General features: G+C 53.1%; 101 protein-coding genes, 1 tRNA gene and 13 pseudogenes (2 of these 115 running past the window's edge). 49 read left to right on the top strand and 66 right to left on the bottom strand.

The window, feature by feature from the left end:
* Nucleotides 1-367, top strand: the end of a protein-coding gene (locus E3O56_RS22550) for a 3-oxoacyl-ACP reductase family protein (RefSeq protein WP_248129001.1). The gene continues 380 nt to the left of window position 1, outside the view; the window shows 367 of its 747 coding nt (coding positions 381-747); the start codon falls outside the window, past its left edge; its stop codon occupies nucleotides 365-367.
* Nucleotides 368-494: 127 nt separating this feature from the next.
* On the opposite strand, the gene E3O56_RS22555 is transcribed toward E3O56_RS22550, so the two are convergent.
* On the bottom strand, nucleotides 495-1181 hold the full coding sequence (locus E3O56_RS22555; RefSeq protein WP_103733612.1) for an HAD-IA family hydrolase: 687 nt from the start codon (nucleotides 1179-1181) through the stop codon (nucleotides 495-497).
* 108 nt (nucleotides 1182-1289) lie between these two features.
* Between E3O56_RS22555 and E3O56_RS22560 the strand changes: the two genes are divergently transcribed.
* From E3O56_RS22560 to E3O56_RS22570, 3 genes are all read left to right on the top strand, one after another.
* Nucleotides 1290-1664, top strand: coding sequence for a DUF2784 domain-containing protein (locus E3O56_RS22560; protein ID WP_248129002.1), 375 nt, complete (start codon nucleotides 1290-1292; stop codon nucleotides 1662-1664).
* Between the two features lie 145 nt (nucleotides 1665-1809).
* Complete coding sequence (locus E3O56_RS22565) at nucleotides 1810-2145, top strand: hypothetical protein (protein WP_032881258.1); 336 nt, start codon at nucleotides 1810-1812, stop codon at nucleotides 2143-2145.
* Between the two features lie 69 nt (nucleotides 2146-2214).
* The gene (locus E3O56_RS22570; protein ID WP_248129003.1) at nucleotides 2215-3255 is read left to right on the top strand and encodes a DMT family transporter; all 1041 of its coding nucleotides are present in this window, start codon (nucleotides 2215-2217) and stop codon (nucleotides 3253-3255) included.
* Nucleotides 3256-3314: 59 nt separating this feature from the next.
* Here the strand turns inward: E3O56_RS22570 and E3O56_RS22575 are convergent, their stop codons facing one another.
* Nucleotides 3315-3773 (bottom strand): DUF2442 domain-containing protein, encoded by a 459-nt coding sequence (locus E3O56_RS22575; protein ID WP_223018085.1) that lies wholly within the window; start codon nucleotides 3771-3773, stop codon nucleotides 3315-3317.
* Nucleotides 3774-4090: 317 nt separating this feature from the next.
* On the opposite strand from E3O56_RS22575, the gene E3O56_RS22580 reads away from it, so the two are divergent.
* The 4 genes from E3O56_RS22580 to E3O56_RS26825 all read left to right on the top strand — a co-directional run bounded on the left by E3O56_RS22580 (nucleotide 4091) and on the right by E3O56_RS26825 (nucleotide 8560).
* Nucleotides 4091-4360, top strand: coding sequence for a short-chain dehydrogenase (locus E3O56_RS22580; protein WP_148852832.1), 270 nt, complete (start codon nucleotides 4091-4093; stop codon nucleotides 4358-4360).
* 262 nt (nucleotides 4361-4622) lie between these two features.
* Nucleotides 4623-5882: an integrase arm-type DNA-binding domain-containing protein gene (locus E3O56_RS22585; protein ID WP_248129004.1), complete on the top strand. Its 1260-nt coding sequence runs from the start codon at nucleotides 4623-4625 to the stop codon at nucleotides 5880-5882.
* Between the two features lie 771 nt (nucleotides 5883-6653).
* The gene (lafA, locus tag E3O56_RS22590) at nucleotides 6654-7529 is read left to right on the top strand and encodes a lateral flagellin LafA (RefSeq protein ID WP_248129005.1); all 876 of its coding nucleotides are present in this window, start codon (nucleotides 6654-6656) and stop codon (nucleotides 7527-7529) included.
* A gap of 239 nt (nucleotides 7530-7768) precedes the next feature.
* Nucleotides 7769-8560 (top strand): winged helix-turn-helix domain-containing protein, encoded by a 792-nt coding sequence (locus E3O56_RS26825; protein ID WP_348984345.1) that lies wholly within the window; start codon nucleotides 7769-7771, stop codon nucleotides 8558-8560.
* Nucleotides 8561-8586: 26 nt separating this feature from the next.
* Here E3O56_RS26825 and E3O56_RS22605 read toward each other — a convergent pair.
* Nucleotides 8587-9201: pseudogene (locus E3O56_RS22605) on the bottom strand (FliG C-terminal domain-containing protein); the annotation flags it as partial.
* A 64-nt stretch (nucleotides 9202-9265) separates the two neighbouring features.
* Between E3O56_RS22605 and folE the strand changes: the two are divergent.
* The 3 genes and pseudogenes from folE to E3O56_RS22620 form a co-directional block, all read left to right on the top strand.
* Nucleotides 9266-9745, top strand: a pseudogene (gene folE, locus E3O56_RS22610) (GTP cyclohydrolase I FolE); the annotation flags it as partial.
* A 36-nt stretch (nucleotides 9746-9781) separates the two neighbouring features.
* A pseudogene (locus E3O56_RS22615) lies at nucleotides 9782-10492 on the top strand (SDR family NAD(P)-dependent oxidoreductase).
* Between the two features lie 237 nt (nucleotides 10493-10729).
* Nucleotides 10730-11167, top strand: a complete 438-nt coding sequence (locus E3O56_RS22620) for a PAS domain-containing protein (protein WP_181643171.1) — start codon at nucleotides 10730-10732, stop codon at nucleotides 11165-11167.
* Between the two features lie 162 nt (nucleotides 11168-11329).
* On the opposite strand, the gene E3O56_RS22625 is transcribed toward E3O56_RS22620, so the two are convergent.
* Nucleotides 11330-12268 (bottom strand): LysR family transcriptional regulator, encoded by a 939-nt coding sequence (locus tag E3O56_RS22625; RefSeq protein WP_248129006.1) that lies wholly within the window; start codon nucleotides 12266-12268, stop codon nucleotides 11330-11332.
* A gap of 121 nt (nucleotides 12269-12389) precedes the next feature.
* On the opposite strand from E3O56_RS22625, the gene E3O56_RS22630 reads away from it, so the two are divergent.
* The 3 genes from E3O56_RS22630 (at nucleotide 12390) to E3O56_RS22640 (ending at nucleotide 14174) form a co-directional block, all read left to right on the top strand.
* Nucleotides 12390-13316, top strand: a complete 927-nt coding sequence (locus tag E3O56_RS22630) for an alpha/beta hydrolase (protein WP_248129007.1) — start codon at nucleotides 12390-12392, stop codon at nucleotides 13314-13316.
* Between the two features lie 175 nt (nucleotides 13317-13491).
* The gene (locus tag E3O56_RS22635) at nucleotides 13492-13701 is read left to right on the top strand and encodes a hypothetical protein (RefSeq protein ID WP_248129008.1); all 210 of its coding nucleotides are present in this window, start codon (nucleotides 13492-13494) and stop codon (nucleotides 13699-13701) included.
* Nucleotides 13698-14174: a hypothetical protein gene (locus E3O56_RS22640; RefSeq protein WP_248129009.1), complete on the top strand. Its 477-nt coding sequence runs from the start codon at nucleotides 13698-13700 to the stop codon at nucleotides 14172-14174. The genes E3O56_RS22635 and E3O56_RS22640 overlap by 4 nt, the downstream gene beginning before the upstream one ends.
* Before the next feature lie 49 nt (nucleotides 14175-14223).
* Here E3O56_RS22640 and E3O56_RS22645 read toward each other — a convergent pair whose 3' ends face one another.
* The 3 genes from E3O56_RS22645 to E3O56_RS22655 all read right to left on the bottom strand — a co-directional run bounded on the left by E3O56_RS22645 (nucleotide 14224) and on the right by E3O56_RS22655 (nucleotide 17080).
* Nucleotides 14224-14472, bottom strand: a complete 249-nt coding sequence (locus tag E3O56_RS22645) for a CsbD family protein (protein WP_248129010.1) — start codon at nucleotides 14470-14472, stop codon at nucleotides 14224-14226.
* An 875-nt stretch (nucleotides 14473-15347) separates the two neighbouring features.
* On the bottom strand, nucleotides 15348-16316 hold the full coding sequence (locus E3O56_RS22650; RefSeq protein WP_248129011.1) for a hypothetical protein: 969 nt from the start codon (nucleotides 16314-16316) through the stop codon (nucleotides 15348-15350).
* Nucleotides 16317-16900: 584 nt separating this feature from the next.
* Nucleotides 16901-17080, bottom strand: coding sequence for a CsbD family protein (locus E3O56_RS22655; protein ID WP_058419427.1), 180 nt, complete (start codon nucleotides 17078-17080; stop codon nucleotides 16901-16903).
* 221 nt (nucleotides 17081-17301) lie between these two features.
* Between E3O56_RS22655 and E3O56_RS22660 the strand changes: the two genes are divergently transcribed.
* From E3O56_RS22660 to E3O56_RS22685, 6 genes and pseudogenes are all read left to right on the top strand, one after another.
* On the top strand, nucleotides 17302-18615 hold the full coding sequence (locus E3O56_RS22660) for an ATP-binding protein (RefSeq protein WP_248129012.1): 1314 nt from the start codon (nucleotides 17302-17304) through the stop codon (nucleotides 18613-18615).
* A 389-nt stretch (nucleotides 18616-19004) separates the two neighbouring features.
* The gene (locus E3O56_RS22665) at nucleotides 19005-19409 is read left to right on the top strand and encodes a helix-turn-helix transcriptional regulator (protein WP_282446916.1); all 405 of its coding nucleotides are present in this window, start codon (nucleotides 19005-19007) and stop codon (nucleotides 19407-19409) included.
* 162 nt (nucleotides 19410-19571) lie between these two features.
* On the top strand, nucleotides 19572-19961 hold the full coding sequence (locus E3O56_RS22670; protein ID WP_248129013.1) for a DUF2946 domain-containing protein: 390 nt from the start codon (nucleotides 19572-19574) through the stop codon (nucleotides 19959-19961).
* Nucleotides 19962-20152: 191 nt separating this feature from the next.
* Complete coding sequence (locus tag E3O56_RS22675; RefSeq protein ID WP_248129075.1) at nucleotides 20153-22147, top strand: TonB-dependent receptor; 1995 nt, start codon at nucleotides 20153-20155, stop codon at nucleotides 22145-22147.
* 92 nt (nucleotides 22148-22239) lie between these two features.
* Nucleotides 22240-22476 (top strand): annotated as a pseudogene (locus E3O56_RS22680) (copper resistance protein CopC); the annotation flags it as partial.
* Nucleotides 22472-22648, top strand: a pseudogene (locus E3O56_RS22685) (c-type cytochrome); the annotation flags it as partial. The pseudogenes E3O56_RS22680 and E3O56_RS22685, both read left to right, overlap by 5 nt.
* 41 nt (nucleotides 22649-22689) lie before the next feature.
* On the opposite strand, the pseudogene E3O56_RS22690 reads toward E3O56_RS22685, so the two are convergent.
* The 3 genes and pseudogenes from E3O56_RS22690 to E3O56_RS22700 form a co-directional block, all read right to left on the bottom strand.
* Nucleotides 22690-22845, bottom strand: a pseudogene (locus E3O56_RS22690) (putative natural product biosynthesis protein); the annotation flags it as partial.
* A gap of 155 nt (nucleotides 22846-23000) precedes the next feature.
* Complete coding sequence (locus E3O56_RS22695) at nucleotides 23001-23363, bottom strand: histone-like nucleoid-structuring protein, MvaT/MvaU family (protein WP_248129014.1); 363 nt, start codon at nucleotides 23361-23363, stop codon at nucleotides 23001-23003.
* Nucleotides 23364-23444: 81 nt separating this feature from the next.
* Nucleotides 23445-23642: a hypothetical protein gene (locus tag E3O56_RS22700; RefSeq protein ID WP_248129015.1), complete on the bottom strand. Its 198-nt coding sequence runs from the start codon at nucleotides 23640-23642 to the stop codon at nucleotides 23445-23447.
* A 211-nt stretch (nucleotides 23643-23853) separates the two neighbouring features.
* Here E3O56_RS22700 and E3O56_RS22705 point away from each other — a divergent pair, with 211 nt between their 5' ends.
* Both E3O56_RS22705 and E3O56_RS22710 read left to right on the top strand, forming a co-directional pair.
* Nucleotides 23854-24090 carry a hypothetical protein gene (locus tag E3O56_RS22705; protein ID WP_056789372.1) on the top strand — a complete coding sequence of 79 codons (237 nt, stop codon included), beginning with the start codon at nucleotides 23854-23856 and terminating at the stop codon, nucleotides 24088-24090.
* Nucleotides 24091-24231: 141 nt separating this feature from the next.
* Complete coding sequence (locus E3O56_RS22710; protein WP_248129016.1) at nucleotides 24232-24636, top strand: hypothetical protein; 405 nt, start codon at nucleotides 24232-24234, stop codon at nucleotides 24634-24636.
* A gap of 101 nt (nucleotides 24637-24737) precedes the next feature.
* Here E3O56_RS22710 and E3O56_RS22715 read toward each other — a convergent pair.
* From E3O56_RS22715 to mobI, 6 genes and pseudogenes are all read right to left on the bottom strand, one after another.
* A pseudogene (locus E3O56_RS22715) lies at nucleotides 24738-25037 on the bottom strand (hypothetical protein).
* 421 nt (nucleotides 25038-25458) lie between these two features.
* A complete protein-coding gene (locus E3O56_RS22720; RefSeq protein WP_248129017.1) occupies nucleotides 25459-26151 on the bottom strand; it encodes a PA1136 family autoinducer-binding transcriptional regulator in 693 nt (230 codons plus the stop codon).
* Nucleotides 26152-26177: 26 nt separating this feature from the next.
* Complete coding sequence (gene hchA / locus E3O56_RS22725) at nucleotides 26178-27053, bottom strand: glyoxalase III HchA (protein ID WP_032880215.1); 876 nt, start codon at nucleotides 27051-27053, stop codon at nucleotides 26178-26180.
* A gap of 500 nt (nucleotides 27054-27553) precedes the next feature.
* Nucleotides 27554-29899: a penicillin-binding protein 1A gene (locus E3O56_RS22730; protein WP_248129018.1), complete on the bottom strand. Its 2346-nt coding sequence runs from the start codon at nucleotides 29897-29899 to the stop codon at nucleotides 27554-27556.
* A gap of 10 nt (nucleotides 29900-29909) precedes the next feature.
* A pseudogene (locus tag E3O56_RS22735) lies at nucleotides 29910-30662 on the bottom strand (penicillin-binding transpeptidase domain-containing protein); the annotation flags it as partial.
* Between the two features lie 345 nt (nucleotides 30663-31007).
* Complete coding sequence (gene mobI / locus E3O56_RS22740; RefSeq protein ID WP_094993177.1) at nucleotides 31008-31469, bottom strand: conjugative transfer protein MobI(A/C); 462 nt, start codon at nucleotides 31467-31469, stop codon at nucleotides 31008-31010.
* A 357-nt stretch (nucleotides 31470-31826) separates the two neighbouring features.
* Between mobI and E3O56_RS22745 the strand changes: the two genes are divergently transcribed.
* The 4 genes from E3O56_RS22745 (at nucleotide 31827) to E3O56_RS22760 (ending at nucleotide 35362) form a co-directional block, all read left to right on the top strand.
* Entirely contained in the window at nucleotides 31827-31964 is a 138-nt protein-coding gene (locus E3O56_RS22745; RefSeq protein ID WP_198833202.1) for a hypothetical protein, read from the top strand.
* A 272-nt stretch (nucleotides 31965-32236) separates the two neighbouring features.
* The gene (locus E3O56_RS22750; RefSeq protein WP_248129019.1) at nucleotides 32237-33484 is read left to right on the top strand and encodes a hypothetical protein; all 1248 of its coding nucleotides are present in this window, start codon (nucleotides 32237-32239) and stop codon (nucleotides 33482-33484) included.
* Between the two features lie 475 nt (nucleotides 33485-33959).
* Nucleotides 33960-34427, top strand: a complete 468-nt coding sequence (locus tag E3O56_RS22755; RefSeq protein WP_094993179.1) for a hypothetical protein — start codon at nucleotides 33960-33962, stop codon at nucleotides 34425-34427.
* A 176-nt stretch (nucleotides 34428-34603) separates the two neighbouring features.
* Nucleotides 34604-35362, top strand: a complete 759-nt coding sequence (locus E3O56_RS22760) for a hypothetical protein (protein WP_248129020.1) — start codon at nucleotides 34604-34606, stop codon at nucleotides 35360-35362.
* 409 nt (nucleotides 35363-35771) lie between these two features.
* On the opposite strand, the gene E3O56_RS22765 is transcribed toward E3O56_RS22760, so the two are convergent.
* The 4 genes from E3O56_RS22765 to E3O56_RS22780 all read right to left on the bottom strand — a co-directional run bounded on the left by E3O56_RS22765 (nucleotide 35772) and on the right by E3O56_RS22780 (nucleotide 40618).
* Nucleotides 35772-36815 (bottom strand): toll/interleukin-1 receptor domain-containing protein, encoded by a 1044-nt coding sequence (locus E3O56_RS22765; RefSeq protein ID WP_122783741.1) that lies wholly within the window; start codon nucleotides 36813-36815, stop codon nucleotides 35772-35774.
* A 430-nt stretch (nucleotides 36816-37245) separates the two neighbouring features.
* The gene (locus E3O56_RS22770; RefSeq protein WP_248129021.1) at nucleotides 37246-38094 is read right to left on the bottom strand and encodes a hypothetical protein; all 849 of its coding nucleotides are present in this window, start codon (nucleotides 38092-38094) and stop codon (nucleotides 37246-37248) included.
* Nucleotides 38091-39284, bottom strand: coding sequence for a DUF3696 domain-containing protein (locus E3O56_RS22775; RefSeq protein WP_198833195.1), 1194 nt, complete (start codon nucleotides 39282-39284; stop codon nucleotides 38091-38093). The genes E3O56_RS22770 and E3O56_RS22775 overlap by 4 nt, the downstream gene beginning before the upstream one ends.
* Complete coding sequence (locus tag E3O56_RS22780; RefSeq protein ID WP_248129022.1) at nucleotides 39281-40618, bottom strand: DUF262 domain-containing protein; 1338 nt, start codon at nucleotides 40616-40618, stop codon at nucleotides 39281-39283. The genes E3O56_RS22775 and E3O56_RS22780 overlap by 4 nt, the downstream gene beginning before the upstream one ends.
* A 1082-nt stretch (nucleotides 40619-41700) precedes the next feature.
* Between E3O56_RS22780 and E3O56_RS22785 the strand changes: the two genes are divergently transcribed.
* Nucleotides 41701-42957 (top strand): integrase domain-containing protein, encoded by a 1257-nt coding sequence (locus tag E3O56_RS22785; RefSeq protein WP_177030896.1) that lies wholly within the window; start codon nucleotides 41701-41703, stop codon nucleotides 42955-42957.
* A 161-nt stretch (nucleotides 42958-43118) separates the two neighbouring features.
* Here E3O56_RS22785 and E3O56_RS22790 read toward each other — a convergent pair whose 3' ends face one another.
* The 4 genes from E3O56_RS22790 to E3O56_RS22805 all read right to left on the bottom strand — a co-directional run bounded on the left by E3O56_RS22790 (nucleotide 43119) and on the right by E3O56_RS22805 (nucleotide 47095).
* Nucleotides 43119-44000: a plasmid partitioning protein RepB C-terminal domain-containing protein gene (locus tag E3O56_RS22790; RefSeq protein WP_177030895.1), complete on the bottom strand. Its 882-nt coding sequence runs from the start codon at nucleotides 43998-44000 to the stop codon at nucleotides 43119-43121.
* Nucleotides 43997-44896 carry a plasmid partitioning protein RepB C-terminal domain-containing protein gene (locus E3O56_RS22795; protein ID WP_177030894.1) on the bottom strand — a complete coding sequence of 300 codons (900 nt, stop codon included), beginning with the start codon at nucleotides 44894-44896 and terminating at the stop codon, nucleotides 43997-43999. The genes E3O56_RS22790 and E3O56_RS22795 overlap by 4 nt, the downstream gene beginning before the upstream one ends.
* Nucleotides 44893-46431, bottom strand: a complete 1539-nt coding sequence (locus E3O56_RS22800; protein WP_282446922.1) for a recombinase family protein — start codon at nucleotides 46429-46431, stop codon at nucleotides 44893-44895. The genes E3O56_RS22795 and E3O56_RS22800 overlap by 4 nt, the downstream gene beginning before the upstream one ends.
* A gap of 205 nt (nucleotides 46432-46636) precedes the next feature.
* The gene (locus E3O56_RS22805; protein WP_177030893.1) at nucleotides 46637-47095 is read right to left on the bottom strand and encodes a hypothetical protein; all 459 of its coding nucleotides are present in this window, start codon (nucleotides 47093-47095) and stop codon (nucleotides 46637-46639) included.
* 212 nt (nucleotides 47096-47307) lie between these two features.
* Between E3O56_RS22805 and E3O56_RS22810 the strand changes: the two genes are divergently transcribed.
* A complete protein-coding gene (locus E3O56_RS22810) occupies nucleotides 47308-47637 on the top strand; it encodes a hypothetical protein (RefSeq protein ID WP_177030892.1) in 330 nt (109 codons plus the stop codon).
* Between the two features lie 199 nt (nucleotides 47638-47836).
* Here the strand turns inward: E3O56_RS22810 and E3O56_RS22815 are convergent.
* The 5 genes and pseudogenes from E3O56_RS22815 to E3O56_RS22835 form a co-directional block, all read right to left on the bottom strand.
* Nucleotides 47837-48000: pseudogene (locus tag E3O56_RS22815) on the bottom strand (substrate-binding domain-containing protein); the annotation flags it as partial.
* A gap of 546 nt (nucleotides 48001-48546) precedes the next feature.
* Complete coding sequence (locus tag E3O56_RS22820; protein ID WP_248129023.1) at nucleotides 48547-49179, bottom strand: LysE family translocator; 633 nt, start codon at nucleotides 49177-49179, stop codon at nucleotides 48547-48549.
* Nucleotides 49180-49247: 68 nt separating this feature from the next.
* Complete coding sequence (locus E3O56_RS22825) at nucleotides 49248-50042, bottom strand: AraC family transcriptional regulator (protein ID WP_248129024.1); 795 nt, start codon at nucleotides 50040-50042, stop codon at nucleotides 49248-49250.
* Nucleotides 50043-50230: 188 nt separating this feature from the next.
* The gene (locus E3O56_RS22830; protein ID WP_248129025.1) at nucleotides 50231-51181 is read right to left on the bottom strand and encodes an MBL fold metallo-hydrolase; all 951 of its coding nucleotides are present in this window, start codon (nucleotides 51179-51181) and stop codon (nucleotides 50231-50233) included.
* Nucleotides 51182-51255: 74 nt separating this feature from the next.
* A complete protein-coding gene (locus E3O56_RS22835) occupies nucleotides 51256-51999 on the bottom strand; it encodes an SDR family oxidoreductase (protein WP_248129026.1) in 744 nt (247 codons plus the stop codon).
* 110 nt (nucleotides 52000-52109) lie between these two features.
* On the opposite strand from E3O56_RS22835, the gene E3O56_RS22840 reads away from it, so the two are divergent.
* Nucleotides 52110-53000 carry a LysR family transcriptional regulator gene (locus tag E3O56_RS22840; RefSeq protein WP_248129027.1) on the top strand — a complete coding sequence of 297 codons (891 nt, stop codon included), beginning with the start codon at nucleotides 52110-52112 and terminating at the stop codon, nucleotides 52998-53000.
* A 294-nt stretch (nucleotides 53001-53294) separates the two neighbouring features.
* On the opposite strand, the gene E3O56_RS22845 is transcribed toward E3O56_RS22840, so the two are convergent.
* The 4 genes from E3O56_RS22845 to E3O56_RS22860 form a co-directional block, all read right to left on the bottom strand.
* A complete protein-coding gene (locus tag E3O56_RS22845) occupies nucleotides 53295-54092 on the bottom strand; it encodes an aldolase/citrate lyase family protein (RefSeq protein ID WP_248129028.1) in 798 nt (265 codons plus the stop codon).
* 11 nt (nucleotides 54093-54103) lie between these two features.
* Nucleotides 54104-54886: a 2-oxo-hept-4-ene-1,7-dioate hydratase gene (gene hpaH, locus E3O56_RS22850; protein ID WP_248129029.1), complete on the bottom strand. Its 783-nt coding sequence runs from the start codon at nucleotides 54884-54886 to the stop codon at nucleotides 54104-54106.
* Nucleotides 54887-54981: 95 nt separating this feature from the next.
* Nucleotides 54982-56289, bottom strand: a complete 1308-nt coding sequence (locus tag E3O56_RS22855; protein ID WP_248129030.1) for an MFS transporter — start codon at nucleotides 56287-56289, stop codon at nucleotides 54982-54984.
* A 69-nt stretch (nucleotides 56290-56358) separates the two neighbouring features.
* Nucleotides 56359-57216 carry a polysaccharide deacetylase family protein gene (locus E3O56_RS22860; RefSeq protein WP_248129031.1) on the bottom strand — a complete coding sequence of 286 codons (858 nt, stop codon included), beginning with the start codon at nucleotides 57214-57216 and terminating at the stop codon, nucleotides 56359-56361.
* Nucleotides 57217-57325: 109 nt separating this feature from the next.
* Between E3O56_RS22860 and E3O56_RS22865 the strand changes: the two genes are divergently transcribed.
* Both E3O56_RS22865 and E3O56_RS22870 read left to right on the top strand, forming a co-directional pair.
* Nucleotides 57326-58264 carry a LysR family transcriptional regulator gene (locus tag E3O56_RS22865; protein ID WP_248129032.1) on the top strand — a complete coding sequence of 313 codons (939 nt, stop codon included), beginning with the start codon at nucleotides 57326-57328 and terminating at the stop codon, nucleotides 58262-58264.
* Between the two features lie 348 nt (nucleotides 58265-58612).
* A complete protein-coding gene (locus tag E3O56_RS22870) occupies nucleotides 58613-59785 on the top strand; it encodes a major royal jelly family protein (RefSeq protein WP_248129033.1) in 1173 nt (390 codons plus the stop codon).
* 100 nt (nucleotides 59786-59885) lie between these two features.
* On the opposite strand, the pseudogene E3O56_RS22875 reads toward E3O56_RS22870, so the two are convergent.
* A pseudogene (locus E3O56_RS22875) lies at nucleotides 59886-60170 on the bottom strand (IS3 family transposase); the annotation flags it as partial.
* A gap of 154 nt (nucleotides 60171-60324) precedes the next feature.
* On the opposite strand from E3O56_RS22875, the gene E3O56_RS22880 reads away from it, so the two are divergent.
* The gene (locus E3O56_RS22880) at nucleotides 60325-60834 is read left to right on the top strand and encodes a helix-turn-helix transcriptional regulator (protein ID WP_248129034.1); all 510 of its coding nucleotides are present in this window, start codon (nucleotides 60325-60327) and stop codon (nucleotides 60832-60834) included.
* Nucleotides 60835-61041: 207 nt separating this feature from the next.
* Here the strand turns inward: E3O56_RS22880 and E3O56_RS22885 are convergent, their stop codons facing one another.
* Together E3O56_RS22885 and E3O56_RS22890 are read right to left on the bottom strand one after the other, a co-directional pair.
* Nucleotides 61042-61287 (bottom strand): CPCC family cysteine-rich protein, encoded by a 246-nt coding sequence (locus tag E3O56_RS22885; protein WP_248129035.1) that lies wholly within the window; start codon nucleotides 61285-61287, stop codon nucleotides 61042-61044.
* Nucleotides 61233-61376, bottom strand: a complete 144-nt coding sequence (locus E3O56_RS22890) for a CPCC family cysteine-rich protein (RefSeq protein ID WP_248129036.1) — start codon at nucleotides 61374-61376, stop codon at nucleotides 61233-61235. The genes E3O56_RS22885 and E3O56_RS22890 overlap by 55 nt, the downstream gene beginning before the upstream one ends.
* Nucleotides 61377-61517: 141 nt before the next feature.
* Here E3O56_RS22890 and E3O56_RS22895 point away from each other — a divergent pair, with 141 nt between their 5' ends.
* Nucleotides 61518-62396, top strand: coding sequence for a hypothetical protein (locus E3O56_RS22895; protein ID WP_248129037.1), 879 nt, complete (start codon nucleotides 61518-61520; stop codon nucleotides 62394-62396).
* A 233-nt stretch (nucleotides 62397-62629) separates the two neighbouring features.
* Here the strand turns inward: E3O56_RS22895 and E3O56_RS22900 are convergent, their stop codons facing one another.
* Nucleotides 62630-64495: a DUF4209 domain-containing protein gene (locus E3O56_RS22900; RefSeq protein WP_248129038.1), complete on the bottom strand. Its 1866-nt coding sequence runs from the start codon at nucleotides 64493-64495 to the stop codon at nucleotides 62630-62632.
* An 821-nt stretch (nucleotides 64496-65316) separates the two neighbouring features.
* On the opposite strand from E3O56_RS22900, the gene E3O56_RS22905 reads away from it, so the two are divergent.
* Nucleotides 65317-69417, top strand: coding sequence for a HigA family addiction module antitoxin (locus tag E3O56_RS22905; RefSeq protein WP_248129039.1), 4101 nt, complete (start codon nucleotides 65317-65319; stop codon nucleotides 69415-69417).
* A 355-nt stretch (nucleotides 69418-69772) separates the two neighbouring features.
* Entirely contained in the window at nucleotides 69773-70699 is a 927-nt protein-coding gene (locus E3O56_RS26865) for an HNH endonuclease (RefSeq protein WP_248129040.1), read from the top strand.
* 796 nt (nucleotides 70700-71495) lie between these two features.
* Here E3O56_RS26865 and E3O56_RS22915 read toward each other — a convergent pair.
* From E3O56_RS22915 to E3O56_RS22935, 5 genes and pseudogenes are all read right to left on the bottom strand, one after another.
* On the bottom strand, nucleotides 71496-74429 hold the full coding sequence (locus E3O56_RS22915; protein ID WP_248129041.1) for a toll/interleukin-1 receptor domain-containing protein: 2934 nt from the start codon (nucleotides 74427-74429) through the stop codon (nucleotides 71496-71498).
* A 503-nt stretch (nucleotides 74430-74932) separates the two neighbouring features.
* Nucleotides 74933-75443: pseudogene (locus E3O56_RS22920) on the bottom strand (tyrosine-type recombinase/integrase).
* 360 nt (nucleotides 75444-75803) lie between these two features.
* On the bottom strand, nucleotides 75804-76841 hold the full coding sequence (locus E3O56_RS22925; RefSeq protein ID WP_248129042.1) for a GGDEF domain-containing protein: 1038 nt from the start codon (nucleotides 76839-76841) through the stop codon (nucleotides 75804-75806).
* A 180-nt stretch (nucleotides 76842-77021) separates the two neighbouring features.
* On the bottom strand, nucleotides 77022-78290 hold the full coding sequence (locus E3O56_RS22930) for a PAS domain-containing methyl-accepting chemotaxis protein (protein WP_177073838.1): 1269 nt from the start codon (nucleotides 78288-78290) through the stop codon (nucleotides 77022-77024).
* A gap of 83 nt (nucleotides 78291-78373) precedes the next feature.
* The gene (locus E3O56_RS22935) at nucleotides 78374-79267 is read right to left on the bottom strand and encodes a hypothetical protein (protein WP_248129043.1); all 894 of its coding nucleotides are present in this window, start codon (nucleotides 79265-79267) and stop codon (nucleotides 78374-78376) included.
* A gap of 303 nt (nucleotides 79268-79570) precedes the next feature.
* Here E3O56_RS22935 and E3O56_RS22940 point away from each other — a divergent pair.
* Together E3O56_RS22940 and E3O56_RS22945 are read left to right on the top strand one after the other, a co-directional pair.
* Nucleotides 79571-79657: pseudogene (locus tag E3O56_RS22940) on the top strand (VOC family protein); the annotation flags it as partial.
* Between the two features lie 471 nt (nucleotides 79658-80128).
* Nucleotides 80129-81154, top strand: coding sequence for a restriction endonuclease (locus tag E3O56_RS22945; RefSeq protein ID WP_248129044.1), 1026 nt, complete (start codon nucleotides 80129-80131; stop codon nucleotides 81152-81154).
* A gap of 343 nt (nucleotides 81155-81497) precedes the next feature.
* Here the strand turns inward: E3O56_RS22945 and E3O56_RS22950 are convergent, their stop codons facing one another.
* Both E3O56_RS22950 and E3O56_RS22955 read right to left on the bottom strand, forming a co-directional pair.
* Nucleotides 81498-82256 carry a hypothetical protein gene (locus E3O56_RS22950; RefSeq protein ID WP_248129045.1) on the bottom strand — a complete coding sequence of 253 codons (759 nt, stop codon included), beginning with the start codon at nucleotides 82254-82256 and terminating at the stop codon, nucleotides 81498-81500.
* 167 nt (nucleotides 82257-82423) lie between these two features.
* Nucleotides 82424-82708: a DUF3892 domain-containing protein gene (locus E3O56_RS22955; RefSeq protein ID WP_078822335.1), complete on the bottom strand. Its 285-nt coding sequence runs from the start codon at nucleotides 82706-82708 to the stop codon at nucleotides 82424-82426.
* Nucleotides 82709-83327: 619 nt separating this feature from the next.
* Here E3O56_RS22955 and E3O56_RS22960 point away from each other — a divergent pair.
* The 4 genes from E3O56_RS22960 to E3O56_RS22975 all read left to right on the top strand — a co-directional run bounded on the left by E3O56_RS22960 (nucleotide 83328) and on the right by E3O56_RS22975 (nucleotide 86789).
* A complete protein-coding gene (locus tag E3O56_RS22960) occupies nucleotides 83328-83657 on the top strand; it encodes a hypothetical protein (RefSeq protein WP_078822336.1) in 330 nt (109 codons plus the stop codon).
* A 92-nt stretch (nucleotides 83658-83749) separates the two neighbouring features.
* Nucleotides 83750-84718: a DUF932 domain-containing protein gene (locus E3O56_RS22965; RefSeq protein WP_248129046.1), complete on the top strand. Its 969-nt coding sequence runs from the start codon at nucleotides 83750-83752 to the stop codon at nucleotides 84716-84718.
* Nucleotides 84719-84797: 79 nt separating this feature from the next.
* Entirely contained in the window at nucleotides 84798-85802 is a 1005-nt protein-coding gene (locus tag E3O56_RS22970; protein ID WP_248129047.1) for a lambda-exonuclease family protein, read from the top strand.
* A gap of 75 nt (nucleotides 85803-85877) precedes the next feature.
* Nucleotides 85878-86789: a hydrolase or metal-binding protein gene (locus E3O56_RS22975; RefSeq protein ID WP_248129048.1), complete on the top strand. Its 912-nt coding sequence runs from the start codon at nucleotides 85878-85880 to the stop codon at nucleotides 86787-86789.
* Between the two features lie 50 nt (nucleotides 86790-86839).
* Here the strand turns inward: E3O56_RS22975 and E3O56_RS22980 are convergent, their stop codons facing one another.
* Complete coding sequence (locus E3O56_RS22980) at nucleotides 86840-87184, bottom strand: helix-turn-helix transcriptional regulator (RefSeq protein ID WP_248129049.1); 345 nt, start codon at nucleotides 87182-87184, stop codon at nucleotides 86840-86842.
* Between the two features lie 249 nt (nucleotides 87185-87433).
* On the opposite strand from E3O56_RS22980, the gene E3O56_RS22985 reads away from it, so the two are divergent.
* Nucleotides 87434-87793 (top strand): hypothetical protein, encoded by a 360-nt coding sequence (locus E3O56_RS22985; protein WP_248129050.1) that lies wholly within the window; start codon nucleotides 87434-87436, stop codon nucleotides 87791-87793.
* Nucleotides 87794-88714: 921 nt separating this feature from the next.
* Nucleotides 88715-89410: a hypothetical protein gene (locus tag E3O56_RS22990; RefSeq protein WP_248129051.1), complete on the top strand. Its 696-nt coding sequence runs from the start codon at nucleotides 88715-88717 to the stop codon at nucleotides 89408-89410.
* A 389-nt stretch (nucleotides 89411-89799) separates the two neighbouring features.
* Here E3O56_RS22990 and E3O56_RS22995 read toward each other — a convergent pair.
* The 3 genes and pseudogenes from E3O56_RS22995 to E3O56_RS23005 all read right to left on the bottom strand — a co-directional run.
* Nucleotides 89800-90111 (bottom strand): annotated as a pseudogene (locus tag E3O56_RS22995) (integrase core domain-containing protein); the annotation flags it as partial.
* Nucleotides 90112-90273: 162 nt separating this feature from the next.
* Entirely contained in the window at nucleotides 90274-91263 is a 990-nt protein-coding gene (locus E3O56_RS23000) for an inovirus-type Gp2 protein (RefSeq protein ID WP_248129052.1), read from the bottom strand.
* Nucleotides 91264-91622: 359 nt separating this feature from the next.
* On the bottom strand, nucleotides 91623-91811 hold the full coding sequence (locus E3O56_RS23005) for an AlpA family transcriptional regulator (RefSeq protein ID WP_248129053.1): 189 nt from the start codon (nucleotides 91809-91811) through the stop codon (nucleotides 91623-91625).
* A gap of 262 nt (nucleotides 91812-92073) precedes the next feature.
* Here E3O56_RS23005 and E3O56_RS23010 point away from each other — a divergent pair, with 262 nt between their 5' ends.
* Nucleotides 92074-93732, top strand: coding sequence for a YfjI family protein (locus E3O56_RS23010; RefSeq protein WP_248129054.1), 1659 nt, complete (start codon nucleotides 92074-92076; stop codon nucleotides 93730-93732).
* A gap of 621 nt (nucleotides 93733-94353) precedes the next feature.
* Here E3O56_RS23010 and E3O56_RS23015 read toward each other — a convergent pair.
* Nucleotides 94354-94443, bottom strand: a tRNA-Ser gene (locus E3O56_RS23015).
* Between the two features lie 321 nt (nucleotides 94444-94764).
* Between E3O56_RS23015 and E3O56_RS23020 the strand changes: the two genes are divergently transcribed.
* The 3 genes from E3O56_RS23020 to E3O56_RS23030 all read left to right on the top strand — a co-directional run bounded on the left by E3O56_RS23020 (nucleotide 94765) and on the right by E3O56_RS23030 (nucleotide 97518).
* The gene (locus tag E3O56_RS23020; RefSeq protein ID WP_032879897.1) at nucleotides 94765-95457 is read left to right on the top strand and encodes a crotonase/enoyl-CoA hydratase family protein; all 693 of its coding nucleotides are present in this window, start codon (nucleotides 94765-94767) and stop codon (nucleotides 95455-95457) included.
* Nucleotides 95458-95669: 212 nt separating this feature from the next.
* Nucleotides 95670-96413, top strand: coding sequence for a 1-acylglycerol-3-phosphate O-acyltransferase (locus E3O56_RS23025; RefSeq protein WP_103733607.1), 744 nt, complete (start codon nucleotides 95670-95672; stop codon nucleotides 96411-96413).
* 133 nt (nucleotides 96414-96546) lie between these two features.
* Complete coding sequence (locus E3O56_RS23030; protein ID WP_032879893.1) at nucleotides 96547-97518, top strand: magnesium and cobalt transport protein CorA; 972 nt, start codon at nucleotides 96547-96549, stop codon at nucleotides 97516-97518.
* Here the strand turns inward: E3O56_RS23030 and E3O56_RS23035 are convergent.
* From E3O56_RS23035 to E3O56_RS23045, 3 genes are all read right to left on the bottom strand, one after another.
* Nucleotides 97515-98240: an amidotransferase gene (locus tag E3O56_RS23035; RefSeq protein WP_032879891.1), complete on the bottom strand. Its 726-nt coding sequence runs from the start codon at nucleotides 98238-98240 to the stop codon at nucleotides 97515-97517. The two genes, E3O56_RS23030 and E3O56_RS23035, sit on opposite strands and share 4 nt — an antisense overlap.
* Before the next feature lie 92 nt (nucleotides 98241-98332).
* Nucleotides 98333-100480 carry a 3-hydroxyacyl-CoA dehydrogenase NAD-binding domain-containing protein gene (locus E3O56_RS23040; protein WP_248129055.1) on the bottom strand — a complete coding sequence of 716 codons (2148 nt, stop codon included), beginning with the start codon at nucleotides 100478-100480 and terminating at the stop codon, nucleotides 98333-98335.
* A gap of 16 nt (nucleotides 100481-100496) precedes the next feature.
* Entirely contained in the window at nucleotides 100497-101702 is a 1206-nt protein-coding gene (locus E3O56_RS23045; protein ID WP_032879889.1) for an acetyl-CoA C-acetyltransferase, read from the bottom strand.
* A gap of 651 nt (nucleotides 101703-102353) precedes the next feature.
* On the opposite strand from E3O56_RS23045, the gene E3O56_RS23050 reads away from it, so the two are divergent.
* Entirely contained in the window at nucleotides 102354-103160 is an 807-nt protein-coding gene (locus tag E3O56_RS23050) for a cytochrome c (RefSeq protein WP_248129056.1), read from the top strand.
* A 34-nt stretch (nucleotides 103161-103194) separates the two neighbouring features.
* Here the strand turns inward: E3O56_RS23050 and E3O56_RS23055 are convergent, their stop codons facing one another.
* From E3O56_RS23055 to E3O56_RS23120, 14 genes are all read right to left on the bottom strand, one after another.
* Nucleotides 103195-103995: a transglutaminase family protein gene (locus E3O56_RS23055; RefSeq protein WP_005790450.1), complete on the bottom strand. Its 801-nt coding sequence runs from the start codon at nucleotides 103993-103995 to the stop codon at nucleotides 103195-103197.
* On the bottom strand, nucleotides 103992-104939 hold the full coding sequence (locus E3O56_RS23060; RefSeq protein WP_005790452.1) for an alpha-E domain-containing protein: 948 nt from the start codon (nucleotides 104937-104939) through the stop codon (nucleotides 103992-103994). Before E3O56_RS23060 ends, E3O56_RS23055 begins: the two co-directional genes overlap by 4 nt.
* Nucleotides 104940-104943: 4 nt before the next feature.
* A complete protein-coding gene (locus tag E3O56_RS23065; protein ID WP_248129057.1) occupies nucleotides 104944-106353 on the bottom strand; it encodes a circularly permuted type 2 ATP-grasp protein in 1410 nt (469 codons plus the stop codon).
* Between the two features lie 436 nt (nucleotides 106354-106789).
* Nucleotides 106790-107131 carry a ribonuclease E inhibitor RraB gene (locus E3O56_RS23070; RefSeq protein WP_005790456.1) on the bottom strand — a complete coding sequence of 114 codons (342 nt, stop codon included), beginning with the start codon at nucleotides 107129-107131 and terminating at the stop codon, nucleotides 106790-106792.
* A gap of 212 nt (nucleotides 107132-107343) precedes the next feature.
* Nucleotides 107344-107580, bottom strand: a complete 237-nt coding sequence (locus E3O56_RS23075; protein WP_103733851.1) for a hypothetical protein — start codon at nucleotides 107578-107580, stop codon at nucleotides 107344-107346.
* A gap of 103 nt (nucleotides 107581-107683) precedes the next feature.
* A complete protein-coding gene (locus tag E3O56_RS23080) occupies nucleotides 107684-108289 on the bottom strand; it encodes an START domain-containing protein (RefSeq protein WP_032879886.1) in 606 nt (201 codons plus the stop codon).
* Between the two features lie 41 nt (nucleotides 108290-108330).
* Entirely contained in the window at nucleotides 108331-108585 is a 255-nt protein-coding gene (locus E3O56_RS23085; protein ID WP_005790462.1) for a YkgJ family cysteine cluster protein, read from the bottom strand.
* A gap of 161 nt (nucleotides 108586-108746) precedes the next feature.
* A complete protein-coding gene (locus tag E3O56_RS23090; protein ID WP_248129058.1) occupies nucleotides 108747-109238 on the bottom strand; it encodes a translation initiation factor 2 in 492 nt (163 codons plus the stop codon).
* A 93-nt stretch (nucleotides 109239-109331) separates the two neighbouring features.
* Entirely contained in the window at nucleotides 109332-110771 is a 1440-nt protein-coding gene (locus E3O56_RS23095; protein WP_005790467.1) for a PLP-dependent aminotransferase family protein, read from the bottom strand.
* Nucleotides 110772-111021: 250 nt separating this feature from the next.
* Nucleotides 111022-111834 carry an OmpA family protein gene (locus tag E3O56_RS23100; protein ID WP_005790469.1) on the bottom strand — a complete coding sequence of 271 codons (813 nt, stop codon included), beginning with the start codon at nucleotides 111832-111834 and terminating at the stop codon, nucleotides 111022-111024.
* Nucleotides 111831-112193 (bottom strand): DUF4398 domain-containing protein, encoded by a 363-nt coding sequence (locus tag E3O56_RS23105; RefSeq protein WP_248129059.1) that lies wholly within the window; start codon nucleotides 112191-112193, stop codon nucleotides 111831-111833. Before E3O56_RS23105 ends, E3O56_RS23100 begins: the two co-directional genes overlap by 4 nt.
* 9 nt (nucleotides 112194-112202) lie before the next feature.
* Nucleotides 112203-113018, bottom strand: a complete 816-nt coding sequence (locus E3O56_RS23110) for a transporter substrate-binding domain-containing protein (protein ID WP_248129077.1) — start codon at nucleotides 113016-113018, stop codon at nucleotides 112203-112205.
* Between the two features lie 72 nt (nucleotides 113019-113090).
* Nucleotides 113091-114020 carry an FAD-binding protein gene (locus tag E3O56_RS23115; protein WP_248129060.1) on the bottom strand — a complete coding sequence of 310 codons (930 nt, stop codon included), beginning with the start codon at nucleotides 114018-114020 and terminating at the stop codon, nucleotides 113091-113093.
* Between the two features lie 2 nt (nucleotides 114021-114022).
* Nucleotides 114023-114772: an electron transfer flavoprotein subunit beta/FixA family protein gene (locus E3O56_RS23120; protein ID WP_005790477.1), complete on the bottom strand. Its 750-nt coding sequence runs from the start codon at nucleotides 114770-114772 to the stop codon at nucleotides 114023-114025.
* A 484-nt stretch (nucleotides 114773-115256) separates the two neighbouring features.
* Here E3O56_RS23120 and E3O56_RS23125 point away from each other — a divergent pair, with 484 nt between their 5' ends.
* On the top strand, nucleotides 115257-115343 hold the start of the coding sequence (locus E3O56_RS23125; protein ID WP_032879883.1) for an electron transfer flavoprotein-ubiquinone oxidoreductase. The gene runs 1578 nt beyond the window's last position; only the first 87 of its 1665 coding nucleotides appear in the window; the start codon lies at nucleotides 115257-115259; its stop codon lies off the right edge, out of view.

Raw genomic sequence — 115343 nt, forward strand, 5'->3', positions numbered from 1 at the left:
AGCCGCCAGGCACATGGGCGAAGGTGGCCGCGTAATCAATATCGGGAGCACCAACGCCGAGCGTATGCCCTTCGGTGGTGGCGGGCCTTATGCCATGAGCAAGGCGGCGCTGGTGGGGTTGACCAAGGGTTTGGCGCGGGATCTGGGGCCACGGGGTATCACCATCAACAACGTGCAGCCCGGGCCGGTGGATACCGATATTAACCCGGCGAACAGTGAGTTTGCCGAAAGCTTGATCGGGTTGATGGCGGTGGGCAGGTATGGGCACGTGGAGGAGATTGCCAGCTTTGTGGCGTATCTGGCCGGGCCGGAAGCCGGGTATATCACGGGCGCCAGCCTGACCATCGATGGTGGTTTCAGCGCCTGATTTTGCAAAACCGCAAACCAAATGTGGGAGCGGGCTTGCCCGCGAAGGCGGTGTGTCAGTGCCACATCTGTCACTGCACTACCGCTTTCGCAGGCAAGCCAGCTCCCACATTTTTGACCGCGCGGGGTCAGGCCATGGGGGGCAAGCCGTAGGCGGCCAAATCAAAGTCGGCGAGCTTGCGAATAATCTGGTCAGCATGTTGGTACTTGCTGTCCGCCATGGCCTCATCGGGCACGGCGATGGCGGTCATGTTGGCAGCCTTCGCCGCAGTCACGCCGAACGGCGAATCTTCGAACACCAGGCAATCCTCAGGCGCCACACCCAGACGGCGCGCAGCCGTGAGGAAGATATCCGGCGCCGGCTTGGCCGCACCGACTTCCGGGTCGTCGGCAGTGACGATGGTGTCGAACAGGCCAAACCATTCGCGGTGCAAGGTGGTCTTGTGGCCAAACGAGTTACGCGATGAACTGGTGCCCACCGCAATCGGGATATTGTGCGCCTTCAGATGCCGCACCAACGCTTCAGCGCCCGGCATACCCAGGGCCTTGGGAAAGCGCTCGCTCATCAACGGCTCGCGAATTTCCAGAAACTGCGCGGGCGTGATCGGCAAATCCAGCGCCTTGACCACGTAATCGGCCAGATCCTGAGCGCCTCGCCCGATGATGTGCTGCTTGATACCCCAGTCATAGGTACGGCCATAGCGCTCGGCGATGATCTGCGTGACTTCGGTGTAGATGCCTTCGGTATCCAGCAACAACCCGTCCATATCGAAAATCACGGCTTTGATCGGGACAGCGGTACGCGGTGCATTCATCACGATACAACCTTGGGGCAAGGACTAAATGGATTCAGCACAATAACGGCCACCCTTGCCGGCGAGCAACCCTTTAGACTGTTTGCCCCTCCTTTCGAAGTGCCCACAATGCTCTACCGACTCGTCGCCGACGGCCTCGTGCTGTTTCACCTGACCTTTATCCTGTTCGTACTGTTCGGTGGCCTGCTCGCCCTGAAATGGCCCAGGGTAATGTGGCTGCACTTGCCCGCCGTGGCCTGGGGGATCGCGGTAGAGGTGCTGCACCTGCCCTGCCCCCTCACCCGCTGGGAAAACCTGTTTCGTCACCTGGCCGGGCAAGACGGTTATGGCGGTGGGTTTATCGAGCACTACATCCTGACGCTGATCTACCCCGCCGGGCTGACGGCGAATATTCAACTGCTGCTGGGGGCGGTGGTGATATTGATCAACGCCGTGGTGTATGGGCGGTTGATCCGGAGTTTGCTAACACGCAGAAGCGCATAACCTTCAGACCCGAGCTTGATCGCCTGGGCGCACGCACAAGCCTGAGCATGAAACCTGGGCAGATTGTTTTCAATCTGCCAACCGAGCGCTTAAAGTGTCGCCCCCTCGGGAATTGAATCTCGAGGTTGAGTCCATGGAGTTTCAAGTGAAATACGTCAGTAAAGCAGTTGCAGCAGCGGTTCTTGGTTTCACCCTGGCAGGTTGCACCGGCACCGCCATGAAAACCCAGCAATACGACGCCAGCCAATACACCGTCCTCGGCCACAGCGAAGCCAGCGCCACCGGCATCATGCTGTTGGGCGTCATCCCAATCGGCCAGAACAACCGCTTCGTACGCGCTCAGGATGCAGCCATCAAAGCCAAAGGCGGCGACGCGCTGATCAACACCCAAGTGCAAGAAAAGTGGTTCTGGGCCTGGGTATTGAACGGCTACACCACCAAGATTTCCGGTGATGTGATCAAGCTGAAAACCGCGCAATAAAGTATGAAACTGCCAGGGCGCTGACCCCGGCAAGCGACGTATCATGGGCCTGACCTTCGAGGATGGCCCATGAACATCAGCATCATTTACGCCCTCGTGGCCGCCGCCCTGTTCGGCGCCAGCACTCCGCTCGCCAAAAGCCTCGGCCTGGGCCTCTCGCCTATATTGCTGGCCGGCCTGCTTTACCTGGGCAGCGGCATTGGCCTTGCCGGCGTACGTCTGATCCGTGATCGCGGCTGGGAACCTACCGGGCTGACCCCATCGCAATGGCCCTGGCTGCTCGGCGCCATAGCCTTCGGCGGCATCCTCGGCCCCGTCGCCCTCATGTTCGGCCTGATTCGCACCGCCGGCGCCACCGCCTCCTTGATGCTCAACCTCGAATCAGTGCTCACCGCCGTGATCGCCTGGGTCGTATTCAGAGAAAACGCAGATCGGCGCATCGTGCTCGGCATGGTCGCCATTGTGCTGGGCGGCGTGGTGTTGTCATGGACGGGCGCCGGCGGCGGCAGCCAGGACTGGACCGGGCCGCTCGCCATTGCGCTGGCGTGTTTGTGCTGGGGGATAGATAACAACCTGACGCGCAAGGTGTCGGCGTCTGACGCGCTCTTTATCGCAGGTGCCAAAGGTTTGATTGCGGGGCTGGTGAATTGCAGTTTGGCGCTTTACCTCGGGGCGCAGATTCCGGGGGTGGCGCAATTGGCGCCGATCCTGGTGGTGGGGTTCCTCGGCTATGGCATCAGCCTGGTGATGTTCGTGCTGGCGCTACGTGGGCTGGGCAGTGCGCGCACCGGGGCTTATTTCTCCACGGCACCCTTCCTCGGTGCCGCAGTGGCGCTGCTGGTATTTGGCGAGTCGGTGACCGTGGCGTTCTGGATTGCTTCGGCGCTGATGGCCGCGGGCGTGTGGCTTCACCTGACGGAGCGCCATGCCCATGAGCATGTGCATGAGGCAACGGAACATGGGCATTGGCATGTGCATGATGAGCATCATCAGCATGAGCATGGGTTTGAGTGGGATCCGGCGCAGCCTCATAGCCATGTGCATGTGCATGCGGTGATGAAGCACAGCCATGCGCATTTTCCGGATGTGCATCATCGGCATAGGCATTGAGCGCGGTGCGGATGTATCAGGGCGGCTCTATTGGCCGCCCTGGTGGAGAACAGGCCCGTTTAAGCGTGGTGGCCCGTGTAACCTTTATGCTCATACTCCCACCCCCTACATGCCAACCCGACATGCTTGGGAATAAGCGCAGCACCACTGCTGTACGCGGTGATAGTCCTACGAGAAAAGCCCAGTTCAACAGCAGCTGCGGAAAGGGATAAATTGTTACTGAGCATCCACTTTCTGAAATCCTGGGTCAGCATGACCTCACCAGATTGCTCCAACGCCAGACGGTGCAACGTGACAGCGGACAGTTCTAGGTTATTACCCCATGTCACATCAAAGCCCCACTCACCAACTTCCACTTGGCTGAATAGCGCCAAATCCAAGAGTGGTGTGAGGACAGGAAAAGTATTTATAAGATCGGTGAGGTCAACAGTGTGTCGCTTACCGTTGCTCCATTCGATCTCTAAGGCATGCTTGCCGGCAACTGGTTGCACAGCAGAAATACGAAGCTTGCTGGTCATATGTCAGTCCCTCCGGTTTTGTTCATCCCATACCCGCTTAAGATCAGCGATATGAGCTTTTGCCCAAAGCAGGGCAGCTTTCAAGGCTTTCTTCTCGGCGCCTGTGCCGAGCACAACAAGCCCTTCTAGCAGAAATGTGGGGCTCCCGTTTCAAAATCGCAATGTCTATAGTCACCCGGTCGCCCATACGGCGGCCGGGTTTGGCGACTCGAAAACAAGACGGAACGTAGACGACGTTATTTTCATACGGCTGCCATTTTTGGCGGTTTAGCGTGAAAAGAGCTCATTGTTTTTATATTTGTCTTGTGGAGTTACACATGAACCAATACATAGCCCTCACCAGCAACGACAGCGCCACACCTGCCCTTTTTGTCGATACCACCGTGCCATTGGAAATACTCCTCGACGCTGCGACCTATCGAGTTCGTGCCGTTACACAAGTCCTTGAGAACCTCGCACTACGCAGTGAGATCAGTAGTGATGCGGTTGTACTCAGTGATTTTGCGTTGCTTTGTTCCATCTCTTTGCGCGACGGCTGCGATTTGCTGGACGTCATAGGAAGGCGAATGGATATGCCAAGCGCGTGATCTGATAAAGCTGGACTTTTCAAACCCTAGAAATCACAAAACCCCTGGTTTCTCTCGAAACCAGGGGTTTTGTTTACATCGAATTTGGCGGTGAAGGAGTCCGCCAAATTAAAGTCCACCAGAAACTCAATAAGCCTTACAACCCTTTATATTTAGGCACTTTTAAGCCTATCATCGTCTCAAGACATCCACCAAAATTCGCCACCTTCCTAGCCTTTGTGGGGGAACAAATGGGGGAACAATATAGTTAAAGGATATTCCCATGGGAAAGCTGACCGCTAAGCAAATTGAAAATCTGACGACCCCGGGTACCTACGAGGACGGAGATGGCCTACGTCTCCTGATCAAGCCCAATGGGAAAAAATACTGGGTACTGCGCTTCCAGCTCTCCGGAAAGCGCAGGGAGATGGGGTTAGGCACCTATCCTGCAATCGGCCTAAAGGAGGCTCGACAAAACAGCAGCGACAAGCGCCGTTTACTGCGCGATGGTATTGACCCCTTACAGGCCCGTGACGATGAACGAGCGGCACAGGTGGCCGCTGAGCAGCAACGTAAAAGCAGGTCCATCACGTTCCAGGACGTGTCAGTTGATTACATAGAGGCTCATCGTGCTGGCTGGAAAAACGTCAAACACGCCCAGCAGTGGACTAACACACTAGCTACTTACGCCGCTCCCGTCATCGGTGACCTCGCCACCAACCAGATCACCACCGAGAACATCCTTGAAATTCTAAAACCCATCTGGGGCAGCAAAGCCGAAACAGCTAGTAGGGTTCGCAACAGAATCGAACTAGTGCTCGATGCCGCCAAAGCGCGTGGACTACGAGACGGTGAAAATCCAGCACGCTGGCGTGGACACCTCGACAAGCTGCTGCCACCGAGTTCCAAGGCTAAACGTACCCAAAACCACCCAGCATTACCCTACTCGGAATTGTCTCGTTTCATACCGGCACTTGAAAGTGTCGAAGGACAATCCGCCTGCGCACTCAAAATGACAATTCTCACCGCCTGCCGAACCAGCGAGGTTCTTGAAGCCGACTGGAGTGAGGTTGATTTGAAATCCAAGCTATGGACGATCCCAGCGGTGCGAATGAAAGCGGGAAAAATTCATACCGTGCCGCTATCTGATGCGCTCATCGCACTGCTCGAAGCTCTCCCACGAATCAAAGGTAGCTCGTTGCTGTTTCCAGGGGCTCGTAAAGGTCGGCCCATTAGCAATATGTCCATGCTAATGACTTTGCGCCGCATGGATCAAAAGGACCTGGATGATGGCGGCAAGGGCTGGCGCGATAGCAATGACAAAGTCATTACTGCTCACGGGTTTCGCAGCACATTCAGGGACTGGGCTGCTGAATGTACTCCCCATGCACGCGAAGTCTGCGAGATGGCTTTGGCTCACGTTGTCGCCAACGGCGCCGAGGCGGCCTACTGGCGCAGTGACTTGCTAGAAAAGCGCCGTATACTGATGTCAGATTGGGCAGACTTTGTAAATATAAACGCCAATAAAGTAATCATTCAGTGAGAATATCGCTCCGATGGGCAGTCAAACACTAATAATCTCACCACGTCTTATTGCAACTCATTCCCTGTGAAGCGTCGACATTCTCAGTTAGCATTCTGAAGCTATTCTGAGCCCCGCACTTGACATCATTAGCAGCAGACGACGATAAGCTAGGACCTTCCGGCAGCCCACAAATAACTGTACGTAGGCCAACATTCGACCACGCCAAATATCAAAAGATGCGCTATAGAACCTATCTACTCATATCAGATGCAGTGATATGATTTTTTCTGCTGAACACCAAGCCACAAGCGACGTCGCTAATATTTTAGGGGGCGTAGGGCGTTCAAACAGGAGGCATTGAGTACTGGATAGATGTTACGGCCGAAGAGAAGCAGCGGCCCTACACCTTGATGAGCCCGCCGGGGGCAGGCTACTTAGAAGTCTAAAGTTTCCAAAATATTGCTTAACTTCAATAGCAAGGGGCATAGCGGCTTATATACTAGGTATTTTGCATAGTCATGGATAACACTCTTGAAAATGCAAATAAACTAAATGGCAACAGGTGTGTAAGCGGCTCGCGCACAAGTTGAAAAAATCCAAGTCTGGGCGTCTGTCGCGAGTGGTGACGCGCGCGGCGTGATCCCTCTGGGGCCATTTTAGGTTTGCGGGAGTGCACGCCGTGGGGAAAATCAAAAAAAGATTTAATAAGTCAGCGCAACGTGTCGCCTTGTTGATTTCAGCAGGCACTCATCGCCAGCACTTTTTTATAACCTTTAAGGAACACGCCCCATGGCCCTGACTATCCACACCAACTACTCCTCGCTGTTGACCCAAACCAATCTCAACAAAACCAACAACGCCCTGGCCGTGAACCAACAGCGCCTGGGCACAGGTCTGCGTATCAACTCCTCATCCGACGATGCCGCCGGCCTGCAAATCGCCACCCGGTTGAGCGCTCAGACCAAAGGCATGGCCGTGGCCATGCGTAACGTCAGCGATGCCTCTTCGCTGCTGCAGACCGCCGATGGCGCCTTTGGAGAAATGACCGATATCCTGCAGCGCATGAAAGACTTGGCCACCCAATCGGCGAACGGCACGAACAGCGACGACGACCGCAAATCGATGCAGGCCGAGTACGACGAGCTAGGTAAAGAACTGTTCAATATCATGGAGAACACCGCTTACGCCGGGGAGAAGCTGTTTGGCAATGACGGTACCACTGGCAAACTCGGCAGTGCCGTGCAATTCCAGATCGGTGCTACCGCCGCCGAAACCCTGGAGCTGGATGTATCGACCTCAACTGCCGCCCTGGCTACTGCTTTGACTGGCCTGTCCGCGAGTTATTCAGCCACCCCGGCCGCAGGTACAGAAATCGCTACTGGCGCTGATGCCAATACTGCAATTGACGGCCTGAGCGCCGCCTTGGACAACGTCGGAGAACTGCGCGGACAGTTCGGCGCCAATATCAATCGCCTGAACCACACCGCCAACAACCTGGCCAACATGAAAGACAACACCGAAATGGCCCGCGGCCGAATCATGGATGCTGACTTCGCCAGCGAAAGCTCGATGATGAGCAAGAACTCGATGCTGTTGCAGTCGGGCATCTCGATGCTCAAGCAAACAGCACAAATGCCAGGCATGGTTATGTCGCTGCTGGGCTAAGTTACAGCGTTTCACCCGGCAGGACGCCACCCCAGGACAGCCCCCGAATGGATTCGGGGTTTTTTTTTGGCCTGATGAAAACACCCGCGGCGAGGAACTTAAGAAATTTCTTGCATAAAACGCAGAGTCAAAATGGAAAAATCCCACTCCCAAATCCGATAACTCCCTGAACCTTGATGAACATACCCTCTGCGAACATTAAGACTGGTCACTCAGAGCAACCGGCGTATTTCTGCCCAGTGCTGTACAAACTGACCCTGTTCAAGAGTGAAACCACCCAAAGCATCGATCTGGGTTTCTCAGGTGGTCGCCTGCTGGAGCGGCTGATTCAGGAACCTGGCCAAGTGATAGACCGGCAAACCCTAGTCGCCCATGCCTGGAATGACCGCGTGGTCGGGCCCGGCAGCCTCAATCAGCAGGTTTATACTCTGCGCAAAATTCTCGGCGACGAAAAAGACCGGCAGATCATTCAGACCGTGGCCCGCCGTGGCTACCGGTTTAACCCGGCGTTCCTGATCGACGCTCCGGCGGCGAGCGCCGCGCCGACGACCGGCGTCCAAACGGCGGACAGCAGCGTCCCGACGGTGCGTTTGGGAAAGCGCCGCAAGTGGACTCTGGGCATGATTTCAGCGACGGTGCTGGTGGCAAATTTCTTCATCACTCTGCCGACCCAGCTCTATGCGAGCCGCCAGCAGGTTGGTGAACACAGCGTGGTGTATGTGGAAAGCCAGCAGCCTCAATTGCAGAAGCTGATCCAGCATACCCATTCGTTGAGCCAGCGAATCCTCAGTTTGAGTGATCAACCGGTGGAGCTGGCCATCGTCGGCGGGGAGAACGGTTACTACCATATCTACTGCTCGCCGCAAGGTCGCGATAGCCAAGGCCCTCCAGATAGCCTTTTTCATTACCTTCCTGGAACCCATCGGCGACGGCACGCTGCAAAGCAATCGGATCATCGCTCCACTGAGGGGCCTCACGGTCCGGCAGCGGCGGGAACCGATAGGGCCGCCAATCACGGCCGTTGCCCCTGATCACTTTGATTGACACGCGCTACTCCTCACTCGACGGTTTGCTCACGGAACAGTTGCACGGCCAGGCCGCCTTCGGTGGCCATCTCTCTCACCACGCCCATGATTTCCTTGCGCACTTGCTCGACCCGGCTCAATGGCACCGGGCCCTGTCGGCGGTTCTGCGCTTCCATTTGCTGCATCTGGCGGCGCGGCATGGCGCCCTGGATGGCCTTGACCAACGCCGGTTCGGCGCCCTTGAGCGCCACCACCCACTCACTCAAGGGAATGGCTTCCAGCAACGCCTGGAGCACTTCGTCGCTCTGGCACGAGAGGATGAAGAAGTCGTACATCTCGTCCTCAATGCGCTCGACCAAGCTGTTGTCGTGGGCACGCAACAACTCGAACATCTGGTCACGATCGCCCTTGTAGCGGTTGAGGATATCCGCCGCTTGCTTGACCCCACGCACTTGCGAGCCCTGGTTGGAGAGCACCGACAAACTGCGCTCGATCAGCAGCTCCAGCTCCTGGATCACATCGCTGTTGATTTCATTGAGATTGGCAATGCGATACAGCAGTTCGTCCTGGCGCCAGCTGGGCATGCTTTCCAGCACTTGGCTGGCCATGCCCGGTGGCAGGAAAGCCAAGAACACCGCTTGCATCTTCCAGGTGGTTCTGCACAACACGGTACAGCGTCACCAAGTCGCCGTTGATATCGTTGAGAACCTCACCCCCAAGCGCGCAGCCAAAGCGATGCAGTACCTGTGCAATGGCTACACGATGAGTCTGGAAGAAGTGATCAATGGCGCATTGTTCGAATCGCAAAACGATGAAATGGTCATCGTACGCGACATTGAACTGTATTCATTGTGTGAGCATCACATGCTGCCCTTCATCGGCAAGGCTCATGTAGCCTACATCCCTACCGGAAGGGTGCTGGGCCTATCGAAGGTGGCCAGAGTGGTGGATATGTTCGCTCGTCGCCTACAGATCCAGGAAAACCTGACCAAACAAATTGCCGATGCCATTCAGTACATCACCGATGCCGCCGGCGTGGCGGTGGTAATTGAAGCGAAGCACATGTGCATGATGATGCGGGGCGTGGAGAAACAAAATTCGGTGATGACCTCATCCGTGATGCTGGGCGCCTTTCGCGAATCCTCCTCTACGCGTCACGAGTTCCTGCAACTGATAGGGCGACGGGGTTAACACCAAAAAATCGCATCAGACCGCAGGAGAGCCTAGATGAACAGTCCCTTGACGATGAACTCCCTTAGTGAAGGCTATCGTGCACTCGTAACAGGCGCCAGTGGGGCGCTCGGCTCGGCGTTTTGTGAGTTGCTCAATCAGGATCCACGGTGTGCGTATGTTCGTGAGTTAGGGCGCAACAGTGTTCCCTGCCTCGACTTGGAGGATGCCGACAGTATCGCCAAAGCGGCAGCCGAATTGACTGAAGAAGCACCGTATCAGTTGATCCTGCATGCCGCAGGTCTGCTTCATCGCGACGAAATATAGCCTGAAAAAAGTTACTCCGCTATTGAAGCAGACGCTTTGCAGTCGGTATTTCAAGTCAACACGTTTGGGCCAGCTCTGGTTTTGCGTCACTTCCTGCCGTTGCTGGACGCTCATGGCGCAATGGCGATGCTCTCTGCCAAGGTAGGTAGCATCGGCGATAACCGCCTGGGCGGTTGGTACGCCTATCGTGCCTCCAAGGCAGCACTGAACATGCTGATTAAAACGGCGGCCATAGAACTGGTAAGAATGCGACCTCAGAGCCGACTGCTGAGCCTTCACCCTGGTACAGTTGTATCAGCACTGTCTCAACCTTTTCGAGGTGCATCTGCCGCCAGGCCGGCAAAGGTGGCCGCCTGTGAATTACTATCGCTGATCGACCGATTAGAGCCTGCTGACAGTGGTAATTTCTTCTCTTATAACGGAGAACGTCTTCCTTGGTAGGCCGGGAATGAAGATTGAATCTGCAGCCGCTGACTGGTTTATTACAGTCCCCCTCCACCATTTCACTGCGCTCTTGTGCAGCAGTGCGTCCATGATGAGACTTGTGATACATGTGAAGAGCGCATCGGGTCGCTGGTAATACCTTGGTAAGTCATAGAGATACTTTCAAATGATCTCGAAAACGCTCATAACCCCCACGTTGTCCTAGAATGATGTGAAATTCACCGAGCTCTGAAAATGATCGACGCAGAACTGCTGAAATTGATGGTTGAAACCTCCAATGATGGCATTGTAATTGCGGAGCAGGAAGGCGATGAAAACATCCTGATCTACGCTAACCCTGCCTTCCAGCGCCTGACGGGATACAGCGTTGACGAAATTCTTTATCAGGACTGCCGCTTCCTGCAGGGTGATGACCGAGACCAAACGGGCTTGGCTGTTATCCGAGAGGCGATAAAGATGCATGAGCCCTGCCGGCAAATCATTCGAAACTATCGTAAGGACGGTAGTGCCTTCTGGAATGAGCTGTCGATTACTCCGGTTTTTAACGAGGCGGATCAGCTCACCTATTACATCGGCATCCAGAAGGACGTCAGCGTCGAATTTGAGGCCAGCGAACGCGTGCGTGAACTTGAAGCGGAAGTCGCCAGCTTGAAAGCTCGCCTGGCTCTATAGCCATGTGAATCGCGCGAACGCTCATAACGCCTTAAATGGAGGAAGTCAGTCGCGTGTCAATGGTGCCGATCAGCACAGTGTTAAGGGCATGGGCGTTATGATTAGTTCAAAGTTGATGAGGCTCGTGAATTCTCAGCTAGCTGCCTGGGCCTCGCTCAGGGGTCAAGGTAAGCGAATACCTTCAACAGAATTCTGTTCCCATGGTGGGCATGGTGACCAAGCCTCCACGAGCTTATCGATGAAGAGTCGAATTTTTGGAGATAGGTGCCGCTTACTAGGGTAGATCACCCGAATAGGCTCTGCGGCCTCTGCATAGCCAGCGAGCAATTGAACAAGTTTGCCGCTCCTCAAATCGTCGTTCACCACGTAGGAAGGAAGAGTCGCGATACCCAGTCCAGCTACAGCTGACTGGTGTAATGACTCAGCACTGTCCATCTGTAGCCTTCCACCGTGAGTAACGGACACAGAGCTACCATTCACGCGAAAATTCCAAGGAAGCAATCTCCCACCGCTCACGAAATGCAGGCACTGGTGCTCGGATAAATCCTCCGGCGTTTTAGGCTCGGCATGCTCAGCCAAATATTTGGGGGAAGCGCAGGTAATCATTTGTTGGTAGGCCACAGTGCGCGTTAACAACCGAGAATCTTCCTTCGGTGGCCCGATGCGCATGGCCAAATCAAATCCCTCATCAATCAGGTCGACCAGCCTGTCAGAAAAGGTGACATCCACGCTCAAGGAGGGCCAGTCCTTAAGACAGCATTCAATGTGCTGAAGGACATGAAGTCTCCCTAACGCAACCGGCAGACTCATCCGAAGTCGCCCACTAGGTGTCGAACGACGAAACGCAAGGGCATCCTCCACGTCATCCAGATCCTGAAGAACGCCCACGCAGCGCTCATACAGAACCTGGCCGTCATCCGTCATGCTCAAGCTACGCGTAGTGCGATTCAGTAAACGTACCTGTAAACGAGCCTCGAGCCTGACTATCGACTTCCCCACTGCAGAGCGCGTAAGGCCAAGCTGTTTTGCCGCCGCAGTGAAGCTTCCAGCGTTTACCGAACTCACAAACGCGGCAATATCATTCAGGTTATGGAGTTCCATAAGGCCTCGATGGTCTCAACGTTCGGGCGGCTTAGCACCTGTTATGGGGAACCCTATTCCCCAATACTAAGCATAGTATCTCAATTAGCTAATCCACTCCCAACGATCAATTGAGGTCATTATGAACACTAAAGTCCAAGCAGCCGTCCAAACCTGGGCCAATAGCCTTAGCGATCTGGTACCCGTTCTTAAGGGAATCGATACCACCACTAAAATGAGCGACATCCGTGACTCTTACGCAAAAATGCTCGCGCAAAATCCAGCGCCAGATGGCGTTAAATTCGAAGCAGTCGACATGGGTGGCGTACCAGGCACACTGGTTACTCCGGACGAGATCAAAACCGACGCGGTCGTGATGTACATCCACGGCGGCGCCTACATTGTAGGACGTCCAGACGGCTACCACGGTATCGGCGGCAACTACGCGAAAATGCTCGGTGCTCGTGTGTACATGCCGGACTACCGCCTCGCTCCTGAGCACAAGTTCCCAGCATCAATTGACGACACATTGCGCGCTTACGAATGGTTGCTTGAGCAGAAAATCCCGGCTAACAAAATTGCGTTCTCTGGCGAGTCGGCTGGCGGCGCGATGGTTGTCAGCGTCATGGTCGCGGCTAAATCGAAAGGGCTTCCATTGCCTGCGGTTGGCTCCTCCATCTCACCATGGGCGAACCTTGAACACACCGGTGCTTCCATGAGCAACCGTGAAGGTCTGGATCCTCTGAACTCCAAGCCTGTCTTGGACATCCTCGCCAGAGCATTCCTAGGCGACACATTGGCCAATCATCCTCTGGCCTCACCTGTGTTCGCGGACGTCACCGGTCTTCCACCAATCTTGGTGCAGATCGGCGAGAACGAGCTGATGTTGAGTGATGCAATACGCCTTGCAAATCACCTGGCTGATAACCGAGTTCGCGTGAACCTGGAAGTATGGCCTGCGATGTTCCACGCCTGGCACTTCTACGCCACCATGCTGCCAGAAGGTCAGCAGGCTATGGAGAGTTCCGTTCGCTTCATCGAGGCTGGCTTGGCCGACGCTAACCGCTAAAACGCAGAACAACCGCGATAGCTTTCTAGGCTATCGTGGCTCTACCCGTATTTTCTAAGGCCCTCTAAGGCCCTCTGCCCACCCACTGCTAGTAGTCTGACAGCTCGCCTTTTCTAGATACGTATTCATTTCTTGTGCTGCGCTATGCTGAGTTTCCCTGAAGGAGGCCACATCAATGCCAAAGGAATACTCGTTGTCGGATGTGCTGGAAAGGATGTACCAAAATCAGCTCGCTCTCGAAGCTGCGCTCATGGAGCTGACCCTCCACGTAGAAGCCCACGGACATGCGGATGTAGGAAATAACGTACGTGGTGCTCTGGAGACAATAGGCGAGAACGCGGGCCACATAAGACAGGGCTTGGCGCGTCTCAGCAAGCTCCCATGACCCAGCCGTTTTTCGATTTTGATCTCAAACGCGTTTCCCGCACGCACTACATCACTGGCAAGGCTGCGATCAACTTTCCGCACGCTGGGAGTACAACTGGCGGTTGGCATTTTCTGTCGTACTTCAACAGAGATACGAGCGTGGCAAAAGTGTCGCTTGCAGGTATTCATTATCCTGATACCACAGACTTCTTTGGTGACGCTGGAATATGCGACGTTACCGACCAGTTGGCGAAGCTAGGCTGGGCATCAGAAGGCAAACGCTTCTTCATGGCCGATCATTACCGAGCGGCTTCCGACATGATCGTTAAGTGGACTCTAAGCGATTCTAAGCACAGCAATGTCGAGATGGCTGAGTGGTTTCCCTCGCTAGAGGACAGACAAATGCTCTTCACGCTTCTGGGAACCGGAAAACAGAAACTTCTCGATATGGGCAGACTGCAAAAACTTGAAGGTTGGATCAGCTCACAGTAAGCCCAACTTAGCAGGAAGTGTCACCAGGTTGGAGACACCTCCAACTCGTTCAGCGACGAAAAATGCGGTTGATCAGGATCAGCGCTGCAGCACCTATCGCGAGTGCAGTGACTGGTTTTTCTTTAACGAACGTGAATACGCTATCCAGTGTATCGCCGTAGGTTTTAGTCAGTTGTCCAGCTGCTTGATGCCCAGCACCTTCAGCTTCCATCTTCGAATCACCAATCAGCTTCCCGACCGCGCTCTGCGCCTTGCCGGCCAGCTTTTCTGCTACACCTTCTACCTGTTCGCTCTTCATGATTTACCAGACCTTCGTGTGTAAGTGGGAACTGAGAACCTACTTAACCCCGCAGCGAGGGATTACCTGCACATCGTTAGGGGCACGGGCCGGATGGTTAGTTCAATTTCCGTGAGTTTCAGGAGTCTTCCTCAAAGCTCGCACGCTGAAAATGCAGGCACGCGTTCGACGACTCAGCTGAAAGCTTGTGCTACGAGCTGATACCACTATGATTTTCGCCTGTTGCTGTCGTGTTGTGTCATCAGCAGCTTCTTCATGAGCAGCCCAACCGCGTGAGAACATCCTTCAAATGGACGTAAGGGCCATTATCATTCAGTCGCGCTGGATCAAACTCATGATCGCCGCTTCCCGTTTCCCGAAGCGAGATGAACGAAGCTAATGCGTTGGCATCTACTCGGATATGATTGAGGGCTGGCAACCGGATAACGTCATGACTGCAAACGAAGATTTGATTACTTGGAACACTCGCTGGCGTCTTGCTGGCGGCATTGTGTCCTGCAAGACATGCCATTCCCAGCAGCCTGAGACTCAACGAGGGAACGCTTTTGAGCACCTTCCGGGTTCTGGTTATGCTGGGCAGCACTGCACGCCGTGGGATGACCTAGACGTGATCTGCCAGAGCTTCAAACAAGACAAATAACCTGGAGGCTGGCTATTGACGACCGCTCGTCAGTAGCGCCAAAAAAAGAGGCGCTCCTGGGAGCGCCTCTCTATTCACTTTACTGCTCGCCAACCGGATTTGAATCGGCTAACTCCGTCCAGCAGATCATGATGTGTTTAACCACAAGTGATTAGCCATGAGCGGAGCTTTACCTAAACCCCAAAAAAACGAAGCGAAAGCGACATCCTTGTCGCCCAAGTGACTCTTTTCTATATCAAACCGAAGGGATACGACGGTTGGTCAGAGCCATGCGACCAACAAAGAAGCTCAGAGCCGCCCCCAAAAGAAGCATCGCCAATGTGCTCCACGCCGCGCGCGAAATTTGCTTGGCAGCAATCTCCCCAGCCTCACGAGCCTTTTGCTCAGCTTGCTGTTTCAACTCTTCAAATTTCTGCATTGCTTGCTGATAAGCCTGAGCGTAGTTATCAACGATCTGAGTTGCCTCCTCCTTACTCTTGCCGGTGCGGGCAGCAACAATGTTGACCAAAGCCTCTTTATCAGCAGCGTTGAGCGCCGGCTCACCGGAGGCTTTTACGCGCTCGAACCACTGCTTCAACTGTTCACCTGCCTGAGCAGGATTAGTAGCTGCATTGGACACTGATTGCTTGCCGTCAGCGGCAGCTTGATCAGCTTTTTGCTCCACGTTCGCTGGAGCCAACTCAGGTTTGCCACTCTGCTGAAGCAAAGTATCCAGCTCACCCTGAAGGCTGTTCCAGTCGAGTTGTACGCCTTGTTCATTCAATTGCTTCTTTACGCTGTCACCAATACCAGGCGCTGCAGCTGCGATGCCGCTACCCGCAGTAGAGAGCCCTTTACCAACAACGGAGCCTGCAGTTCCAACTACGCTTGCGGCCAAGCCAGCCAACAGCCAAGTCGTGAGCAAGGTTGTGACTGTCCAGGTTAGTAAGCCATGCAAGCCGCCACGATCCGGTGCCGTCCTGCCAGAAACGAAAGCTCCGACTCCGATTGCCACCAGAGTAGAAACGAACAACCAGATTCCAGCACCAGTACCGAAACCACTGAGCGGATTACCAGATTCCATCGGGGACACTGCGCTAGCACCGATGGCGGTTCCCAGAACGCTCAGCACTACGTACGTCACCAGTGCAATCGCACTACCGGCCAATACCGAACTCCAGGACACGCGGAATAACGAACGATTCGCTTCATAGACAGTGGTCATACAGACGCCCTTCATGAGTTTTAGGAGCAAGGCTTTGCGCCTTAACCAGTCTGAGTATGGCGAATGGACATACGTTCAAAGAGAGTTCAAATGCACCACAAGAACCGATTCAATTGCACCATAAAATTTTTACTTAAATCCCATTCCTCATAGGCTGGCTATACGCTTGACGTCGCCTATTCCCTTGGATTTTTGACGTAAGAAATCTACAAGGCTGCGCCATGAAAATCGGCCTGTTGCGTCAGTATGGAGTAAGCGATGTCTTCCTAATCGGCCCATGGCGACGATTGAAGATCCCAGGGATCTGAAGCCTCAATAGCGACTGCAGCGGCGGCGACCAATGCGCAACAGGGTGCAAGTCGGCAAAGCGAATGCGGGGGAGTGCAGTGCCGACCCAAATATTAAAAAAAACGATAAGACTGTTTGCTCATCGTGACAGGCTGTTAATAGAGGGATAGATAGCGGTCAGTAATATTTAGCCTGACCGGAACTAAAATGGGTGGAGTCAACTTCCGAGACTAATAAGCCGACTACAATGGCTACCAGCTGATAGCCATCGCAGCGAAGGTATTACCCGCCTAAGGTTACTTCTTGTCTACGGCGTCTTTGACCTTGCCAACCACTTGCTGGGCTTCACCTTTCTTTTCCTGGACAGCCCCTTCTACCTGCAGCTTCTCATTGCCAGTGACCTTGCCGACACCTTGCTTCACATTACCGATAGCTTCGTTGGCCAGGCCTTTGATCTTGTCAGATGTGCCACTCATGAGTTTTCTCCCGGTTAGGAATACGTGTCCTGTCTGGACAGAAAAATTGACTGGCGGCTGTGAACAGGAGTTCCACTTTTTATGACGACCACTCGTCGAACACCTGTCGAGCGCTACCTTGATGCAGGTTTCGCAATGCCTGGATGAAGAAACAATTCCTTGCTGTACGAGCAGTCGAGACAGCATCATCGCCCTTACTTCCACCAGCGATGCGTAGTCAGATGCCCCACATTCCTGCCCCATTTCCTCCAAGCGAGGATGAAAGAGCGTTGTCGCTGGAGCATCTCGGGGTGCTGGACTCGGCTCCGGAGAAAGAATTTGACGACATCGTGATGCTCGCGAGCACATTGTGCGACGTTCCTGTAGCGCTGGTTTCCCTCGTGGACAGAGAGCGTCAGTGGTTCAAGGCTTGTGTTGGACTGGACGTGAGGGAGACTCATCGGGATTTGGCTTTCTGCGCCCATGCGATCCTGGCTCCCGCTGACGTGTTGATTGTGGAAGACGCCAAACTGGACTCGCGATTTCAAAATAGTGCACTGGTGCTTGGCCCTCCACATATCCGCTTTTACGCGGGAGCTCCTATTATTGACGATACGGGACACGCGCTTGGCACGGTTTGCGTGATCGATACAAAGCCGAGAACGTTAACAGAGCAGCAGCGGACAGCGTTGTTGGCTTTGGCTCGACAGACATCTTCACTACTGCAATTACGACTGCTTAGACATCAACGTGAGTATCGAGCAGAGATCCTGGAGAAAGAACTCGCCCAGGCGAAGGTTCTGAATCAACTGACAGAAGAGTCACTGCATCACGCAAGGCGTATCTCCTCCTTGGGGATGGTGACCGCAAGTATCGCGCATGACTTCAACAACATCCTTCAGGCGCTAAGCGCAAGCCTGCAGATGATAAGATTACGAGCAAGACGCCCGGGGGATGTTGAGCAATTCAGCGATACCGGGTTGCAGGCGGTAGACCAAGGGCGGCAGCTAGTCAGTCACCTGCTCTCTAGCGTTCGCTTGGACAGCCCGAATCTAGTCTGCTTAGACGTTAACGCTCGGCTTGAAGAAATGCGTGATGTATTGCTTCGCACAGCTACTGAAAGTATTGAGTTGGCTTTCGACTTGTCGGCTCCAAACACAGTCGTAATGTGCGAAGAAGCCCAATTGAATGCGGCGGTTTTGAACCTTCTCACGAATGCGAGAGATGCGCTTGGGGCGGCAGGCCGTATCTGCATTTCAACGCGACTGGTATGGGTTGAGGGTGACGTTGCGCTGGCTGGAGGCAATTACGTCGTGCTCAGCGTCACTGATACTGGGCCGGGTATACCGGGTGACCTTGCGGCTAAAATTTTTGAGCCTTTTTTCACAACAAAGGAAAGAGGAAAGGGTACGGGCTTGGGTTTATCGCAAGTCCGTGAGTTCGCAGAGAACGCTGGGGGCACCGTCATGGTAGATACTGCACCCGATAAGGGAACAGTCGTATCTTTGTATTTGAAATCATTGGGTCGAATCGACTCAGAGGCCAACCCCACATAAGCTTCTTTGCTTCGGCAATTTGGTAGGCACCTTTCATGCGACATTGGGTAAGCAACACTCAACATAAATTCAAAGCTGCTTAAACATCCAAAAGCGCTGTAGTCGCTCAAGTAAAAACTTTTGTTCATGCAGACGTTAATCCAAGTCAATCATGCGCTGCGGTTTGCTTAAAGATGACCCTGCACCTGATCGCAGCAGGTGATTTCCGTGGGAAACTCAAGCCGTTCAAAGGGCTCGACGCTTTTTGCAATCACTTGTAGGTCGAGGCTGCGCGTCAATTCAACGATTGACTTAGACAATCGCGGCGTCTTTGGGTTTCCATCTGTATAGAATGGCTACTTTAAGTAGATTCATGCTCAAAGGGACTGGCTCAAATCAGGAACGTGTTTATGTCGCTCAAAAATGCTTTCGCTGCCGTCCTTAAAGCTATGCGCGCTGGTAGAGGGCTGACCCAGAGAAACCTGGCAGAAGTCAGCAGTCGGACATACGTCTCGAAACTAGAACGCGGTCAATCGAGTCCAACGCTAGAGATGATCACCGCGTTAAGCGGCCCACTCAATGTACATCCTCTGACCCTAGTAGCCATTACCCTCTGCGCCGAATCGGGGGAGTCCACCAACGCCTTGCTGCGCCGGGTTCAAGATGAATTAGCGGATCTAGCCCATGACGGAATTATTAAGAATTTATCGATTTCGTCGGACGATGGCTCGCCGGTAACACGCCTCTCTACTAAGACCTCAAGTAATCGCTCAGTGACGAGCTCTCCGCAAGTAGAATTCTGCTTCGTGGAGTAGGCGATCCCCGACGCAGTGACACCGTATGGCCTGATCGTACTCGTCAGCCAGCTATCTCGGGAAAGGAATGGCGTTACCTGTGGCGAAATAGCGCACGCATGAAACTTTTACATTGCTCCTTAATTCCGGCTAAATAACCGCCCCTCTACGCTGACCTTGAACATGTCCTCGTTGAAACGCATAAGCCCTTGGATCGCCTGCCTGGCCGTGTTGCTGAACATGTTTGCCATGCCGTTGAGCCGCGCTATGCAGACGCCGGATGTTCAGCTCATGCTTTGGGGTGGATTCTGCTCGGGAGGCAGTTCTCAAGCTTTACCTCCGGGGTTCAAGAAAACAATCGACACTGTCCAGCAAACGCCGTCAAAAACGGTTATGCAGCACGGTGATTGCTGCTGTGGCCATGCTGGAATGGCAGCGCTTCCCTCCAACTACTACCGACACTTTTTACCGCTATACACATCCGACACTTCCCTCGAAAATCCTGAACTGCCGAAGCTCCATCCTAGGATTCGGTGGCCACGTCTAAGTCCACGAGCCTCTCCCTTCGCATGATCATAACGCCGCGACATTGTCCGGCGCTGCCTCTTTAAACTTGTTAGCGGCCTCGATGGACGCTAAACGCCTTGAAGTTTCTTGATCATCAGGAAGTGCGTGCTATGCCTGCTTCACTTACTTTGCCTCATGTAAAGCGTCTGTCTGTGTCCCGTTCCATATGGCCGTTGATGTCGGTTGGCCTATTCGCCATGACCCCTTTGTGCTCGGCTCTGGCCGACGCCAGTAAAGTCGAAGACTCGACCCTGACTCTGGGCACCGTGAACGTCCAGGGCACAGCCAGCGGCCCCTTGAGTACCAGCAGTGTACTCAGCTCAGTGGATATCCTCGGGGGAGATATCTTGGAAAAGATGCCAGTCAATTACAGCTGGGAGTTGTTCAGCCGAGCACCTGGGGTGATGCTCACGGAGTTCAACCAAGGCACGACCTCAGGGAAAATCTCCTTCCGTGGCTTTAACGGCGAAGGCGAAGTGAACGCCGTAAAACTGTTGATTGACGGGATTCCGAGCAACAGCAACGACGGCAACATGCCGTTCATGGACATGATTTTCCCCATGGAGCTGGACAGTATCGAGGTTGTCCGAGGCACCAGTGATGCGCGCTATGGTTTGAACAACATCGCTGGTAACGTCAACATGCTGACCCGCACCGGTGGTGACTACGCCAAGGCGCGGATTCGTTACGGCAGTTTCAACACTCAGGAAACCCAGCTCGCCAAGGGCATAGAAAGCAGCAACTGGACTCAGAACTACTTCTTTGCCTATCAAAAATCCGATGGCTACAGGGATCATTCCCAGGCAGACAGATTTTCGATGTCTGGTAAGTGGTTTTACACACCGGATGACGACAGCTACAGAATCGGTCTGATCGCCCGTCACTACGAAGCGGAGGCCCAGGAGCCTGGCTATTTGACCGAAGATGATGCCCGCCATCATCCGACCATGACCAACAGTTTCAACGCCACCGACAAGGGCACTCGGCGTATGAATCAGGTCAGCCTGCATTTCGATACAGACTTGGCTGAGAACCTCGCATGGTCGGCGAAGACCTACGTCAACACCTTCGATGATCGACGCTGGACGCAATATTGGCGCACTAGCTCCCAACAGGAACGTGATGCCTATGAAACTCAATATGGCGCCCTCACATCTCTGACATGGCGACCGGAGGTCAGCTGGCTGTATGACTTCGCCTTGGAAGGTGGTGCAGACGTACAGCAGCAGCAAAACAAGAGTGAGCGTTATCGCACCAAAGACCGTGCTCGTCTGGCAACTACCCGAGATCAGCAGTTCGACTTCGACACCTACGGCGCCTACGTCCAGGCTGAGATCAAACCTTTCGAGTCGCTGAAGATCGTACCGGCGTATCGGGTCGATAAAATCCAGGGGGATTTCACCAACGAAATGACCGGCCTGGATTACGATATCAACGATTATGGCCTGATCAAACAACCTAAGCTTAGCGTGGTCTATTCGCCCTGGGACGTGGCCAGTTTTTATGCCAACTGGGGCCGTACCTTCCAAGTTGGCACCGGCGCGGCAGCCTACAAAATCCCGCCAAGAGATACCGATCTGGCACCTTCAATCAATGAAGGCTGGGAAACAGGCATCAAGTTCACCCCGGCGGATTGGATTGATGGTCGCGTCGCATACTGGCAGCAAGAAGCCTCGGGTGAAGTCAGTCGCCGCCTCAACGACCCGAGCGGCGAGTCGGACAACGTCGGTGAAACGCGACGGTGGGGTTATGACTTGCAGATGAACCTACACCCAAACGAACGCACTGAAATATGGATGGCCTACTCTTGGCAGTATTCGAAAATACTCCAGCCAAGCGCCACTTTGCCCAACAGTAAAGGCCAGGAAATCGACCATATCCCCCATCACCTTTACAACGCCGGGATCAGCTATGAAGCGACACCTGCGCTACAGCTGACGGCCTGGATGAACGGCCAGACCAACTACTACCTGGAACGAGAAAACACCAAAGGGACGTATGGCGGATACGTGCTAATGAACCTCGGCGCGACCTACAAAGTGACCGAATCAGTGAGCGTCGATCTACAGCTGAAAAACCTCACCAACCGCTATTATGAATACGTTTGGTACGACCCGGATGGTGCCCAAGCATCCCTGCATTCACCAGGTGATGGGCGTGCTTTGTACGCCGGGCTTACCCTGGACTTCTGATGTGGATAGCTGCTGGGGCCCATCTGGCCTCAGCGATACAGAGTACGAATTCGCAGCAAACCATTACTCGTCGTTAACCAGAGGTAATAAAGATGCCAGCTCATTTTGCGAAAAAAATCCTGACCTCCGTGGCATTGCTTGCATCCCTTGCAACGGCCACTTCAGTGTTTGCCCATGCTCACCTTAAGAGTGAAACACCGGCTGCTGATAGCACGGTAAGTGCACCGCAGGAGTTGCGTCTGGTGTTCTCTGAGGGTGTCGAAGCCAAGTTCACCAAAGTCACCATCACTGGCGATGGCGCCGCAGTTGCTATCAAAGGCATCGATACCCATGGCACCCAAAAAAGGTGATCAAGCGGCATGGAAACCCCGCTTGGAGCAAGGCACCGATGTATTAGTCAAACACGTGACCGAAGGCTTTAATGCAATGCCGGCGCGGGGCCTGTGCATGGACTGTAGCGCCGAAGACTACAAGGCCGTGATTGCGTGGATGTCGAAGTAAGGGTAGCGGTAGGGAGGCAGCTTGCTGCCCCCACCAGCTCATAACCAGCGACAAACACTCAGGTAGCAAGTCCAGTTCAGAGGTGGATGATTGCGGTATGCCCAGGTCATGAAACTTCGAAATATGTTCAAGCCGTCCGGTGGATCTAACTTGAGCAACCCAGGACACACATCGAACAACGTATGCCAGTAAGGCAGCCCCGCACTATGTCCTGCCTCATCGGCGAGAGGAGCGTATTTATCCTCGCGCCATCCGGCTCAAATCACCGAAGTATCCGATCAGAAATAAAAATGCCAGTCAGCTTAACTGACTGGCATTACCCTTGAGGGCACTTTTGTTGTAATCACAAAAATCACTTGTTCAGCCAAGACTCTACAGTCGCTGCGCCATGCTCAGTTTTCCATTCCTTCAGGCCGCGATGGTTCCCGCCTTTCGTTTCAATGATTTCACCGGTGTGTGGGTTCTTATAAACCTTCACCTGACGAGCTTTGCGCGTGACTTTAGGTTCAGATACTGGAGCGCGACGGGCTGCTTGTGGATCTAGCAGGTTGATCACGTCCTTCAGGCTATAGCCGTATTTTGCGAGCAAATCGCGCAGCTTCGTTTCGAACTCAATTTCTTGCTTCAGGCCCGCGTCACCCTTGAGGTTTTCGAGCGCCTGGAGTTGTTCGGCAAGGTGTTTTTCGAGTTGGCGGAATTCTGCGAGTTTGGACATGGAAGTTTCCTGAGTAATTAGTATTTTCACGTTACAACAGAATAGACACTCGAATGAAGGAGAAGACTCAACTCTAAGAATCTATAAGATGCTTGGGTAGCGGGCCTGGTGCAGGTCATCGAGCGAGAACAGAGGTTTAAAGCCTGGGTGCGCCTCAACAATCTTACGACGAGCTTCGGTCAAATCGTCAAAGCTGGTAATCCCGCTCACGCCGTACTCGTCGCATGTACCTACAGACGGATTTTCACGCATGCCATTACCGCGAAATTCGATATCCATAAACCGTGGCCCTCTCCATGATGGAACTGAACTGAGTGAGTAATCCTAAGCGTTCCAGGATCATCGTTGAAGGTCTGCCGCCGAGCGAAATAGGTTTTCCTGCCATCACATAGCAGCACGCTACGCTAACTTTGACGTTCGCACTTCGAGGTAATGTTGATGTCCGAAACTGGCCTACCATGCAATTTCTAATCGACTCAGGGAAGAACTGATGACTACAGATCCGTTATGTCTAGTCTTTGTGCCGGCTCTGGCGGCAGTGCTGCAAGCCGCCGAGGATAAAAAGGGCCAGCCGCTTACCGAGATTGAGGTGTGTGAAATCCGAGACAGATCCACCTGCATCGCTTTGCCTTTCAGCGCAGCGTTGGCAATGGAAGAAGATCGTGGTTATCCAGACCTCATCGCTGAGGACTGCTGGAATGAATGGCAACGTCTACGCTCCCAGTGATTTGCGCCTGTACCAAAACAGTGCAGCCCTTCTGTGATCAGACAATCATCCGACTGTAAGCAACCGTTGCTCTCTGTCGGCCACGAGACGCTGGTAGCACACTGAGTACCTCCCTGTCTGCCAAAAGTGAGTCATCCCCTTATGAACGAAGGTTGGCAAAACGACGACTATTTCATCCTCGTCACGGAGGATGAGAGCTTAGCTGCCATGAAGGCCTACGGATTTGATCGTTATCTTCCGGGGTACACGCTATTAGGTCTAAGAGGATGGGACGACTTTATCGTCATCAACTCTTCCGGAGTAATGTTTACCATTCCGACGCTGCCACTCGATGCGTCCTATGCCGCGCCGTTTGCCCTCCCCCAGCAGATTTCCCTTGAACCGGACGAGCGTTTCGCTGGCAAGATCAAGTGGTATACGAAGCCCTTAGCCTTCGGGGGCGACCCGGCGGACAACAAAAATTTCGCATGGATCACTCACGAGCAGCATGCTGAGCTTGTCACCTGGTGGAACGAACAATACAGGAGCGCCAAAATACAGAATTAGTGCAATTGCCCATAAAGCCGAAATCGCGACACATCCTGACGCGGCGTACTGAGGTACTCACGACTAGCCGATACCCTGTTTTTTACCAGAGCTGCTGGGTGCTATCGATGAGTGCCCGTCTCCTCAGCCGGATAAAACTCGCCTTCCTTCCCCATCTTTTCCAGCCGTTAGCGCACCATCAACTCAACGTTGGCCACAGCAGCGTGATCGCCAGGGTTGACCACCTTCACGCAAAGACGTCTGACATTCTGATCGTGGGTGCCCTCGCTCATCATCTCGTGGGTGAAGACCTGTTCGCCACGCCATAGGCATAGCTGGGTATGAGTCCCGCCGAGCCATATCTCGTTGATTGATCTCAGGTCAGTGGTCGCCAGTTGATCGACGGTGATTGTCTTATCCATTGCATTGTACCTTACCCGTGAGTAGACACAGGTAGACTTACAGGCATAGCGGGTCGTTCCAAGCGTCTGCAGCTAAACCGCGCCAATGGTGGAAAGTACGCCCCGGATCAACGTCGGACAATTGAAGGCGCAAGTACGAACAGACAAGGGGAATCCCATGACTGACCCGCCTGGTTTTACATGCAGATGGCCGCGCTTGGATAAACCTTAACCCACCCTCCCCTGTCCAATACTGCCAGCTCAATAATCAGCACAGCACGGAAGAAAAGCACTTGCTTCAGACGCATTCCGGCACAGTTCACGACGGCGTGCTGCCTATGGAACGACTGACAGCTATCGGCCAATAGCCGACATTCAGATCAGCCCATTGAGGAAATTACTCGGAGGTCCAAACGTTCCACCACTCGATCTCGCCGCGTCCTTAACCATCGATATCGCCGTTACGGATGGCCATCCTGATGGCTTGTGCTGTCGTTGTCACGCCCAGACGTCGGCGCGCTGAGCGCAGGTGATTTTCAACCGTACGCTCCGACAAACCGAGAGTTGCTGCAATATCCGCTTGCCGTCTTCCGGCAGCCGTCCATTCCATGACTTCGCGCTCTCGCGGGGAAAGGCTTTGTAACGCTTCGTCCAGTGGAGCCTCAAGCAACCCCCTAGCTGCGAAAAAAGCGGCCGTCGCAACCAGGCTTAGTCCCAAGCGAACCCGCGCGCTTCCATCCACCGGCTCACCCCCCAAGCTCATCGCGCCCTCAAGCCCCTGCGGGCCGAAAACTGGTACCTGCAACCCCTGAATCCCTGGATCACCTGGAGAACGAATCACCCGGTAGCGCTCTTCTCCCTTGACCTGTTCTTTCTGCCAGAAGAAGGATTGCCGAGCATTCAGAAGGTGGCGAGTCACCGGACAATGTCGAACATAAGTCTCGGCATCCACCGATCGACCGTTATCGAACCAATCGCCTTCGACCCAGTAGATATGCTCAACCACTTCTTCACTTGCCGGCGATGCAGAAAACAACACGAATCGATCATAGCCGTAGGGTGTGGCAAACCCCCTGACGGCTTTCTTGATTGATTCAAGTGTGCGCGCCGTCTCTATCTCCAGAGCAGCTCGCATCGCTGTTTCGGCCGGCCCGTCGCTCACTACGATGCGACCTCTTTCAACAATGCTTCAGCTGCCAACTTGCCCAGATTATTGCCTGCCAGTGGGCTGTCGCCGGTCAGCAACTTGCGGTCTTGGAGCGTTGCACCTGAAATATCCTGGTTGACGATCTCAACTCCCAAGGCTTTCAATTGCTCACCAAATTTCCAGGTCAAATGCCCAGGCATATAACCGATGTCGGGCGTTTTTGCGTCGAGACTGTCTGGAAATGCGCAGATCTTGTAGCCGTTGAAAATGTAGGAATCCCTCGACTCTCCAATACCCGCCGCGAGCATTGCTGCTGGGCCGTGACATAGGGAAATCACAAATTTGTCGTTGGTGATTGCCCAATGCAAAGCCGCTTTCACGTCGGCACTCTCCGGCAATCCAATCAGCGCGCCGTGTCCGCCGGGTATGAAAACCCCGATGTAATCCGAATCCTCGCCCAGTGCCTTTTCGACCACATCGGAAAGCTTCAAGGGTTTTTTGAACTGTTCGCGGTATTTGGCGTAGAAATTCTTTACCTCGGTATCTTCGGAAGGCATGGCCCAGAATTCAAACTTCACCGGATTGCCTGACAGGGTCGCAACGTCGAACGCGAAGCCGGCTTTGTCGAGGTGGTACATGGGTAGCAACGTCTCGACCGGGTGATTACCGGTGGAAAACATGGTGCCGTTGTCGGTCAGTAAATAGCGCTCGTCGGCGCCGATCAGCAATATCTTCCAGCGGCCACCTTGGTAAGGATTAGGGTAATCCGCGTCACTCAAATCAGATTTTGGCGAGGTAAATTGGCTTAGCGAGTATGGAGAGGGGAAAAAGGCATTGTCCTCTGCCTGATCCGGTGTGGGGCGCTTGTCGTCACTCTGCAAGGTAGTCATGGTTTTCTCCTACGAATGGGCCGATTGTCGAAATCAATGCTAATAGCGTGACGCAGGCCCAGCAATGAGGGTTTTCCCTCAAAGAAATTTTCCGCACCCATACAGTACGCCGATCGGCCGCTTTTGGCCGGTAGCGGTCAGTCGCGACCGACTGCTATCGGCCAAAAGCGGACTTAACGTGAACCATTCTGTGTCAGCAATTTTGGGACTGAGGAACTCTTTACCTCTTCAGATAAGCGCGACCACTCAGCTGCTGTAGGTTCACAAAATCGGTAATTGCTCAGGCCCCGTGAAATGGGAAGCCTAGTCATTTATTTTGTGAAGTGAAGAGGTGCTTTTCTCAGAAAAGCTGAGAAAATCCTACTTGCCTCTCCCAAAAGTTGATTGGCCTAGTGAGGGCCACTGTTCTACCTTCATGACCGACGCTCAGCCGTTGACGGTACACTGTAGCGCCAGGCACAAGAGGTCCATAGCATTCGTGTGGACATCTTCGACTTTTATCAGAATAGGTCCTGTAGAGTTTGCTGCGTAGGGCTAAGCGATGGGTCACTATCCTGCGTGGTGCTCGTCGCCGGCGCACTCTCGACCTTGAATACTTCCATAGCCGTCTGAGGCCCGTCCGCCGATGCTGCCGTCCCGTCTGCTGTGTTGATCCGCCGAGTTACAACCCCATCAGGCGCAGGCTGCGAGTAAGGTGCTGTCCCGGCAAGTGCCACCTTCATGTAGTCCATCCAGATAGGCAATGCGATGGTCACCCCCCATTCCCTCCGCCCCAAGCTTTGCGGCTTATCGAAACCTGCCCAGACACTCGTCACATAGTTGCCGTTGTACCCCGTGAACCAAGAGTCCTTGGCTTCGTTGGTAGTGCCCGTCTTGCCCGCAATATCGGGGCGATGCAGCGCGGAAGCGGCGCGACCGGTACCCCGCTTGATGACATCCTGGAGCATGCTGGTGAGTAGGTAGGTCGTACGGCTGTCAACAATCTGTTCTGCCACCGCTTCGGGTGCAGGGTTGCGGGCGCTGGGCGCGAAACGCGGGGTGGCCTCGAAGACAACCCGGCCTGAGCGGTCTTCGACTCGGTCGATGAAAAAGGGCGTGACCTTGTAGCCGCCGTTGGCGAGCACGCTCCAGCCGCCAACCACCGCCATGGGGGTAACGGACGCTGTGCCCAGGGCGAAGGAAAGGTTGCGCGGCATGTCGTTAGCGTCGAAACCGAAACGCGTGATGTAGTCGATGGTCGGGTCGACGCCCATGGCTTGCAGCAGGCGGATTGAAATCATGTTTCTGGAACGATACAGCGCTTCGCGCAGGCGAATGGGGCCGAGAAAGGTGCGGTTTTCGTTCTGTGGGCGCCATGCAGGCCCCGAGTAGTCGCTGCCCAGAACAATGGGCGCGTCGTTGACGATGCTCGCCGGCGTATAGCCGTTGTCGAGCGCCGCACAGTAGATGAAGGGCTTGAAGCTTGAGCCCGGTTGCCGTTTGGCCTGTACCACGCGGTTGAAACCGCTCTGGTTGAAATCGAAGCCGCCGATAAGGGCCTTGATCGCGCCATTGTCCGGCGCTACCGACACCAGCGCGCCCTGAACTTCGGGCACCTGGCTGAAAGCTAAAGACTGGTAGCCTGCCCGCTCAACGCGGATCACATCTCCTGGGCTGACGATGTCTGCAGGCCGTGCCGGTTGGCGGCCCAGTGCGCTGTGGTTGATGAAGGGGCGGGCCCACGCCATCGTCTGCCAGGCGAGGTTATGTTGCTTGCCGGTCTGGTCGACAACGGTGATATGGTCGGCGAAGACCTTCGTCACCGCCACAGCTTCCAAGCCGCCCAATGCCGGATATCGTTTCAACCTCTCCAGCCATACTGGGCTCAGGCTGCCGGTGAGATGGCGTTCGGGACCGCGATAGCCGTGGCGCTTATCATAGGTTTTCAAACCGTTCTGTAACGCAGCGTTGGCAGCTTCCTGCAGTGTGCCGGAGACGGTCGTCACCACGCGAAAGCCCTGCGTGTAGGCGTCATCGCCGAAGCGGCTGACCATTTGGGCCCTTACCATTTCGGCGATGTAGGGGGCATTTACCTCGGGTTCAGGTGCGTGATATTGCGCGGTCACGGGCGCCTCCAGCGCGGCACGATAGCGGGCCTCATCGATGCTTCCCAGCGCGTACATTCGCCGCAGAATCCAGTCGCGACGTTGTTTGGCCCTCGCCGGGTTATTTATAGGGTTGAACCGTGAGGGCGCCTTTGGCAAGCCCGCGATCATTGCGGTCTGCGCTAGGGTGAGTTGGGATACCGGCTTTCCATAATAGATCTGCGCGGCGGCTGCGATGCCATAGGCTCGCTTGCCCAAGTAGATCTTGTTTACATAGAGGTTAAATATTTCGTCTTTGGTCAATGTGCGTTCAATGCGCAAGGCCAGCAGTATTTCGGTCAGTTTGCGTGAGACCGTCTTCTCTTTGCTCAAGAAGAAATTCTTGGCCACCTGCATGGTGATCGTGCTGCCGCCGGAGCGCACGTGCCCGCTGCTAATCAATTCCATGGCCGCCCGCACCAAGCCTGTGGGGTCGACGCCACGGTGATGGTAAAAGTTGGCATCCTCCGCAGCCATGAAGGCGGCCAGGAAGTCGCCTGGGATTTGAGTGAACGGCAGAGGGATACGGCGTATTTCACCAAATTCGGCGATTAGCTTTCCTTCTGCGCTGAATACCTGCAAAGGCTCTTGCAGTTGCACGGCCTTGAGGCTTTCTACATCGGGCAATTGTGGGTTGAAGTACAGATAGGTGCCGCTTGCACCAAGCACCAGCACGCTGACAATAGCCAGGGCACACCAGCCCAGGGCCTGTAAAAGCCGCATTCGTTGCTCCTTAAGTAGGTTTTTCGATACCGGTGAGGGAGCGTCGGAGCATTCCAACGCGTGGATCGGTCTTTGCCGGCTTGGGTATCGAGGCGTTTTGCAGGGCATTCGGGACGTCGAATTCCGGCTTCAACTGCCCGTGTGCGTCCAGTAGCCAGGCGTCCATTACCCTCCTGACCACCGGCCCTGCGACCCGGGCTCCGGCTTCACCGTTCTCGATCATCACCGCGACCACGATGGCCGGACGTTGCGCGGGGGCAAAACCGACAAAAAGTGCGTTGTCGCGATGGCGTTCATGGGTCTTGTTGCGGTTGTAGCGCTCGCCCTGCCTGATCGCGATGACCTGTGCCGTGCCACTCTTGCCGGCTATTCGGTATGGCGCGCCCTGGGCTGCCCGGCGCCCGGCACCGCGCGGGTTGTGCATGACCATCTCCATGCCCTTTACCACTTCACGCCAGGTGTCCGGATTTTTCAGGGTGATGTTGGGCAGCGGGTGTGGGTCGGCCGGTTTTTGCCCGCCAATCGACAGCGCCAGGTGCGGCCGATGCCAGATGCCTCTGCTGGCAATCAAGCTTGTAGCCTGGGCCATCTGTAGGGGCGTCATCTGCACATAGCCCTGGCCGATGCCCGCGATAAGCGTTTCGCCGGGGTACCACTGCTGGTGGCGGGTTGCGAGTTTCCAGGCCGGGGAGGGCATCAGCCCCGGCGCTTCCTCGAACAGATCGATCGAGACCCGCTGCCCCAGGCCAAACGCGGTGAGATACCAGCTAGACCGGCACCTACCAAAGATTATTTTATGAAAGTGAAGCCTTTCACTACTAATACCGATCACAGTTGGCCGACTGACTTGGTCGTAAGCGTCACTGCTAATAGCAAATACGGCCTGCGCCCCCCGCGTGCACGGGCCTGCTGGCTGACAGCGAGTAGATTTAGCTCATTACACTGCTTATAGCCCGCACCCGACGTCTGTCCCGACCAAGCGCAGCAACATGTCTCGCCGGAGTTCACTGCTGATACGAGAAAGCCCCGTCAGACCAAGCTGCACGTGGCTTTCGGGTATTGAAGTCGGTTCAGATCCGTTTTGCACTGCTTATAGTATGCTCAGCCTCTACGCCTCCGAGCAGAGGTCGCCATGATCAAGCGCTTGATATCTAGACAGCTTTTTCTCATAGGCGACCAACGTCCGACGCAGCTGACGATTCTCACTGGCGATGCTGCGAATCTCAGCCAGACGCTCCTCAACCTGTAAAACGAGGACACGGTAAGGGGATTTAACAAACTCAAATGAGGAGGCTGGGTATTTGTGTTTACCGTTGCCTTTGGGAATAGTCAGGGGCGCGAACTTGTTTTTTTGCCCTTGCAGTGGCACCAGTTTGCACCAGTAGATCGAGTACGCATTCGGGCTCGTTTGCTTGATTGAAACGGCAGCCACGACAGATTTAACCCAGGTCTTTTTGTATATCTTCATGGACGCATCTATATAGCTCGCGGCCAGGCATCTCGCGTCCGCAAGCAACTGCTCGTACTGCTGATCCAGCAGGGTGACTATCGTCTGTGCTTCTTTACTCATGGCCAAGGCTCTCTTCGCTGTAAGAGCCAAAATGGTGACCGATCGCTGAGCCCCCGGAATTCGATTTCAGACCGTTCTACCGTCGGAAATCTAACGAAGTGGGTGGACTGGCTCACGCTGTCATCCTACCTCGCGTCAGATGATCGACGGATGACGACATGTCAGTCGCAGAAAAACATAACGTGCAAAGGATGCACAATAGATGACGACGGCAGCCTTTACTCTGAGCGGAACAAGATCAACATGTTAAAAGCAGATGATAGCGAGCGGGCGTGTATCCCTGCCTAGCTGCAACTGGCCGACTTCTGCCAGTTACGACAGGCAGAAATCGGCCAGAAGTAGCCAGTCGATGTGTCTATGAAAACTCAGGGCAATTCAGGTCGTTTGGCAGCGGCGGTAGCGGGTGACGATGAGAAAGCTAAAGAAACAGTGATGATTTTTGTAGATCAGGTAGGTTTCGATCCGGTTGACGCAGGCTCGCTTGAGGAGTCCTAGAGGCAACAGCCATCTAAAAGAATATCCCGGAGGTGTTTTCCTCCGGGATTTAGCCTGCCGCTTCTGTCTGTTGTGGAGCTTCCGGGGGCGCGGGGACGCAAGTTGATGGATGCTGCGTCCCGAGAAGCGTATGTGTCGGCGCGGCCTAGACATCGAAATCCCCTCCAGCACCGACCTTGGCGTATCAAGGTTCCCTGAGGTAGAGTGCGATTCGGGATGCGCGACCCTTCAGGCTGCGCCCGGATCCAATGCTGATGTAAGGAAACAACGCCTTGATCACCCTTGCCATATTAGGTTTTCCGGATATCTATAACCGGCTGACTAATCTATATCCAGCCAAACCTTGGCTTAAAGTCGTAGAAAATATTAGTAAACTATCAAAGCAGTTCGCTGGTCGCGGCGGCCAAGAGGAATTAGATAGCTCTGTCGCTTTTGGCCTGACGTTCTGGGAGAGGCATAAGTACGCACTAAGTGCAGGTTACGAATGGAACACAATGTATCAGACTATGCTATTCGTTCAGCGGGTAGTAGAACTCTGCGAAGCTGTCGATCGTGGGGAGCCGGGGCCAAAGGAACTGAAAAAGCGATTTGAGGGAGCATTCAAGCTCTCTAGCGATATGCGTGCTTTGCAGTATGAGCTCTACATGGCATATGTGCTCAAGTCTAGGGGATGCACTATCGATTGGCCAGAAGAAAGCAAGGGTAAGGAGACCTTCGACTTATTGGTCTATCCGCCTGGAGGCCTAGAGCCCTTTGAACTTGAGTGCAAGTCCTTCGCAGGCGATAAAGGATTTGCGGTACGCCTTGCTGACGGGCACCGTTTGATAGGTGCTTTGCTGGAAAAAATTTCGCTGGGAAGGCTTCTCCCAGCCAAGAAAGATTTCGCAAGCATTTTGACCATTACCTTGACTGAATCCGTGCCCACGGACGAAAAGAGCTTTCAGACATTCGTTGTTAATTTAGCCAGCGAGATCGAAGCCAAGGGAAGCAATTTAGAATGCGCCGGATTCTCTGTCTCTGAAGACTTCTGTCCTTTGGTTGGCGACCCTATGGATGAGGACGCGTGTGTTAACGCTGCGCAGTCGCTACCTGGCTCAGTAGCTGCTTTCGTAGCGTGTCATAGCCCAGAAGACAGGTTGAAAGGTATTAGGGTTGTGTACGCTGGAGATGTCCGGATCTGGACGGAAGTTGAGAAATTATCCAAACGAGCATTAAATAAACAGTTAACAGGTAAGCGTCCTGGCGCACTTGCCCTGCAGTTTATCAACGATACGATCGAACCCATTAATACCGCATTTGAACCCCAAAATAAATATCGTCTTCTTTCAGAAAAACTGCTTACTAAAGATCATGCGCTGATGCTTATAGTTACGAATAGTATCGAACTATCTATTGAAAGTGTATTCATCCCGTACAGAATAGACGCCTCTCAACAAGAATATTGCACGCTTGCAGCATTTTACAGTGATCGGCTCGACTATCCAATAGCGCAGATCAAAACTCTATTTGACCCCCGATGATACTCGGGTCGTGCCCATTGCAGCCCATTGCTAGCAAGTGGGCATATCCACTATGTAAGACGGGAAACTCCGATCAAGTCAGCACTTGTAACCGACCTGTGCTGAAGTGGCCTCCGCCCAGCCGCCTCAGTAAGCTTTGAGGATAAGTAGATGGTCTTCTCCGATATCAAATATGCCGGTAAGGGGAAGTAGAGCAGCCGTGCGTGCTTCCTGACAGCGATGGAGCAAGCCCTGCCGAATGGATGCAGAAAACGCGTTGCCTGCTGAGACTACTTTGCAATCGGAGCTGGCATGGCTCACAATTAGGGATATCCTTTGTTTCTCTTAACATGATTGATAACGGCGTTCACGCAGCATAAATATAGGCTGAACTCGACGACAATGGAACCCATTGAAGTTAAGCTGACTGCAACGCTTTAAGTATCGGCGCTTTAAATGCATGCTCATAAGTGCACTATTATAGCAAGAGGGAAACATGTCAAATGTAACTGATATCGTTAGCGCTGTAGGTAACGCAGTTTCGGCTCTTGCAGCCTGCGTAGCTGCGATCGGCGTATGGTACGCACGACACCAGTTAAAGACGAGTCGTGAGATTGCGCAGTTGCAGTTTGAAGATTCATTGGGAAAGGAATACCGCGAATTGGCCGGAGAGCTGCCGAAGAAGGCTTTAATGGGTGAGATCCTAACTGACTCTGAATATGAAGAAGCCTTCGATGAGCTGTATCGCTATGTCGATTTGACCAATGAACAAACTTCGCTCCGGGCGCATGGGCGAATTACTCCGGATGTATGGAAAAGTTGGTCGGAGGGAATTGAGGCGAACCTAAAACTACCGGCATTCGCGCGGGCGTGGATTGAGATCAAGACTAGATCTTCTGGCTTTGAGGAGCTTCGTCGGCTTGAACTAGAATTATTCCAGAACGACCCCAAGGATTGGCATTGAGCCCTGCTCCCGGTCAATGCTTCGGTCGTTATCGTTAACTATCGAGCGGCAGCTATGGGTCGTTAGCGGTCTGTCACGACCGGCCTCTTTCGACCCTTTGCAACCGTTCGAGGTGTCTACCAGACCAAGGACGATTCATTTACCAACTCAAACCTCTCGTGCATAGGGAAGTCAAGATGAAGTCGTGCAGCTATTGCGCCAGTGCTGAGAAGCTCACCAAAGAGCATATTTGGCCAAAATCCTTAATAGAAAGAAATTCTGATTTCCTGACATACAACAAAGCTACTAATTCATTTTACAAAGGTGAGGCTGTAATAAAGGATGTGTGTGCGAGGTGCAATAATGGCGCCCTGAGCAAGCTGGACGAATACCTGGCAAAATTGTATGACTCTCAACTTGAGAATATAATTCCTGCAGGAAGTGGGGCCGGGCTAGCTTACGACTTTAATATGTTGCTGCGGGTGCTATTAAAAATATCTTTCAATTCTGCTCGATCATCCGGGAGTGACAAGGTAGTCAAGACTCATCAGAAATTTATTAATTACATACTTAAAGGCACTCATCGAGGCGATATTATGTTGCGACTCCAAATTGTGACTGATTCTACAGAGTATAGCCTGGATGTCGAATCGCGCAGGATCGTTAAGCCCGAAGTTTTAAGGTGCGCGGATATTGGATACGATGGAGTATTAGCTAATCGCTTTATGATTCGCTTGATTGCCATAAATAGCTACTGGTTCTATTTGATTATCCCATACAAAAAAGAAAAGCCTCACAAGTTAAAAGAATTTATTGAAGGTTTTTCAAATTGGAGGCTACAACCTGGCGTGCTGGTTTCTCCAGGCTCCAGCCGATTGAATATTTCGGTGGATAAGACGACTTGGTTTGACCCACGATTGCTTGGCAGCCTCTTGGATGCGAGTCCAAAAAATTGAAATAATGGCGCGATTAACAGCCTCCGAGCTTTGGTTCTGCAACGGCTGCTTTTGGCCGAGGCTGTGTGAAAACGTTTTTCAGTGCGACAGGTACTCAAAACCGGACTGGAAATCGCGCTTCTACGCGAAATCCACATCTGCTGACGTGCCGATAAATTTCAGATTTAACGTAGACGCGCACACTTCAATGTAGGCGAAGCGTTTTTACACACTCTGGGCCAAAAGCAGCCCTTCGATGTGTCTAGACACTTCGGGGCGATTCAGGGTACCTCACGACTATTAGCTGTCGGCGATACAGAACGCATTCGACTGACCTGCGATGCGAATATCCCAGTGGAACAATGCCCCTACCACTTGTAGCTCAAGGTTCTACAAGTGAACTAAGCCCGGCTACCCGCAGCTCTAGGTTCTACTTATAGGCCTGGTGATCTACTGCATCATGCGTGGATTGCCGAGCGATAGTGTTGGAATCAGTAGGATTATCAGAGGTGGCCTCTGCAGCATTGAGTAGCTGCTTCATAACGTCGAGGCCTTCATGGTCACGAATCAGGTGATTCACCAAATCATCCGCATCGAAAGTGAATGGCTCGCGAATATCAACCATCCTAAAGAACCTAGAGGCCAGTAGCGTGCCGCCTGTGTTCAGCAGTCCCTGCTCCCTTTTTCCAGTTAGTTGGGGGAAGAATGCCGACACCACAGCGGTACCCAGAGGGCGCATCTCTGTCGAGATTTGGACGTACTCCCAATGCCAGCGTCCCTTGGTAGGGCAGAATGTTGGTTCATCATCTTCAAGCAAGTAATTCCAGCTACTGCTTTCCCACATCCATTGAGGCGGTTTTAGCAGGTAAGGCGCGGCATCATCCGGCTTAACCGTCACCTCATGATTCCGGCCACTTCCCCAGATCGTCATTGGACGTTGCCTCAGATAGCCTAGGGCTCTCTGCCTCAAATGGAAGACTGCTAACCGATCGTTAATGTCGCTTTGCAACTGCGCCTGGCTCAATTCATCAGCCACTCCCAAGATTGTCATCCCGATGTCAAGGTTCAGGCTGTGCAGAGGCTGCAGGTTCAGATAGAGACGACCAATTAGAGGGGCTGGGAGACGTTCTGCACAGCCGGACTCCAGGATCAATGGAACAATCCTGACTCCAGGCTCGTCTGCGATCTTCGCCAACAGGCGTAGCTCTTCGTGCAAGCCAGATCCAATTCTCTGAGCCGCCTCCAAGTAGTCTTGATCGCAGAGGCAGAGGACGAGGAGCGGTCGTTTTGCTAAAGCTTTACCAATGGTGCGTTCGACTAGTTCGCCCAATGCAATGGTGTCACGATCCCAGAAGACGTCGTGCTTCCAATTTAGGCTCGCAACAATGCCTTGCCGAACCCATTCCTTTTTTTTGAATCCTGCGCCCCACGCGTACGAGATGAAGATAGAGCCGCCATTCTCTGCTGTTGTCATATGTCCTATCCTTTGGGCTGTCTGTTCGTGCGGGCAAGTCAACATCCTACTGGACCTAGCCTGACTATCACGACGTAAGAATTAATGAAGCGGACCCTAGGGAATGATAGAGGCAAGCGAGCCACTGATATAGCGGGCTTTTTGAATGCCATGAGCGGCTATCACGAAGCTGAAGCCGTGGGCAACTCAAGCTAAATCGTGCGCACATTTGTGATCCGCCTGGACGACAGCTTTTGGCCGGCTCTCGTCGTTCTGACAGGCGGAAAGCGGCTAATAGTGAGCATCAACCGACTGCCAAACATATCGGCTGATAAGATGTAATCACCAGAGCAAAACGCCGAAAAAAGACTTAACTACATACAATAAAAGACGCCTTTTACAACTAATCATCTAAATGAGGGCGAACGCTCCAGCACCATTATGGCTCGATTCAAAGGTGTCTACCTGCGTGACCGACCAGAACTTTGTCAGCAAAACTGTTATGGCCTCGCGGGCAAAAGTAAATCCTATGGTAATAATATTCGGTATCACCCGGCGCGTCGGAGCTTTCGAGCTTCATATGAGGCTCGCACAATACAGACTCAAAACGCTCTGAACCCAACGGGAAGGAAAAAGTAAGAATAGCTTTACGGTCGCCATCACCTTCCAAGGTGGTAGGGCATCGACTTTGAGTTGAGAATGTTCTCAGTAATGCAGGCAAATCACCACCTATCGCATCACCCCAGTTATCATTTAAAGAGGCAAGGCAGCGTGTGATAATTCCAGAGTAAGCGCTATGCCCACCGTCAAAAGTATTCATGCATCCAGGAAACTTGTTGCTGAATTTTAGCCTTGGAAAAGCTATTGAAAAATCCGCATAAAAATCTTCAACTACTTTTTCGTTTCGTGTCAAATCCAGACGAACAAAATTAACCCAATCCTCTTTTTTTTCTAGTTCACATTCCGCTCGACTGGGAATTAGCCCAATTGTTCCAATTATTGACGCGTCAGCAAGGTTTTGATGATTAAGAATCGGAGATTGGTCAATCATCGATCTGAATGCGAAGAGGCAGTCACGAGAGAGATGGCTTTCAGCGGCACCGTAAATCAAATCACAAAGGGCAACACCTGGAAATATTTCCACTTCGTAAAGCGACTCTTCCTTTCGTACAACCTCTCCAGACTCCACTATATCTGTGTGTAGCTTTATCAGTCGCTCGGAAAGTTCTTCAAATTTTTCTTGTTGGAGTGTTTCCAGTCTGAGATATCTATCTGTTTGGTGGTGTACAAGCCGAGTCATTTATTTGCTTCCATAGACGCTCTTTTAGCTCTCCGTGCAGCCATTAGCGCTGCAAGGTCAGTTCCTTGCTGATCAAAGAAACCGCGGGGCCAAGCGCTTAATTCCGCTAACGCATCCACCAGAATCGACTCAATCTTCGGCTGCGTATCACCATCCAAGGCAGAAAAAAATATCAATCCAACATCATTGGAGTTCACCAAATCGTTTATGGCAGCAAGGCGAACACCATTGATAACATTTTCGGAGTGCGTCTCGATGACAACCTGCACTCCTGTACTTGCCACTACCGCCAAAAACTGGCCTACCGCAGACTGTGCGGCTGGATGCAGGTGCGCCTCCGGGTTTTCTACGATGAGCATTGCGCCTGGTGGACACAACAGACCACTAACTATTATCGGTAATACATAACTTATCCCAAATCCAGTGCTGGTTGGAGAAAGAGAGTTCACAGGTGTCCCTGTCTTCTCAATGCTCAACCGGACACGATTAATCTCTGGATAGGGGTGAGTGACAAGTTGAATATTTGGAACCAGCAACCTCATCCAACCTTCCAGTTGCACCTTAAATAGATTTGAACCGCTAACAATACACAACTTTTCATCTACTACGTGATTTTGCGCTTCTGCGCGAGCAATAGCATCAGCAGTATGTTCCCCAGTTAGACCGGTAGTAATGTAACTTTCATCCGAAACATCACTTAAATCACGAGGACCGTTGCGCTCCGCAATGAGATAATGAAACTGATCAGAAAAAATAGGCAAAAGCCCCGTCTTGTTGAAAATTTCGGTAGAGCGACCACCTTGGTAATGTGCTTGAATTGTGACCTTTGCGTTAACTATATCCGAGACAAATCTTAGCGCTACTGCTGGTGCCTCATTTACTTCCGGGCTGATCTTAATTTCAAGCTCGGCAGACTCTAATTCGTCGTTAGTAAGTCGTAGGCTATTCCCAAGCGCCAAATGATACGGACCATTTAGTTTTATCGGAAACTCTACGTCTGGCTCTTCTGCTAAGACGCCAGCGTCGTCTAGCTTGCGCAGTTGATCGGCGGCTTGCCTCATCAAGAGAAGAGTCTGAATCATGCTGGATTTACCAACGCCATTGCCGCCACAAACTACCGTGATAGGCTTGAAAGGTATTTCGGCAGATTTAAAGCATTTAAAGTTTTTTACTCCCAAGCTACCGATCATATGTGCTCCTTACACATGGTTTCAAAAACGCTGAGCGCGTAAAAAATTCTCCTGCGATCATTCGTACCCGATGTCACAGAATCAAAAAGATCTGAGTCACTTTCAAGCTCCTCGGCAAGATAATACGCAAACATTCCGTCCGGAACATTCAGTACCTCATCCGTACTATAATTTGCAAGAGTTAGTGACCATGTCGTAAACAGAGAGCTATTAATTAATCGCCGCCTGGCATCAGGTTCTAAATGCTCTGGCAGGCACTTCCTGAATGCATAACTACCAAACAAATGAGTTGCGTTAATCATTGCGCTTATAAAGCTCTCCCTAAGAGCTTCAAGAGTATCCTCGGAAGCTTCATTCAAGGTGTCAATTGCTTTATCGAGAAATCGATCCATACTTCCAGAATATTCTTCAAGATAGTTATATTCTGTTAAGCGAAATGCAAGAAAGCGCAGAACCAATTCTTGGTCTTGCATTCTCACGCTTCCTATACTATGGCAAGTCGCCTCTAAAAACTCATCAGAACCACAAAGTTCCTGGATTAAATTTCGCGTTCCAGGAGAAGACATGCAATTTCTGATTTCCTGCGCATTTAAAGGCCTCCCCCCCTGATTGATACGCTTGAATATATCAAATTTAACATCCACAGGTGTCTGCGGATCGATGATATTAACTAAAATCTGAGTCTGCATTACTCGCTTACGATAACGCTGATCAATACACATATTGGGATCTTCGTGCCTAAAATACTTACCCTCTTCGTTTTTTAGATACTCAAGATCTTTAAGTCGCAGCTCATTATTTAAAAACTGCTGAATAACAGTCAATCTTTGCAGCCCATCAACCACCTGCAAAACCCCATTACGATCTTGGGCCATATAAAAAACCGGCAACGGAATTCGTAACATTATCGACTCGATCAATCGAGATCGTGCTCCGATATCTGTCCAGACAAACTTCCGTTGAAAGTCTGGCGACAAGTTTATGTCGCCTTCTTCTATCATCTCATGAACCAAACTTATATTGAACGGTTTGGTATCAATACGAATACTTTCGGGGTCATAGGGGTAAACAAATTCATCAGACTGAACGGCTTCATCATTTGTATACTCGATGCCGCCACTCTGTTGAATTTCCTCATCGGCCAGATGTGCCAGAAACTGCTCAACTATTTCTTCAGTTGTGGAGTCGATATCATCAGCGATATTGATATCCACACGCCCATCAGAAAATCGGCAAACACGGATCTTGGGATGCACGGACAACCACTCACGCCGCCCCCGTAGCCTGACTTTGCTCTCTATGAGCTGAACGGAAGTCGGGTCACCATCGGCCATTCGTACGAATATCAACAAAGCCATTTCTCCAAAGCATCATCACACGGGCATTCTAGCTTGCTGAGTAACGACACAGCGAGCGCGCTTACCTTCGATCGAATCTCCGGGTAGGTTATCGTATGACGCCTGTTGGCTGTGGACTCAACCTGTCAATGTAAATGCTACCAAGACGCGGGGTGGCTGGTTGTAGCCGTCCGCTGCCTACCATGCAAGATAAAATCCTGCTTTCAGCAATCCACGAACCAGTTGTAAAAACGATATCCCCCACCAACCGACACAGCGCAGGTTCCGAGGGTCAATAGAGGCCACCGCCCCTCAACGCCAAGCCACCACTGAACTTTGAACAGTAAAGCGCCCATCAGGATACATGCCAGAACACCCAACGCCAGGCCAGCCAACGCAAATAGACGAGCACCTAACCTTAGGTCTCCGCCATGCCAGTTTTCACTCAGACAAAACGGACAATGATTTGACGAAGGCGAATAGCCCCAGAAACTACGGCTGTATATCGTTCTCGGAACCATCGCTTTGCCACAGTTGTGACAGGTAACCATTGAGTGTCTCATACCGCACCTCAGCTCAGATCGCCCTAAATGAGCCCATGGTGCGTTACCGCTTAAATAACCCAACAGGATCACCTAACAGCTACCTAGCGACCAGATCGCCAGATACCCGATATCATGCAGCCCACGACTAAGACCATTCCCTCGGTGGTTGACGGGCGCTCGTCTTGCCGAAAACCGATAAATTCAGGACGCCAGTTCAACTCCTTAAATAGCCGCTCATCGGAAATACGTTAGCGGGGGCACTTATGGGGGCACCTTCGCAGACGCCAATTAATAAAGTGAGTTAAAACAGATAGTTATATACGACTATTTAATCCCCCCGGCTCCACCAATATTACATTTAAAGACGTCCGAGGACGTCTTTTTTTGTGCCTGAAAACCAGCAAAATCAAGGCCTTAGGGTCTATTGGCGTCCATAGACGTCCGAGGCAATCCACGCCACCTGGTATTCCAGATGGTATTCCAAGCCCTTCAGTGGTAATTTTTGGAATACCAGCTGATGTCATGGAATACCTCATGTGCGCCCAAGCCACCCGCCTCTCAGACCGCCAGCTCAAAGCGGTAAAGCCTAGAGACAAGGACTACGTCCTCAGCGATGGAGACGGCTTACAGCTGCGCGTTAGGGTCAATGGCTCTACGCTCTGGAACTTCAACTACCGGCAGCCGATTACCAAAAACCGCATCAATATGGGCCTCGGCACCTACCCAGAACTTTCGCTCGCGCAAGCCCGAAAGAAAACGGTTGAAGCCAGAGAGCTTCTCGCTCAGGGCATCGACCCGAAAGAACAACGTACCGATCTGGAACAGACAAAGAGACAAGCAACCGAGCACACATTCGAGAACGTGGCGGCTGCCTGGTTTGAACTGAAAAAAGATTCGGTCACTCAGGCTTATGCCGAGGACATCTGGCGCTCACTCACGCTGCATGTCTTTCCATCGCTTGGCTCAACACCAATCTCTCAGCTCAATGCCCCGAGAGTCATCGAGCTGCTGCGCCCCCTGGAAACCAAAGGCAGCCTGGAGACAGTGAAACGACTGACTCAACGACTCAACGAGATCATGACCTACGGCGTGAACTCGGGAATAATCTTCGCCAACCCTCTCAGTGGTATCCGGGCCGTTTTCAAAAAGCCGAAAAAACAGAACATGGCTGCTCTCCGTCCCGAGGAGCTGCCAGAGTTGATGATTGCTATTGCCAATGCCAGCATAAAAAGAACAACACGCTGCCTGATCGAATGGCAGCTTCACACAATGACCCGCCCTGCCGAAGCCGCTACGACGTCTTGGGCTGACATCGACCTCGAAAAGAAAATCTGGACAATCCCTGCCGAGCGAATGAAGAAGCGACGCGCTCACGTCATACCGCTTACCGAGCAAGCGCTTGCTTTGCTAGAGACGATCAAGCCCTACAGCGGACATAGAGAGTTCGTCTTCCCAGCCGATAGAGACCCACGAGATCATTGCAACAGCCAGACCGCAAATATGGCATTAAAACGAATGGGCTTTGAAGGCCGGTTGGTGAGCCACGGCATGCGCTCCATGGCCAGTACCATCCTCAACGAAAAAGGTTGGGACCCAGAGCTGATTGAGGTGGCACTTGCGCACGTCGATAAAGATGAAGTGCGGAGCGCCTACAATCGTGCGGATTACATTGAAAGGCGGCGCCCGATGATGGTTTGGTGGAGCGAGCATATTCAGCATGCGGCTACCGGAAACTTGTCGGTTTCAGCCATTCAGGGAACAAGGGGCCTGAAACTGGTATCGATACGCTGAACGACATCTCTGGTGTTCCGGATTACCGCGCGAACTTGATGATGATGCAGTCATGCCTCATACCAGATTTTTGCTGGTCGCAAATGCGAAAGCTGGCATCTTCCTGCTGACTTTGTCCGGCATTGATGACAGAGCTGGACGGCCTGTCCATCCCTGCCTATTCACTTGTCCAGCGATACCGTCTGCACGATTTTTTCGAACTCAACTAGCATCTCAGGTTGATTTTGGGTGAGGAAACGGATGATCGCCTCATTATCCACTAGCTTCACTAGATAACCTTTGGCTAGCACAAGATTGAGCACATCTTGACCGTACGATTGCTCAACCAGCTTAAACTGTCCTTGCAGGTTTCCCATTTCACGCTCCATTTTGGCCATCTGCTCGGGCGTGGCACCACCGAGCTTGCGGGGTTTGGCATCGCCCACCAGCAAATTGCTTGGCGTAGCGGCCATGAGAGCCTGAGCGTAAGGCACGGTGATATTGTTGGTAGCCACCAGCAGCTCCACGCACTCCACCTGCCTGATCGGTTTGAGTTTGCGCAGCACCGCGCCGATTTCGGCGGAAAAGTGCTGATCCCTAAGCAGCTCGGCCGCTTCATCGCATACGCCATCTAGCAGATTCATTTTTTTGACAATGTGACTGATGTCGACGTTTAACGCCTTGGCCAGCCTGGCCGGTGTCACGCCGCGCTCGACCGCACGCCGAATCATGAAGTGTTCTTGAATGGTGGAAAGACGATTGATCCGGTTGTTATAGGTGTAGGTCTCATCGTCCGTGGCAACCAGGCACGGCGCATCGATGAAGCCCAATTGCTTTAGCACCAACAAGCGAATGTGCCCATCTAGCAACGTATGCTGCTTAGATTGATTGTCGGCCTTGCTGACTGTCAGTGGCTCGATTAAACCGACAGCATCAATCGACGACTGAATCTGCTTATATTTTTTAGAGCCAATCAACCCTTCAGGTGTTTTGCGCGAGGGCAGGATCAGAGCCAACGAAACTGATAATGGCTGCGGAACAAAACCAAGAGGCAATTGGCTCATGCCGTGTGGGCTCCTACCCAAACTCGCTCGGCGAGGTATTTCGGCAGCGTATCCAATCCTTCAGCACGCAGCAGGTTGGTGAAATTGTCATCGGACAGCAACTGGCGTAGAGCCTCGATCACAAAGAGCAACCGCTGTTGAGCGAACTCGGCCTTTTTGACCATGAGTTTTTGCCGCTCTACCTCTTTCTGATAGCTACGGATCAAACTGGATGAGGTGACCGCAGCCGCCTTGCGCGGCGTGCCACGCGCGATGGATCGCCCCAGTGAACGGCGGCGCTCAATGACCCGACGAGCCTGGATCAGTTGTTTGCCACGCAACTTCCCCGATTCATAAGCATCTTGCAGGGCAGCCTGTACTTCCGTGTCACTGCCTGCTCCCGCGATAGCGAGCGCGGCGTTCAGCGGAATACGCCCGCTTTCAACCGCCACCAACAGGCGCTCCTCACCACTTTTGAGCAACTGAAGAATGCCATAGACATAGTCGGCGCTAAGGCCGGTTTTCTGGGCGATAGTCTTTTTGTCATAGCCTTGGTCACGTAACTGCTCGATACCCGCCAGCAACTCCAGAGGACGGCATTGGCGGCGTGCAATATTCTCCGCCAGACTCATAAGGAAGGCGTCCTCGTCGCTGACACTCACCACCATAGCCGGAATACTACTTTCACCCAACGTACTGTAGGCCTTGAGCCGTCCTTCACCGCAAATTAGCAGGTAACGCTCTGATCCATCTGCGTCGGGTCGAGGGGTCACCGTGATCGGTTTCTTGAGACCGATGTTTTTGATGTTACCGACAATTTCGTCGAACACCCGTCCGTTTCGCTCTCGAGTATTCAGCACCTCAATGAACTCAAGCGGAATCATTTTCAGTTCTCTGGTCAGATGCTCCTTGCTCATCCCGCCCTCCTGATACGTGCGCGCGCGGCCATGCCGTAGAGATAATCCAGACTCTCGAAGCGATAACTCTCGAATTCAATGCCGTTGTGATCGGCAAGATTGAAACCCTGCTGGCCGAAGTCCAACCGTGGCAGAAGGTAATAGTCGAGCGGCGCCTGATTGGTTTCGTCCAGTCGGACGGCGACCGTGATGTCAGGGGCCAGGCTAGTGTCGAAGCGAACCTTCCACCGCCTGCGCCCGCTTTCCAGCAACTGGCATCGTGACAGGACCAGCGAGATGCTGAACTCCCGATTGACCGTCAGTAGGTCGGTAGCGGGATCGCGCTCGATCAACCCTCCGATATCGGCAATCACGTGCTCGGTCTGACTGACAATTTCCGGATGTAGCCGTCGCAAAAAACGATTGATCTCGAGGAAGCGATAGTCTCGATCCGGCGTGAATCCTACGACCTGGTAGGCACTGATCAAACTACCGAAACGGTGGATATAGGCCGAGGCCGACGGCATCCCCTCCGTCTCATCGATGATGAGACCCGAAAGGAAGCCGCGACACTTGTATAGATTGCGCAGTTTCTCGATCAGTTCTTCATTGCTGAACCGATGCGCCCGAGCGCGAAGAATACCTTGGGCGGTATAGAACGCCTCCGGTGACACGATGGCCTTGAACGCACCTTCCTTCTTGATCCACATATCCGGCTGGTTGGTGATCCGGTGTTTTTTTAACTTGAAGGAAATCCTGTTGTAGACATTGTTACCGACGTATTTTTCATTGCTCAGAACTTCGCGCACAGTGGCCCGTGTCCAGTCCCGATCCTGATCGGTGTGAATGCCATGGTTGTTAAGGCGGGAGGCGATTTGGGATTCGGGTAAACCTTCATCGATAAACCAGCGATAGATCTGGTTCACCGTCTGCACTTCGGTGTCAGGGCCAGGCATCAAGATCACGCGGTCGGTTTGCAGGCTCTTGTGCTCGCCCCGCGCCAGCTCACTTTTGATTGAGCCAGCCTGATCGATCAGGACTCGCCGCAGGCCGTAACCCGCAGGCCCCCCTTGGCGATAGCCCAGCTCGATCAGTCGGCACTGGCCCGAGAAGACCTTGGCTGACAGTTCCCTGCTGTACTCGCCCGCCATCGCGCGCTTGACGCCCTTGACGATGGTCGAAACTGGAGAGCCGTCGTTTTCAAACTGCTCTGCACAGTAGGCAAACTGAATACCCGCCCGGCGGCAGATGTACTCGTAATAGGCACTTTCGTCAGCATCTTGGAATCGCCCCCAGCGACTGACGTCATAGACCAGAATGATATGGAAGTCTGCCGCCCCAGACTCGACGTCTTTGATCAGCTGCTGCAAGGCCTGTCGGCCATCGATGCGCAGCCCACTTTTGCCTTGGTCGGCATAGGTACGGACGATCTGCATACCGCGCTGATCGGCGTACTCCCGAATCTTGTCAGATTGATTTTCGGTCGAGTACTGCTGATGCTCAGTGGACATTCTGACGTATTCGGCGGCACGTAATGCCACCGGTAGATCCGACATCGCGGGTGAAGAATTATCTGACTGCATAGGACCCGATCGCTCGCCGTTATTCTTGTGCTTGCTCTCGGGCCTGCCTTTCACATCTTCACGCGGGCCTCGGACAGAGAGAAAATGACCGAAGCGCACTTCGTTGAGATAGCTGCCACGCAGGATGATCGAGAACTCATTTGGATTCGTAATTAACGCCTGACCAGCAAAATGACCATCACGTCCTATCTTTGCACGAGTCCTTTTTGCACGGGCACGGATGTTCAACGGGGGTGATCTCGACGATCCACGCCTCACTACTAGCTGCGTCATCACTGGGGATTAGCTCAATTCTGTAGAGCCCGGAGCGCAGCGCCATGCCCGGTGACACGTCCATCTTTGCAAGATCTACTTCCTGTGGCAGATAGTGTTTGGAGCGCTGGCGGGATTTGTTTCGTTTGACGGAATCGGGATTGGCTTCCCGATAATTGCGCCAATATTCCGGATGGCGATCTAGCCATGCGCGCTGATTCCGGCTCTGGTTATCCCGATAATCAGGATCGGTTTGCATCTTGTCGCGTTGCCAGCGCTGGCGTCGGGCTCGCTGACAGGCTGGTAGAGAACAGTAGGTTTGATTGGGTACTTGGGGACGTTTTTTGAACGACAGGCCACAACAAGCGCAGATTTTGTTGGACATCAAAGCTCTCCATATAACAACGCATATGGGTACTGTTGACCGACGGCGTGCAACTCGCATTGTTCGAAGAGTTTTCTTTTTGCTTAGTGGCGATAATCAGGCAGAGAGAGACCTATTTTGAATGGACGAATCAACCCGCCTTGCAGTTGATCCATTGAAACGAATTTCGCACCTATATCACGACACTGAATATCCCTCATGGAACTCGCCCCATGTCACTTCAGTGCCCTTGCTGTAACTCCAAAAAAATCGCGTCCCTCAGAACTGCCGTGACCGTTGCCGCCGTCCTTGGCTCCATCGGCGGCGCTGCACGAGGCGCGAGCGCCGCACTCGCCAGCAGTCAAATCGGGGCCACTCTCGGCGCCCTTATCCGCCCACCCGGTTTCAGTATCGGTTCCGTCTCTAGCGCCATCCTCGGTGGACTGGCTGGCGGTGCCGATGGCTGCGCGCTTGGCGCTCAACTCGGCGAAAAACTAGATCGCCATGTGCTGGCGAACAACCTGTGTCTGGCCTGCGGGCATCGCTTCAACCTGCCCACTTAATCGGCGCACCTTCCAACTTCCCCACATCAATCCGGTCGGTACTGCGTAGTGCGCAGCGCTTATGCCGATCTGCATCCAAAGGAATCTCTCCCATGGCTCATCTCATCGAACAAATGGCTTACGTTGGCGCTACTCCTTGGCATGGCCTGGGCAGTCGCCTCACCGAAAAACAACCGCTGGAAGTCTGGCAGCGTGAGGCGGGGTAGTCGCCAAATCCCAATACGGCGCAGTCCTGGGGAATGCTCAGCCCGGCGCGTTGACCGGCCAGCAAACCGCCGGCGGCGAGGTTGTCATTGGCGAAGAAATTGCGTCGGGCGTAATCGCCTGCCCCATCAGCGCGTCCATGGCCTGCTTGCCCGCTTCACAAGACGCCGAACTTACAAATCTCCACGATGAACGACGTGTACCTTGTTGCCATCTGGATCACGCAAGTATGCGTCGTAGTAACCTTCACCATACTGCGTACGTAAGCTGGGCGTTCCTTCATCCGACCCGCCCGCATGAGGCCCGGCGGTATAGGCAACGTCTACCGCATCTGGAGAGGGAGCCGAGAAAGCGACCATGCTGTCATTCCCTGCCCTGGCTTCGTTGCGATCATAAGGGCTGTACACCCGCTACCCTCCTTTGTTTTTGATGCGAGGAATTCTATCGTGCCTCTCCAGGCAGAGGGTACACAGTCACCACTGGCGGCTGAAAGACAGATACTCGATCTGGCGACACTCCCACCTCCATAGGCGGAGTTCATTATTATTGCTGAATCCTAGAGGAACTCATCTAAAGGGTTCGGCCGAACCATGGCTTCGATTCTCCGACTGTAGTGGTCAAGTTCAACCTCACGCTATCCTGGACAGTGGAACAAAATAAAACCATATCTATCAAAAACTGCCTACCCTGTGTTTATTTAAGCCCCTAGAATAACCGCGCAGCCAGAATGGCAATGGCCAATAGCAGAATAACAGCGCCAAAAAACTTATTAATATAGACTCCTATGGCCGGACGCTTTTTTATTTTCATTGCAATTTCACCAGCCAGAAACACCAGAGGAATTTCAATCAAGAACATAATAAGGATTAGCTCAATGCCCAAAATCAGCATCTGCATACCCGGCACACCCGCTTCAACCCGAATAAACTGCGGGATAAATACCAATGTAAAGATGATGGCCTTAGGGTTCAGCACGTTGGTCAGTAATCCTTGCGAATAAAGTTCACTAAGGCTTTTCTGCTCGCTGTTGTTTTGAAGGCTAATCGTGTTTTTGTTGTTAAAAATGCCAAGGCCTACCCACATGATATAGAGCGCGCCACCGATGACAAAAAACTCATATAACACAGGCGAAGAGGCGATCAGTGCCGTAACGCCGGCAATCGCAAGACCGATGTGACACATCACCCCAGTGACAGCGCCCAATACCGTAATCAGCCCCGCTTTCGTTCCTTGGGTTATGGCATTAGACAATGCGCAAAGCATGTCGGCACCAGGGATCAACGTTAACGCAGCAGCCGAAATAGCAAATAAACCCAGCGTAGAAATATCGATGAACACGTTTTCATCTCCTCCTCAAAAAGGCACATAGTCGGCCCCTCTTCGTCGGCGAGATAGAACGATATTGCTCAAATGCGTCGGTTGCGATAGCTACATGGCGTGACGCCGTAAGTTGACTTAAATACCCTGCCCATGTGCGACTGATCGGCAAACCCGCAAGCGATAGCGATTTCCGCGATATCTCCGCCCCTGGAAAGCAATACCTTAGCCTGTTGCAATTTAAGCTGCCGCTGATAGCGACTCGGTGATAAACCGAATTTCGCCGAGAATTGACGGCAAAGGTGGAACTTCGATATGCCGACTTCGCGTGCCAGCATATCCAGACGCACTTCCTGGGTATTATGATCGTGCAGATATTCTCTTGCTCTTCGCAAGCTTGGCGTGATGTCGCTGGCCTCAGTTAATGATTGCCACGGAGAAAACACCTGGAGCAGCTCCGCCACACAGTCGCTCCATACCACTTCACGGTCAAAATGACTGGATTGCGTTTCAATCAGTACCGAAGCGGTTTCACACAACTTTCTGGCGAAAGCCGCATGTTCGATGTGCTTCCCCTTAATAGCCGGTAAATGCATTGCCATGCTTTCCGCTGCGCCGAGCAGCATCTCGTTGCTGGGATAAAACATAAAATAGTGGCAGCCCTCCTCACCCAGAGGTGTCCCGGCATGCATCTGCCCTGGCGAGATGATGCTGATTTGCCCACGGCGGACGATACCGTCGGAGTCTCCTTTGGCGCTGTTGTTATTGGCGCCACGCAGGACAACGCCAATCGACCAGGTATCATGCCAGTGCACGTCAAATCGTTGGTCCGAAAAGTCCGCTATCAGCAACTCAAGACCGCCCAACGCGTCAAAACGATGCATGAATGCCGAATTTCCCATTACATTTTTACCCGAGCAATCGTTGCCACCGTTGGCCAAAATAATACATAACACGCAGCGTGAAAGCCCGCACCCCAGCATTGAAAATGCTTCCGCAGCATCTTAAAAAAGGGGCCGCTGGGCTCCATAACATTATGTTCGCATTCGTTCCTTGTTAACTAGCATGCAGATTAATGTTTATTAATCACACCGTAGTTCAAAGGGTGCCAGTCATAGCCATCTCCTTTTTTACTGATGTAGCCCAGGCCAGGGAAGGACAAATGGGCGCCCGCAACAAGCGATCTTTGCTGCGCAAGGTCATCAAACAGCCTTTTGCGCTGCGCAACGGCGGCAGAGGCGTCAATATCATAGGCGATGGCGACATTCGGGTCAGGGAATTGCACGGAGGCGACGTGGATCATATCCCCCAGTACCACCATCTTTTTCCCTTTGCTTTCGACGGCAAACACGCGGTGTCCTGGCGTGTGCCCGCGCGTTTCGATAGCCGAAATACCCGGTGTTAGTTCCTTTTCGCCCTCGAACGTCTTCAGTTTCCCCGCCGTTTCATAAGGTTTCAATGAAACGATCGCGGCATCGAAGAAGCGCTTATCTTTCTCTTCCGCCTGCCGTTTTGTTTCTTCATTAAGCCAAAAAGCGACTTCTTCTTTTTCCACTCTGACAATGGCGTTCGGGAAAGCGATTTTATTCCGCGCCACCAGCCCCCCCACATGATCGGGGTGCAAATGGGTTAAATAAATCTCATCCACCTGCTCCGCCTTATAGCCCGAAGCATTCAAATTTTTCATCATCTTGCCCAGCGTTTCACCATGCAGCGCGCCGGTGCCGACATCGACTAAAACTAACTTTTCTCCGGTGTTAATAAGATAGGCATTCACCGATGTCGGCAACGGTAACGATAGGCTATTGACCTCCATCGCCTTTTCAAGCTGCTTCAGCTGAGTATTGATCAATATTTTATCTGCGGGCATGGGGCTTATTCCGTCAGACAACGCCGTCACTTCGAAATCGCCAAGCATTATCCTGTAGAAACCTGGATTTTCTATTTTAGAAAAAGGCGCCGCGGCGGTTGAAGCGGCAGAAAAAACGGCGAGAAACGTGCCAATGAGTATATTGCGACGCATAGAGAACCTCGTAGATTGAAGAAGGAAACACCTAAAAACTCTATGTAACGAACTAAGAATATCCCTCCAATCACTTAGAACTCCTGCACTGTCGGCCTGATAACGATTTCACTCACGTCAACGTTCAAAGGCTGCTCGATCGCATACGCTATGGCACGCGCGATCGCATCGGCAGAAATTGCCTGGCTCTGGTAAAGCTCGCTAACGGCCTTCGAACTCTCCGCGTGCGAGCTGCCCATCTTCAGTTCGGTATCTATCAGGCCCGGAGATATGATCGTGGTTCTGATCTTCCCGCCGACCTCATGGCGTAAACCTTCGGTTATAGCGCTTACTGCGAATTTTGTGCCGCTATAGACCGTCCCTCCGGGACTAAACACTTTCTTGCCGGCGATAGAGGAAATAGTGATGTAATGACCGAATTGCTGTTTTTCGAACAGCGGCAACGTCGCGGCGATGCCGTAAAGCACCCCTTTAACATTGATATCGATCATCCGCTCCCACTCATCAACCTTCACGGCATTGAGCGGAGCAATCGACATCAGCCCCGCGTTGTTGATCAATACATCGATCTTACCAAATTGCCTAACAGCCATAGCGATGATCGCTTCGACATCCTGGCGGTTCGTCACATCCGCCTGCAGCGCCAATGCAATCCCCCCGGCATCAACGATTTCCCGGACTAAATCGTCAAGACGAGCTTTTCTACGCGCTGCGACGACCACCTTGGCCCCCTTCGCAGCCAGATGCTTTGCGGTGGCTTCTCCAAGACCGCTGCTTGCGCCGGTGATCACAACGACTTTGCCTGAGATATTGTTCATCTTACTTCCCTCATGTGTTTGTCTGTGGGAGTACTTTATCTACTGTTTAACATCAGTAAATGGGCGTATTATGCTTTCATAATTCCATTTTCTGGAATAAAGAGGCGAAAGTGAAAAACAGACAAGAAGCATTGCGTATTTTCTGCTGTGCCGCGGAGGAGACGAGCTTTAAACGCACTGCGACCAGGCTCGGCATTTCCCCGCAAAAAGTCACACGCGCAATCAAAGAGTTAGAATTATTGCTCGGGGAGCAGTTATTTCACCGCAGCACAAGAAGCGTAAAGATCTCGGATTTCGGCCTATTTTTTTTTGAACAATCCAAAATGGCCGTGGAACAGCTGAACAGGCTGTTTCAGGAAAAGTGGAATAACACGGAAGATTTAAATGGCGTTGTACGCATCACGGCGCCACACACTTATGGTTGCGAAATAATTATGCCAATATTGGCGGAGTTTGCGCGCCTGTATCCCGAGATCACCCTCGAATTCCACCTGTCAAATACACACAGCGACCTGGTCGATGAAAAAATCGATATCGGCATACGTATAGGCTATTTGCATGACCAAACCTGCATCGTTCGCCAGCCCACAACCATGCCTTTCCATCTTGTAGCCTCACCAAAGCTCCTTGAGCAAATGCCGCCGCCTGACAACATCGACGAACTTGCCCGCCTGCCGATTGTAGCGCTGCTTAACCGTAAAACTGGACGCTACTGGCCCTGGATGTTTAGTCAAAAACGCTATTTTTATCCGAAATCCGCTGCATTTGTCACTGACACACCCGATATAGAACGTAAAGCAGTACTTGCCGGCTTAGGCTTCGGTCAACTGGCGGGGTATTTGGTTGAAGAGCACATCGCGTCAGGTGAGCTGATATCCGTTCTGCATGATGACGCCCCGCCTCCATGGCCGGTCAATATCTATCATACACATCACACCCCCTACCCAATGCGCATGCGCTTCGTTTTTGATTATCTTTTCAATAAATTAAGCCAACGCTAGACACGACAAGTTTACCGAACATCGCTTTCCTGGCGCCGAATTATCTATCCGACAATGATCGCCTGCGCTACCAGTTCGAAGCGATTTCAAGCATGCCCATGGAAGTGCAAGAAATGGTACGTGGCCTGCTCGAATACTATAGCAGAGTCAGTATGCGAGCTCCCTTTACGAATATTACAGATGGGGGGAAAATACCCCTATAAAAGCTCAACAAGGAAAAAACAAATAATAAAGCCACCCGCAAACCGGCATTTTTAATGCCTGGAATACACCCGATCAGCACAAACGACTAAGTCAGCTTAGCTTACGCCCATCACTTCCCTCTGATACCGGCGAAAACTCTCTCGCCAACGTCTCTGCATTACGTGCCAAAATGCCAACATCGACTCCAACCGCCACGAATGTAGCCCCCAGCATAAGGCATCTTCGGGCAAAGTTAACATCGAGTGTCAAAATGCCTGATGGCTTTCCAACTCGCTCCAGGCGCTTGATTGCATCTTCAATCGCACTAACAACCACAGCACAATTGGGCTCTCCGGGGAAACCAAGGCTGGCAGCAAGATCCGCTGGCCCGATAAATACGCCATCCACGCCTTCAATCAAGGCGATTTTTTCCAATCTTTCGAGAGACTCTGCCGTTTCTACTTGCACCAACAGACAAAGCTCCTCATGCGCACGCTTTGCATAATTGTCAATCCGACCAAACCGGGTCGCGCGCGTCAGGCCAGAAACACCTCGGATACCTGCAGGCGGATAATGCATGGCCGCGACAGCACGTTCAGCCTCTACCTCATTTTGGACGTAAGGAATCAACAAGGTCTGAGCACCAATATCCAGAAAACGCTTGATTAAAACCGGGTCATTGCTCGCAGGCCTGACAATCGGATTTACTTGGTAAGGTGCCAGCGTCTGCAGTTGAGGAAGAACACTCAATACGTCAGAAGGTGAATGCTCTGTATCTAAAAGAAGCCAGTCAAACCCTGTTGCGGCAACAATCTCCGCCGCATAACTTCCGGGCAGGCTGCACCATAAACCAATCTGTTTGCGTCTTTGCGCAATGGCATACTTGAAGTGATTGACCGGAATTTGCATGTGGCGCCTCTCTATTTAAATGATACGCCAATAGCCCCAAGTGGACCAAAATCCGCATGAATCACATCTCCTTTAGAAATATCAACTGGCCGCGTAAACGAACCGCAGAGCACAATCTGGCCCTTCTTCAGTTTCCCGCCAACGGTATGAATTTTATTCACCAGCCATGCGATGCCAGCCGCCGGGTGCCCCATGATTGCGGCGGATACACCAGACTCTTCGATGATGCCATTCTTCGAAAGCGTGGCGCCTATCCACCGGATATCAACATCCATTGGACGAATTGTGCGCCCGCCAATGACTATCGCTCCGAAGGCGGCGTTGTCGGCAATAGTGTCGGTGATCGCCCGCGGCACCTCGGTCCGATAATCAATTATTTCCATCGCAGGTGTAACGAATTCGGTAGCACGCAAGACATTGTGAATTCGCGCGCCTGGCCCTTCGAGATCCTCGCCCATAATGAATGCCAGCTCAACTTCAAGACGTGGTTTCAAGAATTTGGCAGCGTCGATGCATGCACCATCGTTATAAAGAGCATCGTCAAGAATGCGGCCGTAGTCCGGCTCGGTCATGTTTGATGCCCGCTGCATAGCCCTGGATGTTAAACCGATCTTGTGCCCGATTACGCGGGCACCTTTAGCTATCCTGAAGTCCGCCCAAAGAGCCTGTATTTGATAGGCATCCTCGATTTCTATATGCGGGAAGGTCTTGCTCAATTGTGCAATTGGCTTTCGTTCAATCTCGGCTTGCATAAGTTGAACGGCAGCGCTTTGGCGTTCTATTTCGCTCAGCATGTTAATCTCCAATTTAAATTGAAAACACACTATCAAATGACAGTATTAATTGATTTTTTACTATTGGCTGTCCGTCGAATCGAATAAGGCGTGCCTCAATCTTCGCTCGCAATTTTTTGCAGAATTAGCGCCAAAAGTCCTGCAATAAATAGACACGCCGCCATCACTGCTAGACCCGCTGTGAAGTTTCCCGTTTCCTCTTTCAACCATCCCATAATCCACGGGCCTAAAAACCCGCCAAGAGTGCCAATCGAGTTGATTAGCGCGAGCCCGCCTGCCGCCGCAACGCCTACGAGATAGCGCGACGGGATCGCCCAAAAAACGGCGCGGGCGGCGTTCACGCCTACCAATGCAATCGTCAACCCCACTAATGAAAATACAAACGACTGAGTGAGGAAAGAAACAAAGAACCCTAAGCCCGCGATCACGCAGGTGAGCATTACATTTTTGATCCGACGGCCATTCTTGTCGACGTAAGCAGCCCAGGCGATCATTACAACGACAGCACATAGATAGGGAATGGCAGTCAGGAAGCCGACAGCGACGTTCGAAAAATTCTCCTGCTTGATAATCTGTGGCAACCAGACTTGCACACCGTATGATCCGATAGAGAACCCCAGATATATACCGCTGAGTATCCAGACACGAATATCGGAAAGTACAGATCGCATATTGGTTGCGGGTTTTACACGCTGCTCGTTAGCTACCAGCCTGACTACGAGCTCCCGCTCGTGGGGCTTGAGCCATGACGCTTTGCCGGGAGAGTCTGCCAGTAGTTTTGCGACGAAGAATCCAAATACAACGCAAGGGAGTGACTCTATCAAAAACATCCACTTCCACCCCGCGAGACCCAATACACCATCCAGATTGAGCAAAAAAGCGGAGACGGGGGCGCCTATAAAAGAAGACGCAGGGATAGCGATTAAAAACCAGCCAATGATTTGAGCACGGTATTTCGATGGAAACCAACATGACAAATAATATGCAACACCGGGAAAGAATCCAGCTTCGGCGACCCCCAGCATAAAGCGCAATATATAAAAACTCATTGGCCCTGATGCAAATACCATGGCGGCAGATACCAGCCCCCAGGATATCATTATCCTGGAGATCCACAGCCTGGCACCTACGCGATAGAGAATTAGGTTACTGGGCACCTCAAAGAGACAATACCCCAAAAATAGAATGCCCGCGCCATAACCGAATTGAGATGACGTTAACCCGATATCTTCATTCATGGTTAATGCTGCGACTGAGATACTGGTGCGATCTAGATAGTTGAAAACATAAGAAATCATGAGAATCGGAAGAAACCGCCACGCGATTTTTGCGAATAGTTTCTTTTCTATTTCATCAGTAACATTTTGCTGTGCAGGGGTGCTCACTTCTTGTATTAATGACATATTCCCTCCCGCTAAATGCTTGAATGCTGGCTTCTAGTATGTCTCCAGCACTACACCACACGACTCACCTTATTCAGAAAAGAAGCGCTCAGCATAAGTAACCTCGATGAAGCCGCGACTCTTGAACCAGGAGGCCAACTCATCATGTCGGGGATACCAGACATCCGGAAACTGCTTAAAATGGTGAAGTATTTTATTGAAGACCGACGCAATTAACGGACGCGCACCAAATTGGCAATGAAGCGTCAGATTTATAAGTGAGCCGGGCTCGTGCCGATATAAATAATCAAATGTTTCTTGGTAGGCATTGAGATAATCCGATGGGCTCTGCCGTAATACACGATTATCAGCGAAATCTGTATGGGGCAGCCCGACAATGGAGCCTTTGGGCGTTACAACCATACGAGGAAGATCGGTATCATTGTAATCCCCATGCCAAAGAAACCCCTCCTGAGCCAAGAATTCTGCGGTTCGATCGGTTGCCGCGACCACAGGAGATAACCACCCTAATGGAGAATGCCCCAACTGCTCTTCAAATATTCGCTTACAGTCGCGAATGTTTTGCTCCTCTTCCGCAGGCTCCATATAAGCGTGAACTTTATCCTGCGTATATGAATGAGCTGCAATTTCATGGCCGTACTCCAGAACTGTCTTCATCGCCTCTGGGTACATTTCAATCGACTTGATGTTGGCGCAGACTGTCGCGTTGATCCCGTGTTCATGGAGGATTCGAACTAACCGCCAAATACCCTCTCTACCGCCGTATTGGGACCAGGTAACACCTGCACGGTCATAAGTCCCCGGTTTGAGTGAGGTCGTCATTGGACCGTAAGGCGGCGCCTTTCCTTCAGACCAATTCTCAAGTAATACAGTAACGATGACTGCAATGCGATTTCCATCCGGCCACGCAAATGCTGTAGCTGACATATTTTCTCCGGTTACCTTGCCGCCCCGACAAAAGTACCGGGGGGGTTGTGTAACCTAAAAGAACGGCGCTATATTCGTCCAATGGATTAATTGAATAGAATAATAAGCCATGCCAATAACTCCCACACTGCGACAACTGGAAATTTTTCGGACCCTTGGGCGCACTCAGAATTTTTCACGTGCCGCCGAAGCATTGCACATGTCACAACCTGCACTTAGCCAAGCGGTTAGTCAGATGGAAATCGTAATTGGCACGGCGTTATTTGTAAGAACCAAACGGTCTGTAAGTATTACGCCTGCTGGCCAAAGATTTTTAATCCGAGTAGATGCAATACTTAATGAGCTTGGCGAGGCGCTTACTGAATTATCCAAGGACAGTGACCCCCGCAACGGGCGTGTTGACGTCGCATGCCTTTCTTCCGTTGCCACTCGGCTGTTGCCACGAGCAGTGTCATTATTTCGAAAATCATTTCCAGGGGCAGTGGTCAGGGTTCGTGATGAGGATCCAGATGGCATTATTAGTCGTGTGAAATCTGGAGCGGTTGATTTCGCATTTTCAGCGATGTTTGAAGAGGATGGCGGCGTCGTGTTTGAGCCTGTAATACAGGACGTTTTACATTTTGTATGCAGAGCTGATCATCCACTTGCTCAAAAAGAGAAAGTTGAATGGTCTGATATTGCCTCATTTGACGTGGTTGCGTTGGCCCAAGGATCAGGCATTCGGAGGCTGATAGATAGGCAATTCCCCACTGGAGGAGTATTTTCGCACTCAACCTACGAAGTATCCCGAATACCTTCAATTCTGGAAATATTGGAGCAAAGTGACTGCGTTTCAGTTTTGCCAGCGCTGGCGTTTGCTTATCCTGGCGCGTCGGAAAAATTCCATCATCGCCCGATGTGCGACCCGGTCATAATAAGAGATATTGGCTTCATATTGCCAAACACGCCTCTGTCAGCGACCGCTCAGGCGTTCAAAGTCACGTTAACACAGTCTCTGGAAGCGCAATCGCAACTACCATTTCGGGGCGTCACTTTTTGGAAAAGGTAACTCCTTAAAAGTAATTCACTCACTCAAAACTCTTGGACGATGGCGAATAAAGTCCGGCGTTCCAAGCATATCGGTTCTCGCTTTCAGCTCCCATTATGCATCTGCTGCCTGATCCGGCAAGCTCATCAGGCGTCGTTGCGTGGCCACTCAAAGCCTGCCCATAGAGCATCAAGTCAATCAGCAGCAAGACCTCTCTACTTTCAGCAATAGTGCTAACGCATTTACCGGGTTTGAGGCCAAGATCCGCGGTAGATACCTTTTGCCACCGCCGTGACCAGGGCCTTTACAAGACGCTCACCATCCGCCTTCACCTCAGGTCCGCCTGATGGGAGGGCAAGGAGATCTTTCATGCACGTCAAAACCTCAATCTCATGGGCCTTTTTGACCTTAATAGCGGCGCTCAGCGCTCAAGCTGTTCAAGCGGCCACGCCTGCAAATCTCCCAAAAGATAAGTCTCTGGGAGAAATTGAGCAGGTTTTTGCCTTCCACGACGCCATGCCGACGGGCGTAAGCGTCAGTGAAAAAGGCCGAGTTTTTGTCAACTTCCCCCGCTGGGGCGACAACGTTCCATTCACTGTCGGGGAAATACGCGAGAATAAGGTATTCCCCTACCCCAACCTTGAGGTGAACCAAGCAGATCCCAAGCATCCAGACAAAGGTTTTATCAGTGTTCAGAGCATCGTGGCCGATGGTTTAGGGAAGTTATGGATCCTGGATACAGCTTCGCCTAACTTCTCCACACCGATTGCTGGCGGCGCCAAGTTGGTGGCGGTTGACCTGAAGACGAACAAAGTAGTCGAGACACTGGTTTTTCCAGACAATGTCATTTTGCCTAGCACCTACGTCAACGACATGCGTTTTGACTTCGGCGCGGGCGAGAAGGGCGTGATCTATATCACCGACTCTTCTCTCAGCGGGCCGGGCGCAATCATTGTCATGGATATCGCTACTGGAAAAGCTGTACGTCGACTAAATGGCGCCACCTCGACTTCAGCAGATCGGGACTTCATACCGAAGGTTGAAGGTCAGATGCTCATGTTCCGCAATGCCGACGGTAGCAGTAAACCATTTGCCGTCGCTTCTGACGGTATCGCTCTATCGGCGGATCGCCAAACCCTATACTTCTGCCCACTGTCCAGTCGACACTTGTACTCAGTGCCTACAAAGCTGTTGCGTGATCCGACCGTTTCCGAAGATCAGCTTGCTGCAGCGGTTCAGGACCTTGGTGAAAAAGGGGCGTCCGATGGGTTAGAGGCTGATGCTGAAGGCGCGATCTATGCTGGCGATTACGAAGACAACAGTATTCGTAAGCGACTCCCAGACGGGACCTGGCAGACCGTAGTTCACGACCCACGGATACTTTGGCCGGATACTCTGTCCGTAGGGCCAGACGGCTATCTCTACTTCATCGCTAACCAGGTGCATCGCCAAGCGGGGTTTCATGGAGGCAGAGACCTGCGGGAAAAACCCTACAGTCTGCTACGAGTGAAAATCAACGCAAAGCCGGCTCAGACTCGCTGAACAGTCAATGGCCAGCCCTGCTGGTCATTGAAAATCAAACTGAATCGCCCCGGATTCTCTAGACACCTTGCAAGCTCATTGCGTAACGCTTTTCAAACTCTACCCAAACCTTGTTGGGTTCCACAACATCGAACTGGCGCTTCAGCAAATTGGGTGAGACGACCGCTGGCTTACCGCCGTACTTTCCAGGGCGGCGTCGATAACCTGTCTGAGAACGCAGACCTTCAAGATGCATCAGCCTCGCCACACGATGACGACCACAATCCTCACCGACCTCGCGCAGATCGTCGTGGATTTTGCGACAGCCATAAACGCCGCCGCTCTCCAGCCAGGAATGCTTGATCAAACCCAGCAGTCGCTGGTCGTCTTTGGCGCGTACAGATTGCCTGGTCGTCTTTGCTTCGGCCGAGGACAACGCTTTCGCGTGTTTTTTGACAATCCAAGATTCTCGTTGCTCAGGGCTTTAACTTCCCCTACAGTAGATGGTGCCTACTGTAGAGAAACAACATCCACCCAAGAGAACAACCTGGAGATTTATCGTGACTGAAAAAAGCACATCGTTTCATACCATCTGCCGCCTGCTTTTGAGGGAGCTTCGCGTCGAAAAAGGCGTCACTCAGGCACACATCAGCCAGCTTCTAGGCAAAGCTTCGACCAGTTCCTGGAGCAAAGTCGAAAGTGGCGAAACGCCGCTCACGCTGGAACATCTGCTGACTGTATGCACAGCATGCCAAATCTGGCCCGCAAACTTTTTTGTGACAGCACAGAACTACATGACTTTGCTCGGCCAAAACGGCTGGTTTGTTGCGGCCTATGGCAGCCCCTTGAGCAAAGAAGACGATCAGCTTGGCGCGGCAGCTGACGATTACTACTCGTCCAGCGCATCGTCTAGAGCACAAGTCCCTAACGTGGGCATGTACCAAGTTTTGCAAACACCTTGGCCGTACTCTGGGCTCTACACACCTTTGAACGTATTCCGCTGGGCTCTCGATCCGCAGTGGCGTGAGACTCAAAAGCAATACTTCCTGAGCCTTACAAAAACGCAGTAGCACTCTTCGCCTTCGTGGCTGCTTGCAGCCACGTAGATGGGCTAGGGATTCGAACCCGACCTGTACACCCCGCTCCAGGCCGCAGTTGTATTGTGTTTTGGGTGGACTGCAAGGGCAGAAACGGCCAAAAGCGGCCGTTTGGAACAGACTGCTTCCGACCAATTTGGACTTAGTACGCCAATTTGCGCTGCTAGGTCCGCAGCAATATTAGAGGTCGTACTTCGACTTCATGTGTTGAGGATGCTGGTTGTCGGAGTCGGGATCTGGAATGGCGACTCGGCGAGTCCAGAGTGGGAACCACTCACCATCCCGCATATCGCTATCGCTAACCATTCGCACATTCTTCAACATGGTTCGCTCGCAGGCACCGAATTGGACGAAATTGACCTGCGCCTCGATCAAGCTACATCTATTCGGTCCATCCACCTGGTGAGGGTAATAGAGTTGGAACACGTCATCCTCCAGAAGCAAATTGGGCAAATGTCGTATGACCCTGGGTGTTCCTCGAAGACTGCATATCCGCAGCATGGGCAGGTAAACATCAGTTTTCACTTATGGGTGGCAGTCTATTCTTGGTCGATTTTAGCCAAATGCTGAACGGTGGCAATGGGTCGATTGGAGCCTTTCGCGACAGGCAGCAATCGGCCGGCGAAAAATCGAGTTGCAATGTCCGGTGGTCTGGCATGCAAGGTAAAATGGCGATTTTTGCCATTTCAAGGAACGAAAGAGTGTCGACCATTAAAATGAAATCACGGGCCGATTGTCGGCTAACCTCCGCGCTGCTGTTATTAACAGGCTTAGTGGCTCTCTCTGGTTGCCACCGGTTAACATCCGAGCAGCGAATAGATTCCTGGATCGATAGCGACGGTAGATCCGCTCCAAGTTACCTCACCTCAGAAGAAATCAAACGTCTCGAAGCAAGACGTTATCTCAGGATTTTGCGCTCTACCTTGGCTCGACGTGTGTTATGGGCAAATAGCGAGGGGATGCAAGGCAGCGTGAAGTTGCGGATGAAGCTTAATCAGCAAGGCGACGTATTGCTCTGCGAGGCGCAGCCAAGTGACGCTGGAGCTCCACCAGGCTTTACGAATCTCGTCACGGATGTGTGCTGGAGCAGTAGCTGGAATAGCATCCCGGAAGGTCTCCAGAATCCAGCTGATGGCACGCTCGAGGTCATCGCACCTTTGATAGCTTCTGGTAATACCTCACCTATTTCTGATTACGAGCGGGGGCACCAGAGAACTGATGCTGAAAGCCGTTTTTTCTGGGACAACGTGGTGGCCAAGCAATCAATAAATGCGTTCGGCAGAGCTCGCTTCGAATTCACTGCCAACGCAAAGGGCCAAGTCGCAAGTTGCGATGTAACGCTTAAAAAACACTATTTCCGTCCTGAATATTTCCATCCGGATCCTGCGTTACAAAAGGTACTTGCAACTCAGTGCTTGCAGCTGGATTTGCAACAAATGCCTGGGTTTCGTGTAGGGGAAAACGGGATAGCCCATCGCGTGGTTTTCGTGGACTACTTGCCCTGGAAACACCATGTGGGGAAATACTCCGAGTAAGGCCCTCACTTTAGTGTCTTCTGCGATGGCGTTCCTGTCGCAACACCTTGCGCAAGGTGAATCGCCCTCAGTTTCCAGACACATCCAAGGTCTGCAATTGGCCGACAGCTGCCGTTCGCGACCAGCGGCTTTCGGCCAAAAGCAGCCCTTCGAGCAAGTGCATGGCGGTGTCTACGAAATCAGTGGCAATTCATTACAAACTCCAGATTAAGCCAACTCCTCAGCACCGCCTCTTAGCTCGAGATTTCTTGAATCGCACCTGCTATTACTGCGCTCCAGTGCGGAGATAGAGGGACACACGTAAGGTGGAAAATAAACCAGCACGCATAAATGCATGAAGGCTCAAAGCATTGCGCCGTTGAAAGCTTACCGTGCGCCACTTCGTGCCTTAGCATGGGGCCACCTTTGAGGTTGAACAGGATGTGGAATAGGTACGTGTTATCCACCCCGAACACCTGCTCTATTTCCCCCCAGTAGTTCGAGAGCAACTGCTTGAGTGACTGATCTTCTTGCGTGAGATCCACATTCAGCTTGGCAGTATTCGATCTGCGGCTGTTCAGCACATGCCTCAGGGCATTCTCAAGCTGCGGGATCAACAGGTGAGCTGCCGAGACCATGTCCCCCTGGACAAGCTTAGAAAAGCCCTGGGAGAAAATTGCCTCGAACCCTGGTGGCACGAATTCACTTCTACAAACAATGGGCTCAAAATGCCGATCATCAATGAGCTGACAGCGGCTCATCGTAATGCACGCTGGCCGAATAAATGCCTCTGTCGCTATATGGTAGTGAAGTCCCGCCTCACTAAGGCTTTCGTGATCAAACCACGCCCCTGATGGTTCACTGCCATGCGGCACATGCGCCGCTGTCGCGATCACCTTTCCTCGTTCATCGGCATAAGACTTGCCGGACATCGACGAGAAGAAGTATTTGTCTCTCTTCTCCAGGCAGTTTTTATGAAGGGCAATTTTGTCTGGGGCGCGACTTGTGAATGCCAGCCGCAGCAGCATTTCGTGAACATCAAGCGGCTCGAATTCTTCTATCGTCGCCCGACGTTCATCCGTTAAATCCATCGGTACACTGAACGAGCCAAACTCGGAAAGCGAATCATCTTCGTGCTGCTGGAGCTCCTTCTTGAGGAGCTCGATGCTCTGCGCCATACCGCCAATTGCACGGAGTTCACCAATAGCACTGCGTGTCCATGAAGCTTTTGCCATGGCGGTACTAACTGAGTCCCGCATCCGTAGCGTCTGCTCGACTGCATTCACCCTGCATCTGACAGCAGATTCCTTATCGTCCACTTTGAGATAAGCACGAGCCGCATGGAGCCATACTTTCTTCACTACCTCAGCATATTGTTTATCTTTCGTAGCTTGTGCCAGTGCCTCGGCTACAGCCGCGATTTCCTGCCATTCAAGCAGTCCACTGGACTGGGCAATGGGTGATAACCTCACGAAGGCGACCAGGCACTCATCGTCCTTGGCCATTTCATAGGCCTGTTTCAGCACCTCATTGGCACCGTCTGGGATCTCATTCCGCTTGCCAGCAGAGGCATAGATAGCGAACGCCCGATCAATGAGATCAACCACCTTGAAGGGAACTGCAAAATCCGACTCGTATTGATCGAGCAGCTCTTTTTTGAAAAAAAGCTCTACCGCATTCAAATACGAACTGGCGGCAAGCGCGGCGACAGCATGAAGCCTTCGGTTGACATACCAACAGCTGTCAGCGATCCGGGCGCGAAGCAATGGGTGGTCAATCTGCTCGGCTATCTGGACAAGAACTCCCTGCTGCTCGCCCAGGTAATCACTCGGGATGAGCGTCCTCTTACCCTTAAAAATGATCTGAGGAGAGAAGGTGTCTGGCCTGCTGGGATTGAAGTGATAGCTACAGACAACTGCCAAGACGTTATAGGCCCTAAATGCAGCGGCATCGCCTGTATTTTCTGCAATCTGAGCAGCCTCTCTAAGCGCATGCTCCAGCGTGTGAAAGTGCAGCGAGTTACTCATCGCCATGATGGAGGCTGGTTTGATATGCGCGAAGTCCTCCAGAGTTGCCAGATCCATCAACGACTTCTTCTTATCTTCATCCTTGTTCGTCACAAACTTCACCTCAATCGCCCATGTTGGTTTACGGGGTTTCTTCAGTGGCCAAACCAGCCATAAATGATTCTAAACCCCTATTGAACTCTGAGTGAGACAAGCAATTGAACTACACAAAAGCTCATGATGCGCTCTCTCATCGCACCGAGTACTCCTCCATCTTTTGCTGGGTACGATGCTAACAAAAACCCGGCCGGTGACTGACCTTGAAGGGCTGAAGAGCTTGCGATGGTGCGGCTATTCCTTGGCATGCTGGCCGGCTCTAATAGGCCTCTAGATAGGGGTTTAAAGAGGCTAAACATCGACTACCGAGCCGGCAGGTCACTGTCCCCTCGCGCGCTGAGCGGACGGCTGCTTTTGGCCGTTTTCTGCCCGTCGTGAGAGTCAGAAAACGACCCAAAGCAGTCGTAATCCAGCTTTCGAGTCATGGCTTGAACGGATCGATCCAGCCAGGCCGAAGTCCTGCCTCGTATTCTTGGCGTACGTAGTCGAGCGACTCTGCGCATCCCATTTCCGCCTCGATAGCGCCTATGCATGCCCAGCAATCCCCGCCGGTATCGCCTGATAGGGGATCTTCCGGATTGTCGAGTAGGCGTGCGCAGATCGTGCAGTTTTGCGGTTTTTTGCTGTTTGTCATAACACTCTTCCGATACGTTCCGTCTTAGCCTCTGGCGTGCCCCGAGGAGCAGCAAGCGGCCAACATCCGACATCCCTAAATCAGCAATTGGCTCCGGTGAACTAGGGCCACAAAAATAAATTTGATCTCAAAACTCATAAGTGTAATGTGTAGCCTTACACATTACATGTTGAAGGTGCGCTCAATGAGTAATCAACGGATACCGTCCCATCCTGGCGTCTACGTTCGTGAACATATCCTCAACCCGAGAAGTTTAACCGTGACTGACGCAGCGAAGCTGATCGGCATAAGCCGTCCTGGCTTATCGAATTTTCTAAATGGAAAGGTTTCGGCAACGTCAGACATGGCTTCCCGTTTGGAGCGTGCTTTTGGCGTGCCAGCTAAAACGATTCTCGATTTGCAAACCGCGTTTGAGTCGCGGGCAGGGATGGCATTGGATACCGCTGAAAAGGTCCGTACGTACGTACCTCCATTTTTGAGCGTGCAAGCTAATCAGCTTGCGAATTGGTTTACCACCACCATCCACGCACGCACTAAATTTTCAGTTCTGTTACGCACGTTGATCCATTCGACAGCACGTAATCTGGTAAAAGTTGATTTTCCCGGCAACGACGATGCTGAGCGTCCAGGATGGGATGGTCTCCTAGAGGCTAATGTCGGTACACCATGGGTACCCGTCGGTGTGTCTGGATGGGAGTTCGGTGTAACAGAAGACATTAAAGGTAAAGCGGACGACGACTTTGCCAAAAGCGTACGGGCAAACGTAAAGAATATAGAAAGTATTACTTTTGTCTTCGTCACTCCTCGCCGGTGGCCGGGCAAGGCAGCTTGGATCGCAGCCATGAAGGCAAAAGAATTATGGAAGGATGTCCGCGCTTATGACTCCAGCGATCTCGAGCAGTGGATAGAGCAGTCTCCAGCCGCGCAGGTTTGGTTTACTAACCAACTGGAACTTCCCTCTGAAGGTGCCAGAACTCTTGAACGATGCTGGACCGATTGGGCGAACGTTGCGGAACCGCCTCTACATCCCCTTCTTTTCGCTACAGCCAAAGATGTTTGGTATGACCGGATCAAATCCTTCTTTGAGAAAGATAGCTTCAGCCCACTGGTTATCGCAGCAGACTCCGTCGAAGAAGCACTTGCTTTCCTAAGTCAAGTACTTGCTACTCCTGAGCTTCAGTGTTTCCAAGACCGCGTGCTCGTCTTTGACCGGCCTGGAGTTCTACCAAAGCTAGCCCAAGGCGCTACCGATTTCGTTGCTGTTGCTCACACGCGAGATGTAGAACGAGAGTTTGGTCCATTCACCGCTTCACTTCGAACAATTGTGATCTATCCCCGCAATGCCATTAATGGCAAGCCTGATGTCGTTTTAGAGCCGCTTGGGCACGAGGCGTTCACGCAGGCGATGGAAGCGATGTCTAAAACTCGAGACCAAATCAGGGAGCTAACGAACGCCTCTGGTCGATCTTTGACGGTGCTTCGGCGCCAACTCTGTAACAACCAAGCAGTCCGCGCACCCGTTTGGGCTTCTGATCACGAAATTTCATGCGGACTGATACCTCTTGTACTGATTGGTGCTTGGGATAGTTTGAACGAGGCTGATCGAACCGCCCTATCTCGCATGGCGGGAGAGGTAAAGTTCGAGGTTATTGAAAAGCGCGTTGTTGACCTTTTGAGGCTTAATGATTCACCTGTTTGGTCCATAGGTGGGTACCGCGGGGTTGTTTCAAAAATCGATTCGCTGTTCGCAATATCCGGTTCGATCACAGAAAGTGACTTGGAACAGTTTATACACGTAGCGAAGTTGGTGTTGGAAGAAGATGATCCAGCTCTCGACCTGCCTGAAGAAGATCGTTGGGCGGCGGCGGTTCAGGGAAAACGTCGTGAGTTCTCAGGGGCTGTGCGTGAAGGCATTTCTGAATCGCTGGTTTTGCTTGCTGTGCATGGCAAAAATCTTTTTGGAAGTCGTCTCGGTTTCAACGGCGAGTATGAAGCGGCGAAATTAGTGCGCAACCTCCTCGAGCCTATTAACACTAGGAAACTGGAAGCCAACGATCGAGATCTGCCACTTTATGCAGAGGCTGCTCCAGATGAGTTTTTGAACATTATTGACCGTGATTTACGTACCTTGAACTCCCAAGTCATAGGTTTGTTGAGACCCGTTAAATCCGGTCTTTTTGGTTCAGCGTGTCCGCGGACTGGGTTGCTGTGGGCGCTCGAGGGGCTGGCGTGGAATCCGTCCACGTTTCCTCGGGTGATAAAGATTCTTGGTCGACTCGCCGAGGTTGAAATTAAGGATAATTGGTCGAATAAACCAATCGGCTCTCTAAGTTCTATCTTTCGCGCTTGGATGCCTCAAACTGCGGCGGATAATGATATGCGCCTAAAGGCACTCTGCATGCTATTGGATAAACATCCCGCAATAGGCTGGAAAGTTTGCCTGCAGCAGTTTGGCGATTTTGGTAGCCGCGTCGGTCACTACAACCATAAGCCGAAATGGCGTCAGGATGGGTATGGCCATGGTGAGCCATTTAAAACTTGGGAACAAATTAACGCATTTGTTAGAGAAGCGGTAGCGTTGGCACTTTGCCGGGCATCCTACACTGCCGAAATGCTGTGTGATTTAGTCTCTAGATTACGCTCACTCGCAAGTAACGATCAGGTGCGAGTTTGGGAGATTATCGAAGAATGGCATGACAACGGTGCTACCGATGAAAATATTGCAAAGGTACGCGAAAAAATCCGTATAACTGTACTTTCTCGCCGAGGTCAAAATAAGATAGAGAATAAGGGTCAGGTAAATTTTACAGAAAGAGCTAAAGCCGTCTATACCGCCATGCAGCCGAAAGACATCGTCAACAAGCATGAGTGGTTGTTTCGGCAGGGATGGGTGCACGAATCCGCGGATGAGCTAGAAGAAGAGGGGATGGATTTTCAGGCTCGCGAGAAGCGTATCGAAAAGCTTCGCGTCGAAGCCCTTGCAGACATTGTTCAAGAAAAAGGTCTCCTTGGCGTTTTCTCACTTTCTAAAAAAGGTAACTCTCAGCGACAAATAGGCTCTCTTTTAGTATCTGGAATACTCAACGGCGAACAAGTCAAAGAGTTGATTCTTCAGTGCCTACGCTCTCCTTCGGATGACTCAGACCGGGACGGCATACTTTCAGGTGCCCTATGGAGTTTAGGGGGCGAGAAAGTGAAGGCCATCTATACCGACCTGCAAGAAAAAATCACAACGAATGAATCGCTTTCTGTCTTACTTCTCTCGCCGTATCGCGCTTCGACCTGGGAGCTTGTTGAAGATCTTCCGGCAGAAGTAAGTGCTCGATATTGGGATCAGGTGACTCCACAATATATCTTTGATTCAGTCGAAGACAACAATGAAAGCGTTCGCCGCTTGATAGCCGCTGGGCGCCCTATAGCAGCCTTTTCTTCAATTCATTTTAAGATTGAAGATATACGTCCAAACCTCCTTGTTAACTTGCTTTCTGCCATGGCTTATAGAGGACATGATAAGCCTGGTGAGTTCCAGCTAAACGATTACGACCTTCAGCGTGCGTTTGAATTACTCAATAACAATGCAGACGCATCAGCAGAGGAAAAAGCTGGGCTTGAGTTTGCTTACATTGACGTTTTAGCACGCTCCTTCCGAGGAGGCGAAGGGCATCAGATTCCAAACTTAGAACGCTACATTGAGGAGCATCCCGAAATGTTCGTACAAGCGGTAGTTTGGGCGTACAAGCGTAAAGATCGTGGGGAGGATCCTCCAGAGTTACAAGTTGACGGAGATCGTGAGCATCTAGCGACACGCGGATATAGGCTTCTTGATGCTTTAGAGCGCATCCCTGGTCAGGACAAGGAACTTTTAGAGGAGCAAAGTCAAAAACTTTTTGATTGGATATCAACAGTCAGATCATCTTGCGCTGATTTAGATCGAGGAGATATAGCTGACGTTTGTATTGGAAAGCTTCTCTCTCACGCATCTTCCGGGAAGGATGGCATTTGGCCGAATGAAGTTGTTCGCGATTTGATGGAGGAATTGCAGTCTGAGGATATCATCAGTGGCGCGCATACGGGCCTCTACAATTCGCGTGGTGTTCATTTGCGTGGTGAAGGCGGCAATCAAGAGCGGGAACTTGCGGATACATATCGCGATTGGGCCGACGCTTTGCAGTTTACCCATCCCTTTTTATCCTCATCCCTTCTGATGGGAATGGTCAAAACGTATGAGCGAGAAGCAGAACGTCAGGATACGGAGGAAGGAATTCGTCGCCGGTTAAGGCATTAATAAGGCGAAGATTTTTTTTCTGATTACCCTGTTGTGAAAGACGTTTGGGCAGGTGCTGAATAAAGAACGCGTTTCTGGGCAGCCAGTCTTTCTACTGCCCGAAGCTGCTTGCTCAATGTCTGCTTCTGGCCGCCAGCTGCCAATCGTGAAGGGCAGCTATTGGCCGTTCACTGTCCCCCACAACAGGCGGCTATCGGCCAGAAGCTGTCACTTGCACGTGGCCGTTATCGACCTAACCCGCGATCCAAAACGACTTTCAAATCCGCGATCGTCCCACTCACCGACGAATCTACCGTATGACTCAAGTCCTCGGGTAAATTCGCAATTAGACAAACCATTAAAGGGGACGAGAAAAGTGCCGCGAGATAAAGCGTTCTACAAGAGTCTTGGTCATGAGCTGATGAAAGAGCTAGCTGAGACGATCAGCACCGAGTTGATTCCATGTGGAGCGCCCGGAGCCTATGAGATAGTAAAACTCTCCAACGGAATGCATGTGCGGTTTACCAGTTGGCGCGGGGGGGACGGGCCCTTCTACATCATTCTGTTCAAGGGCGCGAAGTATTTGTTTGAACTAGATTTGTCGATGATTGTGCATCAGCGTGGACGCTTCACGTGGCATCTCAAGGCACCAAGCCATGAGCGGAATGTCGCAATGCTTGAGGCCCTATTGGGCGCCCCAGTAACCTTAGACGAGGGTTATTCACATTCGGTCAAAGGCGTGAAGAGCCGCCTAAAGTCAGGAGTCAATACACCCCGTACAGGTTATGGATTTATTGACGATGCCGATTGGCCGGTTGTCTGTGAGCATTTTCTTGAGTTGATGAGCTGCGCGATAGAAGCGCACACCAGCGAGGAGGGGGCGGATCATCCACGTACGGAAGCGCGGGATGACGACGGCAGCACAGTCGTGGCGAAGCGCAAAGCCCGGCGTAATCAAAGTCGATTCAGACTGAACCTGATGGAGCTGTACGATAGTACTTGCGCAATATCCGGAGAATCCATTGCAGAGGTGCTTGAGGCTGCGCACATTGTGAGCCACTCTGAGGCAGGCCTGAACCATTCCGGGAACGGGCTGCTGCTACGCTCTGATCTCCATCGGCTGTTTGATAGCAGCCTCATCGCGGTGGACCCGAAGTCACTCAACATCGTGGTATCGCCGCTATTAGCGAAGTCGGGGTATCAAAGATATTCCGGAAAAAAGCTCAGGCTTCGTATTGACGGCGGCGGTCCTGACCCCGAATACCTTGAACGAAAGTGGATTCAAGCTGGTTTGGAGACCTAGGCAGGCTTAATTATTCGAACACCCGGCCTGCACTTCGGATGGAGGCTCCTCCTACCTCTGAAAACCACCAGGATCAGCTGCCGATGGACGTTGAATCTGGACCGAGCCTTTATCCGTCAGCTTGCGTGATCATCCTAGCGAAGGCGGCTTAGGGTCGGTTCCGGTCTTTCACGACCGGTTACAATCGGCCAAGAGCGGTCAATCGGATTAGACTCCCCCGAAGTCCTATCAGAGATTATTTACATGCTGATTGAGTGCCAACGGTGCGGCCAAGGTTTCGCTCGAGCAATGCGGGTCCGCTCTACAAAAAATTTACTGTGGGTGTGCGAAGAATGTGAAGCAATGTGGGCGAGTCAGGCTGAGGTGAATGTCTGTAAATTTGAAAATTACGGAAAGTTAATGGCCGGCATTGGTCGTAGTTTTTTATGGTCAGATTTGGAGCCACAGTGACAAGTTAGTTATCGAGTACTCACTGTCAAATGCTCGCTTCGGGTCGACTTCTGCCGATCAACGACACCCAGTGTGCTGGTCAAGTACAACGCATACGCTTGGTCAGGTCGAATGCAATTGACTGGTCAGTGGCATTGCAAACGGGTGGTCAAGTGGAATGCAATTACACACTAGCAGAATATTCAGTGTCGCTGATTCGCGAATCAGCACCGACTCTGGTGGATTAAATGGGAACTACCGCCGCTTAACGTCGAAGCTCGATGGATATTGAATGCTATCGAGGGAGCATTTGCTGCCTAGCTAACTTACACTAGGCAGCAGAACCGTGTGCATACGAATCAATGGGCTATGTGCCTAGAAAATCCTTGAATAGATTTCGGAATAGCTTATTCATGTTGTTTTCATTGACAAGCTTTTGAACTGGGCGCATGTAAGCTGCGGTGACCCCGAAACGCATCTGTGCTTTCGCCTTATGCTCCTCCAATACTCCTGCTTTCAAGAGCACGGCAACGAACTCATCAGTCATACCTGGTTTAGGGAATTGATATAGTTCATTCGGTAGCTTAGTTGCGAACCTGCTTCCGACGAAAAAGAACCCTAAAAATCTCTTGATTTCATCAAGTGTAAGCAATGACTCGACGTTCGAGGCGTTCATCACCAACGAGGTTGTCATTTCGCCAAGATCACAACTATCCAAGTCAAAAATACCTGAGTTCATCGTTGGGGAGCAATTTTCGGCTTGGATCGCTATAAACGAGCTGTAATAAAATTTTGAATTGCTGAAACGGCATTTTGCGAAAGAGTCGTAGCCGACTAACTTGCAGTTCCAAAACTCTCTGTCAACGAATTGAAGCAGTGGAAAATCACCGGAAATGAACAGACCTTTGACAAGTCTTCTTTCTGCAGCTATATCTTCGCCAACGATCGAAAAAATAGCTTTGCTAAAATTGATTCGATTCAGTCCTTTCCCGGCAGTGGCGGCAAATAAGTGAAGTAGGCAACTACATGCTGATTGTGCTGAGTCCACAAGACCAGCCTCAGTGTCCGGGTTTAATGCAACTGATTTGAATGAAGAGTATACATACCCCAAAAGCTCTTGTACTTCTTCGCGTGGCTTAGCTGCGTAAAAGCGACTTAACTCTTCAAAGACCGCTCCTTGTCCGGTAGCCAAGCGAGAAAAGTGCTTCATAAACAGTTCGGAGGAAATTGAGCGGTCCTCAAGCCGCTCAATCAGCCAGAGCCCTAGGAAATAAGACTGCAAGAAGTCATATCGATAAGCCACTACGTCATTTGCAACTGACAGTAACGGGTTTTTGCAAAAAATCTCGGTCACCGGCGAGTTTGTAGCCGACGCAGCAAGGTACGTTTCTACTACAACTGTGAGCTCGTCGATTCGTGCAGTTCCAAAGTGGGCGCTTGAGAACTCCTTAAGAACATCAACTAGTCGGGCTACTGCTGGCCTCCATCCCTGGCGTTCTCGTTCGCGATCAATAATGGCAAAGATAAGCATGTCGACCGCTCGAATATTATGAGGGTAACCGGCTTCTGCCATTCGCTCCTTGATGGCTCCTTCGACCTTTAATGGTAGACCAGTACCATTGACCTCCTCCTCCAGCTCACACAGTGCGTCTACAAAGAATGGAAGCACCGTATCATCTCCCATTGCTGTCGAGACTGACCTTAAAGTTTCTTGCACTCTTGTAACGATAGCTTGACGCTCTTCTTGACGTCGTTTAGAGAACCGCTTCCTAACATAGAGGGCAACCTCGTCCGAAGTAAAGCCTTTGAGATTATAGGTTGGTACTCCGTGACGCCGTAAGGATGCGGCAGTTGTGCCAACGGTATCCTCTCGCCCGGCCAAGAAAACCCGAGTCTGTCCTAATTCAGCGTTCAGCGCGTTAATAGACTCTACAAATGGTACTAGTTCGAAGCTAGATGACATCATACTCAATAGTTCATCTATACCGTCAATCAGGATCAAAAGGCTTCCGCTGATTAGCAGCAGATCGAAGACATTTCGGCTAGACGGAACCTTCATGGGAGTAGCGCCGGCGGCAGTTAATGCCATTGAGTGCAATTCACACAGATCGAAAAGAGATGAGACATGTGAACGTCTTAGCTGCTCTTTCGGCAACTTCTTCAGTGTGTCTGCCTCAATAAGCATCACTCTAGAGTATTTTGACTCATTGATATCTGCAGAAAGGCTGCGTAGGAGAGTTGTCTTACCTGCTCCTCCTGACGCCACTAGCAAGGACAGAGGCGAGCTATCAGCTCGAATGACTGTGCTGGCAAGATGAGCTAAGGCCGGTCCAAGAGTCTCCGTTTCATTTCGGTCCACACGGTATAAGGTTTGATCAATGTAGAATGGCTCCATGAATGGTGATGTAAGCTGTAGGGAGTCTGCATCAACGCAAAAACGACCTAAATAGTCCTTAAACGTCAGCTCGGTAACGCTAATCCGCTGACCTAGCTCTTCGAGTTGCTCCTGCACATAGCCAGCCTTGCCGGGTGAGGGACGGAGAATGGTTAATGCGCGGAAATCCTGAAGCTCATTGGGGAGGTCACGAATCTTGGAAGTGAAGTCTTCTAGCGTTTGCCGAATATTAATGTTCTGGGTCAATACCAATAGTAACTGAGGGTGGGGAGTATCAACTCTCCAAAGTTCGTACTTAACGCGACGCTGTCCCGAAAAGTCCTGCCCACGCCATAGTGGTTTGCGGACCTTATAAAAGCCGGCAAGTAGATCGTCAGTTCTAGTGAAAGAGAAACTCTCAACTTCACTTGCTCCACTCTCATGTGAAACCATCTTAGCGATAGATGGCTGCTCAGATGAAATATCACTAATTAATTCTAGTTCAGTCTTAAGTGCGGTTAACTGTGCGGTATAGACGTCAGCACGACTGAAGTCGAAGTAGAGGCTGGCGGTCAGATACCGAGGAGCGTCCGCATCGGCTTCCCGCTTAATTGCTAGAACCCGAGTTTTTGACTTGCTGGCAGTTTCTGTCCAATGACGCTCGGCTGCCATAGCGGTCTCACGCCCAACGCCGCCCTGTCGCGTATTGGCTTTCTCGGTGTAGTTTTTGGTGATGATCACCAGTACTGCGTCGCTCTCGAAGATAGCAGACTCCATGTACTGATTTCGGTCCACGCGGTGATCCATGCCACGTTGATCGTATTCGACATCCAAGTCTGGCATCAAGTCCGTAAGGTCTTCGGCCAGCTGTTGAACCCATTGCTTATGGTCTTCTGAATCCCAGCTGTAAGAAATGAAAATTCGCAAGTGTCCCTCTCCGGCGTTTTTTTGTGGAGAGAGGATACACCTTCGTTAAGGAAACGTCTGGTCTTAGATTGTTTGGTAGGAAGGGGCCCAGGTGTGTGTTTTATCGTGCTTTATATCTGAGTTGAGTGCGGCCTTGATTTTAGGGATGCCATTGCAAGGCAAATCGGCGCCTATGGTCAGGGAGGCTGGAGCATTGGGCCCATCACGCAACGACAAAGCCTCTCCATGGGGGGGCATTCTCGTGGTTCCTTCTGGAATCAGCGTTGTACATTCGGTGCTCCAATCATGCCAAATTTTCCCCATCGCCCGAATGGTGAGCCGTTTCGATATTTAATAATCATTGAGAATCGAAGCTTGTTAATTCGGTTAGTAGCACTGATATACCAATGCTCGTTCACGTCAGAATACTTCCAGCCCGTGGCCATACCACTTGGGGAGGTTTAGTGCAGTATCCGCTATTGGCCGGTTAGCGACGGTCCTACTTCGACCGTCGCTATATATGGTCAAACCTCAGTCCGTTCCGCCATTTCCAGGGCGTCATCGACCTCAATCCCCTGGTATTGCACAGTGCTCTCCAGCTTCGTATAGCCGAGCAGCAGCTGAACCGCCCGCAGGCTCTTAGTCCCACGATAGATCAGTGATACTTTCGTACGTCTCATTGTGTGTGTGCCATAAATCGCTGGATCAAGGCGTACGGCTTTAACCAAGCCTTTGACGAAACGAGCGTTTTGACGAGTAGATAGATGGTCTAAAGTATGCAACCGGCTAGGAAAAAGGCGGTCCTCGCGATGAAGCTGGGCCCGCTGTATCCGGGCCGCGAGAGCAGACCGTGTTTGCTGAGTGATCTCAAAACTGCACAGGCCGCTGCGTTTTCTGCTGCATCACCATGGCTCGTGTTGAAACGTGCTAGCCATGAACTACATCGCGTACGCGGAGCTTGGTTAAGTCGCAGGCTCGAAGCTTGCTGTCGATGGCCAGATCGAAGAGATCTAGATCTCGGGTTCTTTCCGCAATTTGAAGCCTTACTTAGATGGCCCAGATATCGCTCAGTCGGAGTGGAGTTTTCTGCCCGACCAGTTTTCTTTTGCTCCAGGGCTGACGGCTGCAGGTAGCGGTGATGTTCACGACAAGTCCTCCATGTGGTGAAGGACAAGGATGACTAATCAGAGCAACGGTCGCTAACCGGCCAGAAGCAGACGTTCAGCGATTGGGGCTAACCGATGTCTGCGCCCCCATCAGGAGCTTGAGAAAGCTTTCAGCCTCTGAGCGGTTCTGGAACATTAAAGTGAAGGTGCCCAGAGTAAGCAAGCAGCAAGGGGGAGATTCGATTTCTTCGAAAACGATTTTCACAGACGTCCTCCAGTCAAACCTTAATTACGTAGTTACAGGACGTAGCGGTTTGACCTGCCTTCCATCCTGAAACACCCGATCCTTACCATCATGCTTCGCTTTATACATATTGCTGTCGGCGCATTTGAGCACTGCGGACATGTCCGATGTCGCTCGGAACTGCGCGACGCCCGCGCTGCAAGTGAACTGATGCGGAGGCAATACACTGCAACGGATGTTGCCCAGCAGGCGCAATGCGTACTCATGAGCAACCGCATCATCTTCGCCCAACAACAAGACACCGAATTCCTCACCTCCAATCCGCCCGACACTGTGGCTGCCAGGGGTGGATTTCAGGCACGAGGCCATGGCACACAAAATCTTGTCACCGACATCGTGACCGTACTGATCGTTTTTTAATTTAAATTCGTCAATATCCAACATTATAAAGTAGCCGCTGTGGCCTTCTGCCAATGCATTTTGGAAGAGCCCCATAAAGGCCCGTCGATTAAGTAAGGAGGTGAGAAAATCTGTCTCCGCCAATGTCCTGAATTCACTTTCGACCAACAACACTGAGCGCATGTTTCTTAGATAGGTAAAGCTGAGAGTAAACCCTATGGACATGGAAGCAACGCAAAAAATGACCAGATAAACTTCCAGTTCCCGGTAAAAGCCAACGTCCAAATTGGGCCACATCAGTATCCAGACCAGTAATGTAGAGAGAAGATAGTCCTGAACCGTGACGAATAAGATAGCACTGCTTACCACGATGATCACAGCTAGGGGGAGCGTAAAGACGCGCAGCTGCACATTGGTGTCAATCACATGCGCAAAGCCGAGTGACAGAATCAATATATACACGCCGCCGAGCATTCTCCATATGCGAAAATCAGCAACTACGCGATGAACGTACCAAATAACCAACAACGATGCTGTAACAGACATATTTAACAGATTTAACGTTGTCGCAGGCTCAATCAGCAACACACAAAGCCAGGAAACAATTCCCGCCATTTCAATCTTGGTTACCGCTGGTGACAGCAGTGTTCGCATTCTTGGTCTGATTTTGAAAGTCGCCGGCATCCCTAAACTCCTTTTCCGAAACGGCCTGAATGTGATGTCAACGTCTGGGCAATACCTAATCAATGAATTAAGTGTGCTTTGGCATCCAAATTCCTGTTATCAATCGGAAAAAACGTACGCAAAAACTTCCATATTGCTTTCACCAAAGGCGGAGGCGTTACCGCGACGTAGATAAAGCGTTCAATGCAGATCGCTGGTGACTCTACCAATGGCTTTCACTACTTGCTTTGCGCCTGACTGGATAGCTGCCATCGCCATACCTGCCTGTTCGGACAGTTCCAATAAAACGTTGGCTTGGTCTCTGCTGCACTGGACATGCAACGCGGCTTCGCCGGCCAATTCTCGATTTTGCCTGACCACACCGTTAATCTCCTGGGTGGCCGCACTGGTACGGCCGGCGAGCTTGCGCACTTCATCCGCCACGACAGCGAATCCTCGTCCATGCACTCCAGCGCGTGCAGCTTCGATAGCGGCGTTAAGCGCCAAGAGATTGGTCTGGGTGGCAATGGCGCCGATCGTGTCGACGATGGAAGCGATCAACTGCGACTGCGATTCAAGCGCGGTCATGCTGTCGGTCACCAAGGCCATCTGTTGGGAAATATTCTGTGTGCCGAGCACGGAGTCGGCGACCAGTTCCATCCCTCGGTTAGCTTTCACATCGGTATCTAGCGACACGTCGTAAGCCATGGTCGCTGCTTGTTTGATTCCGTCGGCTTTTTCAACTTGCTCGGTCACTACGCTGGCGAATTTGGCAATTTTATAAACCCGACCGGAAGCGTCTCTGATGGGATTGTAAGTGGCCTCCAGCCAAACCACTTTTCCGCTTTTATCTACCCGGCGAAAGCGACCAGCGTTAAACACGCCCTTGTTCAGACTCTTCCAGAATTCATCGTAATGCGCCGACGCCACGTCCTCCGCTAGGCAGAACAGACGGTGATGCTTGCCCTGTATCTCCGCAAGGCTGTAACCCATCGCCTGGACGAACGATTCGTTGGCGTAGACGACCTCACCCGCGAGACTGAACTGGATCATCGCCATCGAGCGGTTCAGTGCGCTGAACATTTCGATAACCTCCTGTTCGTCCCGCGCCAGCGGAGGTGCAACCATGCCGTAGCCTTGAAACGTCCGGTTCGCTGCAGCGATCCAGCCTATATTGAGTGTCACAGCACGGCCGTCGGAGGCACGATAGCGTTGCGGTTCGATGGCGCACAGGTTGGGTGCAAAATCATTCTGCGGTTGCGCGTTGAGGTTACTCATTACCATTTTTGAAAGCTGTTCCAGCGAGTATCCCAGCATTTGCGCAAACCGCTGGTTGGCCGAGATAATCCGGCCAGCTCCATCGACACGTACTGAAAGAAACACCGCTTCGACGTCGGCGACTGTCCCGAGCGCCAGGCACAATTGCTCTTGGCAGGTAAAAAGAGCATTCTTCAACTGGCGATTAAACACGCTGAACTCCGGCATAAAAATTACAACAAAAAGGACATTGCTTAGTGATTAAATCGCGCCCCAAAATAACAAGCGAACTCGCGCTAACGCTCACACACACAGCGAATACCGCCAGGCTCGTTTCCTACTTCGCTCTCCTCAACTCCCAACTCCATGCTGACACGGGCAATTGCAAAGTAGATTGACATGGCCCGCCGCATCAATTCGAGAAAGGCCGGACTCAACCCCACCAAACGTTTGTCGCATTTGAAATAGCCCTGTAACTGGCCTTCTTTGATCATGCGCTGCATGTGTGTTTTGGACACGCCCAGACGCGATGAAAGCTCCACGTAAGAGGATACGTTGTAGCCGGTCTCTAACGAGCCGGTGCGCAGGGCATCGGCATAGAGTGCGAGCATCGGCAGATGACCGCCGTCCCGATTGAGAATCCATTTCGCTTCAGGCAACAGCTTGTCGAGCAGGAAGTCCCCTTCAAGTATCTTGGCAAACCCTCGAAAAAATACGCGCAATAGATCAACATTCTTCCCCACAACCGATAACCCACTGTCGTATGGAGAGATCATCTGCGAAGGCAGCAAATAAGATTTGATTAGCTGCACGGTATTGCTTAGCGCTTTTTCCGTAGGTCGGAAACTACGTTGACGCCCGTCCTGCACATGTAACCGAACATCCAGATATCCGGCAATGGACAAAAATGAACAATAAGAATCCAGGCTATTTCGAGACATATAGCCACGTTCGTAGCAGAATGCCTTTACTCTGGATAAAGGAACTTTCTCGTCTTTGTAGCTGAAGCTCAATAAAGACAGTGCAACCATGAATCGGTCATATTTCAACAAATTTTTATAAAATGAAGGCTTTTCTCGATAGCTTTCCATGACCAAATCAAAATGCAGCAGAGCAGCTTCATCTATATTGTCTCGGGTCATTTCCGAACTGGTCTCTTTCAAATACTCAAGCAGATCAGTCTTGTTCATCGAAGTTACACAACCTTTAGCCGGCAATATCAAACTGCTACCATTCGCAATACGCACAGTATATGCGTATTCGAACCGCTGGCAGGTTCACCCCAAAAATGTTTTATGACCTGGCGCGCTTCGATCGCAGCTCACCCGAGCGTGTCTGATCGATGCCCACCGGCCTAAAGGTGAGCTGCGTGCATGAATCTCTTCGACCAATAGCAGCCATCAACGCGTCACTATAATTCCCTTGCATCATGATGCTCGCCACGATCCCCTCGTGGCACCGAAGTATAGTTGGTGCATCTAACCCATCTTGGAGTGGGCCAGCGCGAATTCATCGTCCAGGATCCCGACGGTTATCTCATCAGGTTGGTAGAGCGGTTGGGTGAGAAGCGGATTTGCTGAATCTGAATTTGAATCTGAGTCAAGCCGATATTCAGGTTTGGGGTTCAGCGGACGTAGTTCAACGTCCGCTAATGGCCGTTTTATGCCTCTCGCCAGGGGCAGCAATCGGCCGGTAGCAGACTTACAAAACGCAGCGAGAAGGCGACCCGCGCTGGACAGCATTAAGGACGTAGGACAGAGTACCTTACTCTCTACATGGAGCTGTCCTGTGTGGCTATGTGCAACAACTCACCGTTGCGGAGAGTGCCGCAGATCACATTCGGAAAAGCAATCGCGATGAAAAATAGGTTCGATACAAGTACTGTCAGTTCTGATTCCAGCTCCGCACTCTATCGCAATCCGGACGATGACCCACGCGGCCCCTATATGTGGCTGGACGCCACAGCATATGGAGACCGGCCGACGCTATCGTATTCAGTCTTAGAGGTTTCTCCCCCACCTGGCCGGCACTGGAGGTACTCACGAGAGACTATGGAAAGGATGGTAGCCGACGGTCGTGTTGTGCTTACTCCAAGAGGACAAATAAGACTGAAGCGCTACCTGAGCGAATCCTCAGGGCAGCTCAGTCGCATACTCAAGAGCATACCAACGGCTGCACATGCTAGGGAATTAGCATTTACGAGCTTGTTTATTCCTGAGTTTGTGAGCGCTCTCGGCTACGCTGACTCTGAAACCTTATACGATGTCGGTGCAATGCACGCTGATGTCGTACTCGCGCCTGCTGTAGGGGCACGTCCTTGGATAGTTATTGAAATCAAGAATAGGGCCGCTCATCTCGATGATCGCTCTTTGCGACAACTTCGCACGTACATGCTAGAACTCGGCAGTCTTTTTGGGGTGATTATCGGCAGTTCACAAATTGCCGTCGATGACGGTGAAACAGTCGAATTATTGAATTTAGCCGATTTGAGTGATGCGGATACAATTGGTTTATTGAATCGGCTTGCTCGCTGGGCACAAAGCGAAAATGAGATAAAACCAGGGCGTGTAGCAATTGCCGATTTGATCGCGCAAGTGGAAACAGCAAGTACCAATCAAGATAAAGGACGTTCACTTGAAGATCTGGCGTCATTACTCTTTAGTGACGTCCCATCCTTGCACTGCAAGTATCGTAACCTCAACACTCGATCGAGCGAGATAGACCTTGTAATCGAATACAGAGGATCAAAACTCAACATTCCATTATTTGACGAGCTTGGTCGATACTGCTTCATTGAGTGCAAGAACTGGAGTAGTCCAGTTGGGGTGGCTCCCGTCCGCGATTTTTTAGGGAAGCTGCGCAAGTCAAAAACGCAACTCGGTATATTGTTCGCAAAGAACGGAATTACGGGCGAAGGAACTGGTCTGGACGCGCTGCGAGAAATTCAGTCAGCTTATGATCGTGACGGAACTTTTTTATTGGTATTTTCGTTAGCGGATATTAAACAAGTAAAGGATGGTGCGGATTTTATCGCGCTTCTTGACCAAAAATCAGACAATCTTCGCTTCGATCTCTGAGCTCCAGGCCTATATGTACTTGAAAAGTCATACATCGCGGAGCGAAATCTTAGGATTACGCAAACGAGGATTGCCAAGAAATTGGTCGGTGGATCATATGCTGTAGAACAAAGCGTTGGAGATCGCTCAGCCTCTCTGGATACCATTGCCTTGCTTCAAGCTTACATACATCAAATTTGACAGGCCGCTATGGGTCGAAAGCGGCTTTTCGTAAATGGCGGCTATTGGCCAGTAGCGGTCGCTTGTGAGCGTCCGCTATGGCCGATCTGTGTCGTTCGTGGAGGGCAGAAAACAGCCAGAAATGACCGGTCTGTCTGATAAATAAATCTATCCCCATTCCACACTACTTGCGCCTGATAAAAACTTCGCTTCTTGAGATTTTTCCAGAAAAATTTGGCAATTTTTCGTCTAGGAATTTTTCAAGCTCTTTTGCATCTTCTTCAATTGTAGATGGGCCCAACATTATTTCAGCCGTCAGCATTTTGTTAATATCATACTCCATATCGATAAACTTTATATCTGTAGAGCGATCATTATCCATGACTTCTTGGCAACAAGTATACAACGATGCATCACGCCGCATTATCACTTGTGACTTAGGTACAGCTTGAACAATAAATCTGATTTCCTGCTGAAACTCCCAGTGCAGACTTTTAGTTAGGCCGTAACTAGATATATATCCTGAGTCAAATATCCCGCGCAAATTCTTAAGCATTCGAAGCCTGGGCTTATCTGTGTAGATGATATCCGAAAGAAACTCCATGCCTCTTGAACCGCCGCGATGCATCAAAAGAACATAAGCATCTTTATTTTTTTGGTTCGATACAAAATTCTTATCAGAAAATGTTGGAACTAAAATATCTGGCAAAACCCCTATTCTTACAGCGAAAGGGGAATCAACATACATCTTCCATAATGGCACGCTCACTTTTGCATCTTTCGTCCAGCAGCTCGCAAATGTATATGGTGCTTGCGAGCTAGTATCATGCAAAAAACCCTCTTCCGCATCGTCAACATTCGCCAGCGAATTTAATCTAATCGTCCCAAACTCAATTATTTTTTTAAACGCCTCGAAACTTGTATAATGATATATTTTTTCCATACAGACTCAGCTTGTTGTTTGACTTTGATCTAAGTAGATGCTGAAGCCGCTTTTCGACGGTTGCGAGTGGCAGCTATTGGCCGATGTCTGCAATTGGCGATCGGTGGCTTTCGGCCAAAAGCTGTCAATCAAATACATCTAAAAAATTAGGGCAACTCAGTGATTAATTAGATGGGGCACTGATTGAGCGACAACAAGTTATTATTCCATTGCCTATCTGCATAAGTGCGCAAATACGTAGCTCGACCAGGTTCGCGTACGACACCGATATCTGCACGGGCACCACTTACCGGATCAATCACATAAAAAGTGTTTGTACCAGCATCAATACTGGCAATCACTTGCTCGCGAGTCCAGCGCCATTGATTTGCAGGATTTCCTAGATGAGTGATATGTTCATGGGAACTATTTACATTGGGTTTGTTGATGCACGTTACTTGAGCGTCGGCCATTTTGATTTCCTTTTCACGGTTGAAATTTGTAAAAAGAACTGACTACTCTTCCTTTGTACTGGCCCAATGACACCTTAGTCAATACTCCTTTGGATCGCCATTAGTTTCACAGACAAACGGAGTGATAGCTTTTGGCGTTGGCGGTCACTTACGAACGGCCGCTATCGGCCGATTCTGTTGAAAAAGTCGGCTTCGAATTCCGCGCCAGAAAAGTACGCGCCTGAGATTGAAATCTGATTTTTTGGCAGAAGGCTCAGAACTCGGACTTCGCATAGCAGCGTGCAACTGAGGTGTTTTCATCCCTAAATATTCGAGTATTTCGGGAAAGCCGACTTTTTCAACACAATCGGCCAAAAGCGGACGACCAACTCGGTTCTGGTTTCGCCCAGCTTGCCTCCTCCGCAAGTGCAAGCTGGCTCACTTCTCTGCCTCTTGGATACGCCTGGTATGTCAAGTCGGCTAAAGACCACGCCCCCGATGCGCATTGATTCGGCTATAGACTGCGCTGAGCCGTCTACAACCGTACCGATCAAATCATTCATCAAAAACGCATATTCGATTCGAAAAAAACTCAACCCTACATCACTGCTATGACACCCCCACCATGGAGCTTCAAACCATGTCATTGCAGTGCCCTCGCTGTAACTCACCCAAAATCGCTTCCTTCCACCAAGCCATGAAAATTGCAGCGGCCATCGGTACGGTCGGCGGAGCAGCACGCGGCGTCAGTGCAGCACTGGCTGGCGGCCAGGCGGGTGCCACCGTCGGCGCAGTCGCCGGCCCGTTCGGCGTCACTCTCGGAGCCGTCTCCGGCGCCATCCTAGGAGGACTTGTTGGCGGCGCTGGCGGCTGTGCATTAGGCGCTCAACTCGGCGACAAGCTTGACCGCCATGTACTCGCCCACAACCTCTGCCTGATCTGCGGGCATCGCTTCAACCTCCCTGCTTAATCCGTCTTCTACTCCTTTCTTTCTATTACGTCCGGACATTGCCACGCGATGCGTGGCGTTTATGCCGACCTGTACCCCAAGGAACAATAATCATGGCTCATCAAATCGAACAAATGGCTTACGTTGGCGCAACCCCGTGGCATGGCCTCGGCCGTCAACTGACACAGAAACAGCCGATAGAAGTCTGGCAGCGTGAAGCCGGTATGGACTGGCAGATTCAGGAAAGTCCGGTTCACTTCAAGGCCGACGCTATCGGCCATAGGGGCAGCATTCACTCGTTCCCGGAACAAAAGGTGCTGTATCGCTCCGACACCAAAGCACCGTTGTCGGTGGTTTCCAACCGCTATCAAATTGTTCAGCCACGTGAGGTGATGGAGTTCTACCGAGACCTGACTGAAGTGTCCGGCTATGAGCTGGAAACCGCTGGAGTGCTCAAAGGCGGTCGTAAATTCTGGGCGCTAGCGCGAACGGGACAAAACACCGCATTGAAGGGCAATGATCAGGTCAATGGCTATTTGTTGCTGGCGACCTCCTGTGACGGCACGCTCGCCACCACGGCCACGCCGACCACCGTTCGCGTGGTCTGCAACAACACTTTGACCATCGCCCTGGATGGCACCACACACGCCATCAAGGTGCCGCACAGCACCCGGTTCGATGCCCGGGTCGTCAAAAAGCAATTGGGTGTAGCCGTCTCGCAATGGGACGAGTTCATGTATCGCATGCGCGTGCTGGCCGAGCGTAAAGTCCAGTGGCATGAAGCTATGGGGTTCTTCATGAACGTCTTATGTGAAGTAACGCCCAATAGCAAACTACCTGAAGTCCTCCCCAACGAACGTGCCCTGCGCAAAGTACAAAGCCTGTACGAAGGACGCGGACGTGGCGCAACGCTTGAGTCGTCACAAGGCACTGCCTGGGGTCTGCTCAACGCCGTGACCGAGTATGTCGACCACGAGCGCAGAGCACGTAGCAACGAGTACCGCATGGACTCCGCCTGGTTCGGTCAGGGGGCGCAAATCAAACAACGGGCATTGGAGGCTGCCCTACAACTCGCTGCCTGAAATGACCTCTACCCTTCAACCATAACGCCCGTTCAGCATCCAGCTCAACGGGCGTTTTTACATCCGTAAGGTATCCCTCATGAAAGCGATTCCTAAAAATGAAAATGCTTACAAGAGCCGTCCGGCCCTTCGTTTAATTGGCACCAAAGAACTGCCCCGTGAAGACTGGCTCACCGTACGCAAACAAGGCATTGGCAGCTCAGACGCGGGCGCAGCGGTTGGCCTGAACCCTTATAAATCGCAGCTTGAGTTGTGGCTTGAAAAGACGGGCCGGGATGCCGCGCTACCGAAAATAGACCCTCATGATGAGGAAAGCCCTGCCTACTGGGGCAATGTGCTCGAGCCCATCGTGGCCTGGCATTACAGCAAACGCACCGGCAAGAAAGTGCGACGGATTAACGCCGTGCTGCAGCATCCTGATCCAGAACTACCCTGGATGCTCGCCAATATCGACCGCGAAGTGAACGGTGCCGACGATGTACAAATCCTTGAATGCAAGACTGCCGGCATAAACGGAGCACGCCTCTGGAAAGAAGGCGTGCCCGAGTATGTGCAATTACAGGTCATGCATCAGCTGGCCGTCACCGGCAAGCAGGCGGCTGATGTTGCAGTTCTACTGGGCGGCCAGCATCTAGAGATCTACCGCATCGAACGGGACGAGCAGATGATTGCTCGCCTGATCGAACTGGAACGCAAGTTCTGGCATTACGTACAAACCGACACCCCTCCTCCGGTCGATGGGAGTGCCTCATCTGAAGCGGCACTGCGTTGCCTCTACCCTCAGGACAACGGCCAAACCGTTGACTTCAGCGCCAATGCTGGATTGGCCGCGACCTACTTGGAACTCAAGGCTGTTCGGCAGTCCATTACGGCAAAAGAAAGCCGCGAATCTCAACTGAAACAGATCCTGCTGCAAGCCATGGGCGAAGCCACACGTGCGCAGTTCAGCAATGGCTTTATCAGTTGGAAACGCTCCAAAGACAGCACAGTGCTGGATGTCGAGCGCCTGCTGAAGGAGAAGCCCTATCTGCAAGTCCGCTTCAGCAAGCGCAAGGAAGGCAGCCGCCGCTTCCTTATCAGCTGATCTTTTTTTCCTCTCTGGCCATCCCTACGCGATTCAGTTTTCGGGTGGCCATTTTCGCTTCCAAGGAGAACCACCATGCTCAAAGGCCTGGTCATTACACCGCCCGTGCTCGGACGTATTTCCATTGGCAAAATCGTCGAGAAAAACGGTAAGCGCCTACCGGAGAAAGACGATCAGTTCACGATCACCTCACAGGTGCAAAGCAGGGACGGCTGGCTGCTGCATCCGTTGAATGACGAATTACGCGAGACGCCTGACACCAAGCTACGGAGCATCCCCATTCGCGTGCTGTTCAACGATCCAGAGCTCAACTTCAGGGCTGAGTACACCCTGTTCGACCGCAACACGGGTCGCCCGCTGTGTATCGGTAACGGCGAGACCTGCAAGCGGCAATGTGAGGACGGCATCAAGTCCTTGCCCTGCCCTTCACCAGACGCCTGCTTGTTGGCCAAGGGCAATGCCTGCAAGCCTTACGGACGACTTAATGTGGTGATCGGCAACGATGACACACTCGGCAGCTTCGTGTTTCGCACAACAGGCTTTAATAGCATTCGTACACTGGCGGCCCGCTTGCAGTACTTCCAGGCAGCGTCTGGCAACCGCCTGGCGTGCCTACCACTGGAACTGCGCCTACGCGGAAAATCCACTCGGCAGAGCCATGGCACACCAATCTTCTACGCAGACATCACCGTGCGCAGCGGCATGAGCCTGGAAGAAGCACTGCTGGCCGGGAAAGAGTTGGATGAAATACGCCAGGCAGCAGGCTTCCTACAATCGGCGCTAGATGCAGCCGCTCAGAAAGGCTTTAGCAATGGGATTTTTGAAGATAACGAGGAAGACGGTGGTGCGGTAATCGAGGAGTTTTTTACCGGTACCGACAGTGACTCCAGCACCGGCCCCGCTGGCGCATCCAAAGGATCTGTGCCAGCGACACAGCTCGCCCGAAAGCTTGAAGCACTTGCCTCGATCAGCTCAAAAGATGATTGAAAGTCACTGTATTGGTAATAGACGCCACCAGGGACGGGCGCCTTCGCATGCTAATCAACAGTTTTCGAGATCTCCTCGATGCATGTCAACACCTTTGCCTGCGCTCTATTGCTCAGGAGATGAAACTTAATCAGCAGCTCTGCTTCGTTGTCTTCGACAGCGTAAAAATACGCCGCAGGGACGTGGAGTACCTTGCTCAGACGCTCAACAAAATCTGGTGCGGGGGTGCGTTTGCCAAGCTCGTAGCGGTTCATACGTGTACTGGCAGACATTTCATCAAGGCCAGCATCTAAACCCAAGCGTTCCTGCGACATACCAGCACGAATACGCGCTTCCTTGATTCGTTTTGCGAGTACTGACATCGACATAGCCCGACCAAAAAAATGATCGTGCATGGCAATCGCTAGCTAAATACTACCGTTTTGGTAGTATTGGGTTTTTGAACGTTAGCCGCTTCCATCCGAGGGTCGGTATGAAACCAACAGAAACACCAAACAACAGTCCTTCCTCAAGTCGAAATTGTCGCTTGGTGCACGAATCCCTCCGAGACGAAGCAGTCAGCTCAGAAGCAGGGATTAGCTTTTTAGAGCTCGTATGGGATGCCCACAGAAACGATAAATTTGAAAAAGATAGGAGAGGAAGATATGACATCACCAATTATAACGGGGCTTAATAAAGCAGAAATAATCAAGCTTTTATTAAACAAGTCTTCGTTTGAAGTTATCGGACTTAGAGGAAGCTTCACGGCGTCCATAAAGTCCGTAGAAAACGAAATTGAGCGTCTTGGATTAAAATGCCGAGTTAAAAGCGACATGAAAGGCGCTATCGCTCAAGGCGGCATATTGGGCACTTTCATCGGCGCAGCTTCTTTACCCGTCGGCGTAGCATTAGCAGCTGCTGCTACCTTGGCCAGTACTGGCCACACTCTAGCCACCTACAACCCCGACTACGAAATCATAAAAGACTACGTCAATAAAAAACTGAAAGTCATCTACAAAAAATAGCAATCAGAGAGTCAGTCTGCGCTCGCACTCACGCTCAAAAAGCCAACGAATACCGACCACAACCAATAAATATTAAAATATTGGACATTCCAAATGGCAAATATCAGACTATCAAAAATAATATTAAGCGCTGGGCTTATAGGAGCAACAATCTTTGCATACGAGGCTTTCACGAGAAATACTGTAGAAAATTTGGACTCACATAAAAAAACTAATCGACTCTGGACCTTCTGAGCACTGGAAAAATGGGAACGTTATTTTGTTAATAAGGCACGAAGAACGCTGTGATCAATCAAGCAACCCATGTTTAGGGCCAGATGAGGGAATCACAATTATTGGAGGCCAAAGAGCAAAAGAAACAGGTATTCATTTAAAAGCATACTTTGATTTTGACGATACCGATGTTTTCACCAGTCCAATGACTAGAACAGTTCAAACATCCGACTTCATGCTAGGCAACGCGAGCCTGCTATCAGATAGAGAGGCCATATGCGGAAACGACATCGTGGATAAGCTACTCGAACACAAGAACTCCGGCAGAAATCTTATAGTGATGACCCACAACACCTGCATGAAAGATTTAATAAGATCCAGCGGATACAGGCACTCATGGAGCCCCGAATACGGGAGCCTCCTATTTGCAAAAACAACAAGCAAAAATAAAATACAGATTGTCGGCACGTTAAATGCTGACGACTTTCCTAAATACCCATCGTCGATTTAAAACCAAAAGACACTCACAAAGAACCTTACAAAAGAATCCAACCGTTTCCTTCCTCCCACCCTGAGTTTAAGACAGTGAATATAAAATCAGTTGCACTCAAAGCCGCAGGCTGCGTGGCGCTTGCACTTTCATTGAACGCACACGCCGAAGTTGACTACGGGTACATGTATCCGCCCATGCTACCCAATGAACAAAATATGAACGATTTACCTTATGCCATTCCGTGCGCAGAGGCTAAAAATCAGTACGGAACAAAATTTTACCGTTGCACCTGGTACAGCACTCCAAGAAATATTAGTCAGTGGAATGCAGAACAGCAGCGCAATGTTACATTCAGCAACCACATAAGCGGTAAATGTGTGCGAGGCACTTGCCGTGCATCCAATGGTTCAGGCATCTATGGCATGTACGGCCAAGACCTCAGCTTTAGTCTTTCAATTTACTATTACATCTACGAAAGTGAGGATGGTTATCCGATTGCCTATCGCATGGATGGTGGGCCAAATAAAAAGGGGAAAGAGGTTACCTACGCTCAAGCCCGGAAATTACTTCAGGACTTCTTGCTTGATCACGGCATCAGCAAAACTAACGCAAAAGACGCTATTGATGCCTACTCGTTGGATGCGAATGCAACGAGTGATTCTTCAGTCGATGACGAGCCACAGACCGAAAATACGCCCATGACAAAACCCACAAAAGACATCGAGGTAAAAGAAGCCTGGTGCAACCCGCGCGAAGACGATGACTGCACCATCAATGACAAGAAAGTACTAAAAATGGAGCTCAAGCAATACCTGCCAGCAGTCTACGAACTGGAAGTACTCAATGCCGGCGGACACTGCGAATATCCTATTTGCTATGATAAAAATGATAAGCCTGTCGGAATTCGTTAGAAACAAGGGCACGGTTCAACTCCGTGCCTTTATTTTTTAATTAGACCTGAAACCGAGCGCCCTCCCTGTAAACACAGTCATCATAGGCCTTCGATGAGTCTGAGTGCAGTAACGGCCATCAAGGCTCCTTCACTAGAACTCCATGATTGTGGACCGGGTTTGTTACAGGTCGCGACAGGGAAACAGGTAACTGCTCTCCCTACTGCGAGCGCATCGCGTCCAGTTACTCGCCTGATCAAAGAGGATTCTTCCATGTCCACATGCGCAATGGCCTCTTACGCATACCTGCAGGCTTCACTCTCAAGTGCTGTGTATCCTCGCCCTAGGCCAGATAGTGCACAGCTTTGTGTACCTTGCTTCGGATATGGACATCATGCCGATTGTAGTGGTCAACTCATCACGGACACGACATTAAGTTTTTCTTCGGCCCGAGCTGGCGCCAGCCCACCATTGAATTGATGGGGTCGAACCCAGTTGTACCGATGCATCAAGAAATGGCTGATATCGCGCTGGGCTTCTTGAGCCGTTCGGTAACCCGTGGTCGGTATCCATTCCGTTTTCAAGCTGCGGAACACGCGCTCCATTGGCGCATTGTCCCAGCAATTCCCCCGGCGACTCATGCTTTGGCGCCTGCGATAACGCCAGAGCCGCTGGCGAAATCAACGACTCGCATACTGCGACCCTTGATCCGAGTGAAACACCTGGCCCTGGTGCACATATGCTGAGTCGGGCTGATACGCTCACGCCGTATAACTACGCTGTCCCACCTCCAAACTTAAGTAAACGTCTGGGAAGCTAAAAACGGTGCCTACCGAGCAGATAGTGCATCGCCCGGTGGACATCAACCTAACCTACTCAATAGATTACGTCCCCCGGACAATAGATCGATTGATCGCACCAGAAACCTTCCTTACCAGCCCCTTACGCAAGCAACGAGCCCCTACAGGCTTGAGCCGCAGATGCTGATCATTCTTGACCAGGTAACGCATGGCGTAATGCACGTTAGCCCGTGCACTCAAGTCACTTCTGTGGATTAAGCCAACCCCCAGCCTATCTTTATATTTTTCTTTTTCGAGGTTGCAGCTGTTGAAGTAACCCTGACCCCGGGTAATACGCTCCCACAGCTGACCGATTTGTTGCGCCCTGTAGATATCTGCACGCACTTCAGCGCCATTGAAGAAGAAGGCAGCATGGACGTGATACCCCCGGTCCTCACCCTGCTCAACGCTGCATATGTAGCCGATCTCATGATCAAAAATCAGGTTACGTTCACGCTCAGCAATCAGCCGACTGAGGTCGTCAAAGACGTGCTCCACACGCAACCTAGCTTGTGCCTCTCTACGGTAATACAGATCAACCCGAATCACGCAAGTGCGGGCGTAACGATCATGTACTGCATCAACGTAGCGGCAAACTTCGATCTCCTGCTTAATCGCTTGGTAACGCTGATCGTGTCCCCAGCGCCTGTATCTCTTTTTGGTGAGAAGCGTTCGGACCTGCTTGGTCAGTTCGTTCAACGTCTCGCTGGCGCTCAGATAGCGTGTTTCACACTCACCCAAGCAGGTAATGCCACATGGACTGCGCTCAACCCCAATTGCATGGCAAGCCTCTAGGAAAAGGTTCAAATGCCAGCTGTACTGATACTCCTCGTCACATTCGAACAGATCGACCATCTGCTCGATCCCATCGAAGTACTTTGACAGTTTGGTTGCATCGACCTGCTCATCCCCGTGCTTCGAGTATGTAATTCGAAAGGCTTGACCATCTGTACGTTGAATGGCGTTGATCAGTCGCTCAATCCGGATAGCGTTATCGGACTGTGAGCGGTAGGTGTAGCTGGTTCGTTCAGTCATCGTGATGCACCTGATTAGTTGTTGGCATATCAGGTGCGTGATGAGGATTTATTTAATCGATGGTCTGTCGTATCAGTTGGGTGGTAGTCGCTGTATAGCTCTCAGTGTTCAGCCTGTTGATTGATTAGGATTGATAGTTCAAGAGCTATAGAACTAGATCCCGAACCGAGACCAGGTCGCCATCCAGGCCTAGCAAGGAAATGGAGAGCAAAATTGCCTTGATAGCCAAGAGATTTGCCAAACTGCGATTTGAGGAAGTTAGCTGAGAATAATCTCCGCCCATCCGTCATAAACGCTATGACCGGCAGCAAGCCGGTCATAGCGTTTATGACGTTACTCCAAACCTGCCTCGCGAAAACTCATTCAGCCAGGTCGCGATCCTCAATCCGGGCCAAAATCCAATCTTGCACCTCTCCCTCAACCCAGCCAACGCTGCGCTCTCCCAGAGAGACCGGCTTAGGGAAAACATCTTCGGCGATGTACTTATAAATAGTAGACCGGGCCAAACCGGTCGAGTCGATGACATCTTTCAGGCGGATGATCCTCATGAACGGGCTCCTCTATTACGTTCAGAGGAATGGCTGGGTTAGTAAAAAAAGACACACACCGTGCTCCTGCACCTTCTTTGCTGAGGCAGCTCCCCCACCTAAAACGCATAACCTGCGTGGCTCAAAGACAATGCGAGCGCAGAGCCGCGTCGTCGTTAATTAAAGAGTTGCGAGTTGAATTATTCAATTTGTCTGCTATTGTCGCTAGAAATAGCGGATATAGCAGACAAAAGTGAATTCAATCGATGTCGAAATTTCCACCATGATTGAAACCTATCCAGATGATTCGCAGGACATTTGGCCGAGTTTCCGTGAAAAAAGCTTGTTCGACGGGGCGGTGAGAGAGGCTGCCCGAGAACTGCAGGTTCACCGAGAGATGGCGATAATGTGCGCCTTCGGCGCTATGGCAACGGCCTGTCAGGGGCACGTGGATGTAGAAATGCCCACCGGGCATAAAGTACCGACCTCACTAATGCTGTTGACCATTGCTGATTCTGGTGAGCGGAAGACCACGACGCAGAATTACTTTTTCAAGGCCATCAATGCGCGAAATGATTCGGCGTATAAGGCCAACAATGAAGCCCTAGCGGAGCACAAGGTCAAACACCATCTCTGGGGCACGCATAAACGCCATTTGGAGCGCACCTACAGCAAGTGCGCCTCTCAACAAGACAAGCCCGCAACGCTAGCCGCTCGGGATGCTGTCGCCGAACACGTCAGGACTGAACCGCAACCTCAGCGCTCGGGAAAATTTCTCTACGAAGACACCACCCCACAAGCGTTAGTGCAAATGCTCTATGAAAACTCGCCGAACGGTTGCCTGCTGACTAGCGAAGCCAGCAGTATTTTTAGTGGCAAAGCCCTGGGCGAACTAGACAAACTCAACACCCTCTGGGATGGCAACAGCGTGATCGTTGATCGCGTCTCAAGAGCAGGCTTTATTCTCCAAAATGCCCGACTCACACTGTCTCTCATGGCGCAGCCGAGCGTGATAGCACGTTTCATGGGCAAACGTGGTGAGGAAGCCCGAGGTACGGGATTCCTTGCTCGCTTCTTGGTCGTCAAACCGCGTCAAATGGCCGGTCAACGCAGTCCGGTCAAACTATCTGCACTGCCGCGCCAACAGGCATTCAACGCCCGCATCCACGAACGACTGACCGCCCCCGTTAAGACTGACCGCCAAGTATTGCGCTTTTCGGAGTCAGCAGCAGAATTCTGGCTTCAGTGCAGTCGAGGTCTCGAACAGCAGATGCAAGAGAACGGCCTCTACTATTACCTCAAGGATCACGCCTCCAAGTTGCTCGAAAACACCAGCCGCCTGGCGGCCATCCTGCACACGTTCGAACGCGAACTGGACAACGACATTGAGATTGAAGAATCCACCCTGCAGTTTTGTTGGAGGTTCGCACAGCTTTGCTCGAAACACTTCATCGATCATCTTGCCAACGAGCCGCAACTCGTTACAGATGCGAATAATCTTGCGCACTACCTATTACATAAAGCTTACAAAGAGTCGCCCGCCGAACACGAAACGAGAACTGTGCGCGGAAATGACGTCAGTCCTGCCAGAAGCTCAGCTAACACGCCGCGTCCTCGCGAACTGAAGCAGGGGGTAAAAACTCATTTCACATTGACACTAGTCAAACAGTACGGCCCCAGTACCTTGAGAGGCCGAGCCAGTGCAGAGCGTCTCGAGGCGACGATTATGCTGTTGATCCAGCTCGGGCATGTCATCAAGGAAGGAAGCCGCTATCGCTTTCAGGAAACCGTTCTGCTCAAACGGGGCGAACCTGAAGTCAAGAACGGAGAAATTCTCACAATTAAGGAATTGCCGCTATTCAACGAACAGGAGTATTGGCAACCTGAACGGCGCGGTGCATGGGTAGATCAGTCAGGCTACTTCATAAAAATCCGAACGTAACTGCCAACTGAGAAAAGCTCAAAGGCAATAAATATAAACCACTCGCAGCGCCGATAAAATTTCCACGCGCCGTTGATACGTTATAACGTATGGTATAAAAATTATCGTGACATCGCGATTGATTTAGTCCGCTTTTGATTAGGGACCCATAACCAAGATAGGCCGAGGTAAATTAAACAACTGAGGAAATCACAAAATCGACGGCGCGCCCAAGGTAGCGCACTCTCGAATATTATTGGACTGACGAACTATATGAGTGACGGAGAGAGCTGGTGAGGACTCATCGAGGATGCGCGCCAGCCACCCTTGAATCGCGACGAGATAGACGGCACGTCGAAAGGCCGATGGCGGATGAAGAGGCTAAGGATACAGCTCAACCTCATTGCGCTTAAACATAACTGCTAGATCTGACCTGAAGTTACAACACGCGCGGAAAAGACCCACTGCAACTTGAATCGACGCAAATGCCGGACGTCTTAATGATGGATAGACTAGCAGCGGACACTATCGACAGGCTTCCCAGAAAAAAACCCCTCGAAATCCAGACGGGGGAACAGATGGGGGAACAAAATACAGCGCACACAAAAAAGCCCCGTAAAACGGGGCCTTTAGGTTTAAATATGGCGGTGAAGGAGAGATTCGAACTCTCGATACAATTTCTTGTATACACACTTTCCAGGCGTGCTCCTTAAGCCACTCGGACACTTCACCGTATCTCGTCAAACCAGTTCAGTCTGTCGAGGCGCGCTAATGTAGTCGAAAGCCTTTCTGATGGCAAAGGTTTTTTTCAGAATTTTCATGCGGTTAGACGGTTATGCCATTCCCCGCCCGGCAAGGGGTGATGATTGTGCCATTCTCGGGCACCGGCGGCAGGCGTCTGGGACGGTTGCTGCGCCCTGCTGCGGGCCGTCTACCCTTGGGGATGCAGGAAAAGCCTGACTGGGTAGTCAGTCACGGCGCTTTACCAGCGCGGGCGTGGTGAGTAACGTCTGCGCATCTACCTCTATAACAAACCCTACAAGGAACCGCGTCATGAGTGAGTTGATTGCCTACCACTTCGAAGACGGTATCGCGACCCTGACCCTGAGCAACGGCAAGGTGAATGCCATTTCTCCGGCGGTGGTCAGTGAATTCAATGCTGCGCTGGATCAGGCCGAGAAGGATCGGGCGGTGGTGATCATTACGGGCACGCCGGGGATTTTGTCGGGTGGTTATGATTTGAAGGTGATGACTGCCGGCCCTAAAGAAGCGATCAGCCTGGTGACGTCGGGCTCGACCCTGGCACGGCGCTTGTTGGCGCACCCGTTCCCGGTGATTGTGGCTTGCCCGGGCCATGCGGTAGCCAAAGGCGCGTTCCTGTTGTTGTCGGCCGATTACCGTATCGGCGTCGAAGGCCCGTTCAGCATTGGTTTGAATGAGGTGGCAATCGGCATGACCATGCACCACGCCGGTATCGAGTTGGCGCGGGATCGTCTGCGCAAGTCGGCGTTCCATCGGTCGGTGATCAATGCCGAGATGTTTGACCCGCAAGGCGCCTTGCAAGCGGGCTTCCTCGATAAGGTGGTGGCACCGGAGGAATTGCACGCAGCCGCCCTGGAAGCGGCACGTCAGTTGAAGAAGATCAATATGAATGCCCACAAGCACACCAAGTTGAAAGTGCGCCGCGCACTGCTGGAAGCCCTGGATGATGCGATCATCCAGGATCAGGGCCACAATCTGAGTTAACACCTACATCCGTCTTACCCGAGCCCGACCTAGTGTCGGGCTTTTTCTTACAAATGAATCCGACATATCCGTAGCCGCTCTAGCCGGCCTTTGTGGGCATATGTGGAAACATGCGCTTAAACATCGCCTATCTCCCACCTCTGTAGGGGCAATTGCCGAATACAGTGCACATCCGTACACTGCGCCACCTTTTGTCCCGATGGGCCGCTTCGATGCTTTTTCTGTTACGTATGTTGTTGATGGGCCTGCACTTTATGATCGCAGGGGTATTGGGCGTACTTTTAGGGGTATGCCGGCCATTCAATCCGGACAACAGCCGCCTCTGCGCCCGTCTTTACGCATTGCCAGCCATGTGGATCTTGCGCCTGAAGGTGAAGACGGATGTCGACTCGCTGCGCAACAAGCCCGGCACCTGTGTGGTGATCGCCAACCACCAGTCCAACTACGACCTGTTTGTACTTGGCAATGTAGTGCCGCACCGCACCGTATGCATCGCCAAGAAAAGCTTGAAATGGGTGCCGCTGTTCGGCCAGTTGTTCTGGCTGGCGGGCAATGTGCTGATCGACCGCGGTAATGCGCACAAGGCCCGACGCGCCATGCTCACCACCACCCAGACCTTGCAACACAAGGACACGTCGATCTGGGTGTTCCCGGAAGGTACGCGCAACCTGGGTAAAGGGCTGTTGCCGTTCAAGAAAGGTGCGTTTCATATGGCGATTGCGGCCGGCGTGCCTATCGTGCAGGTGTGTGTCAGCAATTATGTAACGCAGATGCAGCTCAACCGCTGGAACAGCGGGGAAGTGCTGATCCGGTCGTTGCCGCCGATTCCTACCACTGGCATGACGGTGGATGACATCCCTCAATTGATGCTGGACTGTCACGCGCAAATGACCGCTTGCATTGAAACAATGGACCGTGAACTTGCAGGAGCGAGCTTGCTCGCGAAAACCGTATAAGCGACGCGGGTTGACGATCTTCGCGAGCAAGCTCGCTCCTGCAAGGGAATGGGCAATATCAGTCAGCAACAACGGAACGCCATTCAGGCTAAGCTGCCCAACATCTGTCCTCTTATAAGAAGTGATCAGCACCATGGGTAGAGTTGTTGCGGCGGCAGTCTACAGCGCCGGAAAAAAAGTCTCGGATATCACCCTCGATGAAGGCGCGGCCTGGGCCGCCAAACCCGGACACTTTGTGTGGATCGGCCTGGAAGAGCCCAGCGCCCAGGAGTTGAACAACCTGCAACGCCAGTTCAACCTGCATGAACTGGCCATCGAAGACGCCATGGAAAAGCACAGCCGCCCGAAGCTGGAAACCTTCGGTGACGCGCTGTTTATCGTCACCTACTCACCGGTGCGCGAGAACGGCAAGCTGGAGTTTATCGAAACCCATATCTTTGCCGGCAACGGCTACATCATCACTGCACGCAACGGTCACTCGGCGTCCTACGGTTTTGTGCGCCAACGCTGTGAGGCGCGGCCGCTGTTGCTGGAGCATGGGGAAGACTTCGTACTCTATGCGCTGCTGGATTTCGTCACCGAGAACTACCAGCCGGTCAGCGAGGCGATTCACGCCGAAATCGATGAGCTGGAGCGCAATGTGCTGTGCAGTTCACTCAATGAGCGAGATATCCAGCACCTCCACGGCCTGCGTCGTGATGTGCTGCGGCTCAAGCGTCATGTGGCGCCGATGGTGGAAATCAGCCAAGAGTTGCAGAAGCTGAGCTTTCCGTTTATCGACAAGAACATGCGCCCGTATTTCCGCGATGTGCAAATCCACGTTACGCGGCAGATGGAAGACCTCACCACCCTGCGCGACATTGCCAGCCAGACCATCGAGATCGGTGTGTTGCTGGAGGCGTCGCGCCAGAGCGTGGTGCAGCGCAAGTTCGCCGCGTGGGCGGCGATCCTGGCGTTCCCCACGGCGGTGGCGGGGATCTACGGGATGAACTTTCAGAACATGCCCGAGCTGCAATGGCATTACGGCTATTTTGCGGTGCTCGGGTTTATTGCTGTGGGCTGTGGCGGTTTGTGGGCCAGCTTCAAGCGTTCAGGCTGGCTTTAGGCCGCGGTATCCGGCTTGTGTGCGACAAAGCGCATCATCCACTCCGCCACGGTTACGCCGTGGTGGTCGCGATCCAGGCTGGCCACGCCGTTGGTGTAGACCTTCTCACCCAGGGTTGTCTGAAGAATCTCCAGCAACTCGCGGGAATAATCATGGATAAATTCCGGATGGCCCTGGAAGCACAGCACCTGATCGCCGATGTGGTAAGCGGCGAACGGGCAGAACTCGCTGGAAGCGATGACCGTGGCATTGTCCGGCAACGTGGTGACTTGATCCTGGTGGCTGATCAATAGCGTCAGCTCCGGCACCTCGGGGCTCATCCATGGCGTCTTGGCATCCAGCTTGTAGGCGTGGGTGCCCATGCCCCAACCCTGGCTGGCACGCTCGGCCTTGCCGCCCAGTAGCAGGGCGAGCAACTGATGGCCAAAGCACACACCCAGCAACTTGTCGCCACGCTCGTACCGTGTGAGCAAATAAGCCTTGAGGGTCTGGATCCAGGGGTCAGTGCCGAACGAGTCGGCCTTGCTGCCGGTGATCAGGTACGCGTCAAACACCTCGTCATCCGGCGGGTATTCGCCCTGCACCACGTTGTAGACGACAAATTCGGCGGCAATCGGTTGCTTGGCGAACAGGCGCTTGAACATCTGCCCGTAACCTTGGTACTGATCGATCAAGCCTGGACGCAGGATATCGGTTTCCAGGATGCAGACGCGTAGCGACATAAAAAATACCTGACACGGCGATGGGAATATTGCACACCCCAGAGCCTGCCTTGAAATACACCCTCAAGGCAAGCTCCCCTCCCACATTTTGCTCAGCCGAACACTTCGCCCTGTGCCGCTTTCTCCAGCAACAACGTCGGTGGTGAGAAGCGCTCCCCATACTCTTCGGCCAAATAACGAGCGCGGGCGACAAAATCGTTCAGCCCGTATTGGTTGATAAACTGCAGCGCGCCGCCACTCCACGCGGCGAAGCCGATGCCGAAGATCGAACCGACGTTGGCGTCAGCCGTGGACATCAACACGCCCTCCTCCACGCAGCGCACGGTTTCGATGGCCTGGATAAACAGCAAGCGGTCGCGCACGTCCTGGGGTGAAATTCGATTGCCGGGCCTTTCGAACCGGGCTTTCAACTCTGGCCACAGGTGCTTCTGACCACCGGCGGGGTAATCGTAAAAACCGCCGCCCGCCGCCTTACCGGTGCGCTTGTATTCATTCACCAGCAAATCAATCACCGCTTTCGCCGGATGATTCGGCAGTGCCTTGCCTTCGGCCTGCAGATCCTTGGCGGTTTGCTGTCGGATATGGCTCATCAGGCTGAGGGACACTTCATCGGACACCGCCAGCGGCCCCACCGGCATCCCGGCCTTGCGCGCTTCGGTCTCGATCATCGGCGCGGCCACGCCTTCGCCGAGCATGGCAATGCCTTCGTTGGTGAAGGTGCCGAAGACCCGCGAGGTGAAGAAGCCACGGCTGTCGTTGACCACAATCGGGGTTTTCTTGATTTGCAGGACGAAATCGAAACCGCGGGCCAGGGTCTCATCGCTGGTGTGGGTGCCTTTGATGATTTCCACCAGGGGCATCTTGTCCACGGGGCTGAAGAAGTGCAGACCGATAAACCTGGTTTGGTCCGGCACCGCCGTGGCCAGGCCGCTGATGGGCAAAGTGGAAGTGTTGGAGGCGATCACCGCATCGGCACCGACCACGCTTTGTGCGGCGGCCGAGACCCTGGCCTTGAGTTCGCGGTCTTCGAACACCGCCTCGATGATCAGGTCACAGCCGGCCAGGTCAGCGTCATCCTGCGTAGGGTGAATGCGCGCCAGGGTGGCTTCGCGCTGTTCGGCGGTCAATTGCCCACGGCTGACTTTCTTGTCCAGCAAGGCAGCGCTATGGGCTTTGCCTTTTTCGGCGGCGGCGAGATTGATGTCTTTGAGCACCACCTCGACCCCCGCACAGGCACTGACATAGGCGATGCCCGCACCCATCATCCCGGCGCCGAGCACACCGACCTTACGGGTGACGTGAGGGGCAAAACCCTGTGGGCGTGAGCTGCCGGCATTGATTTCATTAAGCTGAAACCAGAAGGTGCCGATCATGTTTTTCGCCACCTGCCCGGTCACCAGTTCGGTGAAGTAGCGGGTTTCGATCAGGTGTGCGGTGTCGAAATCCACTTGGGCACCTTCAACGGCGGCGCAGAGGATTTTCTCCGGTGCCGGGAAACAGCCATTGGTTTTGCTGCGCAACATCGACGGGGCAATGGCGAGCATCTGCGCGACTTTGGGGTTGGACGGCGTGCCGCCAGGGATCTGATACCCCTTGTTGTCCCAGGGTTGCCTGGCCTCGGGATTGGCGAGAATCCAGGCGCGGGACTTGGCCAGCAGCTCATCGCGATCAGCCGCCAATTGATCAATCAAGCCTGCTTGCAGTGCCTGGGCGGGCCGGACTTTTTTGCCTTCGAGCAAATACGGCAGGGCTTTTTCCAGACCCAGCATCCGCACCATGCGCACCACCCCGCCGCCGCCCGGCAACAGGCCAAGGGTGACTTCGGGCAGGCCCAACTGCACGGACTTGTCGTCCAGCGCGACCCGATGATGGCAGGCCAGGCAAATTTCCCAGCCACCGCCCAAGGCCGCGCCATTGATCGCGGCCACCACCGGCTTGCCGAGGGTTTCCAGGCGGCGTAACTGCGCCTTCAACACCAGCACGCTGTCATGGAAATCCTTGGCGTGGGCCTTGTCGACCTTGATCAGCTCATTGAGGTCGCCACCGGCAAAAAAGGTCTTCTTGGCCGAGGTGATCACCACCCCGGCAATCTGGTCCTTTTCTGCTTCCAGGCGCGTGACGGTGGCCGCCATCGCTTCGCGGTAGACGGCGTTCATGGTGTTGGCGCTCTGGCCGGGCATGTCCAGGGTCAGTACCACGATCTGGTCCTGGCCTTTTTCGTAACGAATGGCATCGGTCATGACAAATTCCTTGGGCTCAGAGGCGTTCGATGATGGTGGCGATTCCCATGCCACCGCCGACACACAGGGTGGCCAGGCCGTAGCGTTGCTGGCGCACCTCCAGCTCGTCGAGCAAGGTGCCGAGGATTGCGCAACCGGTGGCGCCCAACGGGTGGCCCATGGCTATAGAGCCGCCGTTGACGTTGACCCGTGCGGCGTCGATGCCCATGTCTTTGATGAACTTGAGCACCACCGAGGCAAACGCTTCGTTGACTTCGAACAGGTCGATGTCTTCTACCCGCAGGCCGGCCTTGGCCAGCGCCTTGCGGGTGGCGGGTGCGGGGCCGGTGAGCATGATGGTCGGGTCGGTGCTGGTGACTGCCGTGGCGACAATGCGCGCCCGCGGTTGCAGGCCCAACTCGCGCCCCTTGGCCTCGGAGCCGATCAACATCAATGCCGCGCCATCAACGATGCCGGAGCTGTTGCCCGGTGTGTGCACATGGTCAATGCGTTCCACATGGCTGTAGACCCGCAGCGCGGTAGCATCAAAGCCCATCTGTCCCATCATTTCGAAGCTGGGCTTGAGCTTGCCCAAGCCTTCGAGGGTCGAGTCGCCGCGGATAAATTCGTCATGATCCAGCAGCACGATGCCGTTCTGATCCTGCACCGCGATCAACGACTTGTTGAAGGAACCGTCCGCCCGCGCCCTGGCGGCCTTCTGTTGTGACTGCAGGGCAAAGCTGTCCACATCCTGGCGAGTGAACCCTTCCAGCGTGGCAATCAGGTCAGCGCCAATACCTTGAGGGGTGAAGTGGCTGTGCATATTGGTTTGCGGGTCGAGCACCCAGGCGCCGCCATCGCTGCCCATGGGCACGCGGGACATGGATTCGACGCCACCCACCACGACCAGATCTTCGAAGCCGGAACGCACTTTCATTGCCCCCAGGTTGACTGCTTCCAGCCCCGAGGCGCAGAAGCGATTGACCTGGACGCCGGCGACGCTGATGTCCCAGTCCGCCACCAGGGCGGCGGTCTTGGCGATATCGGCGCCCTGGTCGCCCACCGGCGTGACGCAGCCCAGGACGATGTCATCCACTTGGCGGGTGTCGAGGTCGCTGCGTTGTGCCAGCGCCGTGAGCAAGCCGGCCACCAGGTTTACCGGTTTGACGCTGTGCAAGGCACCATCGGCCTTGCCTTTGCCCCGGGGCGTGCGTATCGCATCAAAGATCAAAGCTTGGGTCATGACATCCTCGAACCGCTGTGGGTGTATGCCCCCTACCTTAGGCCCGATTGACACGGTTTCAATGACGGATGCGCTCATTGCTTTTGACCCCCTCGCTCGGACGAACGGTAGGTAGCTACGGGAATTACCTGATTAATCGTTTTAGCTGTCTAGCCCTAGGGCTCGCGCCAAGATGGCAATAAGCCTCATGCCGTTTTTAGCGCAAATGCTGATTAGCTGATATGAAATGGATCTAAGCGAAGAAGATCGGGCGCTCTAAGGTTGAACCTGTAGGACACTGCTGCCGGGTTTTGCTGGAGCAGTTGTAAGAAAAGTGCAATGTCATCTCGCGATACTGAAATAAACCGGCACGCATTTGACGCTCAGGAATAACAACAAATAGGCAGTCAGCCATGTTCAAACATTCGAAAGTACGTCAGGCGGGACTTATTCTGTTCGCCACCACACTGATTCTGATCTTGCCCAATTTAACCAAGGTTATCGGGTGACGACCCAGCACCCGGTCTTCGTGCTCACACAGCACCGGACCAGCAGCGTTTGGCAGCACCTGCCGGGATACTGCGCTTAGCGCTACCGTTGCGGGCGCTGTCTTTTTACCTGTGCGTTTCGGGTATCTTGTGCGCTATCGCCATTTATCGTCGGGCCTGTGCCTTGAAACTGATCCTCGCTTTTTTTACTGCTTTGCTGAGCCTACCCGCTGCGGCTGCGCAATTGACCATTGAGCTGGACCACGCCAGCAAGACCTGGCAGACCGCGCAGTTGCTCAAGCACCCCGAGGCGCAGGACGTACAAATCGTCGACGACGTGTCTTACAAGCGCGACATGACCTATCGCGCGGTGCCCCTGGCGGTACTCCTGCCGGGCCTGAAGCCTGCGAACCACCTGCAAGCCGTTGCCCTTGATGGCTTTGCCGCCGAACTCACCGCCGCGCCCTTGTTGGAAAAAACCAGTGCACGCGCCTGGCTGGCCGTGGAAGACCCGGCCCATCCGTGGCCGGCGCTGGCGCAAGGAAAACCCAGCGCCGGGCCGTTCTACCTGGTGTGGACCAACCCCCAAGCCGGGCATATCAGCCCGGAACAATGGCCCTTCCAGATTTCCACGATCAAGCAATTGCAGACGGTCGCCGAGCGCTTTCCAGCGTTGCTGCCCGACCCGAAGCTGGCGGCGGATGACCCGGTGAACCAAGGCTTTGCGTTATTCCAGAAGAACTGCATGGCTTGCCATCGCCTCAATGGTGCCGGCGATGCGCAAATGGGGCCGGACCTGAATATTCCCTATAACCCGACCGAGTATTTCGGTGGCGATTTCCTCAAGCGCTACATCCGCGACCCACAAAGCCTGAGGCACTGGCCACAAGCCAAGATGCCGGCGTTTGCGGCCAGCGTGTTGCCAGACCACGAGCTGGATTTGCTGGTGGGGTATTTGCAGCATATGGCGGGGCGTAAACAGCAACCTTAAGCCTCCCACATCTGGCCTGCTGTGCTCAGGAAGTTTATTGCTGCTGCACGGAAACCAAGGTCGGGGCTACAAATACCTTGGCATGCATCTGCTCATGCCCGCCGCCACGGCGCATACCGCGTACCGGGCAGGCGTCGAGGTAGTCCAGGCCCACGGCGAGCTTCAAATGCCGCTCCGGACGGGCCAGTTGGTTGGTCACGTCAAAGCTGTACCAGGCGCCATCCAGCCAGGCTTCGGCCCAGGCATGGCTGGCCAGGTGCGCGCTGTCTTCGGTGTACAAATACCCCGACACATACCGCGCAGCAATCCCCAGGCTGCGCGCGCAGGCCAGGAACGCATGGGTGTGGTCCTGGCACACGCCCGCCGCGCCCGCGAAGGCTTGGGCGGCGCAGGTATCGACGGCAGTCGCACCTGGCGTGTAGATCATCGCTTGGTTGAGGGCCTGCATCAGGTCGATCAACGCGGTGCGGTCGCGACGCTGATGGCAGTGTTGTTCGGCAAACCGGCGCAAGGCTTCGTCGGGCTCGGTGAGGCGCGTGCTGCGCAGGAACGGAAAGGGCGACTGGCTTTCGTGCTCGGCCTCGCGCAACTCATCAATTTCTACCTGGCCGCGGGCGCCGATGATGATGGCATCGTGGGGTTCATCCAGGGTCAGCACATGCAGGATGTTGCCGAAGGGGTCCACTTGGGCCCGCACCGGGCGCGGCAGGTCGAGTTGCCAGCTGAGCACGTGCTGGCGCTCACTGTCGTGGGGTGTAAGGCGCAGGTATTGAATGCTGGCACGTACCTGGTCTTCGTAGTGGTAGGTGGTTTCGTGGCTGATGGAGAGTCTCATGCCGCCTCCAGGTAAGAACTGTAGATGGCGTCGCCCAACTGGCGGACCAAGGGGATAAAGTCGGTCAGCCAGGCGTGCAGGCCTTCCTCAAGGATTTCGTCGATGGCGGTGAAGCGCAGGCGCGCATCCATCTCGGCGGCCAGGCGCTGGGCCGGGCGGCCGTTGAGACCGGGCAGGCTGGCGAGGATCTGGTCGATCTCTTCACTGCACGCCCGCAGTGAACGCGGGACATCAGCACGTAACAGCAGCAGCTCGGCAACCTGCCGGGCACCTGGGGCATCACGATAAATTTCGGTGTACGCCTCGAATGACGACAGCGCACGCAGCAATGCGCTCCACTGGTAATACGCGTGAGCGGTGCCATCGCTGACCGCCGCCTGGTCGCCGGCCATTTCATAGCGGGCATCCAGCAGGCGCAGGGTGTTATCGGCGCGCTCGATAAAGGTACCCAGGCGGATAAAGCGGAAGGCATCGTTACGCATGATGGTGCCGTAGGTGGCGCCGCGGAACAGGTGGGAACGCTCCTTGACCCACTCACAAAACCGGCTCATACCGTAGTGGCTCAGCCCTTGCTGGGCGATGTCACGAATGTCCAGCCAGGTGGCGTTGATGTTTTCCCACATGTCGGCGGTAATACGCCCACGCACCGCATGGGCGCTGGCCCGCGCGGCGCCAAGGCAGCTGTAGATGCTGGCCGGGTTGGCCGCATCCAGCGCGAAAAAATGCAGCAGCCGTTCGGCATGAAGTTCGCCATGACGCTCGTGATAATCCTCCAGCGTGCCAGTGATCAACAACGGCATGGCCAGTTCGTGCAGGCCATCGCCGCGCCCATCCTGGGGCATCAGCGACAGCGAATAGCTGACATCCAGCATACGCGCGAGGTTTTCTGCGCGTTCCAGATAGCGAGACATCCAGTACAAATCCGAGGCAGTTCTACTCAGCATGGCATCAGCCCTCGACCACCCAGGTATCTTTGGTGCCGCCGCCCTGGGACGAGTTGACCACCAGCGAACCTTCGCGCAGCGCCACGCGGGTCAGGCCGCCAGGCACCACCCGGGTTTCCTTGCCGGACAACACGAACGGGCGCAGGTCGATATGCCGGGGCGCGATACCGTTTTCGACGAAGGTCGGGCAGGTGGATAAGCACAGGGTCGGCTGTGCGATATAGGCGTGGGGCTTGGCCTTGATACGCGCACGGAACGCTTCGATTTCGGCCGTCGTGGACGCCGGGCCAACCAACATGCCGTAGCCACCGGAGCCCTGGGTTTCCTTGACCACCAGGTCGGGCAGATTAGCCAGTACGTGGGACAGTTCGTCAGGCTTGCGGCATTGAAAAGTCGGAACGTTCTGCAGGATCGGTTCTTCATCCAGATAGAAACGGATCATTTCTGTCACGAACGGATACACCGATTTATCGTCCGCGACCCCGGTGCCGATGGCATTGGCCAGCACCACATTGCCACAGCGATAGGCCGCAAGCAGGCCAGGGACACCGAGCATCGAGTCGGGGTTGAATGCCAAGGGGTCGAGGAAAGCATCGTCGAGGCGGCGGTAGATCACATCGACAGCCTTGGGGCCGTCGGTGGTGCGCATGAACACGCGATCATCACGCACAAACAAATCCGCGCCCTCCACCAGTTCCACACCCATTTCCCGGGCCAGGAAGGCATGCTCAAAGAACGCACTGTTGAAGCGCCCCGGGGTCAGCACCACCACGCTGGGGTTATCCAGAGGGCTGGCGCTTTTGAGGGTATCGAGCAGCAGGTTGGGGTAATGGTCGATGGGCGCGATGCGCTGGGCGGCGAACAACTCGGGGAACAGACGCATCATCATCTTGCGGTCTTCAAGCATGTAGCTGACACCGCTGGGCGTGCGCAGGTTGTCTTCCAGCACGTAGTAGGTGCCATCGCCATCACGTACGAGATCTACCCCAGAAATGTGGGAATACAGATCACGGTGCAGATCCAACCCCTGCATCGCCAACTGGTATTGCTCGTTGGCCAGCACCTGTTCGGCGGGCACGATACCGGCCTTGATGATGCGCTGTTCGTGATACAGGTCGGCAAGGAACATGTTCAACGCCTTGACCCGCTGGATACATCCACGTTCGACGATCCGCCATTCACTCGCGGGAATACTGCGCGGGATGGTGTCGAAGGGGATCAGGCGCTCGGTGCCCTGCTCGTCTCCGTAGAGGGTGAAGGTGATGCCGGCGCGGTGGAACAGCAAATCGGCTTCGCGCCGACGCTGGGCCAGCAGTTCGGCAGGGGTATCGGCCAGCCAGCGGGCGAACTCGCGGTAATGGGCGCGCACCTGCCCTGCCCCATCGTACATTTCATCGTAATAAGTGCGGATCATGCCGTACTCCTTGTCACTGGGACGCAAGAACCTTCGCAAGGCCCGTGCCATCGACATAAACACTTGGTTATCAATGAGTTGAATAAACCAAGCGGCTTCGCCGCACCGTCCTGGTGCGCAGAACGCCCGCTGTGATGTGGGGTGCTTCATTGCAACGCGCGCTTTGACTATCAACAGCATAGTCAGAGTTGATTTCACGGCTCGGCGGACACCGCACATAATCGCTTCCATCAGCTGATCAGGAGATGTCCTACAGCCAACGCTTTTGCGCAATCGGTAATGTGTTACCTGTTGTACTGATTTACTCCTCAAGGTTCCCTTTCCGCCACCCTATCCGGGTGGTTTTTTTTGCGCGCAAGACTGCGATGTGCAGCCCTGCAAACAAAAACGGCCGACCCAAAGGTCAGCCGATACGCTGCGCTGCTCATAACACTTGCTACATGGGTAACCCACGCACCTCCTGCTTGACGCCCCATCCTTCGATGATGCCGCCGAGCGGTTCGACCACCGCTTCAAAGTCTTGCTCAAAGTCTCCTATACCGTCGTAGGTGGCGAACATGACCTTGCTCAGCTCCAGGTACCAGGCGCCGTCATCGCGCGCACTGACCTGGGCATTCAGGGACTCTCCACGAAATCGACCCGCAGCCCTGCGCGCCCGTTCCTCATCCGGGAAAATGGCGTAGAACTCGATGGGGTGAAAACGCGAAAAATCAAAACCGCCTTCTTTCATGCGGCGCAGAACGTTGGTGCTGATGTCTTCTTGATAGGCTGTGCTCATGAAAAGTGCTCCTCAAATGATGGATAGACTTTCCGTGCTTCCCGAAGCTCGCGCCCTGCTGGCGCGAGTACTACGGCAGGAACAACACCGCTGGAAAACAAGCATGTAGCTGACAAGACCAGACCTTAGCGATTCATTCGCTGATCTCGATTGCAGAGTAGCGCGAAGCTATCACCTCCACCAGAGGTGCTTGAAAGGCAGACAGCGAATATTCAGACGGAGGGAGAAATATCGAGAATCTGGATACTGTTCTGGTCTTTAAGAATCTTTACCGTTGGCTCGGGCTTACGGCCCTCGAGATCATTGAGGTCGAGCTCGGCAGCCACTGGCACCAGCTTGTTGCGAATCATATGCGCCGCATCTTCGAGGCTGGGCTTTTGTTCGCAGGTGAACTGCTCCACGGACTTCACACCGTGATCATCAACGAAGGTAATCTGCCACTTTTGCATCGGTGCCTCCTCGATAAAACCCATTGGTGGGCTTACATTTATCTGGACCTTGAGGGCTCGCCAAACGTTCCACTCAAGCCCGGAGGCACCTGATCAACAGCGCTTATTTTTCAGCGTGTTCCTTCAGGGCTTTCAAGGTGTTGAACGGCGCGTCCACCACGAACTTGTTGGCCAACCACGACGGTACGCTGCCGCCTGGCTCGGTGTGTACCTGGTAGGTCACTTCAGTTTCATTGGCACCTTTGGGCACCAGTTTCCAGAAGCCATCAACCTGGGCCACTCGCACGTAGCCTTTTTCTTCAGGCTTGTAAGTCGGCACGCCTACCAGCTTGCGCGTAACGCTACCGTCAGCGGCTTTGGTGGTGGTGACGTGGATATACGAATCACGATCCGTCACAGGGAACGGCGCCTTGAACTGGGTGTAGGTCCATGCCTCGTCGCCTTTCTTGTCGACGAGTTTCTGGGATTTGCATTCATGGATCCATGCGCAGGCCCCCGCGACGTCTTCCTGCAAAGCCTGGATTTTGGCGACAGGCGCCTTGATTACTGTGACACCGCGATAGGCTTTGTACTTGGAGCCGGCCATTTCGCTCAGCGAAATCTTGATGCCGTCTTCGTCCTTGGCAACTTGCCAATCCTCAGCCTGGGCAGTGGCCGCGAACATCATCGTAAAACCGCACACCACAGCCATTCGTTTCAGCGAACCCATCGTTGTATTCCTTGTTGTTGAAGTTCCGATAGTAAAGCCCATCAAGCCGCCGTCATTTGCTCCCACCAGCCGATCAAGCGAATCGCATCGGCCTGGTCGTTACCGCAGACCTCGATATCCGCCTTGAAATCACTGCACACCGCCGGACGTTCCGGTTGACCGAACAGCTGGCACAGTTGTTCCACCGACAGGTGCAGACAACGCACGCCTGCAGGTTTGCCCTGGGGCATTCCCGGCAGCGGTGAACTGATGGAGGGGGCGATGCAGCATGCGCCACAGCCTTCACGGCATTTCATGACCAGCAGGTCCTCGACGACTCAATAGGATGGCCGGGCTAGAGTACGCCCTTAAACAGCCGTTTTAAAATGGTCCAACAGGGGTTTTTCGCACAAAACAAAGATGACCGACCAGTCTACGACAGATGGTCGGCAACCCGGGTCACCTGTGACTGAACAGTTTATTGCTTGAATTCGAAATCCAGCGCGGCGCCTTCTACATCGCGACGCTCATCGTTACGCAGTTGCAGCTTCATCTCATTGCTGAGCAAGCGGCCGTTGATCTGGAACGCGCTGTTATCGGTGGGCTTTTCGCCAAACATCGGCGGCAGCAAGGGCACGCTCTTGGGTTTGGGCATGGTGCCGATCGGCTGCAAGTGCCTGACCATGTCCGAAGGCAGGGACAGGTCCAACTGTGCCGGTGGCAGTTTGGTCTGGGCCACTTCATGGGCCGACTTGGACTTGCTCGCCACAGGTGCACGCTTTTTGGTCTTCACCGCTTTTTTCACGATGGCTGGGGCTTTTTTTGCGGGCGTTGGCTGCTTGGCCGACGTTTTCTGCTCGGCACTTGCGGCGGGCTTAACGTCAGCCACCGGCGTTGCAGCCAGCACAGTGCAGACGTTGCACAGGCTTAACAGGCCAATCACCAAAGTTACACGGAAAATAGACGTCATATCGCCAACAGCATTAACGGCAGAAGGCCATATGCTCGCTTGTTGTGCGTGGCATGACAAGGGCGCAGATCAATGTTGTCCCCTCTGCCCCCCTCAAAAGCCTGCTGCAGTTTCCTGGCACAGCTGGCTGGCAAGCATGCCCAGGGTCATCAACGCTCGCTCTGCCTCGCGGTTCCACGGGGTGCCGCAATTGAGGCGGATACAGTGGTTGAACTGTTCGGTATTACTGAAGATCAGCCCTGGTGCAATGCTGATGCCCTGTTGCAAGGCACGCACGTGCAGCTCCTGGGTATTGACCCGCCCCGGCAAACTGACCCACAGGATAAAGCCGCCGGTCGGACGGGTCATCTGGGTGCCTTCGGGGAAATATTGCTGCACCGCCAGCTGGAAGGCGCTGAGGTTCTTGCGGTATTCCTGGCGAATGTAACGCAGGTGACGGTCGTAGCCGCCGTTTTCCAGGTACGCCGCCACGCCCATCTGCGTGACGCTGCAGGCGGAGTGAGTGCTGAACATTTGCAGGCGCTGAATCTCCTGCTGGTACTTGCCGGCGATCATCCAGCCGATGCGCACGCCCGGGGACAAGGTCTTGGAAAAACTCGAACAATAGATGACCCGGTCAAGACGGTCATAGGCTTTCAGGGCCTTGGTGCGGCCCAGTTCGAACATCAGCTCGCCATAGATATCGTCCTCGACGATCTGGATATCGAAATCCGACGCCAGGCGCAGCAATTGCTTCTGCCGCTCCTCCGGCATGGTGCCGCCCAAGGGGTTGCTCAGGCGCGTGGTCAGCACCAACGCTTTGATCGACCATTGGTTGGCCGCCAATTGCAGGGCTTCCAGGCTCATGCCTGTGGCCGGGTCGCTGGGGATCTCGATGACTTTGAGGCCGAGCAAATCGGCCAGTTGCAGCAAGCCGTAGTAAGTCGGTGATTCGGCGGCGATCAAGTCGCCGGGCCGGGTCAGCACGCGCAAGGACATCTGCAACGCATCGACGCAACCGTGGGTGATCACCACTTCGGACGGATCCACGACTACGCCGGCATCGCGCATTCGGATCGCCACCTGGCGACGCAACGGTTCAAAGCCGGGGCTGAACATGTAGCTGAAGGCCCGTGGGCTCTGGAACCGCGTGACCTTGGCCAACTGCTGGTGCAGCGCCCGTACCGGCAGGTAGTCCACACTCGGCACCGCAGCGCCCAGGGGGAATACGCCTTCACGGCGTGACTCGACCAACACCTGCTGGATGATGCTGCTGCGGGTGACCAGCCCCGGGCGCTCGACCCGGGCGATGTCTGGCGTCGGCGCCGTGAGTGCCGGGGTCTGGTGCACGTAATAACCCGATTGCGGCCGCGCCCGAATCAACCCCTGGTCTTCCAGGTTGGCGTAGGCCTGCAACACCGTGGCATGGCTCACATTGAGCTGGGAGCTCATCTTGCGCACAGAGGGCACGCGCTCTCCCGGTTGGTAGACACCGCGCCGGATATCCTCAGCCAGTTGCTGGGCAATACGTTGGTAAAGCAACAGATTGGTCATGACGCAGCACTCGATTTCACGGCTATTTTATTTTTGTGTGAAACATACCAGCACAGTTTAGAAGTGTACGGGGACAGTTAACACAATAATCGAGCGCGAACCGTAGTGACAGCAAAAACTGTGAAGGGAGTACGCGTGACAAAATGTGGGAGGGGGCTTGCTCCCGATGACGGTGTATCAGTCGAAGATGTTGCAACTGAACTACCGCTATCGGGAGCAAGCCCCCTCCCACATGCAATTGCGTCAGACTTTAGCGAGCGGCACCCAGTTGGCCCTTCTCGTCAGAGAACACGATTTCCACCCGGCGGTTCTGCGCGCGGCCACGCTCGGAGGCATTGGCTTCTACCGGGTACTGGTCACCGTAACCCTGGACTTCGATACGCTTGTCGTCGACACCCAGGTCCATCAACAGGTCTGCCACCGATTGGGCGCGGTCACGAGACAGTTTGAGGTTCTCCTGCTCGCCCCCGGTGTTGTCGGTGTAGCCCTCGATACGCACCCGACGCTTGGGGTTCAGTTGCAGAAACTGCACGATCTTGAGCACGGTGCGGCTGGCCGAGTTTTGCAGTTCGGCTTCGCCGGTATCGAACAACACATCCCCCAGGGTCATCACCAGGCCTCGGTCGGTCTGGGTGGTGAGGCTGGCGATCTGCGCTTCAACCCACTTGCCCTGCTGCTGCACACTGGCCAGCTTGTTTTCGCGCAGGGCCAGTTGCAGGCGCTGACGCTCCAACTCGAGCTGGGTGCCGCGCTCGGCATTGAGGCCCTGCTCGGTGTGTTCGCGGGCGATGGCACTGTAGCGCTGGCTCAGGTAGGCGTAATGCACCACGTCGGAGCCGCTGCCCCAGTAGCTGGACAGGCGATCGGCACGGGCCAGGGACTCGCCGGCGCGGATCACATCCTTGGGCGCAAAGCGCAGCACATTGGAGTCTTCCTTGACCTTCTGGAAGTCATCGCCCGCCTGTTGCAATGCCTGCTCGCTGCTGGGCTGGCTGGCGCATCCGCCCAGTGCCGCGCTGCCCAACAGCAACGCACAGCTCAAACCACGGATCATCGGGCTCATTGCGCGTCTCCCAATTGCAGTTGCTTGCGCAGGCGAGTGATACGGGTATTAAGCACGATCAATTGTTCCTGGCTCTTGGCGGTCAGCACTTTTGCCTCGGCCAGGCGCGCATCCAGCTCGGCCTGCTCGGCCCGCATACGCGCGCGCTTGTAGGATTGGTCGGCCATGTTGGACTTGGCCCTGGCGAATTTTTCTTCAGCCAGTTTCAGTTCGGGCGATTCATCGGCGTTGACCCCGACCGCGTTGGCTTGCTCCAGGGCTTGCTGGGTCAGGCGCATTTGTTCATTCGGCGCAGGATCGGTTGCACATCCCGCCAGAGCGACAACGGCGAGGGCCGCGAAAAGAGGTCGAAAAATCACTGTAAATCCCTACTTTGTTGGGGTGCCGACGGGTTGTTGCAATTGCGCTTTCCAGCGCTCCAGATTGCGCTGCAGCGCGGCTTGCGCGACACCGGACGCGGGCAATTCTGTCATCTTTTTGGTCAGCTGTCCGCGCAGCCAAGGATCATTGCACGCCGAGTTATGGGAAATCGCCAGGTACAACCCGGGCTGATCGACAGGCACCTCATGGGCAACCAAGTCGTTACTCATGCCCAAGGTCTGGGCCATGGCCATGCCGGAATAGCGTCCCGCCAGCACGTAGTCCACCTCCCCCAGTAACAGTTTCTGGAACGCCGGCGTGAGATTCGGCAGGCGTTGCAGGCTGAGCTGTTGGCCGGCGAAGGTTTCGAATTCAGGGCTCAAACGGGCGCGCTCCGATACCGCGCCCTTGTGGCCGTGCAGGTCAGCCGCCGTGGTATAGGCCAGCGGCGACTCCCTGCGCGTCCAGACTAGGTAGTCGGTCTGCATCAACGCCGGATGGATGTAGTCGAAGTTGTCCAGCTCACCGAGATTCAGTGGAGCATCAGCGAGAATATCCATGCGCCCGCTGCGCGCCTCATCCAAGGCCAGGGAGCGTTTGCCGCCGTAGAGCAGGTCGATTTTCAACCCAAGGTCCTTGCCCACTTGTTGCAACACGTCGGCGGTAGCGCCGATCAGGTGCGTGGGGTCCTGGGGGTCGCGCCACAGCAAGGGCGGTGCGTCCGGGCTGCCGGTGATCACCAGGCGTTCGCATTTGCCGGCGGCGAATGACAGGCTCGGCAGCAGCGTGAGGCCCAGCAGTAAAGTCCAGGGGCGCAACTCCATGGCAAGGTTCTCCTGATAAGTAAAAAAAAACCCGGTCATAAGACCGGGCTCTTTATAAGTGAAGCAGCTGGATTAGACCAGCTTCGAAAGCTCTGGTACGGCTTCGAACAAGTCCGCCACCAGGCCGTAATCGGCCACCTGGAAGATCGGTGCTTCTTCGTCCTTGTTGATCGCAACGATCACCTTGGAGTCTTTCATACCGGCCAAGTGCTGGATCGCACCGGAAATACCGACGGCAATGTACAGCTGTGGCGCAACGATCTTGCCGGTCTGGCCGACCTGCATGTCGTTGGGTACAAAGCCTGCGTCCACGGCTGCGCGGGAAGCGCCGACCGCAGCGCCCAGCTTGTCGGCCAGGGCGTACAGGTGTTGGAAGTTGTCACCATTCTGCATGCCACGCCCGCCGGAAACGACGATCTTGGCGGCGGTCAGTTCAGGACGGTCCGACTTGGCCAGCTCTTCGCCAACAAAGCTGGAAGTACCCGCGTCGTGGGCAGCGGAGACGGCTTCAACGGCGGCCGAACCACCTTCGGCGGCAACCGGGTCGAAACCGGTGGCGCGTACGGTGATGACCTTGACCGAGGCGTTGGACTGCACGGTAGCGATGGCGTTACCGGCGTAGATCGGGCGCTTGAAGGTGTCAGCGCTTTCTACCGAGATGATCTCGGAGATCTGGTCAACGTCCAGCTGCGCGGCAACGCGTGGCAGGATGTTTTTGCCGTTGGAAGTAGCGGCAGCCAGGATGTGGCTGTAGCTTTTGCCCAGCTCTGCAACCAGAGGAGCCACGTTTTCCGGCAACTGATGCGCGTAAGCGGCATTGTCAGCGTTCAGGACTTTGCTCACGCCTGAAATTTTTGCAGCCGCTTCAGCCACGGCGCCAGCGCCTTGGCCTGCAACCAGTACGTGGATGTCACCACCGATTTTAGCGGCGGCAGCCACGGTGTTCAGGGTGGCCGGGGCCAGCACCTTGTTGTCGTGTTCAGCGATTACGAGGATAGCCATGATCAGATCACCTTCGCTTCGTTTTTCAGTTTCTCGACCAGTTCAGCCACCGACTTGACCTTGATGCCCGCGCTGCGTGCAGCCGGCGCTTCAACTTTGATGGTCTTGTTGGTGGAGGCGGTGGAAACGCCCAAAGCATCCGGAGTCACCGATTCAAGCGGCTTCTTCTTGGCTTTCATGATGTTTGGCAGGGACGCATAGCGCGGCTCGTTCAAACGCAGGTCGGTGGTGACGATGGCCGGCAGTTTCAGGGAAACCGTCTGGGCGCCGCCGTCGATTTCACGGGTGACCGCAACACTGTCGCCACTCACTTCGACTTTCGAAGCAAAGGTACCCTGGCCGTAACCGGTCAGTGCAGCCAGCATCTGGCCAGTCTGGTTGTTGTCGCTGTCGATGGCTTGTTTGCCCAGGATCACCAACTGAGGCTGTTCCTTGTCGACAACGGCCTTGAGCAGTTTGGCAACGGCCAGGGAAGTCAGTTCTTCAGCGGACTCCACCAGAATGGCGCGGTCGGCGCCCAGGGCCAGAGCGGTACGCAGCTGCTCTTGGGCAGTGGTCGGACCGATGGACACCACGACGATTTCAGTCGCAACGCCTTTCTCTTTCAGGCGTACGGCTTCTTCCACAGCGATTTCGCAGAAAGGGTTCATCGACATCTTGACGTTAGCAAGGTCGACGCCGGAATTGTCCGCCTTGACGCGAACTTTCACGTTGTAATCGACAACGCGTTTGACAGCTACAAGAACCTTCATGGATTCCTCGTTACTCTCCGGTGAAAAGAAAGTCGCCTAGGCGAACCTGGCGGTTGATGCTCATCGGCACACAAGGGCACCTCCAAAGACCTCGGCAGTGGCCTTGCACACGGGAAAATGATGACCGTTCGTCAGCGGTGACTGAGAGGTCATTCTTTATCGCGGCGTGTAAACTGCACACCAGCTTACCTTTGGACGTGCTCTTGAAACCTGCAGTCTGCCTACGGGAAGCGCGAAACCGACCGTATCTTGACCGGAACGCCTATTCTGGTCAATACGGCAAAATGGTCAGTCATAAGCCCCGTTGCTTTGATTTACCTAGGCTGCGGGCAATTCAAACAAACGTTTGTATTGGACGCTGCCAGTGGTCTATATATAATGCGCCACCTAGAGAGACAGGTGGGTCGTGCCGTTGTGCATGACGCTACCGAACCTCCACCCATTAGAAAAAAAAGCCTGTTGAGCCTTGAGTAGGAGATAGCCTGTGGAACGCGAATACATGGAATTCGACGTGGTCATCGTCGGCGCCGGCCCGGCTGGCCTGTCTGCCGCCTGCCGACTGAAGCAGAAG

It is taken from the genome of Pseudomonas sp. W2Aug9 (genome assembly GCF_023127755.1).
Taxonomy (GTDB): domain Bacteria; phylum Pseudomonadota; class Gammaproteobacteria; order Pseudomonadales; family Pseudomonadaceae; genus Aquipseudomonas; species Aquipseudomonas synxantha_A.

Coding starts and splice junctions, on each gene's coding strand:
- E3O56_RS22870 (WP_248129033.1), top strand. CDS start 58,613: ATGCACGTCAAAACCTCAATCTCATGGGCCTTTTTGACCTTAATAGCG.
- E3O56_RS22755 (WP_094993179.1), top strand. CDS start 33,960: ATGTCAAATGTAACTGATATCGTTAGCGCTGTAGGTAACGCAGTTTCG.
- E3O56_RS22660 (WP_248129012.1), top strand. CDS start 17,302: ATGCCCCACATTCCTGCCCCATTTCCTCCAAGCGAGGATGAAAGAGCG.
- E3O56_RS22720 (WP_248129017.1), bottom strand. CDS start 26,151: ATGCGAGCTGCTCTGGAGATAGAGACGGCGCGCACACTTGAATCAATC.
- E3O56_RS22745 (WP_198833202.1), top strand. CDS start 31,827: ATGAAAACTCAGGGCAATTCAGGTCGTTTGGCAGCGGCGGTAGCGGGT.
- E3O56_RS23065 (WP_248129057.1), bottom strand. CDS start 106,353: ATGATCCGCACTTATTACGATGAAATGTACGATGGGGCAGGGCAGGTG.
- mobI (WP_094993177.1), bottom strand. CDS start 31,469: ATGAGTAAAGAAGCACAGACGATAGTCACCCTGCTGGATCAGCAGTAC.
- E3O56_RS23025 (WP_103733607.1), top strand. CDS start 95,670: ATGCTTTTTCTGTTACGTATGTTGTTGATGGGCCTGCACTTTATGATC.
- E3O56_RS22855 (WP_248129030.1), bottom strand. CDS start 56,289: ATGTCATTAATACAAGAAGTGAGCACCCCTGCACAGCAAAATGTTACT.
- hpaH (WP_248129029.1), bottom strand. CDS start 54,886: ATGCTGAGCGAAATAGAACGCCAAAGCGCTGCCGTTCAACTTATGCAA.
- E3O56_RS23095 (WP_005790467.1), bottom strand. CDS start 110,771: ATGACCAATCTGTTGCTTTACCAACGTATTGCCCAGCAACTGGCTGAG.
- E3O56_RS22585 (WP_248129004.1), top strand. CDS start 4,623: ATGGGAAAGCTGACCGCTAAGCAAATTGAAAATCTGACGACCCCGGGT.
- E3O56_RS23010 (WP_248129054.1), top strand. CDS start 92,074: ATGATTGAAACCTATCCAGATGATTCGCAGGACATTTGGCCGAGTTTC.
- E3O56_RS22890 (WP_248129036.1), bottom strand. CDS start 61,376: ATGTTTACCTGCCCATGCTGCGGATATGCAGTCTTCGAGGAACACCCA.
- E3O56_RS23110 (WP_248129077.1), bottom strand. CDS start 113,018: ATGGAGTTGCGCCCCTGGACTTTACTGCTGGGCCTCACGCTGCTGCCG.
- E3O56_RS22635 (WP_248129008.1), top strand. CDS start 13,492: ATGCCAAAGGAATACTCGTTGTCGGATGTGCTGGAAAGGATGTACCAA.
- E3O56_RS23100 (WP_005790469.1), bottom strand. CDS start 111,834: ATGAGCCCGATGATCCGTGGTTTGAGCTGTGCGTTGCTGTTGGGCAGC.
- E3O56_RS23055 (WP_005790450.1), bottom strand. CDS start 103,995: ATGAGACTCTCCATCAGCCACGAAACCACCTACCACTACGAAGACCAG.
- E3O56_RS22905 (WP_248129039.1), top strand. CDS start 65,317: ATGAGTAATCAACGGATACCGTCCCATCCTGGCGTCTACGTTCGTGAA.
- E3O56_RS22620 (WP_181643171.1), top strand. CDS start 10,730: ATGATCGACGCAGAACTGCTGAAATTGATGGTTGAAACCTCCAATGAT.
- E3O56_RS22645 (WP_248129010.1), bottom strand. CDS start 14,472: ATGAAGAGCGAACAGGTAGAAGGTGTAGCAGAAAAGCTGGCCGGCAAG.
- E3O56_RS23120 (WP_005790477.1), bottom strand. CDS start 114,772: ATGAAGGTTCTTGTAGCTGTCAAACGCGTTGTCGATTACAACGTGAAA.
- E3O56_RS22670 (WP_248129013.1), top strand. CDS start 19,572: ATGTCCTCGTTGAAACGCATAAGCCCTTGGATCGCCTGCCTGGCCGTG.
- E3O56_RS22765 (WP_122783741.1), bottom strand. CDS start 36,815: ATGACAACAGCAGAGAATGGCGGCTCTATCTTCATCTCGTACGCGTGG.
- E3O56_RS22700 (WP_248129015.1), bottom strand. CDS start 23,642: ATGGATATCGAATTTCGCGGTAATGGCATGCGTGAAAATCCGTCTGTA.
- E3O56_RS22970 (WP_248129047.1), top strand. CDS start 84,798: ATGAAAGCGATTCCTAAAAATGAAAATGCTTACAAGAGCCGTCCGGCC.
- E3O56_RS22810 (WP_177030892.1), top strand. CDS start 47,308: ATGTCACTTCAGTGCCCTTGCTGTAACTCCAAAAAAATCGCGTCCCTC.
- E3O56_RS22650 (WP_248129011.1), bottom strand. CDS start 16,316: ATGACCACTGTCTATGAAGCGAATCGTTCGTTATTCCGCGTGTCCTGG.
- E3O56_RS23030 (WP_032879893.1), top strand. CDS start 96,547: ATGGGTAGAGTTGTTGCGGCGGCAGTCTACAGCGCCGGAAAAAAAGTC.
- E3O56_RS22805 (WP_177030893.1), bottom strand. CDS start 47,095: ATGTCCAACAAAATCTGCGCTTGTTGTGGCCTGTCGTTCAAAAAACGT.
- E3O56_RS23045 (WP_032879889.1), bottom strand. CDS start 101,702: ATGACCCAAGCTTTGATCTTTGATGCGATACGCACGCCCCGGGGCAAA.
- E3O56_RS22665 (WP_282446916.1), top strand. CDS start 19,005: ATGTCGCTCAAAAATGCTTTCGCTGCCGTCCTTAAAGCTATGCGCGCT.
- E3O56_RS22950 (WP_248129045.1), bottom strand. CDS start 82,256: ATGGAAAAAATATATCATTATACAAGTTTCGAGGCGTTTAAAAAAATA.
- E3O56_RS22780 (WP_248129022.1), bottom strand. CDS start 40,618: ATGGCCGATGGTGACCCGACTTCCGTTCAGCTCATAGAGAGCAAAGTC.
- E3O56_RS23060 (WP_005790452.1), bottom strand. CDS start 104,939: ATGCTGAGTAGAACTGCCTCGGATTTGTACTGGATGTCTCGCTATCTG.
- E3O56_RS23070 (WP_005790456.1), bottom strand. CDS start 107,131: ATGAGCACAGCCTATCAAGAAGACATCAGCACCAACGTTCTGCGCCGC.
- E3O56_RS22975 (WP_248129048.1), top strand. CDS start 85,878: ATGCTCAAAGGCCTGGTCATTACACCGCCCGTGCTCGGACGTATTTCC.
- E3O56_RS22980 (WP_248129049.1), bottom strand. CDS start 87,184: ATGCACGATCATTTTTTTGGTCGGGCTATGTCGATGTCAGTACTCGCA.
- E3O56_RS22790 (WP_177030895.1), bottom strand. CDS start 44,000: ATGAGCCAATTGCCTCTTGGTTTTGTTCCGCAGCCATTATCAGTTTCG.
- E3O56_RS22640 (WP_248129009.1), top strand. CDS start 13,698: ATGACCCAGCCGTTTTTCGATTTTGATCTCAAACGCGTTTCCCGCACG.
- E3O56_RS22555 (WP_103733612.1), bottom strand. CDS start 1,181: ATGAATGCACCGCGTACCGCTGTCCCGATCAAAGCCGTGATTTTCGAT.
- E3O56_RS22770 (WP_248129021.1), bottom strand. CDS start 38,094: ATGACTCGGCTTGTACACCACCAAACAGATAGATATCTCAGACTGGAA.
- E3O56_RS22795 (WP_177030894.1), bottom strand. CDS start 44,896: ATGAGCAAGGAGCATCTGACCAGAGAACTGAAAATGATTCCGCTTGAG.
- E3O56_RS22580 (WP_148852832.1), top strand. CDS start 4,091: ATGAACCAATACATAGCCCTCACCAGCAACGACAGCGCCACACCTGCC.
- E3O56_RS22575 (WP_223018085.1), bottom strand. CDS start 3,773: ATGACCAGCAAGCTTCGTATTTCTGCTGTGCAACCAGTTGCCGGCAAG.
- E3O56_RS22860 (WP_248129031.1), bottom strand. CDS start 57,216: ATGTCAGCTACAGCATTTGCGTGGCCGGATGGAAATCGCATTGCAGTC.
- E3O56_RS22630 (WP_248129007.1), top strand. CDS start 12,390: ATGAACACTAAAGTCCAAGCAGCCGTCCAAACCTGGGCCAATAGCCTT.
- E3O56_RS23000 (WP_248129052.1), bottom strand. CDS start 91,263: ATGACTGAACGAACCAGCTACACCTACCGCTCACAGTCCGATAACGCT.
- hchA (WP_032880215.1), bottom strand. CDS start 27,053: ATGACTACCTTGCAGAGTGACGACAAGCGCCCCACACCGGATCAGGCA.
- E3O56_RS22865 (WP_248129032.1), top strand. CDS start 57,326: ATGCCAATAACTCCCACACTGCGACAACTGGAAATTTTTCGGACCCTT.
- E3O56_RS22925 (WP_248129042.1), bottom strand. CDS start 76,841: ATGCCGGCGACTTTCAAAATCAGACCAAGAATGCGAACACTGCTGTCA.
- E3O56_RS22625 (WP_248129006.1), bottom strand. CDS start 12,268: ATGGAACTCCATAACCTGAATGATATTGCCGCGTTTGTGAGTTCGGTA.
- E3O56_RS22655 (WP_058419427.1), bottom strand. CDS start 17,080: ATGAGTGGCACATCTGACAAGATCAAAGGCCTGGCCAACGAAGCTATC.
- E3O56_RS22785 (WP_177030896.1), top strand. CDS start 41,701: ATGTGCGCCCAAGCCACCCGCCTCTCAGACCGCCAGCTCAAAGCGGTA.
- E3O56_RS22830 (WP_248129025.1), bottom strand. CDS start 51,181: ATGCGTCGCAATATACTCATTGGCACGTTTCTCGCCGTTTTTTCTGCC.
- E3O56_RS22985 (WP_248129050.1), top strand. CDS start 87,434: ATGACATCACCAATTATAACGGGGCTTAATAAAGCAGAAATAATCAAG.
- E3O56_RS22775 (WP_198833195.1), bottom strand. CDS start 39,284: ATGATCGGTAGCTTGGGAGTAAAAAACTTTAAATGCTTTAAATCTGCC.
- E3O56_RS23085 (WP_005790462.1), bottom strand. CDS start 108,585: ATGAAATGCCGTGAAGGCTGTGGCGCATGCTGCATCGCCCCCTCCATC.
- E3O56_RS23090 (WP_248129058.1), bottom strand. CDS start 109,238: ATGACGTCTATTTTCCGTGTAACTTTGGTGATTGGCCTGTTAAGCCTG.
- E3O56_RS22800 (WP_282446922.1), bottom strand. CDS start 46,431: ATGTCGGATCTACCGGTGGCATTACGTGCCGCCGAATACGTCAGAATG.
- E3O56_RS23035 (WP_032879891.1), bottom strand. CDS start 98,240: ATGTCGCTACGCGTCTGCATCCTGGAAACCGATATCCTGCGTCCAGGC.
- E3O56_RS22710 (WP_248129016.1), top strand. CDS start 24,232: ATGAACGAAGGTTGGCAAAACGACGACTATTTCATCCTCGTCACGGAG.
- E3O56_RS22705 (WP_056789372.1), top strand. CDS start 23,854: ATGACTACAGATCCGTTATGTCTAGTCTTTGTGCCGGCTCTGGCGGCA.
- E3O56_RS23080 (WP_032879886.1), bottom strand. CDS start 108,289: ATGGGTTCGCTGAAACGAATGGCTGTGGTGTGCGGTTTTACGATGATG.
- E3O56_RS22730 (WP_248129018.1), bottom strand. CDS start 29,899: ATGCGGCTTTTACAGGCCCTGGGCTGGTGTGCCCTGGCTATTGTCAGC.
- E3O56_RS22960 (WP_078822336.1), top strand. CDS start 83,328: ATGTCATTGCAGTGCCCTCGCTGTAACTCACCCAAAATCGCTTCCTTC.
- lafA (WP_248129005.1), top strand. CDS start 6,654: ATGGCCCTGACTATCCACACCAACTACTCCTCGCTGTTGACCCAAACC.
- E3O56_RS23005 (WP_248129053.1), bottom strand. CDS start 91,811: ATGAGGATCATCCGCCTGAAAGATGTCATCGACTCGACCGGTTTGGCC.
- E3O56_RS22760 (WP_248129020.1), top strand. CDS start 34,604: ATGAAGTCGTGCAGCTATTGCGCCAGTGCTGAGAAGCTCACCAAAGAG.
- E3O56_RS22945 (WP_248129044.1), top strand. CDS start 80,129: ATGGAAAGGATGGTAGCCGACGGTCGTGTTGTGCTTACTCCAAGAGGA.
- E3O56_RS22965 (WP_248129046.1), top strand. CDS start 83,750: ATGGCTCATCAAATCGAACAAATGGCTTACGTTGGCGCAACCCCGTGG.
- E3O56_RS22560 (WP_248129002.1), top strand. CDS start 1,290: ATGCTCTACCGACTCGTCGCCGACGGCCTCGTGCTGTTTCACCTGACC.
- E3O56_RS23020 (WP_032879897.1), top strand. CDS start 94,765: ATGAGTGAGTTGATTGCCTACCACTTCGAAGACGGTATCGCGACCCTG.
- E3O56_RS22825 (WP_248129024.1), bottom strand. CDS start 50,042: ATGCATCGTTTTGACGCGTTGGGCGGTCTTGAGTTGCTGATAGCGGAC.
- E3O56_RS23115 (WP_248129060.1), bottom strand. CDS start 114,020: ATGGCTATCCTCGTAATCGCTGAACACGACAACAAGGTGCTGGCCCCG.
- E3O56_RS22675 (WP_248129075.1), top strand. CDS start 20,153: ATGACCCCTTTGTGCTCGGCTCTGGCCGACGCCAGTAAAGTCGAAGAC.
- E3O56_RS22895 (WP_248129037.1), top strand. CDS start 61,518: ATGCAAGGTAAAATGGCGATTTTTGCCATTTCAAGGAACGAAAGAGTG.
- E3O56_RS22835 (WP_248129026.1), bottom strand. CDS start 51,999: ATGAACAATATCTCAGGCAAAGTCGTTGTGATCACCGGCGCAAGCAGC.
- E3O56_RS23040 (WP_248129055.1), bottom strand. CDS start 100,480: ATGACCGATGCCATTCGTTACGAAAAAGGCCAGGACCAGATCGTGGTA.
- E3O56_RS22935 (WP_248129043.1), bottom strand. CDS start 79,267: ATGAACAAGACTGATCTGCTTGAGTATTTGAAAGAGACCAGTTCGGAA.
- E3O56_RS23075 (WP_103733851.1), bottom strand. CDS start 107,580: ATGCAAAAGTGGCAGATTACCTTCGTTGATGATCACGGTGTGAAGTCC.
- E3O56_RS22845 (WP_248129028.1), bottom strand. CDS start 54,092: ATGCAAATTCCGGTCAATCACTTCAAGTATGCCATTGCGCAAAGACGC.
- E3O56_RS22695 (WP_248129014.1), bottom strand. CDS start 23,363: ATGTCCAAACTCGCAGAATTCCGCCAACTCGAAAAACACCTTGCCGAA.
- E3O56_RS22570 (WP_248129003.1), top strand. CDS start 2,215: ATGAACATCAGCATCATTTACGCCCTCGTGGCCGCCGCCCTGTTCGGC.
- E3O56_RS22990 (WP_248129051.1), top strand. CDS start 88,715: ATGAACGATTTACCTTATGCCATTCCGTGCGCAGAGGCTAAAAATCAG.
- E3O56_RS22955 (WP_078822335.1), bottom strand. CDS start 82,708: ATGGCCGACGCTCAAGTAACGTGCATCAACAAACCCAATGTAAATAGT.